The organism is Shewanella sp. MMG014 (assembly GCF_018100775.1).
GTDB classification, from domain to species: Bacteria; Pseudomonadota; Gammaproteobacteria; order Enterobacterales; family Shewanellaceae; genus Shewanella; species Shewanella japonica.
In genome coordinates this window covers 173,015-282,447 of the sequence record NZ_JAGJDZ010000007.1, presented here as the reverse complement: position 1 = coordinate 282,447, position 109,433 = coordinate 173,015, and the positions used below count along the sequence as shown (strand labels likewise).

The following is a 109,433-nucleotide window of genomic DNA, read 5'->3' as shown; positions in this document are numbered from 1 at the left end:
ACCGAATTTGCTTGGTGACAATAGCATTGTGGTCCCACCTGATCCCATCCCGAACTCAGTAGTGAAACGCAATAGCGCCGATGATAGTGTGGGGTCTCCCCATGTGAAAGTAGGTCATCGCCAAGCGCCTAATTTCTCTTTTTAAGAGAGCAGATAGCCCGTTACTTACGTAACGGGCTTTTTTGTGTCTGATTGTTAAGTGGATTGAGTGTAGCGAAAGACAGTGTGGACGATATGCCCATGCGAAAGTCAGCTATGGTAAAGTGCCTAATTTGTTTTTTAAGAGAGTAGGTAGCCCGTTACTCATGCAACGGGCTTTTTTGTGTCTGTAATTTAAGATATACATCTTCAGAAACGAAGCTAAAGCTCAATTTTAGACTCATGAACTGCTGATCGTGTAATTGATATGCCATGTGAAAGTAGGTCACCACCAAGCGCCTAATTTCTCATTTAAGAGAGCAGATAGCCCATTACTCACGTAACGGGCTTTTTTGTGTCTGATTATTAAGTGAATTGAGTGCAGCGAAATACAGTGTTGTCAATACGCCCATGTGAAAGTAGTTCATTGCCAAGGGCTTAATTTCACTCGTAAGAGAGCAGATAGCCCATTACTGATATAACGGGCCTTTGGAGTTTAATTCTTAAGTATTTAGAGTGGCGTTACAGATAGTGTAAGTGCTCAAGCATGTCATTATCATGCGTATATGTCATTAGCAGTAAAAAGTTGTAGTAGTAGCTATGGTAATGCGGTTGGTTACGTTGAAATATTTAAACTAAATTAAAGCTAATGTAATCAGCACCAGCCTGTGTGGTTTATATTATTTCGCTCATTAGTTTCTTTATGATGGGTATATTGGCTTCAGGAAATTCATATTGTGGCAAGGCTGAGACCTCTACCCATTTGATCTCTTGATTTTCAAGACCTTCTCCGCTCCCATCAAACTCTTTGACTAAATGTATATCCAGTAGTACATGTTTATCAGGATAATTATGTGCTATCTCCAAAAATGAAATCGAAGTATAAACATCTAGGTTTACTTCTTCTTTAAGCTCTCTAATTAGCGCTTGTGTGACCGTCTCATTGTTTTCCACCTTACCACCAGGAAATTCCCATTTACCACCTTGATGGAGGTGTGAGTGACGCTTTGCTAATAATATTTTTTGTTCATCATTAATGATAACGCCAACGGCTACATGAACTCTTTTCATTTTTACTTCCGGTAGGTTAATGCTTGAAGAAGTCACCTTCATCGAATCCTTCTGTATCTAATGTTTCGTGATCAAACTCTGGCTTTACTGGAATAGCATGTTTTTCACTAGCCCAATCTCCTAAATCAATCATTTTACAGCGTTCACTACAAAATGGCTTAAATTTAGATTCACTGTTCCATTGAACATCTTCTTGGCAAATTGGGCATTTAACTGAAATTGGCATAATTCATCTCTCTAGCTAATACAGTGAGATCCTAAAGAATTTATTGGCAAGTAGCTAGTTTGAATTTAATTTGTTTGTCGGTATGCTTTTGAGAATCAAAATTAACAAAGTGAATGGCAAACCGGTTTTTATGACCGCTGATGGTAGGGTAACAACCTTGAGATTGTGATAGTTTTACTCTAATAAGTGACAAGGTTTGTGGACTGGTTCCTTGATAGAAGCCTTGTTCTGCCTCTGAGGTTCTAAATTCAGCAGTACTTCGAGTTAGCTCTAGCAATAATGTAATAGGTTTCAAAATAGGTTCAAAATTTGCTATCCATGCTTTCAAATCTTTTTGTCTTTCATTCCAAGGCTTTGAAAGCCAAAAATGCAGTTGAGGTAAATCAAAATTACAACATGCTCCAGGCATACCAAAACGCTGCTTTAAAGCGGATATAAACCTATCTTGCTTTAACTTACAGCCGATACGGTCGTTACTTTGCAGCGGAGCTTTTGCTGCTTGAAGTTGGTCAATTATTGATTGTATTTGTTGTTTATCAACATGGGGTAAAGCATGCCATTTTGTTAATACAATTAGCTGCTTATCGATGTCTTTAAGAATATCAGAACGGTAATCACAACGATCTGTTAGTTCAGCAAGCGAAAAAAGAGGGTAGAAACAGTGGTGCTGCTGGTCATCATTGGCATGACTGTTAAGCTGATCTGCTAAATATTCGAGTCTTAGGTAACTACGCGTTTTTTCATTTAATGGTTGCTCATAAATCAGATCGTTATTCATTGTTATTATCTATGCTGAAGATGCTTGGGCTAAATATCTCAAATGTAATAACTGAACAGTGTCTCGTAATGCCTCGGGAGATTGAGTATTCTCAATAACGTTATCTGCTTTAGAAAGTCTCGTATTTCGGTCTATTTGGCTGGCTATAATACGTTCAACTTGAGCTGATTCAACCCCGTCTCGTTTTGCTGTTCTGGCTATTTGTTCATGTGGTGGAATATCCACCACTAAAGTCGTATTGACTAAACTATCTAACCCATTCTCAAATAGCAAGGGAACAATCATAATTACATAGGCTGATTTAGCATTTTCTACCGCTAGGAGCATTGCGTTGCGGATCATTGGGTGTAGTAGGTTATTTAACCAAAGTCGTTCTTCCTCATTATCAAATACAATTTCTCTTAACGCTGCTCGATCGAGTTCACCTGAAGGCTGCAATAGTTTTTGGCCGTGACGAAGAACGATTTTTTTGAGTCCATCGCTTCCTTTTTCAACGACTTTCCTTGCGATAATATCCGCATCTACAAGTTCAATTCCTAATTCAGCAAATTGATTCGCAACTGTGGTTTTACCTGAACCTATTCCACCTGTAAGTCCGACGATATATTTTGACATATTGCGCTCTAATTAATATAAGGTTCCAAGATACCAATTGATAATATCTTGTCCCCAGACTAATGCAATCCAGCCTGCTACCGCTATGTATGGGCCAAATGGAATCGGGTTTTCTCTCGATAAATTTTTCAATAACATCATCGTAATACCGACAATGGCTCCTACTAACGAAGATAGGAGGATGATAAGTGGTAAAAATTGCCAGCCTAACCAAGCACCAAACACGGCTAACAATTTGAAATCGCCATAACCCATGCCTTCTTTGCCTGTAACTAGCTTGAACAACCAAAAAACAGACCAAAGACTTAAATAACCAGCAGCTGCACCTACAATGGAATCAGTAGGGCTTGCATAGATACCTTTAAGATTAATAAGCAAGCCAAGCCACAATAAAGGTAAGGTTAACTGGTCCGGTAGTAGCATTTCATCTAGGTCAATACCTGTTAGTGCTATCAGTATAAACGTCAGTATTGATGCAAATAGAAACTGCCAGGTGGGTCCAAAGTGCCAAGCAAGCACCGCAATTAAAATGCCTGTTATTAATTCAAATAGAGGGTATCTAGCGCTAATTGCTGCTTTACAATTAGCGCATTTACCTTTCAGTAAAATCCAACCTAAGATAGGTAAATTATGCCAAGGTTTGATATTACTTTTACATTTCGGACAGGCTGATCTAGGTACAACTATGTTATATTTTAGGGGGTATTTGTCTATTGGCTTATTTAAACGTTTTTCACCGACTTCTTTGACGATATCAGGGTGGTATTCCGATAAATAAAAGTTACATTCACTTTGCCATTCACGTTTCATCATCACAGGAAAACGGTGGATGACGACGTTTAAAAAGCTGCCAATGGTGGCAGCAAAGATAAAGCTAATTGACATAAAGAGCCAAGGATATTGGCTCATTGATGTTATGAAGCTAGATACAAATTCATTCATGACTTTTCTTATTCTTATTGTTTTTAAGCTTTAGCCGACAACGTTACCCATTTCAAAAATAGGTAAATACATACCGATAATCAAACCACCAACAATTGTGCCAATGACAACCATCATGATCGGTTCAATCAGGCTTGATAAGCCATCCACAGCATCATCAACTTGCATTTCATAAATGTTTGCAATTTTATTAAGCATGTCATCTAATCCACCAGACTCTTCGCCGATCATTACCATTTGTATAAGCATGTCAGGGAAGATACCAGTGGTTCTCATCGCTACATTCATTTGCATACCTGACATGACTTCTTGGCGGACTTTTAATAATGCTTTCTTATAAACGGCATTACCGGATGCGCCAGCAGCAGACTCTAAACCATCAATTAATGGGACACCCGCGGCAAAAGTTGTTGCCAGCGTGCGCGCGAATCTAGACATTGCTGCTTTATGTAAAATATCACCAATTGCGGGTATTTTTAGCAATGCGACATCGACTTGATCTCTAAAGCCTTGGGAATTTCTATGTGCTCTTTTAAATGCATAAATTCCGATTATTATAGCAACAGCAAAGTAGTACCACGAACTTTGTAGCCACTCTGAAATACTGATGATCATTTGAGTAAATGCTGGTAGCTCGGCACCAAAACCATTAAATATTTCTTCAAACTGAGGAACTACAAATAATAATAGTAATACCGTAACTGCTATAGCTACGATAACGACAGCTGCAGGATAAAACATGGCTTTTTTAATTTTAGATTTTAAGGCTTCAGCTTTTTCTTTATATACAGCAATGCGATCGAATACCGCATCTAATGATCCTGAATGTTCACCTGCAGCGACCAAGTCAACATAAAGATCATCAAAATATTGTCTATGGGGACGAATAGCATCAGATAAAGGAATACCTGATTGAACATCGGTTAAAATACCTGATAATAACTCACGCATTTTAGCTTTTTCATGACCTTTTCCTAAAAGTTCAATAGTTGTAACAAGTGGGACACCAGCGGAAAGCATAGTAGCTATTTGGCGAGTAATCATTGCGATATCCATCGCAGTGATCTTTTTCTCTGATTTAAATAGTGGAGTCGCTTTTTTTCTTACGCCTTTGGGTGTTACACCTTGTGCTTTTAAAACACTGCGTATTTCCGCAATCGAAGTGCCGCGTAGTTCGCCAGATGTTCTTTGACCATCCCTATTGACACCTTTCCATTCAAAAGTGAAGGTTTTTGGTTGGAGCTTGGTGTCTTTTTTTGTTCTTGGCTTTCTTTTTGCCGCTGCAGTTGCCATAAAGCAAATCCTTTTCTATTTATTATGTGCAATCAATGCTTAACGTAAATTTACAGCTTAGTTAATTAAAGCTTGTAACGCGATTCACTTCAGCAATACTAGTAATGCCTTGGGTGACTTTAAGTAAACCTGATAAACGCAGATCCCGCATGCCACTTTGTGTTGCTTGTTTGGCTATTTGCAGAGAGTTACCTCCTTCCATAATGGTACGAGCGATTTCATCTGTCATTTTCATTACTTCGTAAATCCCCACTCGACCTTTATAACCGCCAGAGCAATGGTCACAACCAACAGGTTTGTAAACAGTGAACCCGTTATTAATTGAGTTTTCGCTGAAACCCAGGCGTTGTAATTCTTCAGTGGGAACATCTTCTGGAGCTTTACACTCAGGACATAATCGTCTTGCGAGTCGCTGAGCGATAATTAAATTCACAGAGCTAGCAATATTATAGCCAGGTACACCCATGTTGATTAAACGCGTTAAGGTTTCTGCTGCAGAGTTCGTGTGTAATGTTGACAAGACTAAGTGACCTGTTTGTGCAGCTTTAATTGCAATTTCTGCCGTTTCTAAATCACGGATCTCACCGACCATCACAACATCAGGATCTTGACGTAAAAATGATCTAAGTGCTGAAGCAAACGTTAACCCAGCTTTTAAATTGATATGAACCTGATTAACGCCTTCAAGGTTAATTTCAACAGGATCTTCAGCTGTTGATATATTTCGCTCTTCCGTATTAAGAATATTTAAGCCAGTATATAACGAGACTGTTTTACCAGAACCTGTAGGCCCTGTTACTAATATCATTCCTTGTGGTTTAGCGAGCATTTCTTCATATAGAAGACGCTGATCATCTTCATAGCCAAGTTTTTCAATACCTAATTGCGCAGAAGAAGAGTCTAAAATACGCATTACAATTTTTTCACCCCAAATAGTTGGGAGTGTACTCACACGAAAATCGATAGATTTAGTACGTGATAGCTTCATTTTAATTCGGCCATCTTGCGGTACACGGCGCTCCGCAATATCTAATTTCGACATGACTTTTAAGCGAGCAGAAATTCGGCTTGAAAGATTGACTGGGGGCTCAGAAACTTCATGTAAGATACCATCGATTCTAAAACGAATACGGTAACGTTTTTCATAAGGCTCGAAATGTAAATCTGAAGCACCTTTGCGAATTGCATCGGTTAGAATTTTGTTTATATATATAACTATTGGTGCATCATCACTGCTTTCTGATGGCTCTTCTTCTTGTGAAGTATCTGTAACTTCAATACCAGCTAAAGCTTCTTCATCCATGCCATTAAGGCCGAGACCTGAAATATCATCTTCAAGTACTTTCTCAAGAATGGTATTGAGCTTATCATCTTCTACAATGATTGCTTCGGCATGGAGGCCTAAACTAAATTGGAAGTCTTCTAGCGCAGCAATATTCGTTGGATCTGAGGTGGCAATGTAGAGCCTATTACCGCGTTTGAAAAGTGGCAAACAGTTATGGGTAGCAATAAGTTTTTTGTTAAGAATGTCTTCAGGTATATTTGCTACATCAAACTCTGATAAATCTAATAGTGGAGAACCATATTCTTCATAACAAAGTTCTGCAATTTCTCTAGCGGTAAGTAGTTTTGATTTTATTATTGTAGTTACAAGAGATATCTTAGATTTTCTTGATTGGCCTATAGCTGTTGCAACTTGCTCTTCTGTCAATAAGTGTTTTCTAATAAATATAGTAGAGAGGCCTAAGTTTAACCCTGATGACGGCATATTTTTGTGCTCAGCTAACATAGTGATATTTTTGATTATGGCATATAAATTTGATGCATCCAAAGACAAAAAAGGCAGCGTTAGCTGCCTTTTATAATCATAGTGACTACTATGGTGCAGGAGCTGCAGCAGCGCCACAGTTACCAGGTCTAAACTTCTCTTCTAAATCAGTTGTACAAGTCCATACACCTTCAGCATCTCTAGATAGTGTAATCAGCTTACCTGCAAACTTGTCAGCATTACCACCTTGGGCCGTACATTGTATATCTGTTGTACCAGTTAATGCTATGTCACAATAAGTTCCACCAGTCGCTGTTTGACCAATATATCCAGCTGCTGATGCAGTTGTTGATGGTGTCTTTCCTTCATTTACTGCAATTTCAAACGCAGATTTTAATCCTGAAATTTCAGAGTAAGCAGATCCGGCTTGTGATTTAACTGTGTAATCTTGGTAAGCAGGCAATGCGATTGCTGCAAGAATACCGATGATCGCTACTACGATCATTAATTCAATAAGAGTAAAACCCTTAGCGTTTTTCATTTGGTTAATGCTTTTCATTTTTGTCTCTCTCTGTATTGCTTCGGGCTTGTTCTTATCCTTGAAACTTAAAATTATTAAAGGCCCTTAATAACTTTAAGTGGTGTCCTATCACCACAATCCTTCCGACATTAGTAAACTAGTGTTCTTATTAAAATGGTAATGCAGTTACTAGACAGCTAAATAACTCGATTCTCAGGGAAACCAGTCATAAGCCATATCGTTACATTAGTGTTAAAGGATAGAGTAGTGTTTGAATATTCGCCACTTTACCTTTGACCACAATTAGCAGTGTAACATATTTGCTACATTGTTAACGGAGTGTTCAGCTGAGAGTTAGTGCTTAAAAATTACTTATCAAAGTAATTAATTGTTACCAGGGTAACACTTTGAAAAGTCATTTGTTAAAGCTTGCATCTCAACATTAACTCGTCTGTAGTGAACGTTATTATAAAGTTACCAAAAAGGGAATACTTTATCGACGTAAAGTGCGAAAAAAGCGTTTTTTGCTGGTTTTATTTCATTGAAACGACTCGGGAAGTAACATTTTTGTGACAATGTTTGCTTCGTTTGAATAATAATTGACTGTCGATTAGTTTTGTCAAAATTATGGCATTGTTAAACAGCCTATATATATAGAAATAAGTACTATATAAATGAAGCTTTAATAATGGTAAGACCTCTTAAGGTATTATGAGATACTGAAATTCAATTAAAATCGAAAGCATGAACTCCAGCTTCAAATAAGAAAACAATGAGCAGATTAAAGGTTGCAATGACAGTATATGTAGCTCATTTATAGCCTAAATAGCAGTGTTATTGTCTCAGAGAGAATAAGATAAAGGCTTTATATAGATCGATGTGCCAATGTTTAGACATGTTATTTGTGCTCGTGAAATCATAACCATAACCATAACCGTAACCGTAACCGTAACCAAAGTCATATTCCCTAAGTGAGGTGGGTAGTGCTGAAGTTTTTAGGAAAGCTGATACCGTACTTTTTGGGAGCACTAGCAAGGTATTAAAAAGCCTGCTTTAAGCAGGCTTCATAGAAACAGCAAGGTTTAACTGTTAGTTGTGCCAATATGTTGATGTCATTTGTTATAAGTACCTAAATGCTAATAACTGTGTTTCTATCTATATCAGTAACGAGTTCGCCGATATTTATGATTTTAGACGTAATGATAAATCAAGCGCTTTAACATGCTTGGTGAGTGCGCCAACAGAAATAAAATCAACACCAGTTTTTGCAAAATCACTGATGGTGTCGATAGTGACGTTACCAGAGACTTCTAATTTAGTATTAAAGCCTTTTTGCTTAAATTGTTCATTTAGTGCTACTGCTTCAATCATCATAGTGACATCAAAATTATCGAGCATAATGATGTCTGAGCCAGCTTCTAATGCTTGAGTTAACTCATTAATAGACTCAACTTCAACTTCCACGGGTTTATCAGCCGCTAGTTTTCTCGCTGCATTGACAGCCAGCTCAATATTACCGCAAGCCATAATATGATTTTCTTTTATCAAAAATGCATCGAATAAGCCGATGCGATGATTTTTACCGCCACCACAGGTGACTGCATATTTTTGTGCTGTGCGAAGTCCTGGAATGGTTTTACGCGTATCAAGCAGACGAGTGTGTGTGCCTGCTAATTTGTCGACATAATGCTTGGTTAAACTCGCTACACCAGATAGCGTTTGAATAAAGTTCATTGCAGTGCGTTCGCCAGTTAAGATTGCTCTCGCTGGCCCTGAAAGCTCACATAGCACTTGGTTCGGAACTAATAAATCACCATCATCAACATGCCAATGTAAAGCGACTTCGCCACCAAGTTGGTTAAATACTTGCTCTGCCCAAGCTTTACCGCAAAAAACACCTTCTTCACGGGTGATAAGTTCGGCTTCTGCATACTTTTCAGCAGGAATAAGTTGTGCTGTGATATCTGCAGCTAACATGTCTTTTGGAGTATGAGACGGATTGTGTCCTAGATCTTCATCAAGAGCGGTTTTCACTGCGTGACGGATGTCATTTTCAATCATGTGATTTGTCCTTGCTATAACAGCTGCATCAAGTTGGTCAATATATAATGAAATCCAACTGATAATAAAACAGGTATGCGAGCAACTTTACCACAGTTGTTATTTCAAAATATAGCGCTTAACTGATACATTAAGCTTGTTTACTAGCAACGCAGAAACAAGCTTAGTGATTAAATTCATTATGTATATAACAGCCCATTAAAGGTTGTAGTTTAACGCTGATAATAAGAATAGATTATGAACAAAAGTATTCATGCAGGCTGGCACCGAAAAGCCCGCATATGTAAGTCACCTCATTTTAATCAACGACCCCTACATGAGGTGAGTGGATTAATTATTCATAATATCAGCCTTCCCGCAGGCTGCTTCGGTTTACCGCACATTGATGGCCTTTTTCAAGGTTGTTTAGATGTCAGTGCCGATCCTAGTTTTGAAGAGCTTGCGGGTCTTGAAGTCTCTGCGCACTTTTTAATACGTAGAGATGGCGAGTTAGTGCAATATGTCAGTTGTGATGACAGGGCATGGCATGCTGGAGTGTCGAGTTTGGAAGGTCGTGACAATTGTAATGACTTTACGGTGGGGGTCGAACTTGAGGGAACAGACGATGCTCCTTATACCAATGAGCAATATCAAGTTTTAGCTGAATTAACCTTGGAGTTGTTCAATGTATACCCTATGCTTAATCAAACTAGAATTGTAGGGCACTGCGATATAGCACCGGGGCGAAAAACTGATCCTGGCGATAGTTTTGATTGGTCACGATATTTTAGTTTATTAGCAAACCGTGGTGCCAGCTAATGCCACTGATTAATGATGTTCGGAATCTAACAGTAAATGTCTATTGTGTCAGTGGTTTTTATGATGTTGTTAGCTTGTATACTTCAGAAGGTAAGGCCAAGTAAGCCTTTGTTATAAAGTCATTTTTTAATTATAGTGTTGAACTTATTGTTGTACTTGGTTTTGCGTTTATCCAGTAACTTTATTTTTGTTTAGTTTGCAGGAGTCACATGGCACTTTTTTCGTTATTAATTGCAATCATGGTCGAAAGACTCAAGCTACTTCCTGCAAGTTGGCAATTTGATTCAATGCTCGCTAAATACCAGTCTTTATTTTGGAAAGATAAGCAACTTGATTCAGCTATTTGGGTTTCTGTTGTTATCCTTATTCCTGCGGTTATGATTTTTCTCTTGTTAGTCCTCTTGGATGGTCTCGTTTATGACTTAATGACATTATTGCTATGGGTAGCAATATCCATTCTTTGTTTTAGCCATCAAACTCTGCGTAATAACTTCAAAAAATACATGCTTGCGGCGTGTCGAGGAGATGTACAGGCCTGTTACCATTATGCCGAAAGCCTAGATTGTGCTGAATGCTTAGATGCTATTGATGAAAAAGATTTGGGCCAACAAATAGGTAAAACAGTGGCTTGGGTTAATTATCGGTACTACGGTGCTGTAGCATTATTTTTGATCTTCTTTGGGCCAGTTGGTGCGGTGCTTTATTGCACGGTACGTTTTTATGACCAACATAATCAGTTAAACCAACTCAATATGCCTTTTATTAGTCGATTACTGTTTTTACTCGACTGGCTACCGAGTCGCATTTTTAGCTTTGGTTTTGTATTAAGTGGTCATTTCGCTTCAGGCATTGCCGAATGGCGTAAACAGGTATTCAGTGCCAGCAATCATGCAAAAAATATTGTCACCCGTACAGCCATAGCCGCTGAAAGTATACCTGAATCAACCTCGGCGCCTGTTTGTGTGCAGCCAACGTTGGCATTATTAGCATTAAGTAAACGTAACTTTATTTTATTACTGACAGTTTTGTCGGTACTCACTATCTTCGGTGTGGTGAGTTAATACACCATTAAGTTTATGCGAAATTAATGCATAACTAATATTTATTTGAAATAGAAAAACAGTTTTTATTTTATAGACGATTAGCATTTAAATTAGCTGCTAAAGTTTACTAGAAATGCGCTTTATATTTTAGCCGCTAACGACATTGAAACATTCCGTATCCCCTCAGTGGTTGCGTTTGTGAAATGGTCAGACCCCTTAAAAGTTTTTTTTCGTTATGCTCATAGCACCTTAAGAGTTGTGATGTTTTAAACTTTTAGCCAACATCCATTCAACACTAGCCTAACTAGACATCAATTGTTTGATTTGATAAAGTGCGCTATCTCATATAAATTGGTAAGACCAATTGACAACGGAGCTGAGGGCCAAATGGCTTATAGCAAAATAACCCAGCCAAAAATTTCAGATGTGATCATGGAGCAGCTAGAGCGCATGATCCTCGAAGGTAGCTTGCAACCAGGGCAAAAATTACCGCCTGAGCGTGAGCTTGCCTTGCAGTTTGAAGTGTCTCGTCCTTCTCTGCGTGAAGCGATTCAAAAGTTAGAAGCCAAAGGTCTGCTAATGCGCCGACAAGGTGGAGGCACTTACGTCAAAGAGCAACTTTGGCAGAGCCTAGCAGATCCAATTGTAGAGCTGATGCATAACGACTCTGAAAGCCAATACGACTTATTGGAATTTCGTCATGCTACAGAGGGTATGATGGCCTATTTTGCTGCGCTTCGTGGAAACGATGCCGATATGCAAAGCATCAAGCGTTCAATTAATGAAGTTGAAACGGCGAGCAATATTGAAGCTCAAGCCGATGCGATTGTGCGATTTTATCGTGCAGTTGCAGAAGCATCGCACAATGTGGCGATGTTACACCTAGTACTCAGTTTAACCCCTGTGTTGCACAAAAACGTGGCACAGAACTTAGAGCTTTTAAGCCGTCGCGAAGAAGCCTCTACTATGGCGAATGAACACAGGCGAGCATTACTCGCTGCGATTGTTCGCCGTGATCCTGATGCGGCACGTGAAGCCTCGAACGAACATTTGAGTTACATCGAGGAAGTCATGTTGTCAGTGAGGGAAGAAGACAGTCGGTTGCAGCGTAGCTTGCGCCGTTTAAAGAGCGGTGTTTGATACAAAATATAGTGAACATCACTATAGATTGACCGAAACACATTAATTATCAGTATCTAGAGAAGGACAGCGACATGTCTGAAGATATGCTACAAGACTTAGATCCATTAGAAACTCAAGAATGGGTAGATTCCCTGCAAGCGGTATTAGAGCAAGAAGGCCCTGAACGTGCGCATTATCTACTTGAACAGTTAATCGATAAAGCGCGCCGTAATGGTACTCATCTACCTTACAAGGCAACGACCGCTTATTTGAATACCATTCCATCTGGCCAAGAGCCACATATGCCTGGTGATCAGGAAATGGAGCGTCGCATTCGTGCTATCGTTCGTTGGAATGCCCTTGCAATGGTATTACGTGGTTCTAAGAAAGATTTAGAGCTAGGTGGTCACATTTCTAGTTTTGCCTCTAGTGCGACTATTTATGATGTGTGTTTTAACCACTTCTTCCGTGCTCCTAATGCAAAAGACGGCGGCGATTTAGTGTATTACCAAGGTCATATCGCGCCGGGTATCTACTCTCGTTCTTTCCTTGAAGGTCGTATTAGCAAAGATCAAATGAACGGATTCCGTCAAGAAGTTGATGGTAAAGGTCTGTCTTCTTATCCGCATCCGAAATTAATGCCTGACTACTGGCAGTTCCCGACAGTATCAATGGGCCTTGGTCCGATTCAAGCAATTTATCAAGCGCGTTTCCTTAAGTATCTCACTGACCGTGGTTTAAAAGATTGCTCTGAGCAAACGGTTTACTGTTTCTTAGGTGATGGTGAGTGTGATGAGCCTGAAACATTGGGTGCTATCGGTCTTGCTGCTCGTGAAGAATTAGATAACTTAGTCTTTATTGTTAACTGTAACTTGCAGCGTCTTGATGGTCCTGTTCGTGGTAACGGTAAAATCATTCAAGAATTAGAAGGCGAGTTCCGCGGCGCAGGCTGGGAAGCCGTTAAAGTGATTTGGGGTCGCTACTGGGATCCATTACTTGCACGTGATACTAGCGGTAAATTACTACAGTTAATGGAAGAAACCGTTGATGGTGAATACCAAAACTGTAAAGCTAAAGGTGGCGCTTATACACGTGAGCACTTCTTTGGTAAATATCCTGAAACTGCCGAAATGGTTGCTAACATGTCAGATGATGACATTTGGCGTTTGAACCGTGGTGGTCATGATCCAGTTAAGATTTACGCTGCATTACAACATGCTAAAAATACTAAAGGTCGTCCTACAGTTATCCTTGCTAAAACAGTAAAAGGTTACGGTATGGGTGATGCGGGTGAAGGTAAAAATATCGCGCATAACGTGAAGAAAATGGGCGTAGAATCGCTTAAATACTTCCGCGATCGTTTTAATATCCCAATTAGCGATGATCAGTTAGAAGATATTCCTTACTACCATCCAGGTGCTGACTCTGAAGAGGTTAAATACCTCAAAGCGCGTCGTGAATCACTCCATGGTGCGATGCCAACTCGCCTTGAGAAGTTCTCTGAAGAGTTAGAAGTACCATCGCTTAAGATTTTTGACTCAGTGCTGAAAGGCTCTAATGGCCGTCAAATCTCAAGCACAATGTCATTTGTCCGTATCTTAACTGCACTGCTTAAAGACAAGAAAATCGGCAAGAACATCGTACCGATTATTCCTGATGAAGCACGTACTTTTGGTATGGAAGGCTTATTCCGTCAGGTGGGTATTTATGCCCATGAAGGACAAAAATACGAGCCGCAAGATTCAGATCAAGTTGCTTACTACCGTGAAGATAAAACCGGTCAAGTATTACAAGAAGGGATTAACGAATTAGGTGCAATGTCATCTTGGGTCGCAGCGGCAACAAGCTACTCAGTTAACGATACTCCTATGATCCCATTCTACATCTACTACTCAATGTTTGGTTTCCAACGTATTGGTGACATGGCTTGGGCTGCAGGTGATATGCGAGCGCGTGGCTTTATGGTGGGTGGTACTTCTGGCCGTACTACCCTGAATGGTGAAGGTCTTCAGCATCAAGATGGCCACAGCCATGTCTTAGCAAACACTATTCCAAACTGTATTTCTTACGATCCTACTTACGGTTACGAAATTGCTGTGATTGTTCAAGACGGTATTCGTCGTATGTATGGTGAGCAGGAAGACGTGTTCTACTACCTGACTACTATGAACGAAAACTACGAACAACTTGCGATGCCTGAAGGCAGCGAAGAGGGTATCGTTAAAGGTATCTACAAGCTAGAAAGTCATCAAGGTAGTGGTAAAGGTTCAGTTCAGTTAATGGGTAGCGGCACGATTCTAGAGCAAGTGCGTAAAGCGGCTGTCGCTTTATCAAAAGACTTCGGAATTAGCGCAGATGTATTCAGCGTGACTAGCTTTAACGAGTTAACACGTGATGGCCAAGCCACTGAGCGTTACAACATGCTTCACCCAACTGAAACGCCAAAAGTGCCATATATCTCTGAAGTGTTATCAAAAGATGCACCAGCGATTGTCGCAACAGATTATATGAAGATTTACGGCGAACAATTACGTGCTTACATCCCGACTGATTACAAAGTGTTAGGTACTGACGGTTTCGGCCGCAGTGATAGCCGTGAGAATTTACGTCACCACTTTGAAGTTGATGCTAAGTTCATTGTTATTGCTTCACTTAAGTCTCTTGTCGACCGTAACGAAATACCAGTTGATGTGCTAACTAAAGCTATCAAGGAATACGGTATTGACGTTGATAAGATCAACCCACAGTTCGCATAGAGAGAAACAAAATGGCTGAATTAAAAGAAGTTTTGGTTCCTGATATCGGTGGTGATGAAGTTCAGGTTATTGAAGTCTGTGTTGCAGTTGGTGATGAAATCGCTGCAGAAGACTCAATTCTTACCGTTGAAAGCGACAAAGCAACCATGGATATTCCAGCGCCGTTTGCCGGTACTGTAGCCGAGTTAAAAGTGGCTGTAGGCGATACCATCGCTGAAGGTAAGCTGATTGCGATGTTAAATGCAGCTTCTGCGGCGGCTCCTGTTGAAGCACCACAAGCAGCGCCACAAGCAGCACCAGCTCCAGTAGCACCAGCGGCTCCTGCTGCACCAATCGTTGAAGCTCCTGCAGCGCCAGCAGCTGGCGGCTCGCAAATCATTGAAGTGGCAGTGCCAGATATTGGTGACGCTGAAAACGTTGATATTATTGAAGTTCTGGTGAGTGTGGGTGAAACCATTGAAGCCGATACTGGTTTAATCACCTTAGAAACTGACAAAGCGACGATGGAGGTGCCTGCACCTTCAGCGGGCGTGGTGAAAGAACTTAAAGTTGCCGTTGGCGATAAAGTGTCTCAAGGCTCATTAGTATTGATGCTTGAAGTTGGCGCATCGGCTCCTGCTGCAGCTGAACAAGTTGCCACAGCTCCTGCAGAAGCAACACAAGCTGCTGCGCCTGCTGCTAGCACTGTTGAAGTGAAAGAAGTTGCGGTTCCTGATATTGGCGATGCATCGGATGTCGACGTTATTGAAGTTTTGGTTGCCGTTGGTGATGTGCTTGAAGTGGATACGGGATTAATTACCCTTGAAACGGATAAAGCGACGATGGAAGTGCCTGCACCATTTGCTGGTAAACTTGTAAGCTTAACAGTAAATGTGGGTGATAAAGTTTCTCAAGGTAGCATTATTGCCACTGTCGAAACGACTTCATCTGCCGCCCCAGCTCCAAGTGCACCAGCGCCTGCACCGGCTGCAAGCAAACCAGCTCCTGCAGCGACACCTGCTCCAGCTAAGGCTGCACCAGTGCCACATCATCCAAGTGCGGGTAATCAACCTAAAACGGGTGTGGTACATGCTTCACCTGCTGTACGCCGCTTAGCGAGAGAGTTTGGCGCCGATTTAACGTTAGTTAAAGGCACCGGACGTAAGGGCCGTATCTTAAAAGAAGATGTACAAGCCTTTATTAAGTATGAGCTAAGTCGCCCTAAAGCATCTGCTGCAACTTCTGTTGCTGGTGGTGCGGGTGGATTGAATGTGATTGCTGCGCCGAAGGTGGACTTCAGTAAGTTTGGTGAAGTTGAAGAAGTGCCGTTAAGTCGTATTCAGAAAATCTCTGGACCTAACTTACATCGCAACTGGGTTACGATTCCACATGTGACGCAATTTGATGAAGCTGATATCACTGAATTAGAAGCATTCCGTAAAGAACAAAATACACTTGCTGCTAAGAAGAAAGCGGATTACAAAATTACGCCGCTTGTCTTTATGATGAAAGCTGTAGCGAAAACATTGGCTGAATTCCCAGTGTTTAACTCAAGCTTAAGTGCTGATGGTGAATCATTAATTCAGAAGAAATATTTCCACATTGGTGTGGCTGTTGATACACCAAACGGATTGATGGTACCAGTTGTTCGCGACGTTGATAAGAAAGGTATCGTTGAGCTATCTCGTGAGTTAATGGACATTTCAGTGCGTGCTCGTGACGGCAAGCTTAAGTCAGCGGATATGCAAGGTAGCTGTTTCACTATCTCAAGTTTAGGTGGCATTGGCGGTACGGCATTTACCCCAATTGTTAACTATCCTGATGTGGCTATTTTGGGTGTATCTAAGTCTGAAATGAAGCCTAAATGGAATGGCAGTGATTTTGAGCCTAAGTTGATGTTGCCATTATCGTTATCATACGATCACCGTGTGATTGATGGTGCAATGGCAGCGCGCTTTAGCGTCACATTATCTAGCATTCTTAGCGACATCCGTACGTTAATTTTGTAAAGAGAAAGGCTGCTCAATGTGAGCAGCCTTTTTTATCTCGTCACAGGATTGTGATCAGTGTCAAACAAAGGGTAAAATGCGGCCACCTTACAAGATTCAATAATGACCCCATTTTGCAGTTTGGACGGTTTTTCCGCCAACAAGAGAAAAATAGAGGAAAACATGAGTAAAGAAATCAAAACTCAGGTAGTAGTACTTGGTTCAGGCCCTGCAGGCTATTCAGCAGCATTCCGAGCTGCAGATTTAGGTTTAGAAACAGTTATCGTTGAGCGTTTTAGTACGTTAGGTGGTGTTTGTTTGAATGTGGGTTGTATTCCGTCAAAAGCATTACTACATGTCGCTAAAGTGATCGAAGAAGCAAAAGAAGTTGCTCATCACGGTGTTGTATTTGGTGAGCCAACGATTGATTTAGAAAAATTACGCGGCTTTAAAGAAAAAGTAGTGGGTCAATTAACAGGCGGTTTAGGCGGAATGTCTAAAATGCGTAAAGTTAATGTAGTTAATGGCTATGGTAAATTTACTTCATCAAACACCATGGAAGTTCAAGGTGAAGATGGCGTTACAGTGATTAACTTTGAACACGCAATTATTGCTGCTGGTTCACGCCCAATCGAGCTACCGTTCATTCCACATGAAGACCCACGTATCTGGGATTCTACTGATGCACTAGAACTTAAAGAAGTGCCAGGTAAATTATTAGTTATGGGTGGCGGTATTATTGGCCTAGAAATGGGTACCGTTTATTCATCAATCGGTAGTGAAATTGATGTGGTTGAAATGTTTGACCAAGTCATTCCTGCTGCTGATAAAGATATCGTTCGTATCTTCACTAAGAAGATCAAGAAGAAATTCAACTTGATGCTTGAAACGAAAGTGACAGCGGTTGAAGCAAAAGAAGACGGTATCTACGTTACTATGGAAGGCAAGAAAGCACCTGCTGAGCCTGTGCGTTATGATGCTGTATTGGTTGCAATTGGTCGTACACCAAATGGTAAATCAATTGATGCTGAAAAAGCTGGTGTAAATGTTGATGAGCGTGGTTTCATCAATGTTGATAAGCAGTTACGTACTAACGTACCTAACATTTTCGCTATTGGTGATATCGTAGGTCAGCCAATGTTGGCTCACAAAGGTGTGCATGAAGGTCATGTGGCTGCTGAAGTTATTTCAGGTCTTAAGCACTTCTTCGACCCTAAAGTGATCCCTTCGATTGCTTATACAGACCCAGAAGTAGCATGGGTTGGTCTAACTGAGAAAGAAGCAAAAGAGCAAGGTGTTGCATACGAAACTGCAAGCTTCCCTTGGGCTGCAAGTGGCCGTGCTATTGCTTCTGACGCAAGTGATGGCATGACTAAGTTAATCTTCGACAAAGAAACTCATCGTGTGATTGGTGGTGCTGTTGTTGGTGTTAATGGTGGTGAATTACTAGGTGAAATTGGCCTAGCAATTGAAATGGGTTGTGATGCTGAAGATTTAGCATTAACTATTCATGCTCACCCAACCTTACATGAGTCTGTCGGTCTTGCTGCCGAAGTTTATGAAGGTTCTATTACTGATTTGCCAAACCCAAAAGCAAAAAAGAAAAAATAACTAGCAACTCATTGTAGCTATTTGTATCAAAGCACCTTACGGGGTGCTTTTTTTTGATCAATTTTTACAATATGGTGATATATTTAAAATGTGTATCAATTGAGTTTTAGATAGTTGTTGGCATGAAGCCAGTTTATATTTTGCAAGGAAACTTCCAACGTTACGAATAAATCATTTTCCAGAGTAATAATTAACAAATGATAAATCGCGTTAAACAGTTTTTAAGTTTCATTTTTCTAACCATTTTATTTTGTAACCAGACTTCAGCTGTAAATGTTGTCCAGCGACTATTTAATGCCCAAGATGGGTTAATTAACTATTCGATTAATGATATTACTTTTGATGATTATGGTTATGTCTGGCTTGCAACTCAGCAGGGGTTGTATCGTGTCAGTAGCTCTGCAATTCGCAGAATTGACCAACCTAATACTGCTGATGCTCTCAGTTATCAAAATATCAAATTACTGATTAAAGTCGGTAAAAATCATCTATTACTCAACAGCAATTTCTCTTTAACCCTTTACGATATTTCGACAAACCAATTCTCTGATCTGCTTATTGATTCACCTGACAGCTTTTATAACGATCCTATTTCAGGTTACACAAGGCTTGCAAACGGAAGTGTGGTGTTATTAACCAATGCTGGTCGAGTATTGCTGCTTGATAACGAGTCTTTACAGCTAACCTTGTTACACTCACTCGATGAAAATGTGGCTTGGAACAGTATTCATCAATGGGCTGATAACACTTTTTTATATTCAAATAGCCTTGCTATTGAACTTAGGGATGCTCAAGGTGCACTGTTATCTCAAATTGATTGGGATATAAAAAATACCTTTATTCGTGGCTTATTTATCGATAGCAAAGATGATATTTGGGTATACAGTAATAAAGGCTTATTCCTTGTCGATATCGATAAAAAAACCATTAACCGCGTGGCTATTGCCCCCTTTAATATTCATCAATTGGTAGAAGATAAGCAAGGTAGTTTATGGATGTCGACGACTTCTGGTCTGTTTTCTTGGCAACCGCATACCGACGAGATTAAATCTTATAAAGAAGAGCTAAAGCGTGATGCTGATATTGATTACATTGACGATGTTGCCGTTGATCAGCATGGGTTGATTTGGCTTGGCGGTTCTGGTGAAGGCTTGGCTTTATTAGCGTTAAAACCTGATTTCTTACTGGATTACTTTAATAAGGCCTCTAAATATAAACTCGTCGATGAGATGATATGGAGTGTATTTGCTCAAGACGATAAGTTATGGCTTGGCGGTGATGGTGGATTGAATATTGTCGATAAACAAGCTGTTTCTTCTAGTTTGCATCTCCCAAATGGGTTTCAAGCAAGTGATTCAGTATACAGTCTATCTGAGTTAGAGAGCCAATATGTTTCACTCGCGACCACCAATGGCGTGTTTGTGTATGACAAAGATACGAATAACGAAGTCGACTTTTCAACATTTGCTCCTAACAGTGACGGCCTTAGAGGATCGCAGCTATTCACCTCTTATAACGATCCCCTGATTGATGGGCGAATTTGGTGGGGTACGTTTGATAAAGTCCATTATTGGCAGCCTGGGTTGACTGATATTAAACAAATATCAATATTCAATGAAGGTGAGCGAAATACCCGAACCAGTATTAGCAGCGTTTATCGTGATGATGAAAACACGCTATGGGTCGGTGGAGATAAATATTTAGGTTATTTAACCAATCAGAATCAATTGAACTCGTTATCAGACATTTTGGTGAGAGAATATCCAAATGCTAGTGTGAATAACATCAATCAAATTGACGATGATACGTTGTGGTTAGGGACTTACCAGGAAGGCTTACTTCGATTTAATACGAAAACCCATGATATAGAATCAATGAACAAATTATGGGATTTAGACTGCAGCACTGTGTATTTTATCCAGCAAACTGAACGCTATAATCTCATTGGTTGTGAATCGATTTTAATCCGCCACGATCCCCTTAAAGATGTCGTAGACGTTTTCTCTGTGAATGATGGTTTTACGGCATCAGAGTTTAATGAAGCTGCATCCTTTTATGACCCCAAAGCGGGGTTATATATTGGTAGCCCTGACGGGGCAATGCTGGTGGATGTTGATAAGCTTGAGCACCGAAGTCAAAGCCATGATATTTCATTGGAATCGATCTCAGTTTTTTACGACGATCAAACCGAGCTGTATTTATTGCCAGACTCATTCAATATTGTCAGGCCTGATGCCAAACTGATTAGTTTTCAAATGACCACATTTGATTATATCGATACGGCGCCAATTAGTATCAAATATCGTTTAGTGCTGGATGGTTCAGCTAAAAAGCCTAACTATATTCTTCTTGAAGGGCAGACACAGGTCAATATTGCTGACTTAAATGCCGGCGTATATACCTTGGAGTTACTGCATAAACAGCAGGGAATATGGTCGATAGAACCGTTTCAATTTCAATTCAAAGTTAATGAATATTGGTGGGCATCGCAGTGGTTTAAAATGTTGGTGTTATTAATCATTTTATTAACTGCATTCACATCAGTGGTTTTGCGTCAAAAGCAAGTTAGGCGGGTATTAAAGATTAATACGGCGCTTCGGGAAAGTGAAGACAAACTCCGTCAATCTCTGCGGGGAAGTGATTCTGACTTGTGGGAATGGAACAGCCACTCAAATAGTATTTTATTCGAAAATAAAGCGGGGATTTTAGGCGCTAAATCTCAGTTATCTTATCTCGTACCGGACTTGCCTATTATCGATGAGGATAAAGAAGGTGTAACTCGCCATTGGATGGATTTACTCAAAGGCAAGCAAGACTCGATTGATATTGAGTTTCGATATACCCGAGCCGCCGGCATTCTAGGTTGGTTACGTATCCGTGGACGTGCAGTAAAAGTCAATGATGAAACAGGGCAAGTGGAGAAGGTTGCGGGTATTTATACCGAAGTGACAGAGCAGCGAGAACTTCAAAGTGAAATTGATTTACTCGCAAAAGCTTTCGAGAATACCTCCGAAGGAATGTTAATTCTGGATGCTAAAAAGCACATCAAGGTCATTAATGCAGCGGCCAACAATTTGGTAGGCGCTGAAGAAGAACAATTGATTGGACAGCCTTTTGAGTCACTGCTGCACAAAAGTAACCCTGAAAATGACATAGATGTCTTAAAGCTTGTAGAAGGCATCTGGAATGGCGAATTGACATTTATACGCCAGCCAAATGATAAGTTTCCAGTATGGGCCAATATTTCGGTGATGACTGATAAGCATCAGGTTATTCAGCATTATGTGGTGGTGTTTTCTGATATTACGTTACGTAAGCAAAATGAACTTAACTTACGCAATCTAGCCAATAATGATGTATTAACAGGGCTATCTAACCGTTCCATGTTTAATCGGCAATTAGCACGAATTACTTCAGACGCTCATGGCTCCAATGAACGATTAGCGTTATTGTTTCTCGATTTAGATCGCTTTAAGCACGTGAATGATTCATATGGTCATAGCATGGGGGATGCGTTATTAGTCGAAGCCGCTAAGCGTATTCAACGAAGTGTGGGTAGCGAGCATCTTGTGTGCCGATTTGGTGGTGATGAATTCGTTATTCTATTAAGGCAAGTTGAGTCAATCGACGAAATTAACTTGGTTGCTGAAAAAGTCCTTAAGCAAATTGCGGCACCTTTTAGGTTATTCTCACGAGAGTTTTTCGTTTCTACTAGTATTGGTATTAGCATGTGGCCTGAAGACACTTTGGACCCTGAAACTCTGATTAAAAATGCTGACTTAGCAATGTATCACGCCAAGGAAGAAGGGCGGGGAAATTTTCAATATTATTCAGCGGAGCGAAACGCAGAAGCACAATACCATTTATGGATTGAATCGGAGCTCAGAAAAGCCATTGAGAATAATGAACTGCAACTGTATTACCAGCCGCAAATTGATATTTTAAGAGGTGATAAATTTATTGGGATGGAGGCGTTGATCCGTTGGCAGCATCCTGAAAAAGGGTTTATTAGACCTGATGTATTTATTAAAGTTGCCGAGTCCTGTGGTTTGATTATTGATATTGACCGTTGGGTGTTACGTCAGGCTTGCACTGATGGTGCTCGCTGGCATGCCTTACATGATGAGCATTTTCAGTTATCGGTTAATGTCTCAGCAGTGCAATTTAGGCAAGTGGATTTCATTGATAGCCTAAAAACAATTTTGGCCGATACTGGCATGCCACCTCAATGCTTAGCTGTTGAAATCACAGAAGGTGTTTTAATGAAAGAGTTGCAGGTGGCAAATGCACATTTGGCACAATTAAAAGCCTTAGGGATAGAAGTGGCGATTGATGATTTTGGTACTGGGTATTCATCACTGGCTTATTTACGAAACTTTGAGGTTAATACACTTAAAATTGATCGGTCATTCTTGATTGATATTGTTAATAACGAGGCCGATCAAGCGATTGTGAGTAGTATTATAGAATTAGCTCGTAACCTTAAATTACATGTGGTTGCAGAAGGTATTGAGTCTTACGATCAAATGGAGCAAGTATTCAGCCGTGGCTGTTATATCATTCAAGGTTACTATTTTGCTAAGCCGATGCCACGTGACGCGTTTGATGCATTTATCGGAATTTCAAAGGCGGACTCATAAACTAGCGAATACATTCCAAATACGATAATGCAAATAAAGGTTAATAAGATGGTTTGAAAGGTTTTATTAATGATGCATTTTCTTTGCTAGAATGGCGCCGATAATAATTTAAAGATAGGGATGCTTTATATGGGTCGTAAGATCGCATTGTTACTGTTGTTGAGTTTAACCACGAGTTTCACTTATGCAAAAGAACGTCCAACAGTAGGACTGGTATTAAGTGGCGGTGGCGCAAAAGGTTCGGCTCATATTGGCATCCTGAAAGTATTAGAGCAAAACCGTATTCCAGTTGATTATGTGACGGGTACCAGTATTGGTTCGTATGTAGGCGGTATGTATGCACTTGGTTATACCGCTGATGAAATAGAAACGATCATGCTGAACTCTCCTTGGGCTGAGGGCTACTCAGATACTATTCCCCGCGAAGATTTAACCTACCGTGATAAACAACATCGAGATAAATTTAATATCCCATTAAATGTGGGCTATAAAGATGGCGGGCTTGCTGCGCCAAGTGGCTTACTTCGAGGCCAAACAATGTCACAGCTACTGCAACATTCAACTGACCTCGTTGAGCAGTTTGGTGATTTCGATGATTTAGCGATTCCTTACCGTGCAGTTGCAACAGATTTATCCACAAGTCACGCCGTTGTATTAGATAAGGGCAGTATTGTAAAAGCCATGCAAGCTTCTGCCACTGTGCCAGGTGCGCTGCAACCAGCAGAAATCGATGGTAAGCTTCTCGTCGACGGCGGTATTTCGAATAATATGCCGATTGATGTGGTTAAAGCCATGGGAGCAGATGTGGTGATCGCTGTTGATATTGGCTCACCATTGGCAACTAAAGAGCAGCTAGATAGCACCATTGCAGTATTGGAGCAGCTATCGACGATTTTGACCAAAGCAACCACTGAAGAGCAGAAGACCTATTTAACGGATGGTGACGTGCTCATTCGCCCCGCGATTGACGACATGAGCACTACTGACTTTGAAATCATGCCGCAAGCATTAGAAGCTGGGACTATCGCTGGTAATGCTGCTCTGCCTATGTTGGCTCACTTGAGTATCAGTGAAGCTGATTATCAAGCTTATCAAGATAAAAAAAGACGAGCCAAGCTGGTGTTTGTGAATCAAGTCAACCGTCCTTCCACCAAGATTGTTTTCGACAATAACTCTAAAGTTAGTGAGCGCTTATTACGAGAAGAGTTAGGTCTAAAAGAAGGCGAGGTGATCACTAAAGAAGAGTTAAATGCTGCAATCAAACGACTATATTCGCTTAATAAATTTGAACGTGTCGATGCGGAATTTGAAGATACTGAAGAAGGCCGTGTTTTAACCGTCAGTACCCATGCAAAATCTTGGGGACCTAATTATTTTGATGTCGGCTTTAATTGGGAAGACGACTTTACTTTAGATTCGGCGATTACCTTGAGCTTGGCTTACACCATGGGTGAACTTACCGATAATGGTGGCGAATGGCGAAACGAGATGCAACTTGGATTTGAAAAACGAATTAGTACTGAGTTTTACCAGCCTTTCTCAAAAGACCAAGATTTTTATGGCCGAGCGATTTATGAGTATGAGATTAAAGACTGGGATTTTTATGATGGCAATGACCGTTTATATGAGCTTAAAAATTCGTTAAATCAATTCTCTATGGGTGTTGGTTATAACTACTCTCACGCTGGTTTGATTGAGATTGGTGCTGTGGGTGAACTAGGGACACTATCTAATCGTGCCGTTTCCGAAATTGATTTGGATTATGATTCAGTCGGTGGATACTTTTTGATGACGTACGATACATTAAATAGCATCAGCTTCCCGACTGAAGGTCAACGCTTAACCTTTAAAGCGGCAGTGCGTGATGAAAAATACTCAGGTGCCGTGGTCAATGACTCCGATCAACTGGCTTGGCAATTTGAAGCAGATTGGAAAGGGGCATTAAATCTAGGTAACCATGCCATTGTAGGTAAAGCGGCAATCACTACAGTGGATGTTGACCGTGATTTCACCATTCATGTTGCTGAATTAGGTGGATTCTTGAATTTATCGGGTTATCACAAAGGTGCTCTTGCTGGACCTCACAAAGCATTTGGCGCACTGATTTATCAGTATGATCTTGGTCGAGATGTTTTATTATCGGATGTGCCACTCTACTTGGGTGCCAGTATTGAGGCTGGTAACGTGTGGCTACTAAAGGATGACATTGATTTAGATGACTTGATATATGCGAGTAGTCTTTATTTAGGTACCGATACTAGCTGGGGGCCGGCAGCATTAGGCTTTGGCTTTACTGATACTGGCGAGCAAGCGTTTTACTTATTCATTGGTAAAAACTTCTAATTTAAGTCTTTATTCGAATAGACTTGGTGATGTAAAGGGCTGCGGGTGCAGCCCTTTTTTATATCGCTTTTGTTGCTTAGTTAGATTCTGGTAGTGGCATTTAGCACATCAGCTAATTGGCCTAAATGCTCGAGCTGTTGATGCGCAATAACCCAACGTGATTGCTCTGCCAATTCAGGAGCAGGAACCGCCACGGTTTGCATTGTCGCTGCTCTTGCTGCAATTAGGCCATTAAATGAATCTTCAATGGCTAGGCAATGTGCAGGATTTACCTTTAATGCATTGGCGCAATTCAAATAGACTTCTGGATGCGGCTTTCCGTATTGAAGATTTTCAGCAGATGCAATTGCTTCAAAATATGATCTTATCCCTAGTTTTGCCATGACTGAGTCAATGAGATCTGTTGAAGAAGAGGTCGCTAGTCCAATTTTAAGCTGCTTTTGCTGGCATAGTTTCAGTGCATCGATAACGCCGCGCATTGGTGCACCTTCAGTTTCAATAAACGTGACGACTTTATCGATAATCTGCTGCGCGACAGCACGGTTATCATAGTTATCCCATGGGTATCGCTGGTACCAATAGGCAACCAATAAGTCTATTCGTAATCCTGTGGTAACTTCGGCATCTTTCATGGTGATGGGTACACCGAGTTGATTGAGCACTTCGACCTCAGCTTTTTGCCAAGCTGGCTCGGTATCAATAATCACGCCGTCCATATCAAATATGACCGCTTCTATAGTGGTTAATGACATATTACTCCCTTACTTAGTTTGCATAGCTAGTCAATAAAGTTGAATAAACAGTGTTTTAGGCATGTATTAGGTGGTGCTGTTCAAAGACTATGCAGAATAGCGAAAAAAAAAGCAAAATTTCATCTAAGTTATACGATTGATTTATAGGACTGAATTAAATTGTGGTGTCAGGTTAATTTACTGAAATTAAAGTGTTTATTTAATGTTTTAAACTATTGTCTAATTTTATTTGTTTAAAGCAGAAGTTAAATTATACTGCGAGCTCAATATTAGTATCGATTTCGTCTCCATTAGAGTGTGATCTAATTCATACTTTTGCAAACCTGTAGTATACTACGGGTCGGATTTCAAGCCCGAACCTGTGGAATGGTCATTTTTTCTATTAAATGATGTTCAGTTTCGCTGTTAGGCGCAAAACAAAGAGGAATGTTGCCGTGCTAGAAGCATATCGTAAACACGTCGCAGAACGTGCTGCAGAGGGTGTTGTCCCTAAGCCATTAGATGCACAACAAGTGGCTGAATTAGTGAAGTTAGTTGAAACTCCGCCTGCTGGTGAAGAGGCCGTGATTCTAGATCTATTAGAAAATCGTATTCCCCCTGGTGTTGATGAAGCTGCGTACGTAAAAGCGGCATTCTTAGATGCAGTTGCCAAAGGCACTGTTTCGTCACCAATCCTATCAACTGAGCGTGCTACTGAACTACTTGGTACTATGCAAGGTGGTTACAACATTGAGCCGTTAATCGCTCAATTAGATAATGATGCACTTGCTCCGATCGCAGTCACTGCATTATCAAATACACTATTAATGTTTGATGCCTACCATGATGTGGTAGAAAAAATGCAAGCAGGTAATGACTTTGCTAAGCAAGTTGTTAACTCTTGGGCTAATGCTGAGTGGTTCCTAAACCGTCCTAAATTAGCAGAAAAAGTGACCTTGACTGTATTTAAAGTGTCAGGTGAGACAAACACAGATGACTTGTCTCCTGCTCCTGATGCATGGTCTCGTCCTGATATCCCATTGCACGCATTAGCCATGCTGAAAAATGCCCGTGACGGCATTGTGCCTGATGAAGCTGGCGTAGTTGGCCCAATTAAAGAAATCGAAGCACTTAAAGGCAAAGGTCATCCACTGGTTTATGTTGGTGACGTTGTTGGTACTGGTTCTTCTCGTAAATCAGCGACTAACTCAGTGCTATGGTTCATGGGTGACGATATCCCTTATGTACCTAATAAGCGCGCTGGTGGTTTCTGTTTAGGTGGTAAAATTGCACCAATCTTCTTCAACACGATGGAAGATGCAGGCGCATTACCAATTGAGCTAGACGTAGAAAAAATGAACATGGGCGATGTTATTGATATCTACCCATATGAAGGCGTAGTTAAGCGTGCTGGCACTGATGAAGTGATTTCAACGTTTGAACTTAAAACTGACGTACTGCTAGATGAAGTACGTGCTGGTGGCCGTATTCCATTAATCATTGGTCGTGGTTTAACAGACCGTGCACGTGAAACGCTAGGTCTTAGTGCTTCAGACGTATTCGTACGTCCACAAGACGTTGAAGCATCAAGTAAAGGCTTCACACTGGCGCAAAAAATGGTTGGTAAAGCTTGTGGTGTAACAGGTATTCGTCCAGGTCAGTATTGTGAACCTAAAATGACATCTGTTGGTTCGCAAGATACCACTGGCCCAATGACACGTGATGAACTAAAAGATTTAGCATGTTTAGGTTTCAGTGCAGACCTAACGATGCAGTCATTCTGTCATACTGCAGCTTATCCTAAGCCTGTTGATGTGAATACGCATCAAACATTACCAGATTTCATCATGAACCGTGGTGGTGTTTCACTTCGTCCAGGTGACGGTGTTATTCACTCATGGTTAAACCGTATGCTTCTGCCGGATACTGTTGGTACTGGTGGTGACTCTCATACGCGTTTCCCAATAGGTATTTCATTTCCTGCAGGTTCTGGTCTTGTTGCATTTGCTGCAGCAACTGGTGTTATGCCATTGGATATGCCTGAGTCAATTTTGGTTCGCTTTAAAGGTGAAATGCAACCAGGTATCACATTACGTGATCTTGTACATGCTATCCCACATAAAGCTATCGAAATGGGTCTATTAACGGTAGAGAAGAAAGGTAAGATTAACGCTTTCTCTGGCCGTGTTCTTGAAATTGAAGGACTAGAGCACCTTAAAGTTGAGCAAGCATTCGAGTTATCAGATGCATCTGCTGAGCGTAGTGCTGCTGGTTGTACAATCAAGTTAGACAAAGAGCCAATCATTGAATACTTAAACTCTAACATCGTGATGTTGAAGTGGATGATCTCTGAAGGTTATGGCGATCGTCGTACTATTGAGCGTCGTATTAAAGGCATGGAAGAGTTTATTGCTAATCCAGAGCTAATGAGCGCAGATAGTGATGCTGAATACGCTGAAGTTATCGAAATTGATTTAGCTGATATCAAAGAGCCAATCCTTTGTGCGCCGAACGATCCAGATGATGCAGTGTTATTATCATCAGTTGTTGATACTAAAATTGACGAAGTCTTCGTCGGTTCTTGTATGACCAACATCGGTCACTTCCGTGCAACAGGTAAAATGCTTGATAAGTTTGCTAAGACTTTACCAACACGTTTGTGGATTGCTCCACCAACGAAAATGGATAAAGACCAGCTAACAGAAGAAGGCTATTATGCAATCTTTGGACGTGTCGGTGCACGCATCGAGATCCCAGGTTGTTCACTGTGTATGGGTAACCAAGCACGTGTTGCTGAGAATTCAACAGTCGTATCAACATCGACACGTAACTTCCCTAACCGTTTAGGTACTGGCGCAAACGTTTACTTAGCATCTGCTGAGTTAGCTGCCGTAGCTGCACTATTAGGTCGTTTACCATCTCCAGCAGAATATCAAGAATATGCGAAAGAGTTAGATGCAACAGCAGCTGACACTTACCGCTACTTGAACTTCGATGAGATTGAGTCTTACACGAAGAAAGCTGATAGTGTAATTTTCCAATCAGCAGTGTAGCCTTTGATAAGATGGTTACGTTTTAAAAGCGTAAACTGAAAAATGCCAGCTCATTAGCTGGCATTTTTGTGTCTGGATTTTGTCTGGATCAAAGTCGCGGCACTTCATCCATACCCGAGTCAAAAGGAGGCGTTTATCCTTCTTAATAAACCCACATCGCCCAGTGCTATTCTATAAAGCGAATGATTGCTAACGGCCGGTTCATCTAAAGACTGACTTCAATTGATATTTGGCTAAGTAATTAGCTTACCTCGACAACTAGAGATTAATTGGGATTCTACAATCTTAATCCAAACGAAGGTTGGAGCGCTAATAACAAGTTTCCCTTAATAACCAAAAATCACTTCTCGCTGTGCTCACAAGAATCACTGCGACAAAGAGAGTAATTACGCCAATGTGCACAAACCAGAATGATGGTTGATGCAAGTGTCATTAGCTTTTCTCCAGTCTCACCAAATAAATCATGTCCATAAATTGCGGTCACTCCTAGCCCTATCATTCCAGAAAATGCTAACACTAAAACGGTAGGATCTTTGTGTCGTGTACAGCCAAGAAAGACTGCGATACTGCTTGTCGGGATAATAACCCACACCATGAGAATATGATAAAAGTGATCGCTTACAGGTAGGGACAACATCGTTGGAAACAGTATTAATAATAATGGCCCCGCGATACAGTGAAGTGCGCACAACGCTGAGACTGAAATAGCAAGGCGATCTAATAGTATTTGGGCGGGCTTATTCATGTTGATACTCAAGTGATTAATTGGTTAGGTATGCTGATGATATGTTATATCATAAAAGATCGTTAATCTATCATTGGCATCATGAGTATTCAATAAGTTATCGGTAATATAAGTATGATTTACATATTGAGTCTTGGGTTTAAGGTTAAACTCATGGTACCAAGCGATGGTACTAAGTGATGGTACTAAGTGATGGTACTAAGTGATGGTACTAAGTAATGGCGGTAAGCGTGATAAGGTCGAGCCAGACGATATAAAAGGCTAGATAAGCATGGAGGTGAAGATTGGTAATTTGGCTAACATCGGTATTCATTAAATTTTCTGGAATGAAAAGTCGTAAATAAGGGAAATACTATCATTTCCCTTGTTTCAGTCTTGGTCACTGAGAAACAGTTGTCGTGCTTTGTCCTCAACCTAAGCTGTATCAGGAAATGAACACTAAGAGTACTTAATATTCATATCAATTAGCGGCTCACGAGAGCCTTTTTCTGCACGTAATCTCGCTAAGTATCTTTCCCAAATTTCAACCTGATGAGTACCAAACTCGTGTAATAATTTCCATGAGAATAGCCCAGTATCATGGCCATCATCGAAAATGATTTTTACGGCATAATTGCCGACTGGTTCAATGGCGGTAATGTTCACCGCTTTTTTATGGGTGACTAATATCGGGTTACCATGGCGTTGTACTTCTGCTGATGGAGAGTTAACTCTGAGCATTTCACAGGTGATATTAAAAACGTCGCCATTATCAAACGTGACTTCAAGTAGCTTGGATTTACGTTTTAATTTTAGGTTAGTGACATTGGGTGAGCTCATAACGGTTACTCTCTTATAATGGAACGTTATCTAATGATAGCTTTTCAAGAATGATACTTCATAGTTAAACAGGGTGCTTAAAAACAGCGTCGAGGCTTCAATAAAAAAGGTGGTTACTCTGGGAGTTAACCACCTCTTTTCATGTAGCTATCCTATTTATAATAGTTAATGTTAACTAAAATAAGGACAGCTAACACAGTGATAGCTCACAATTGAGGCATATCACCTACCACTGATTATAAAATAAAGCGGCTTAAATCTTCATCTTCCACCAAGGTGTCGAGATGCTCAGTAACATAAGCTTCGTCGATGACAAACGTACTGCCAGACTTTTCAGAAGCATCATATGAGATTTCTTCCATGAGCTTTTCCATCACGGTATGTAAACGGCGAGCACCGATGTTTTCAGTGGTCTCATTGACTTGCCATGCCGCTTGAGCGATTTTTTCGATACCTGATTCAGCAAACTCGACTTTTACGCCTTCAGTGCCCATCAGTGCAACGTATTGCTCTGTAAGTGATGCATGTGGTTCGGTTAAGATACGCTTAAAGTCGTCAGCACTTAGGGCGCTAAGCTCAACACGAATAGGTAAACGACCTTGTAGCTCAGCAATCAAGTCAGACGGCTTAGACATTTGGAACGCACCAGATGCGATAAACAGAATATGGTCAGTTTTAACCATGCCGTGTTTAGTTGTCACTGTGCAGCCTTCGATCAACGGGAGTAAGTCACGTTGTACGCCTTCACGAGATACGTCAGGGCCCGAGCTTTCGCCACGTTTACAGATTTTATCGATTTCGTCTAAGAATACGATACCGTTTTGCTCGACTAAATCAATCGCTTGTTCTTTAAGATCTTCTTGATTAACCAGTTTTGCCGCTTCTTCTTCAATCAATAGCTTGAACGCTTCTTTGATTTTGACTTTCTTACGGTTTTCTTTGGTTTGCCCCAAGTTTTGGAACATGCTTTGAAGCTGATTGGTCATTTCTTCCATGCCTGGAGGCGACATGATTTCAACACCCACTTGTGGCGCAGCTAAGTCGATATCAATTTCTTTATCGTCTAGCTGACCTTCGCGGAGTTTTTTACGGAAGATTTGACGGGTATTAGAGTCATCTTTTTGCTCAGTATTCCAATCATCTTTAGGCTTAGGCAGTAGCGCATCTAGAATGCGCTCTTCTGCTTGTTCTTCTGCGCGGTGACGGCATTTTTTCATTTGCTGCTCACGCGTCATTTTGATAGCCGAATCGGTTAAATCACGAATGATTTGTTCGACTTCTTTACCTACATAACCAACTTCTGTGAACTTGGTTGCTTCTACTTTAATGAACGGCGCATTAGCAAGTTTAGCTAAACGACGGGCAATTTCAGTTTTACCGACACCTGTTGGGCCAATCATCAGAATATTTTTAGGGGTCACTTCTTGGCGCAATGAAGGCTCAAGTTGCATACGGCGCCAGCGATTACGCAAGGCTACGGCAACAGAACGTTTTGCATTTTTTTGACCAATAATATGCGAGTCCAATTCATGGACAATCTCGCGAGGGGTCATTTCAGACATAAATAATTCCTTACGTTCTAATTTAGTAGTCGATTTGCTCAACCGTTTTATGTTGGTTGGTGTATACGCAAATATCACCGGCAATCGTTAGTGATTTTTCTGCAATTTCACGAGCCGTTAAGTCAGTGTTTTGCAGTAGTGCTAACGCTGAGGCATGAGCGTAATTTCCACCTGAGCCGATAGCAATCAAATCATGTTCAGGCTGCACTACATCGCCATTACCTGTAATGATTAATGACTCTTTGGTGTCTGCAACAATCAGCATGGCTTCAAGGTTACGGAGCATTTTGTCAGTACGCCAATCTTTAGCGAGCTCTACAGCTGATTTTAATAAATGACCTTGATGCATTTCGAGCTTGGTTTCAAAGCGCTCAAAAAGGGTAAATGCATCGGCTGTGCCGCCAGCAAATCCGGCGATCACTTTATTTTGGTATAAACGACGCACTTTACGTGCATTGCCTTTCATGACGGTATTGCCGAGGGAAACTTGGCCATCACCTGCGATGACAACTTGATTATTGCGGCGTACGGATACGATAGTAGTCACGGTAAATCCTCTTAACGACGGCAGCGAATAGGAGTCTGCTGCTGGTTGATAAAACAGATATGGGGATGCTTGTTAATAATTCAAGGGATAAAAAAAGCGCTTACTAAAGTAAGCGCTTAATATTGCGGAAAAAGTCTTCACATTAAAACTAATTAATATTCCCACAGCCAAATTTGGCAACCATTAATACCAGCACGTTGCAGTTTGTGCCTGCTGCGCTCGGCTGCACGTTTAGATTCAAATGGGCCTAAAATGACTTTATGCCAGACGCCACTTGAGCCTGTGGTCGCCCTGACTTGTGCTTCCATACCTTGAAAAGCAATCATGGCTTTCATTTCTTCTGCGGGTTCAAGCTTTCTAAACGATGCACATTGCATTTGATATGGACCTTTAGATTTCAATGCATCTTCTGGTACTTCAACATCAATGCTCTTATTTTCTAGCTCTTCTAAGTAAGTCCATTCTTCCGTCGGTTTTGGCGGTAGCGCATTGGGATCTTTCTTCACTGGCTTAGGCTTAGTTTGTTCAACAGTGACAGCGGGTGCCGTAGTTGCTGGAGCATCATCAGAGCTGCCGCTTATCCACCATAAAAAATAGCCAAATCCGCCGACAAGTAACAAGACGATTAATGTCGGCAGGTAAGGAATCGATCGCTTTTGCTGTGGTTTTTTTCCTCGAGAAGTCGAACGTTTTTTACCACTAGGCTTTTTATTGGCGTAATCTCGACTCATGTTACATACGCTCTAACGTTTCGATACCTAACAGAGATAACCCTGTTTTTAAGGTCTTAGCGGTTAACTGTGACAACAATAAGCGACTTTGTTTTTGCTCTTCAGTTTCCGCTGCAAGAACTGGACAAGCCTCGTAAAAGCTTGAGAACTCACTGGCTAACTCATAAACATAAGCACACATCACATGTGGTAATGCTTTATCTGTCATACGAGCCAGTACTTCACCAAACTGAGCAAGTTTAGTACCTAGTTCTTTTTCTTTATCATGTTCAAGTACAATTTTCGCTTGGCTCAAATCGATATCTTCAGCACGTTTGAAGATGCTAGCCACACGTGTGTATGCATAAAGAAGGTATGGTGCAGTGTTGCCTTCAAAGCTCAGCATTTGTTCAAAGCTGAAAATGTAATCACTGCTACGGTTTTTAGATAAGTCAGCGTATTTAACTGAGCTAATACCAACAACACGGGCAATTTCAATGATTGTCGCTTCGTCCATATCAGGGTTTTTACTGCGAACTAATTCGATTGCACGGGTGTTTGCTTCATCTAATAAGTCGACTAATTTAACCACACCGCCACTACGAGTTTTAAATGGGCGGCCATCGGTGCCATTCATTGTTCCGAAACCTGTGTGCTCAAGAGATAGCTCTTTACGGACAAAACCAGCTGTTTTCGCTAGGCTAAATACTTGCTGGAAATGCAGTGCTTGGCGTAAATCAACGAAGTATAAAGCACGATCAGCTTTTAAAACGTTTGAGCGATAACGCATTGCTGCTAAATCAGAGGTGGCGTATAAGTATCCACCATCGGCTTTTTGGATAATAACGGGTAATGGCTCACCATCTTTGGTGCGGAATTCTTCTTGAAATACCACTTTAGCGCCGTTACTTTCGCTTAATAGGCCTTTACTATCAAGATCTGTTACGACTTGCTCTAGGTCGTCATTATAAGCACTTTCACCGTGAACATCTTTACGGGTTAAGCTCACACCTAAACGTTCGTAAACTTCATGACAATGATTTAACGAGATGTCATTAAATTCACGCCATAATTTATTGCAGTACTCATCGCCCGATTGCAGTGAGACCACTAAATTACGTGCACGTGTTGCAAAATCTGTTGATTCATCAAAGCGGACTTTAGCGGCACGGTAGAAGGTTTCCAAATCTGAAAGTTCAAGTGCTGCTTGCTCGCCATTCGCTGCTCGTAACTCTTCCATGTAGGCTAGTAGCATGCCAAATTGTGTGCCCCAGTCACCCACATGGTTTTGACGGATAACATCATGGCCTAAAAATTCAAGTGCACGAACGACACTGTCGCCAATAATCGTTGAGCGAAGGTGACCTACATGCATTTCTTTAGCAAGGTTAGGCGATGAATAGTCTACGACCACTCTTTGTTTTTCTGGTAACGAAACGCCTAAGTGTTCATCTGTTAGGGCATGTTGTAGTTGGTTTGCTAAGGCATTTTCATCGATAAAAAAGTTAATGAATCCTGGGCCTGCAATATCGACCTTAGCCACATGGCTAGACGCTGGAAGATTATCAATAATCAACTGAGCAATTTCACGAGGATTTTTCTTAGCGACTTTGGTTAGCATCATGGCCAAGTTAGTGGCGAGATCACCGTGACTTTTATCTTTGGTTCGCTCCACTTGAATGCGTGCCTGAAAATCAGCTGGGATAATGCCTTGTTGCTTAAAAGAGTCGATGGTTTGTTCTAGTAAAGATGCAATATGTGATTTCATGGGCGTTTATTAGCACTAACTTAAAGTGGATGAGTGGAGTAACCTTGTATTTTACCCGCTAATGCTATGCAAATGCTATCTCAGCGGGGTAATTAATCGAGTTTTTTTTGATTTTCTTTGCTATCAAGCTAAACCCATTGTGCTGCAATTTGATTACATTAAATCTTGCGGATCGCGATCGATACTCCACCGGCAACGTTTACTCTCTGTCAACGCTTCGATTTGGGGAAGAACAGATTCAAACTCTTGTTGTAAACGCTGTCGATTTTTAGCTTGAAATAACAGTTGTCTGCGATATTTTCCGGCTTTTCTATCCAGGGGCGCAGGCATGGGGCCAATGACTTCAAAATCTCTATCTTGAGGCAACAGGTTCGCGACTTGTTGTAGAAAATTATCAGCATCTTGTGCTAAATGAGCATCGGCTCGCAACAGTACCATGTGCCAAGCGGGAGGAAGTAGTGCTTGTTGGCGCTCTTCTAACTGAGCTCGCGCAAATTTACCGTAACCATTTTTTAATAAATCATGCAGTATTGGGTTTTCGCTTTGATGGGTTTGCAGTAATACTTTACCGGGTTTGTCGGCGCGTCCTGCTCGCCCAGAGACTTGGGTGTAAAGCTGAGCAAAGCGCTCAGGTGCTCTAAAGTCGGCACTAAAGAGTGCGCCATCAACATCCATTAACCCCACAAGTGTGACATCGGGGAAATGATGCCCTTTGGCTAGCATTTGAGTGCCCACCAAAATTTTGTACTCACCCTTTAAAATACTGGTGAGTTGTTTTTCTAATGAGCCTTTTTTGCGTGTGGTATCACGATCGATACGTACCACGGGGTACTGAGGGAATTCTTGCTCTAATGCTTGAGCAAGCTGCTCTGTTCCCGTGCCATGGCCCATTAGCATGGTGCTACCACATTCATGGCATTGATGTGGAATAGCGTATTGATTGCCACAATGGTGGCAACAAATTTCGTTCAGCCCTTGATGTACGGTAAAAAAGGCATCGCAGCGATCGCATTCATGCAAATGACCGCACTCATGACACAATAATGCAGGTGAGAACCCGCGACGATTGAGAAATAAAAGGACCTGATTGCCCGCATCAAGATGCATGCGCATTTCATTAATTAGCGAAGCAGACATCCCTGACTTTAAAGGTTGTGAGCGTATATCGATAATACCTTGCTTAACTTTTTGTGCAGGACCTGCGCGCTCTGCCAAGGTTAAATGCGTATAGCGGCCACAAATCGCATTTTGCAGCGTCTCTAGTGATGGGGTTGCTGAGCCTAAAATGACTTGGACATCTTCTAAATGCCCCCGCATGACAGCTAAGTCGCGGGCGTGATAACGCACACCTTCTTGTTGCTTAAAGCTACTATCGTGCTCTTCATCTAAAATTATCAGCCCAGGAAAGGCCATTGGGGTAAATAAAGCGGAGCGAGTACCGATGATAATAGCGGCTTCACCACAACGAGCTTGGCGCCACGCCTCAAGACGTTGATTATCTGTTAATGCAGAATGAATAACGGCAATATTCACATCAAATCGACGTTTGAAGCGATTAATGGTTTGTGGTGTTAACCCGATTTCAGGCACTAAGATGAGTGCTTGTTTACCCTGTTTTAAGATGGTTTCTAAAATCGATAAGTAGACTTCTGTTTTACCTGAACCGGTGATACCTTCAAGTAAACTGCAATGAAAGCCTTGTTGTTGATTTAAAACTGAAACGGCAACTGCCTGTTGCTTATTGAGCTTTAACGGTGTTTCAGTCATATTAAGTTGTTGGCGCCAACTTAAGTCGGTTTCACTGGTGACATGTTTACGCGCTACCCAGCCTTTATCCTCTAATGCTTTGAGGGCAACTTTGCTAAGTTCTTGGGTGGTAAATTCTTCTTGGCTAATGGCTGATGTTTGTAAAAGTTCGAAGAGTTTTTTTTGTGCTGGAGCACGTTTAAGTACACTGACATCGACCTGTTTTCCTGCCTCGTTGAGGCAATAAAAGGTGACGGTTTGCGGTTGTGCACTTAAGCCTTTTCGCAAAGCGACAGGCAAGGCCTGACTTAACATTTGGCCTTGGCTTGCAAAGTAATACCTTGCCGCCCATAAAGTGAGCTTATACAGTGAGGTAGGTAATAAAGGTTTGTCGTCTAATAGTGCGGTAAATGGTTTTATTTTATTCGCAGGGACGTCGCATTCATTATTGATAGCGGTAATTAAGCCGACAAGTTGCTGTCTACCAAAAGGGACTTTAACCCTTAGCCCAAGTTGTATTTGCGATACGTTGGCTTCGGGGACTTGGTAACTAAAGGTTTGCCGCATAGGAACCGGCAAAGCAACCTCAACAAACACGGGCATAAGTTATCATCATTAAGAATTGAGAGGGTCTAGTTTACTAGAGCCAGAACATAAAGAAATAGAATAAGAGAAAATTGATGTTAAAAGGAATATTCAGTAAGGCCAGCTTAGCTCTCTCCCTTTTTTTATTTTCATTTATTGCTCAGGCTGCCCTGACGCATATCAGCATAAACAGTAGGCAGTTTGAGTTGGGTCAACACCCAAAAATCAAACTTAACATTGTTGCCTCTAGCAAAGACTTGTCTCGACTTAGTATTCATTTGCGACAAACTAATGATGATAAAGAAAGCATGGAAGAGTTGATGGTACAGCCTATCAGTAGCTTTATGTTATTTGCTATTGGTGTTGAAGATGTGAGCGATCCGAAAGCAAAGCTGATCGTCAGCGAATATAAAGGCAACAGCTGGCGTCAATTTGCTGTATTACCGGTTTTTGATTCTCCATTTATTAAAGAAACAGCTAAAACTCAAATAAAAATAGATAAGCAAAAACAACTGCCAAAAGTGGTCACTCAGGCTAAGCCTAAATTGGCGTCATCAAGTCAATCAGTTGCTGAAAAACCTTCAACTAGTCGACCTTCAACGACAGCAAAAGTTCTCAATAATAAGCCGACGTCTACAATGGGTCATTGTTATATTGAAAGGCAGGCATCAGATACTTTATGGCGCATTGCTACTCGCTATCAAAGTGAGTGGGATTTAAACGTCTATGGAGTGATGATGGCAATTTTTGATGCTAACCCTCAAGGCTTTTCTAAACAGAAAATTCATTTAATCAGACAAGATGTCACACTGGCATGCCCTTCACAAGAGCAGCTAAATCAGTATGGTGATAAAGCACAAGATAAGCTGAAATTTGAGGCGTTACAGCAACAACATCGACAGTGATAATTTTTACTTGTCTGGGCTGAACAGATACTGTACTATTGCGCGCCTTAACACTATTGTTATTAACGCATGTGGTGCTCAACTTCGGGTTGGGAGAGCGACATGGCCTGCTATTAAGGTAATCCAAATGAAACCAGGTATCCACCCAGACTACGCTGAAGTAACTGCAACTTGTACTTGTGGTAACGTAATTAAAGTTAACTCTACTGTAGGTAAAAACTTACACTTAGACGTATGTGGTGCATGTCACCCATTCTACACTGGTACACAGAAAGTTGTTGACACTGGTGGTCGTATCGACAAATTCAACAAGCGCTTTGGTGCACTTGGTAAAAAGTAATTGCGACTGCAATTATTTTAAGAAAAAGACGCCTTCGGCGTCTTTTTTTGTTTTTGGATTAAATTTTTTAAAAAAAATTAAAATTTTTAGTTATAAATTATGTGTTGCCAGTTAGGTTGATAATATTGTTATTTAGGCAAACTATTTGTAACTTTATCATGCTAATTCTGCTTTTTTATGTCAAATCTTGTTATTTTTCTACAGTTTTAAGTCTTTGATTCTTATTGTGATGATTTATTTAATGTCGATAAATTGTAACTTGATCAAATTCTGTCGATTAAAGATAACTTTTGTTAATTTTTCATTTATACTCCCTTTCCAAAGCACGCTACAGCTCATTTTACTGACATTCAGTAAAGTTAGCTTTAATGCGTTGCGACTGAATTAATCTTACTTTCGCCGTATAAATTGCCTCATTCAGGAATAAAAAATGTCAGATTTCCGCCAGCAAGCTCTCGATTATCATGAATTTCCAGTAGCAGGTAAAACTGCTGTTAGTCTTACTAAACCTGCTCAAACGAGCCATGATTTATCTCTGGCATACAGTCCTGGTGTTGCCGAGCCTGTACGTGAAATTGCCGCAAATCCTGACGATGCATATCGCTATACCAATAAAGGGAACACTGTTGCAGTTATTTCAAATGGTACCGCTATTTTAGGGTTAGGTAATTTAGGCCCATTAGCATCTAAACCAGTTATGGAAGGCAAGGCCTTGCTGTTTAAGCGTTTTGCGAATATCGACTCTACAGACATTGAAGTGAAACACCGCACCACTGCAGATTTCATCAATACGGTTGAATCGATTGCGGATACGTTTGGCGGTATCAACCTTGAAGATATTAAAGCGCCTGAGTGCTTTGAAATTGAGCGTGAGTTGATCGCTCGCTGTAATGTCCCTGTGTTTCATGATGATCAACATGGTACTGCCATTGTTACCGCAGCAGGAATGTTGAATGCATTAGAGATTCAAGGTAAAAAAATCGAAGATGCCATCTTTGTGTGCCTAGGTGCAGGTGCTGCTGCCATTGCGTGTATGACAATGATTGTTAAGTGTGGTGCACAACGTGAAAATGTTTACATGCTGGACAGACAAGGCGTTATTCATACTCGCCGTGAAGACATCAATGAGTACAAAGCATTATTCGCTAACAATACTGACAAGCGTACACTTCAAGATGTGATTAAAGATGCTGACGTGTTTTTAGGCCTATCAGGTGCAGATTTATTAACGGCTGACGATATTGCGTTAATGGCGCCAAATCCAGTTATCTTTGCCTGTTCAAATCCCGACCCTGAAATTAAGCCTGAGATTGCACATAGTATCCGTAAAGACTTGATTATGGGAACAGGCCGCAGTGATTACCCTAATCAAGTTAATAATGTACTTTGTTTCCCGTTCATCTTCAGAGGTGCATTAGATGTGAGAGCGTCACAAATTAATGATGAAATGAAGATTGCGGCAGTTAAAGCCCTTGCTGCTATTGCTAAAGAGCCAGTTCCTGCTGAAGTCCTTGCTGCTTATCCAGACGTCGATTCAATGACCTTCGGTCCAGAGTACGTGTTGCCTAAACCAATGGATCCACGCTTACTAAAAAATATTGCGAGTGCGGTGTCACAAGCGGCTATTGATTCAGGTGTGGCAGTATTAGATAAAGTACCTACTGATTACTCACTGTAAGCGATTGGTAAGGTGAAATACAAAAGGGGCGAAAGCCCCTTTTTTGTGTCTACAGAACTCGATAAAGATTAGGTTTGCCTTTTACTATAAGCTACTGAATAATCATCTACAGTTGAGTGGTGAGTATTTGGCATGATTAGGCCAAATGCTGATAATAATAAAATCTCACAGTATTGCGCTTTAGCAGGACGCTGATAAATGAAATTAACCAAAATTTTAACGAAAAAATTGACCAGTTTTTGGCTATTGTCATTAACTGCTGTCGGAGCGATTTTTTTTATTGGTGCATTAATCAGCTTTATCCAGCTCACCTACAAATTTCAGCAACAAAAAGTCACTCAATTAGAATCAATGCTCGTGGAGCACTATCAGGCTGACAGTCATTGGGAGCTACATGCTTGGCTACCGCCGATTTTAATCGCCTACAATACCACTTCATTTAAATTAACTCAGGGCGATACCATTTTATTTGAGTATTACTCGCCCACACCTGAGCCTAATCCAACCTTATATAAACACGTTATCGACGCAGATAAGTCGTTATCGATGGAGCTTAAGCTGCCCCAGCCGTTTTTATTACATCAATTAGGCTGGTACGAGTATTTAAGCTTATTGATTTCATTTATCGCGATTGCTTTATTTGTCCGCTATGGTCTTCGCTGGTTTAACCATGAGCTTGATGGTATTGAGCAAATTGCCGAGCGCAGTATGCTTGTAATTGAGGGGGAGCATGAAAAAGCACTGCAATTTTCAGGCAAAGGCCGCCCTCGCTTAGTCAATAGGGCAATGACTAAGTTGCTTGAACAACTGCAAGATGCGCAAAAAGAGCGTGGCCGCTTTGACCAATTTATTCGCTCTAAAACCTTCCTCGATCCTGCTACTCGTATTGGTAATCGAATTTTCTTTGAAAATAGACTCGAAGCACTGACGCATCAAAGCAGTATGATTGCCCACGGTGTGATCTTGCTCATTAACTTTGATGATTTGGATTTACTGCTTCAACAAGAAGGCGATGACATTGTTAATGAGCAACTTAACGACTTCGTACAAGCGATTACTCAAGTATTACACCCCTATGAAGATGTCACTTTTGCACGGTATGATTTTAATCAGTTTGTGATTGTCGCCCCTCAGCTTTCTTTAGATGAAGCAGATAGTTTGGCAAACAAACTGCTGAAACTGGCTATTAGGCAACTACAAAATCAGTCAGACACTCAAGATAACTATGTGCATTTAGGCGCTGCTTTTTATAGTGCTGGAGACATGCAAGAACAAGTATTAGAAGAAGTTGAAATGGCACTAAAAGCCGCGCAGCTTCAACGTAGTAATAACTGGTTTATGTATGACAAAGGCGCTGTAGATAAAGAAATAGCAAAAGGCTCTGTGCGATGGAGAAGCTTTTTAGAAAACACATTAGTGAATAAGCGCTTTGTTGCGATTACGGAAAAGGTCATTGATAGTGATGGGCATACTTGTCATCAAGAGGCCTTTAGCCGTGCAATTGATAATCAGGGTAATGAAGTTAGGGCGACCTTATTTATTCCAATGGCGAACAAGTGTGGCTTGATGCCTCAAGTTGAAAGGCAATTAATAGAAACAGTCATGTTTGATTTGATGGTGAATAATCAAGATCACTATAGTATTAACTTAAGCCTCGACTCGTTAACGAGTCGTGCATTTAGCCGTTGGTTAAAAATCACCTTGATGGAACATCGTCATTTAGCTTCCCGTCTTACTTTTGAGGTATCAGAAGATATTGTGGTGAAACATCAGCATAAATTGGTCGAGAATTTGAATATGCTTCGCAAAATAGGAGCTAAGCTGTGTGTTGACCATGTCGGATTGCAAGTTGTGGGTACTCACTATATTCAAGAGTGTCACTTTGACTTAGTAAAACTGCACCGTTCGATTATTCACCAAATCCACCTAAAACCTGAAAACCAGTTATTTATTCGTAGCCTAATTGGCGGCTTATATCGTGCTGAAGTGCAGGTATTTGCTGAAGGTGTGACTCAATTTGAAGAATGGCAAACATTGAAAATTTTAGGTGTGAGTGCCGCTCAAGGGGATTTTTTTAATTAACAGCGACCACAACCCTGTGTCGCACATTGATACCTTCCAATCCAAAGTGGTATGTAACTTGTATTGCTTTATATTTCGCCAAATTAATATCTCATTCGCTATTAACAATTGCGCTACATATTGGGCGTGATGAGATTGTGAAACTTGAGTATCAAGGCATAACAATCTATCTTAAATGTATACAATATTTTTAAGATTATTTTTCTATAAAATTAAGTGATTAGCAGTTAAAATGTCGTACGGTATTTTTTTGACTTATTTTCCTGCTCAGAACGTTCTTTATGTTACATAGTTGTTGGTTTTGAGCTGGTATTTTTGAGTGAAGTGAATCGTTGCTGTGAAGTTGCATGGTGTTTGCCGCTATGTGTTATTTTCCTGATTATCTGGGCACAGGGTTTTGAATGAATAATGGTTTTTTAAGTAAATTGACCTTTTGGCGCCAAACTCAAGTTTCTGCAAAACTTGGGGTGTATATCAGTGCAACTCACATTAGTGTTTTTCAGGCCGATTTATCAGATAGTCAAAAGCAAGAACTTGATTCTACAAATCAAAAAAACGCTAACCTCAGTTTATCTGACAACATACAGCAATTTGCCTTTAATGGTGAGAATTGGGCAGAGGTGCTGGCTGAGATTAAAGCGAGCTTTGGTGCAGCGAAATTACACATTGTATTGGCTGAATCATTTTATCAATTGATTGTGGCTGATAAACCCAATGTAGAGGCGAATGAATTAAACCAAGCATTGTTATGGGCGGTAAAAGATTTAGTGACCGAACAGGTGACGAACATTCAATTAGATTATTTTGAATCATCGCTCACGACAACAGGAAAAATAAACGTTGTGGTCGCCAATAAAATGCAACTTTCTACCTTGGCACAATCCTGTGAGCAGCATGGCTTTGTAATTGAGGATATCACCATTGAAGAATTAGTTATGCCGCGTTTATTTGACGATCAAGCGCCGCACATGGTGGTGAGTCATGTACCAGAGCAAGAACTGTTATTAACGGTCGTCAAACAAGGTGAGCTGTTGATGCAGCGTCGAGTACGTGGATTTACCCAAATAGATAAAGCCAGTGCCGCCGATTTGCAGTATGGACTCGCTGATAATCTGAGCTTAGAAATTCAGCGTTCAATGGATTATTTTGAAAGTCAGCTGCGTCAAGCACCGGTTGCTTCAATTGATTTATTGATTGATGGCGAATGCCAAGCGTTAGTGCCATTGGTATCGCAGAACTTTAATCAACCAGTCAGTGCGATTGAACATATCTCTGTGGCAAGTCAATTGGCTTATTTGGCCGCGGTGGAATTAACCGGAGGTGATGCATGATAAAAACCACGGTTAATCTTTACAGTGCGGATTTATTGCCTGCTAAATTAAGATTGTCTTTCCAGCGCATGATGATGGCAGTTGGCGGGCTTATCGTATTTAGTATGTTGATTTGGGCAATTGGCTATTGGTCTGTTACAGGTCTGAATGCAGAAGTGTCGAGCGTTTCTGCTGCTAAATCTTCACTTGATACTCAAAAAAATGCACTTGAATTAGAGATATCAACTCGTGCACCAGATCCAGAACTTGTTGCGAGTGTTGAATTGGCTCAACAGCGTTTAGATTTAAAACGTTTATTATCGGGTGAGCTCAAGCAACGTGAGAATTTAATCAGTCAAGGCTATTCAAATTTACTGACCGATCTTGCTAGCGTATCAGATGGTTCGGTGTGGCTCAGCCAAATTAACATTAACCAACAACACTTTGAGTTCGAAGGATATGGGGCACAGCCACAAAGTATTCCGTTATGGGTCGAGAAGTTAAAGCACACCGAAACATTGAAAGGGTATGCCTTTTCAACCATGACGATGGATAGAGGCGAGTCAAAACCTATTGCTTTCAAGTTATCTAGCACGCCAGACGTGGAGGTAAAAAAATGAAGCAATTATGGCAGCAATTAGACACTAAATTTAATGAGCTGAGTCAGCGTGAGCGGGTCTTAATTTGCATTGCAACTTTAGTTGTTATCGCGATGGTCGTTTACCTTCCTGTTGAAAGTATCTTTAAAGAAAGACAAAAGCTTAATCGACAGTTAAGCCAATTGAATACCGATATATCCGTTTCTGAGCAGCAAATCGCTTTGTATCAGCAACGATTAGCAATGGATCCCAACACAGATTATCGCAACCGATTAACCTTGATTGAAGAGCAAACTGCCGTTGCTGATGCAGAGCTTGATAAACAAATGGTATCTATGGTGCCTGCTACCTATATGCCAACCGTGCTCACTAACCTGCTTGCCAATGTTCAAGGCGTGAAGCTGTTATCTTTTGGATCGATAGCGCCAACACCGTTATTGCAAGTGGGCGAAGAAGACAAAATGAACTTATACAGTCATGGCATTCATTTGACGTTGGAAGGGAGCTTCTTTTCCATTTTGGCATTTATTGAGTCAATAGAATCCATGCCAGATAAATTGTATTGGAAGCGTCTCAATTACCATGTTGATACTCACCCCAATGCCACTGTCGAACTCGAGCTATATACCTTGAGTATTAATAAGGAGTTTATCAGTGTCGCAGAATAAATTAATTTTATTAGTGCTGAGCTTGTGTGTTTTTAGCGGGCTAGCTTCAGCCAAGTCATTAAGAGATCCGACATTACCAGGACAAGGTTATGTGACGGCCTCAAGTGGTGGGGAGCGAGTTGAATCATTGGTACTCAATAGCATTGTAAAAAGTGCTAGCCCTCACGCTGTAATCAATAATCAAATTTTTTCTGTTGGTGAGCGTGTTGATGGCGCCAGAATTGAATATATCGGCAAGAGTTACGTTAATTTGTCTGACGGACGAAAACTTAAGCTATTTCAGTCGATAACAGAGCGATAGGACAAGAATAACAATGACATTTATTAAATACGCAACCCCTCTGCTATCTCTTTGTTTGCTAGGTTGTCAAACAACAGACAGACCTGATCCAACGACGTCTAAAACGGAGTTGAGTCAATCACTCGCCGAAGCGCAAACGGCGCAAAATATTGTACCGCCTCCTGCGCAAATGCCTGAGGAAATTCAACGTGAACTCAATGGTTCCAGTTTACTTGGTGGGGCGACATCTTTACCTAAAGAGCGTCGATTTGATGTGTCTGCTAATGATGTTGATGCAAAAGTATTTTTCCCAAGCCTTGTTCAAGGAACGCCACTCAGTGTTGCTGTTCACCCTGAAGTTAGCGGGACTATATCCATTTCATTAAACGGCGTAACCTTGTCGGAAGTGATTAAAGTTGTTGAAGATATTTACGGATACGAAGTGAGCCGTGAAGGTCGTATTTTGCGTATTTTCCCTGCTGGAATGCGCACAGAAACTTATCCGCTAAATTATCTTTATATGGAACGAGAAGGGCTATCGTTAACCTCGGTGAGTTCTGGCCGTATTTCAGATAATAATGACAATTCAAACTCCAACTCGAATTCGAACTCCAACAGTAGCTCATCAAGTAGCAACTCGAGTAATAATAACAACTCCAACAATAATAACGATAGTAACGACAACACTAACGGCACCTTTATTCGCTCGAAAACGAAATCTAATTTCTGGGGTGAATTAGAGAAAACCTTAGTATCAATTATCGGTAATACAGGTGGCGGGCGCCAAGTTGTGATAACGCCACAAGCAGGCTTAGTGACTGTAAGAGCGTATCCTGATGAATTACGTCAAGTCAGTACATTCCTGAAAAAAGCGGAAACGCACTTACAACGCCAAGTGATCCTAGAAGCTAAGATATTAGAAGTAACATTATCGGATGGCTACCAACAGGGTATTCAGTGGGATAACGTATTAGGACACGCAGGCAGTACCGATATTAACTTTGGGACCTCACCTGGTAGTGGCTTAAGCGACCAAATCACTAATGTCATTGGTGGTGTGACGTCAATTAGCCTTACAGGAACAGACTTTAGCACCATGATCAGCTTACTTGATACCCAAGGCGATGTAGATGTGCTGTCCAGTCCTAGAGTCACCGCATCAAACAACCAAAAAGCCGTAATTAAGGTTGGTAATGATGAATACTTCGTTACTGATGTCTCGTCAACGACAGTGGCAGGTACAACACCTGTAACGACTCCTCAAGTTGAACTCACTCCTTTCTTTTCAGGTATCGCGTTAGATGTGACACCACAAATCGATGCAGACGGTAATGTGTTATTACATGTTCACCCATCCGTTATTGATGTCTCAGAGCAAGTTAAAGAAATTAAAGTTAGCGGTTCAAGTTTAGAGTTACCACTGGCTCAAAGTGAAATTCGTGAGTCAGACACTGTGATTAAAGCCTCTTCAGGGGATGTCGTTGTGATTGGTGGCTTAATGAAAAGTGAGAACATCGAAGCGTTGTCTAAAGTGCCTTTATTAGGTGATATTCCATTTATTGGAGAAGCTTTTACTAATCGCAGTAAATCCACAAAGAAAACAGAACTTATTATCATGCTAAAACCTACCGTAGTAGGAGCTGATACTTGGAGTAATGAATTACAACGCTCTAAAGATTTACTTGATCGTTGGTATCCAGAGCAGGAGTAACGGCTAAATGCCGTTGAAAATGCTATGTATCAACAACACTTTGGCTTAACTCAGTTACCTTTTACGTTAACACCTAATACGCAATTCTTTTTTGGGTTAACGCCGCATGTTGAAGCATTACAAGTGCTGCAAACTGCGATTGAGAATGGTGAAGGCTTTATTAAAGTCACAGGGGAAGTTGGCACGGGTAAAACATTGATTTGCAGAAAGCTGCTCAATGATTTACCGGAACAATACCATTGCGCATATGTGCCAAACCCTTATTTAAGCCCAGAAGAGCTTCGTTGGGCATTAGCGACAGAGTTGGGGCTTTCATTAGATGAGAACTTAAACCAGCAACAGCTAACGAGTTTAATTCAAAGCAGGTTACTTGAGCTTAATCAACAAGGTTTACAGGTCGTTTTAGTATTGGATGAAGCCCAAGCTTTGCCGAATGAAAGTTTGGAAACTTTAAGGCTATTTACCAACCTAGAAACAGAAAGCACCAAGTTAATTCAAGTGGTGTTGTTTGGCCAGCCTGAATTAGATGAACGACTTGAAGATAACAAGCTAAGGCAACTAAAACAAAGAATCACCTTTAGTTATAAATTAAGACCACTAGCGTGGGATGAAATCCAAGCCTATATCGACTACAGGTTGTCCGTTGCTGGTTATCAAGGTCATTCATTGTTTAATGACAAAGATGTGAAACTTATTGCCGCTGCAGCACGAGGGGTTCCTCGTTTGGTGAATGTGATTACTAATAAAGCGCTGTTACTTTGTTTCGCAGAGGGTGAAACTCGAGTTCATACAAAGCATTGTAAAGCGGCCATTGTGGATACAGAAGATGCTGAACCCTTGCCGCCTGCTCAGCAACAAGAACGATGGATTTTTTTATTACTACTTTTATGCGCTTCACTGGCGATGCTATATGTCGCTGATGTTGATTGGATATCGATGTTAAGAGAGTCAATATGAGCGTCATTAATAAAGTATTAAAAGATTTGGATAAGCGTCAGCAACAACATTCTGATGAGAGTCCACAAGGCGCAGAGGCCAACGGATTTCAGCGACCTGAAGTACAGTTTACTAGTCAAGTTAATATGGCAAAAGGGACGACTACTGACAGTGCAAGCTCTTCTAACAAAAGCTTGCTGATGTCGGTACTGATGTTAGTCGCGGTAGCTTTGTTAGGCATAATGCTGTATCGACAGGGAATGCAGCTGCAAAAATTGCAGCCATTGACACCTGAACGGGTTAACAACAATGCTTCAGTAGTGGTTAACCCTAATGAGAATTTAGCTGATGATCAGCCTATGGTTACGGCAGTAAAAAGCAGTGATGAATCTATCTCGCTGAGCCAGTCAGCGATAGCGGATGCGTCATTGTCATCTAATGAACCTACTGATGCCATGAAACAAGATGACGACAAGATAGCCGAAGAGGAAAGTGTCGTCGATAGGGATGTAAAACCAAAAAGTACTGACATCGCGGCGGTGGAAATTACGAAAAATGAAAGCAAGCAAGATATTGATAGGGCAGTAAAAGTAAATAAGGTTGAGCAAACTCAAACCAATGATTCAGGTTCAGTACAAGTCAGGTTTAGCCAAAACACTCGCAGTTCGGCCATTGTCGCTGATAACCAAAAAGAAACGGCCAATAATGTCGTTACAATCAATGAATCAAAGCCAACGAGTACAACGGCAAGAAATCGCGTTAGCGCGACAGCGAATAAAGGCAGCATGGCTGTCACTGAGGTAGTGTTATCTAATGCAGAGCTTGCACAAAAGAAATTTGATATTGCAGAGGTTGCAGAGCAGCAGCAAAAAGTAGATAGAGCCATTAAATACTATTACGAAGCATTGATGTTAGAGCCATCAATGCATCAAGCAAGAAAGCAGTTAGCATCTTTGTATTACGCGCTTAATAATTTGGGGCGAGCTGAGCAGATTTTGGCACAAGGCGTGGTTCAATTTCCTGAGGAAGTGGAATTAGCTATTTTAAAAGCCAAAGTTGAGAATGCGTCATTTAGTCCTGATAAAGCATTAGTCACCTTATCAGGAGTGAGTGATAACAGCGACTGGGCAAGGGATAAATGGATTTTACAAAGTGATATTGCCCAGAAAAATGGTCAATTTGAATTGGCAGAGTCGGCATATCGCTCATTAGTCGGACTGGAGCCTTCACAAGCGCGTTGGTGGATGGGATTAGCATATGCACTCGATTCACAACAAGCATATAAAGAGGCGGCAGAGACTTACCGTAAAGCGTTATCTTATCGAGGCTTATCAACTGGTGCTATGACGTATATAGAACAACGATTAATTCAACTTGAAGGTAGCCAATGAAACCAAAATTAAAAATGCGTTTAGGCGATCTTCTCGTTCAAGAACACATTATTACTGATGACCAATTAACCCAGGCTTTATCTGAGCAACGAAACTCAGGTAAGAAATTGGGACGCACATTAATTGATTTGCACTGTATTACAGAAGATCAATTGCTCAAGTTTTTATCTCAGCAATTAAACCTGCCGTATTTAGACATAAGCCGTTTATCGATTCCTTCTGAAGTCGTCAACCTTATTCCTGAAGTGCAGGCTAGACGCTATCGTGCGCTTGTGGTTAAGGCCACTGAAGATACGGTCACACTGGCCATGAGTGATCCTGCAGACTTACAGGCTATCGATAATTTAGAAGTGTTCGTAGCACCAAAGAAAATTACTATTGCGGTGACGCCTGAGCAACAATTACTGGATGCTTTCGATAACTTATATCGTCGTACTGGTGAAATTGCCAAAATTGCAGGTGAGCTTGAAGAAGAATATGCCGCTGATGACATGTTTGATTTGGCGAGCATTACTGACAGCGATAGCGATAACGAAACCACCGTGGTTAAGTTATTGCAGTCAATTTTTGAAGATGCAGTACAAATGCGTGCTTCGGATATTCATATTGAGCCAGGTGAAAAAGTATTACGGATACGCCAACGTATTGATGGCCAGCTGCATGAAAATACCTTAGATGAAGTTAATATTGCTTCCGCACTGGTGCTGCGTTTGAAGTTAATGGCTGGTTTGGATATTTCAGAAAAAAGAATGCCACAAGATGGCCGTTTTCATATTGAAATCAAAGGCCATAAGATTGATATTCGTATGTCTACCATGCCAATTTATCATGGTGAATCTGTGGTGATGCGTTTACTAGATCAATCAGCCGGCCTACTGACGTTAAATGAAACGGGTATGCCTGATCATATTTTGCAACGGATCAGAAAACAGATTAGACGTCCTCACGGCATGCTCTTGGTAACAGGGCCAACAGGTAGCGGTAAAACCACAACCTTATATGGCATTTTAAGTGAGCTAAATACGCCTGATACGAAAATTATTACTGTTGAAGATCCGGTCGAGTATCAGTTACCTCGCATTAACCAAGTACAAGTTAATCATAAAATTGGTTTGAATTTCTCTAACGTATTAAGAACAACGCTTCGTCAAGATCCCGATATCATCATGGTCGGTGAGATGCGTGACCAAGAAACGGTAGAAATTGGGTTAAGGGGAGCATTAACCGGTCACTTTGTATTATCGACCTTGCATACCAATGATGCGATTACCAGTGCATTACGTTTACTGGATATGGGGGCGGCAAGCTATTTGGTTGCGAGTGCATTAAGAGTGATTATTGCCCAGCGACTCGTTAGGCGTGTATGCTCAAATTGTATGACGGATCATCAACCTACAAGCTCAGAATTAGCCTGGATTAACACGATTGCTAAAAAAGATTTTAGTGCTGCGAGTTATAAAATAGGGACAGGTTGTCAAAGCTGTAACGGTTCGGGTTATCGTGGTCGTATTGGTATTTTTGAAATTCTTGAACTTGATGACGATATGGTCGATGCCATGCGTACAGGAAACCCGCAAGACTTTGCTCGTGCTGCGCAAAAAAGTCCGACCTTTGTGCCATTAGCTGACTCGGCCTTTGAGTACCTTTATAACGGCATGACAACCATCGAGGAAGTTGCCAAATTGGTAGAAGATGTCAGTGAAATACCAGGCACTGAAACCCTGCCTGCAGATATGGGTATGGGGAGCTAAGTATGCCAACTTACCGGTATCGAGGTCGGAATAATCAAGGCGCAGCCGTAGAAGCCTTTATTGAATCAGCAAATGAAAGTAGTGCTGCTGATGCTTTGATGTCTCGAGGCATCATTCCCCTTGAGCTGCGTGAAGTTAAACAATCTCAGCCATTTAAATTGGGTAGCCTTTTTGCAAGCAAAGTCTCGCTTGAAGAGTTGCAAATTTTTACCAGACAGATGTATTCATTGACTCGATCTGGCATTCCAATTCTGCGGGCGATAGCGGGGTTAGCTGAAACCACGCATTCTCAGCGAATGAAAGATGCTTTAAATGATATCTCAGAGCAATTAACGTCTGGTAGGCCCCTTTCTGCGGCAATGAACCAACACCAAGATGTGTTCGATTCATTGTTTATCTCGATGGTTCATGTGGGTGAAAATACCGGTAAGCTGGAAGATGCATTTATTCAATTATCTAGCTATATAGAACGTGAACAAGAGACTCGACGTCGAATAAAATCGGCAATGCGTTATCCTATTTTTGTATTAATTGCGATTACCATCGCCATGGTGATCCTCAATATCATGGTCATCCCCAAGTTTGCAGATATGTTTTCACGGTTTGGCGCTGACTTACCTTGGGCAACAAAAATTTTAATCACCACTTCAAATGTATTCGTAAATTATTGGCATGTCATGTTAGTTGCTGTGGTTGGTGCAATTATTGGGATTAGATATTGGCATCATACAGAAAAAGGTGAGCGACAATGGGACCGGTGGAAACTGCATATCCCAGCTGTAGGCTCAATTATTGAACGTTCAACGCTTTCTCGGTATTGCCGAAGTTTTTCGATGATGTTGGGAGCAGGTGTGCCTATGACCCAAGCGTTAAGCTTGGTTGCCGATGCCGTTGATAATAGCTATATGCACGACCGAATTGTGGCAATGCGTCGAGGTATTGAATCAGGTGAATCAATGCTGCGGGTATCTAACCAAAGTGGACTGTTTACTCCGTTAGTTTTGCAAATGGTGGCTGTAGGTGAGGAAACTGGGCAAATCGATCAGCTGTTGAATGACGCCGCAGATTTTTACGAAGGGGAAGTTGATTACGACTTAAAAAACTTAACAGCAAAGTTAGAACCGATTTTAATCGGATTTGTAGCATGTATCGTATTGATCCTAGCACTAGGTATTTACTTACCTATGTGGGATATGCTGAACGTTGTTAAGGGTTGATTGCAAAATGCAAAAACAACAGAAGTCAGAAAGCGATCTCCTAAGAACCTACGGGCGTATTATTACGTTAACCTTAGTCTTGGTTATTATGGCCGTTATCGCCAGTAAGCACTTTTCGAGTGTTGAAAGTATTGGAACAAAGGGGCTACAGCTTGAGCATAGCCGCCTGTTATATGTGTTGGCTATGGTGAAAAGCCAATGGCTAAGCCAGGGCAGGCCCAGCGCACTTAAACTCAGTTGGGAAGATACAGGTGTTGGTTCAGCAAATCGACAGCTTGATGAGGTTAAGGTTCAGCCTCAAAATAACATTATTCAGATGTCGCCTCAGGGGTGGCCGCTATTAAACTCGAGTGATGAAGCAGGTTGTAGGGCATTATGGCAACAGCTAATGGCAAGTGATTTGCATGACATTAAAGCTGATGTTTTTTATCAAAAAGAGCCAGAAATTTGTCGCTTTACCACAGAGCAAAGTGGCAGCATCAGCTATCAAGCAAGCTCTGGGCGAGTGATTTTTTTAGAAGGCAGTGATTAAAATTTAACTATTACAACTGTTTAAATGTAGAAATGATGCTAAAATTTGTTTACATATAAGCTTTAGCTAGGTAACAATGGTCTTACTGCTGAGATGTTTATTCAATGTTTGTAAGGCGTAAAATAGGTATTTTAGATATGAAATTAAGACAGCAAGGCTTTTCATTAATCGAGCTGGTTATTGTTATTGTTATTCTCGGTTTATTAGCCGCAACAGCAATACCACGTTTTTTAAATGTTACTGAAGATGCGCAAAATGCCAGTATTGATGGTGTTGCTGGTGGACTCGCAACAGCAGTTGGCTTTGTACGTGCTCAGTGGGAAGTTGATGGTCGCCGCAATACGTCCGTTATTTTAGACGGCACAGTGGTGTCATTAGACACGCGATTTGGTTTCCCTACAGGAACAAGTAATACTGATGTCACCGCTATGACAGATGCTACGTGCCAAGAAGTGTTTAATAACGTTTTACAAAGTGCGCCTCGTAACGTGATTTACAATGAAGATGCTCGTGAGCAACGCTACACGGTCAGAGTGCAAAATGGGGTTGGCGGTTCAGCCACGTCTATTGATGGCACAACCGTCACTGGAATTGACTTATGTGTTTACCACCAAGTAGCGTCTTTAACATTAAATCAAAATTCCGGCGTTCCTTCACCCGCTCCTGACTTGTCTACTGCAGGTGCGAAGGGTGTGACATATAACCCTGGTACTGGGCAAGTGCTTAGTTTCAGCAATGACTAGATTTTATTAATTGTTTGTCAATGAAGGTTTTCAACATTGCCAAACTAAGAGTAACAATTAAAGTCGCAATATAGCGGCTCGAAAAACAACCACAAAATATGGAATGTTGAGTGGGCATTTTACAAATGAACAGATGTACAAAATTCACATATTTGATTTAAATAAAGGGTCTACATTATGCAAAAGCAACAAGGTTTTACATTAATTGAGTTAGTTGTCGTTATCATCATCTTAGGTATTTTAGCGGTAACTGCAGCACCTAAATTTATTAACCTTCAAGGTGATGCTCGTGTATCTGCGTTGAATGGCTTAAAGGCTTCTTTACAAGGAGCAAATACGTTAATTTACTCTAAAGCTGCTTTAGCTGGTCAAGAAAAAGGAGATGATGAAACTGTAAGGATTGGTGGAACAGTTGCCGTTCCTATTACTGTCACAGCTGATTATGGTTATTTAACTGCAGATGTTTTAGCTGACTTTCAAAATGCATTAGAAGTAAGTATTGCTGAAGGCGATGATCCTACTGCTGATGGTTTAACTACTGATTGGATTGTTGATACCACAACAAATCCTGCAACTTTCTGGCAGGTGGGCGCTCCAGCAACGTGTTTCTTTACTTATACAGCTGCCGCTTCGGCTACAGCAGTTCCAACTTATACAGCAATTCCTGACCCTTCAGATTGTTAATAAGTAAATAAAATTTAAGCCCGCATTATTGCGGGCTTTTTTGTGTCTAAATATCAGGTTTTAAAACACTTTTGTGCTGTCGGTAACACACTATAAATCAACGGAATGATAACATTACCTTGATAAAAGAATATGCTCATGAACATTAATTATAGTGTCATCAAGAGCTGTCGTTGTTCTACTTTTTAGTGAAGGTTTTCAAATGCAAAAGCAACAAGGTTTTACACTTATTGAGTTAGTCGTGGTGATCATTATTTTAGGGATCTTGGCTGTGACCGCGGCACCTAAATTTATCAATTTACAAGGTGATGCTCGAGTTTCCACATTGCAAGGTGCGAAAGCTGCTATTCAAAGTGCCAATAGTTTAGTTTATTCAAAAGCGGCTTTAGCTGGTGAAGAAAAGAAAGATCCTGGCTCTGTTGATATTGGCGCAAGCAGTAATTTGGTGACAGTTTTTGGCTATGCTGAAGGTGATGCCGATGAACTTATTAAAGCAGTTGATATGTCTACTGACGACTGGGATATTACAGGAACAGGCGGTACGGTGAAAATTCAGCAAAAAGATGCACCAACTAATTGTTATATTGAATATACCGAAGCGCAAACATCAGGAAGTACTCCAACTTTCTCAAGTGGTATTTCTGACGGTAATGGTGGTTTTTTACCTATGCCTACAGCGGCTGACTGCTAACATTCGTTTGTAAATAAAAGGTCTGCATGCAGGCCTTTTTTATTGTCTGAAATATTCTCCTCTATGTCGTGTTGTTACCTTTGAAACATCATTGCTAAAAAGTATTTTTAATAAAGGATATCAAGACGTTTATGTTATATTTTGCCATACTGTGTATAGGAAAATGTAATAAAAGGCGTTAACCGTTCGGATGCAGCACAATCAGAGTAAACGATACGCTTCAGGCTTTTCACTTATTGAGCTAGTCACTACGATTTTAATTGTAGGGATTCTTGCTGTGTTCGTCATACCCAAACTGATACCTGAATCGAGCTACAGTGCCTACACTTTGAGAAATGAATTTATAAGTGAACTGAGGCAGGTTCAAATTAAAGCGCTTAATAATAGTGATCGGTGTTATCGCATCACTGTCGATTCAGACGGTTATCAATTAACAACCTATAGTCATAACATTAATGCGTCGTTTGCGGGGTGTGTCCCAGCCCAGCTGATACGAACCGATTTAAAGCAAACCTTTAATGGTGGTGCGTATATTGAGCTTGCGAGTAATTCCAGTACCAGCTTTAGCATGGATTTCGATAATTTAGGCCGCTCAACATTGGCTTGTACTGGTAGTTGCTTTGTCGTTGTTGCTGATGAAAGCCTCACTATAGCCATGGAATCCGAGGGATATATTCATGGTTTATAAATGTCGAGGCGGAGGGTTTACGTTAATTGAGCTTGTTATTGGCATGCTGGTGCTTAGTATTGCCATCGTGATGTTGACGTCGATGTTATTGCCACAGGCTGATCGGGCTGTTGATACATTATCACGGGTTCGCTCTGCTGAACTTGCTCATTCAGTGATGAATGAAATCTGGGGTAAACGTTTTGATGAAAACACGAACTCTAATGGCGGTATTCCAGCGTGTAATTCCCCTTTAGGTGCCAGTTGCTCTTCTACACTTGGACCTAATGGCGAAAATCGCAATGACTTTAATGATGTCGACGATTATCACGGACTCAACATTAACAGCACCATGCTTGATTCTAGCCAGACCTATGCAGATGTTTATATTGGCTATCAGATGTCTGTCAATGTGGAATACGTAAATGGTCAAGCGCAAAAGCTGATTACCATTGATGTCACTACGCCTTCAAGCGAAGTTATTACTTACCAAGCGGTAAGGAGTAATTATTAATGAAGCAAAATGGCAAGCGTTATTCGAAGATGAAGCAAGCGGGTTTTACCCTGGTTGAAATGGTCACGGTTATTATCATTTTGGGGATTTTAGTGGTTGGGGTCAGCAGTTTCGTCATATTCGGAACACGTATTTTTGTTGAGTCGAGCTCGATTGACCAAGTCTTGGGGCAAAGCCGATTTGCTATGGAAAGAATGACGAGGGATATACGCAATTCAGTTCCCAACAGTGTCAGAATTAGGACGGCCAATTTAGGTATTTTTCAGTGTATTGAATTGCTTCCGATTGAGGCAAGCAGTAGCTATTTAGATTTGCCTATTTATCCAGATACATCATCAACGACAGGCACCATTGTTGATAATAATATTAATGTCGCGTCAGGCGTGTTTGCGATTGTTTATCCTCTAGCGAATGAAAGTATAGGCGGCGTTAACGATATCTATCAAGCGAGCCGTAATAAACGTTTTGCGGTGCAATCAAGCAGCTCTGCCGCTGATAAAATAACATTAACGTTTTCAAGTTCTGTTCAATTTGCTGAAGAGTCGCCGATTAAGCGAATTTATTTTGCTAATCAGCCTGTGAGTTATTGTTTTGAAAGCGCAATTAATTCTTCGATTGTCAATCTATATCGTTATGCCAACTATGGTTATTTCATTAGCCAACCAGTGCCATCAAGTATGGGAACTGGGGTATTAATGGCTGAAAATATTACCAATAATTTGTTAGTTGAACCGGCGATTAAAGTCACTGAACAGAATTTAATGACGAATGCGATAGTCCACCTTGAACCACGCTTTAGTGTGAATGGGGAAACATTTAAATATCAGCATCAAGTGCAGGTGACCAATGTCCCATAACTATCGACTTAATCGAAAACCACAGCAATATGTAAACCTTGGTGCGAGCAAGCAAAAAGGCAGTGCATTAGTTATTGCGGTTTTTGTCATTATTGTGATGTTTTTATTAGCAGGTACCTTGATTCGGATGCTTGAGGATGGAGACGCATCAGTGAACGTTGAAGTCTGGGGGGCAAGGGCTTTATTTAGTGCCAATAGTGCTGCAGATGCAGAGCTAGCAAAGTTATTTCCGCTCTCTGGTGCTGTTGGTGTATGTAGCGCTAATTCAACTTGGACACCACCTAGCTCTGTCGGATTTCATGGTTGCAGTGTCACGGTAACTTGCACACCTATTAGTGTTGACGGAGTAACACAATATCAAATTATTAGTAATGCTGTGTGTGAAACAGGTGACTGTGCGGGTAATGCTGCAACGACAAGTTGTTTAAGGGTCAATCGTCAAGTGGAGGTTGAAGCTCGTGGTAATTAATAAACTTCAGTTACTAAAAGCCTTTATGGCAATAAACTTCCTCATTATTTCATTCAATGTTTTTGCTTTTGATGATATCGACGAGTCAGCAATTTGGCCTGCTGTTGCGCAGGGACATCACTCTGATAACGGAAGTGGCTGTAATAATATCAATAGTCCGCAATTAACAATTTATTCTGGCTCTAGTATCAGTGGCACAAATGGTGCTGATTTATCATATTGTTCCATTAACACGAATAGCGTCCCAAATGACAGTTGTGATACTGCAGCTGGCGGAAGTAGGGCATGTTCAATTTCAGGCAGTTCTATTCGTGGTTTAAAGATGAATGGTAATCAAGCCTTTAAAAGTAGTAATGGCTCTGCAGGCAGTATTGGTTTTTGTAATTCAGGAGATAATATTACCCTTGGCAACTCTGGTGATACTCAGTTTAATCAGTTAAGTTTTTTTTCTGATTGTACAGTGACCTTTTCCAGTAGTAATTCAGAATACCGCTTTAACTCTATACGAGCTGGTGGCGGGTCAGTTCTAAACTTTCCTGAAGGTGACTATTGGATTGGTTCCTTACAATTAGATGCACCAAGTAAAATAGTAACTAGTGGTTCAGTAAGAATTTTTATTGATAATGGTTCTCAAATTAATGGTGGAACAATTAACTCGCTCGCTGAATCAGGAGTACAGGTTATTACTTATAATGACCTAACCCTTAATTCTAAAAACCTAGATGGTCAATCTATTCCGAGTACCATTAATGCAGATGTTTATAGTGAAAATAGAATTACCATCAATTCAGGCGATATTAATGGACGAGTCACTTCAAAGTATCTAGTCATGAATGCTGATGGACGGATAAATGAACCCATTGAACCAGTAGTTTCTTTTCATATTCAATATGGTAAATCCACCTCTGGTAGCGTGACTTTTGATACGGCTTTTCCTGACGGTGTTACGCCTCTTGTTTTTTTAATGCCGACTATCGAGCAAACGAATACTAATAGTGATGGCCCAGCTTCTGTATTTTTAGATGGCACACCGACGACAACCGGTTTTAGTTGGTCTCAACAGGAGTCTCCGTCACCCGCAAGTCGTTATGTTGAATCTGTAGATATGACAGAAATTCACTGGGTTGCGGTGAATGCGGGAACCCATGATTTATCCAATGGTACTCAGCTTATCGCAGGAACAGTAGAGCTTGATACCGCTCTGATTGGCTCCAATAGTCAATACGTTAATGTGGCGTTACCAAGCACACAGAATGTTGTGTTGAATCAATTGCAAACTCAGGTAAATGATTGTTGGTTGACGAGCTTGTCGCAATTTAACAATACAGGGATCCGTTTAGCGATGGATACTTCTGAAGTCAGGAGTAATAACAGTCGGTGCCAGCCAGATAATTTAAATAATAATCAGATTCAGGCGGAAACGGTTGCTTATTTGAGCTTGCAATCAGGCAGTGGCTCAATTGTATTAAACAGTGAAAACCTCAATTATCATTTCGGACAAGCGCAGACTTTTACCGCAGGTAGTGTTCAAGACCTAAGTTACCAATGCGGCTTTACGACTGCGCTTGAAGGGTTTACTAATCCCCCCATCTTTGTCGCAGGAAAAAATAGTCGCCGTGGTGGTGATGGTGGTTGGTTAAGGCGTTGCCAATTGACAAATTCACTGGTGAGTATGGTGGTTGATGAAGATACCTACCGGGATACAGATCGTCGCCATATATGGGAAAATTATAGTTTTATCGCCTTAGAAAAAGAAGAACAGGTGTTAACGTGTTTTAATGATGACTTTCAGCGCAGTGATGTGGGAGATGATTGGGTCGTTTCTGAAAGTCGCGGTGGGTTTATTCCTTCTATTGTGAATAACCGACTTCGGATAACCGAAGCTGCTGGAAATCAGGCTACGTCTTCGACATATCAGCGACTTTTCCCTGCCGCAGGAAACTTAGTGACCATTGAGTTTGATCATTATGCCTATGGGGGTAGTGGTGCTGATGGTATTGCTTTTGTGTTATCTGATGCTTCAATTACTCCTCAGCCTGGTTCATATGGTGGTCCATTAGGCTACGGTGCTCGTTCGAATGTCGACGGTTTTGCGGGCGGTTGGTTGGGTTTTGGTATTGATGAGTATGGTAACTTTTCTACCGAAGGAGGCCCTGGTGGACCTGGTAGAAGACAGCAGTCTGTAGCAGTTCGTGGCTCAGGTTCGGGGACTAGTGGTTACGATTATCTACGTGGTACCTGTAATAATGGGCAAGATAACCCTAGTGGAGGTTGTTTATCGCCTACGGTTGATAATAATGAAAATGCAAATCATCGTTACCGTATAACCGTTGATTCTCAGGTCGCTGGCCAATCAATGGTCAGTGTTGAGCGTGACACTGGCAATGGCTACGAAATGCTCATTTCTCCTTTTGATGCTGCATTAGAACCTAATCAGTCAGCTGTCCCTACTGATTTTTTACTTTCATTAACAGGTTCTACTGGCGGGGCAACTAATAACCATGAAATTGATAATGTTGAAATTTGTGCGCTTGATTCCAACCCAATAGGGGTTGTCATTGACCATTTTGAATTCACTCATACTGGTGCAGCCTTAACCTGTAATGCAGAGCCCATGACATTAAAAGCTTGTGCGAATGCAGACTGTACTCAAACAGTTCCGGATTTTGTTACTGCAACATTGAGTCCTGCAACAATAGCTACTGGTGGCGGCTGGATTGGCGGTAACGTCGTTAGCTTTAGTGGTGGAAGTACCAATTTAGAGTTAAGAAATAATACCGCTGGTTCAGTGACTGTGGATGTAACAGGTTCAACCCCTGGAGCCAAACCATTCAGTACCACTTTATGTAGTATCGCAGGTAATACTCCTACGGCTGCACAATGTACGTTTAATTTTGCAGATAGTGGCTTTATTTTTGATGTGCCGGATAAATTAGCGAATAAACCCACTGGGATGATAAATATCTCCGCAGTAGAGAAAGATAGCGAAACGCTGGAGTGTGTTCCTCAATTTGCCGATGTTACCAAGAGCGTGGGATTCTGGAGTGATTATATAGAGCCTAGTACCGTTATCTCAGGCCAAAATGTCTCTGTGACAGGGGCTGGTACTGCAACGAGTATTGGTACAAGTGTTGGCACACGAACGCCAATTAATTTGGATTTTGACAGCAATGGTGTTGCAGAAATTGACGTAAATTACCCTGATGCGGGCGCTATCCAACTTAACGCGCAATACGACGGAACAGGTGATGAGGATGGCCTTGTTATGGTCGGGGCTGACACATTTGTCAGCTTCCCTGTCGGATTATGTGTTAGCCCAGTTGATGCTGCTGCGAGTTGTCCTGCCGGAAATCAGACTTGCGCCGTTTATAAAAAAGCGGGCGAAGAGTTTGAATTAACGATTCAAGGTATGGCGTGGGAGTCAGATGGAGATAGCGATTATTGCGATAACCTTGCAACACCAAATTATGCTCATGCAGGAATGACACTCGCAAGTTCCCTTGTAGCACCATCTCCAGGTATCGAAGGTGATATTGGCTTAAGCAGTTATGATCATCTTGCAGCAGCAAATAACAGCAACACGATTACTCAATCAATCAGTGAAGTGGGTGTATTTGAGTTTACCGTTAAGTCAGATTCAAGTTATTCAGGCTCGAGCTTTTATGATATTCCATTGGCGAGCTCAGGTAATATAGGCCGCTTTATACCCGATAGGTTTGCGATTAGTGGTGTTAGCGTATTACCAGCGTGTACTGTATTTAATTATATGGATCAGCCTTTTTCAATGGCGATGAATATTTCTGCATTTAACATTGGCTCAGATGTCACGGAAAACTATCAAGGCGACTTTGCTTTTGCCACGGCGATATTGGTCGGGGAAAACAGTGATGATGGTGATGATAAGCGAAATCGTTTAAGTGCTTTACCAGTATCTGCTAGTTCATGGAGTGCTGGAGTGGCCACAGTTGATAGCAGTTACATGGCCAGCTTATCCCGATTGGCTGCCCCTAATAAAGATGGGCCATTTGAAGATATGGATATCGGTGTGGTTATGGTCGATAACGATGGCGATAATAGCTTTGTGGCAGATCCTGACATGAATGCTGCTACTGCTGGTAGCTGTGGTGGCAATTGCGATGCTAAGCAAATCACAACCCAACGTTTTCGACATGGTCGAGTGGTGATGGATAATACCTATGGTGCAGAAAATGATACCTTGCAAATGCCCACTCGTGCAGAGTATTGGGACGGCGCTGATTGGAGTGTGAATATTCTGGATAACTGCTCCACGGTGACACCTGCCTTAGCTACACAAGTCGATGATTCAGTATTAGGCTATCAATTCGAGCCTAGTTTAACATCTGGGCAAACCATTGTTAGAACTGGGCAATCTTCGATGTTCGCTGCAGGTGAATTTACCTTACTTTGGAATGCGGTTATTACTGGAACTGCTGCTGACTATCGTGGGCAAGTCACAGCACCACTTATCGTGCCTGAATGGTTACAGTGGTATTGGAACTGGGATAATGCTTCAACGACGACATTATATGATCCAAGAGCCAGTGCTTATTTTGGCCGTTATCGTGGTCACGATCGAATTATCTATTGGCGTGAAAAACGTTAATAGGCAAGTAGAAGCCGAGTGGTTATGAGTCAGTATTGAGCGTGAGGTCGTTCACTATGTCAAAAAATGTTGAAAGCGCGTTTTTTTGACACTAGATTGCCTTAAACATGCTGCTGTTTTTTTGCTCGAATAGTTGGTGTTTTTCTGCGCTGATGGATTAATTTAGCATTATTGTAAAAAAAACACCTAGATTAGCGATTGTTAACCTGTTCGGTCTTGTGGAAAACCAGTGGCATTGATAAAGTTACCTGATTTTTCTTTTTTCTGATGTTACAGAATACAGGCTAGATACATGTTCAAAAAGCTGCGTGGAGTTTTTTCAAACGACCTATCGATCGATTTAGGTACGGCAAATACATTAATTTACGTTCGTGACGAAGGTATCGTGTTAAACGAACCATCGGTGGTAGCCATCCGTGGCGAACGTGGCAGTAGCGGACAAAAATCAGTAGCTGCTGTGGGAACAGATGCAAAGCAAATGCTAGGTCGTACACCTGGCAATATTCAAGCTATTCGTCCAATGAAAGACGGTGTTATCGCTGACTTTTATGTGACAGAGAAAATGCTGCAGCATTTCATCAAGCAAGTGCATAACAATAGCTTTTTCCGTCCAAGTCCACGTGTGCTTGTGTGTGTACCGGTAGGTGCAACCCAAGTTGAGCGCCGTGCGATCCGTGAATCAGCCATGGGTGCTGGTGCACGTGAAGTTTACCTAATTGAAGAACCAATGGCTGCGGCGATTGGTGCAGGCTTACCTGTTTCAGAAGCGACTGGTTCAATGGTCGTTGATATCGGTGGTGGTACAACTGAAGTTGCGATTATCTCGCTCAACGGTGTGGTGTATTCATCATCAGTGCGTATTGGTGGTGATAAATTTGATGACGCCATTATCAACTACGTTCGTCGTAATTACGGCAGCTTGATTGGTGAAGCAACCGCAGAGCGTATTAAACATACCATCGGTACTGCTTATCCAGGTGATGAAGTGCTTGAAATTGAAGTTCGTGGTCGTAACCTTGCAGAAGGTGTTCCAAGAAGTTTCACTTTGAACAGCAATGAAATTTTAGAGGCACTGCAAGAGCCTTTATCAGGTATTGTAAGTGCTGTTATGGTTGCATTAGAGCAGTCTCCGCCAGAACTGGCTTCTGATATTTCAGAGCGTGGCATGGTGCTGACAGGTGGTGGTGCATTATTACGCGATTTAGATCGTTTATTAATGCAAGAAACTGGCATTCCTGTCATGGTTGCTGATGATCCATTAACGTGTGTTGCTCGAGGTGGCGGTAAAGCCCTTGAGATGATCGACATGCACGGTGGTGACTTATTCTCTGAAGAGAACTAAAGAGCGAAACAACGGCGGTGTTTATTCTGACAAGTATGTTAAGAGTGTCACCGCCTACATATTATGAAACCCATTTTTGTTCGTGGTATATCGCAACAATTTAGATTAACACTGGCAATATTTTTGTCGGTGGTGTTGCTTATCGCCAATGATCGTCTAGATCCCATTCGTCAGTCCATTTCCTCAGTTTTAAGTCCCTTACAATATTTAGCGAATGTCCCCGGTTTATTGTTGGATTGGTCAGCTGACTCCATCGCTACGCGAAATATGTTGGCGATGCAAAATAAAGAATTATTGCGTCAACAACTTATGATGTCTGAGCGATTACAGCGCTTTGAACATTTACGTCAAGAAAACGAACGCCTTCGGGCGTTACTCGGCTCTCCAGTGCATATGGATGCTCGAAAAGTGGTTGCAGAAGTCATGGAAGTGGCAAGTGATCCCTTCAGGCATTATGTCGTGTTAAATCACGGTGCACGTACAGGGGTTTTTGTCGGCCAGTCTGTCGTTGATGCCCAAGGGGTTGTTGGACAGGTGATTGAAGTCAGCGAGCTGACGAGTCGGGTGTTATTAGTAACTGATCCTACTCATGGGATCCCTGTTCGAATTACCCGTAATGATGTTCGCGCCGTAGCACAAGGCACTGGGGATATCGACGAAATTGAATTGCGACATGTTGCCAAAAGTACCGATATCGTAGTTGGTGATTTACTGGTTACATCAGGACTTGGGAATCGTTTTCCAGAAGGCTATCCTGTCGCACGAGTGATGACAATTTCACGGGATGCTGGGCAAAGTTATTCGGTTGTTTCAGCTCAGCCATTAGCGGCACTTGATAGGATCCGTTATGTGTTGCTCATATGGCCTGATGATGGCACACAAGAGCAAGTTGATCCTGCTACCATGGTGAACGAGGCTGAACTTGATATTGAATCAGCGGAAGATGAGGTAAGCCAATGAGTGCGCATATCGCCAATGGCCGCTTTGTCGTGCTAGTGACCATATTTATTGGCATGATGTTTCAGATTATGCCGTTACCCAAAATCGTCGAGGCGTGGCGTCCTGATTGGTTATTGATGGTAATGATCTATTGGGCAATGGCATTGCCACATCGCTATAGTATTTTAACAGCTTGGGTATTAGGAGTATTACTGGATGTGCTACTAGGTGCAACCTTAGGTATTCGTTCACTTGCTTTTTCGATTGTGATTTATGTGATTGTAATGCAATCACAACGATTACGTAATTTTACTCGCTGGCAGCAGTCTATTTTGGTCGCTATTTTTATTTGCCTGTATCATTTTATTATTTACTGGGTTGAGTTTGTAGTGAACGGCGTGGCATTTGATTGGTCAATGTTTTTGCCTGCAGTGTCCAGTATTTTCATGTGGTGGTGGGTATTTTGGGTTTTGCGAAATATTCGTCGCCGATATAAGGTCCGTTAATATGGGATGGGTTCTCGCTTCGACTTCGCCAAGACGTAAAGCGCTTTTTGCTGAAGCAGCTTTTACAGAGCCAGATTTTACTTTTAGGCAAGTGGCACCAGATATTGATGAGTCGCACCACGATAATGAACCTGCTGCCGAGTTTGTTGTCCGTTTAGCTAAAGAAAAAGCCAGAGTGGGTTTGACCTTATGCAATGATGAGCCAGCTGTGAAAGTGTTGGGTTCAGATACTATTGTCGTTATGGGCGAGGAAATTTTAGGTAAGCCTGAAAACATTATCGATGCAAAGCGCATGTTAACCTTGTTATCGGGTCAAACTCATCAAGTTATGACGGCAGTAGCGGTGACCAACGGTGCAATAACGCTGACTCGTTTATGCCAGACTCGAGTGACATTTTGCGAGATATCAGCAGAGGCTATCGATGCGTATATCAACACCGAAGAACCTATGGATAAAGCCGGTGCATATGGCATACAAGGGCTAGGTGGTTGTTTCGTACAATCGATCAAGGGGAGTTATTCTGCCGTCGTAGGATTGCCGTTAGTAGAAACGCGCGAACTGCTCCATGAAATGAATCAAATTGAATTAACTTAATCTTTCGTTCGCCAACATGTGAATGTTACCACACCCATTTTTGCTGGTAATACATTATCCTTGAAGCGCGGCGTTAAACAGGTGGCTTATGCACACAAAAGCACAGCGCAAAAAAGGATCTGAATTACTGATTAACGTTACGCCAACAGAAGCCAGAGTTGCACTTGTTGAGCATGGCGTTTTACAAGAAGTTCATATAGAACGCCGAATGAAACGTGGCTTAGTTGGTAATATTTATAAAGGTAAAATCAGCCGAGTATTACCGGGTATGCAGGCCGCATTCGTTGATATCGGACTCGAAAAAGCTGCCTTTTTACACGCATCAGATATTGTGCCGCATACTGAATGTGTTGCCGATGTAGAAAAAGGCAATTTCGTGGTGCGTGATATTGCTGAGCTCGTGCGCCAAGGCCAAGACATTATGGTTCAAGTGGTTAAAGATCCCCTTGGCACCAAAGGTGCTCGTTTAACCACAGATATAACTCTTCCTTCTCGATATCTCGTCTTTATGCCAGGCTCAAGTCATGTTGGCGTGTCTCAACGTATTGAAGAAGAAACAGAACGTGCTCGCCTAAAGAAAATTACCGAACCCTATGTCGATGAAGATGGTGGCTTTATTATTCGCACCGCAGCGGAGGGAGTGGGTGATGATGAGTTAGCCCAAGATGCTGCATTTTTACGTCGTGTTTGGGCGAAAGTGAGCGAACGCCGTAAACGTAAAGGTGCCACTCTCCTGTATCAAGATTTAGCGCTTCAAGTGCGTATTATTCGAGACTTTGTCGGTGAGGAGCTTGATCATATTCAAGTCGACTCAAGACGTACTTTTGCAGAACTTCAAGGGTTTGCTCAAGAGTTCATGCCAGAAATCGCAGACAAAATTGAGCATTACGCTGGCCCTTCTCCTATTTTTGAACTGTACGATGTAGAAAATGAAATTCAGCGTGCATTAGGTCGTAAAGTAGAACTGAAGTCGGGTGGTTATTTGATTATCGATCAAACAGAGGCCATGACAACGGTTGATATTAATACTGGCGCTTTTGTTGGCCATAGAAACCTTGCCGAAACCATTTTTAATACCAATCTAGAAGCAACTCAAGCTATTGCTCGACAATTACGGCTGCGAAATTTAGGTGGCATCATCATTATCGATTTTATCGACATGATGAATGATGATCATAAAAAGCGGGTGTTAGACAGCTTAACAGCAGCGTTAGCAACCGATCGTGTTAAAACGAGTGTAAGTGGTTTTTCAGGCTTAGGCTTAGTTGAAATGACCCGTAAACGTACCCGTGAAAGTTTAGAGCATGTGGTGTGCGGTGAGTGCCCTGCGTGCCAAGGTACAGGCTCAATGAAAACGGTTGAAACGGTTTCATATGAGATATTCAGAGAGATTATTAGATTAAATCGAGCATACGCAGCAGATGAGTTTTTGCTGTACTGTTCACCGGCGGTATTCAAAAGTTTAAGTACTGAAGAAGGCCACTTATTAGCAGAATTAGAAGTGTATATTGGCAAACAGATCCGCCTGCAAAACGAGACTTTATATACTCAAAATAAGTATGACGTGGTGATGGTGTAGTGCCCAAAAGTAAAACCGTAAAAGTGTGTCGTTTTTTGTTCCAATTTGTAGCCGTAGTACTGGTACTATTTGCGCTAGCGGTGAGTCTCATCCGAGGATTAATACCTCAGCTTCCTGAAGCGCGATACGAAGTGGTGAATTACCTCAAAGAGCAATATCAGATTGAAGTTCAAGTGGGTAAACTCAGTGCCGAGTGGCAAGCGTTTGGACCTGCATTAACGGTTAATAATCTCGTTATTCCCCCACAGCCATCGCTACCTGTGACCTTAATCGCCAACAAAGTGCACTTAAAACTCGATTTTTGGCAAACATTACTCACTCTGTCCCCTAAAATTGAAACCGTAAAATTTGATGGTATCCATGTTGCGTTAAATGTAGATGAGCTTTCTAGTTCGAAAAGCGATGAGGATGCGAGTACCAATTTAGATTGGTTATATGCCTTGTTACTTGAGCAGCTTGAATATTTTTCTATCAGTGACGGTACGTTACAGTTGCTAAGTCATAGCCATGATTTTAGACCAATATTTATCAGTAATTTGATGTGGCATAACCAACCAGGCCTTCACCAAGCGAAAGGCTTTATGCATTTGGATTCAGAAGCGTCAGCAAGTGAATTATTGGCTCTCAGAATTGATGTCACTGGCGATGGTTACAAACCTGATGAATTAGTGGGTCAAATTTATCTCTCTGCTGAATCATTAGATCTAGGTGAGTGGGCTTCACGTCAACATGACCCTTTATTAAAATTAGATAGTATTGAATTTGAAGGTGTTGTAAATCTTAAAGCTTGGCTAGGTATAGAGCATCGAACTATCAATACAGGCTTGTTGATGTTCGAACCAAGCTGGTTGCAGTGGAATACATCTGATCAGCAAAATAATGAACAACTGCAAAAGTTTGCGATTAATGGCGGTGCGTTAAAGTGGCAACCAAATGACAATGGCTGGCAAGTTACAAGCCATGATTTAGACTTTTCGACCAATGGTGTTCCATGGCCTGAGCTTAATTTATCACTGAAAACTAACTACAGTGACTTATCGGTTAGCGTAAATGAAATTGCGCCTGAAGTGCTCACGCCATTGCTCCCTTTATTTCCTAAAATGGGAGAAAAGGGCGTGGCTCAATGGCAAGAGTTGTCACCAAGTGGCGTTATTGGGCCGCTGCAATTACTTAAAGAGTCAGGGAAACCATTCTTACTCAAAACCGAAATTAACCAACTCAAGTGGTCTGCTACAGAGGGAGTACCCGGTAGTGCCCCAATTGATTTACGCTTTTCTTGGGCCAATGGCTTAGTCAATGCTGAGTTCCCAGCACAAGATTATCAACTTGATTTTCAAGATGGGTTTGAAGCTCCGCTTGCGCTTAAAGGTGATGCATTTCAAGTTCAATATAACGTCGATAAGTCGCGCCTGATATTACCTCATGTTCACTTTAGCAATGCCGATATCGATCTCGCTGCATCAATGCAACTGGATTTATTAGAGCAAGCACACCTTGCCTTAAATGCTAACTTAGCCATCAATAATGTTGAACATGCGGGTCGTTATTTTCCGTTAGATGCGATGAGCGATAACTTGGTAGATTATCTAAATGGATCGCTTAAAAAAGGCCAAATTCCTGACGCTGAAATTGTCTGGCACGGTCAACTTAATCAGTTTCCATATCAAGATCATTCTGGCATCTTTCAAGCAGGTTTTAATTTAAATGATGGTGCATTTTTGTTTCAACCCGATTGGCCAGCAGTTGAAGCGTTAAGCCTTTATGCATTATTTGAAAATGCGGCAATGGATATTGTTGTTAACAAAGGGAAGTTATTGGATGTGGATGCCGACGGTGCACACGTTTATATTCCTTATATGGGTAAAGAAACGACCTTAAGAATTGAAGCTGAGGTTAGCGCAGATGCTGATGCTGCCAAAGCCGTTATTGATAATTCACCGCTTAAAACTTCAGTGGGCTCAACACTCAATGTTGTGCAAATCTCTGGTGACATTGTGAGTGATTTAGATTTAACCATTCCGCTTTATGATGGCGCGAAAGCGAACAATAAAGGCGTGATAACCTTCGATAATAATGCCGTATATATCACCTCTCCCGGGCTGCATTTAAACAGTGTGAGCGGCGCTGTCGAATTTATTAATGCTGAAGTGAGTGGTCAAGAAATCGCGGCAGATTTATTTGAGCAACCATTGCAGTTTAGTTTTGCAACAGAGCAAACGAATAGCGGTGATCTTGCTTTAAGCGTCGATTTGAACGGCCAATGGGACTTAGATAATTTACCGAATTACATTGATAATCCATTATCTGATTATTATTCAGGAAGCCTAGATTGGGATGGTGGGTTAACGATGATTTTTGATCCGCTTGGTTATCGTTTACAAGTACAATTAAATTCAGATCTCACAGGCACAGCATTGTCCTTACCAGCTCCTTTTACTAAAGCAGCCGACGAACCTAGAATGCTGCGTGCTGAATTAATTGGTGATAACAAGCAGTCTTCCTTAGGGATCAAGTTAGGCAAAGAAGCTGAGTTTTGGGGCGGGTTTAATGAGCAAAGTGGTGACTACCTCGCACATTATGATCTGTTACTCGGCCGTCATTTTAAACTGGGTGATAAGCTCGTTAAAAACCAAGGTCACATTCAAATTGACTTACCAGAAGCTGAGTTGACCACATGGCTACCTCTTATCAGTAAATTTACTGATAAAGTGACTTCCAGTATCGATGTTATCGTAGATAAAGAATCAATAGTCGTCAATGATGAAACTGCGCAAACTGCCCCTGATAATACTGCTAAAACGTCAAACATTGAGCCAATTGCTGAACTGGCTAATCAATCTTCTTCAGTAAACGTTGAATCAGAGCCAGTAGTTAACCTTACTGACCTTGATGACAAGGTGAGCTTTTTCCCGCCGTTAACCTTAATCAATGCCCAAATTGGTTCATTGAATATTTTAAGTCAAAACTTTGAGCAATTATCGTTTACAGCCAAGCCGCTTCAGCATGTATGGCGCTTCGATATTGAATCAGAGCAGATGGTGGGTAATATTGATTTTTATCCAAGTTGGCGCGAGCAAGGCCTTAAAATTGTTGCCAGTAAATTGCATTTAGCACCTAATGTGAAAGCGCCAGAAGATGCCGAATTTACCCCAGGCAATTTACTCGATAATTTACCGCCACTTGCAGTTGATGTAGATGATTTTGGTTTATATAAAACGCGTTTAGGCCACCTTGTGCTACAAGGAATACCGTATGAGAATGGCTACCGCTTCCAAACGTTGACCTTAACGAGGCCAATAGTCAGCCTGCAAGCCTCTGGAGATTGGACGTTCGCCGCAGGAAAAAGCATGACCACGTTTGATGTCAATGTAAAAGCCAGCAAGTTTGATGCGTTATCTGAAGCGTTAGGCATCAGTCCTGGTCTTAAAGATGCGCCTGTGGATATGGTGGGAGAGTTTTCATGGCAAGGTGCGCCGTATGAATTCTCATTAGAAACCTTAAACGGCAAATTACGCTTTGATTTGGGTAAAGGGTATTTATCTGAAGTGAGCGATAAAGGTGCTCGTATTTTCTCCTTGTTTAGTTTGGACTCGTTAGTGAGAAAACTCTCGTTAGACTTCTCTGATGTGTTTGGCAAGGGGTTATATTTCGACTCTTTTGGTGGCTCATTGGATATTGATAATGGCGTCGTAAAAACCACAGATACAGAAATGGATGCGATAGCAGGCAACATGAAAGTACGAGGCTATACTGACTTAACCACTCAAAGTTTGAATTACGATATTCGCTTTATTCCGCAATTAGCCTCGAGCGTCCCAACTGTAGTGCTATTAAGTACCAGCGCTTGGACATTAGGCTTAGGCGCCTTTGCACTCACAAAAGTATTGGAGCCAGTCATTGAAGTTATTTCTGAAATTCGTTTCAGATTAGGCGGTACAATGAATGATCCTTTGCTAGAAGAGTTAGAGCGTAAGAGTAAAGAAATCGAAATCCCTGAATCAATTTTACCTCGCGAAAAAGTGGAAACTGAGCCACAAAGCAATCTGCAAGGTGCTCAACAAGACCAATTGCAACAGGCGAGTGAGCGATTAGATGTCAATGACTCTGGCACTCAAACTGTAACTGAGATGACTGTACCAGACAGTTCCAATGTACCTGCAATCAGTATCGAGGCGGATAGCAGCAAAAACAGCGATAACATCATTATTAACAGCAATACTCAAACCGAGACTGATTCCGATAACGCTCCTAAAGGGGAGGGTAGCAGTCCGATATCATTTGTTGATTACCAGCAACGTCAAAGCCAAGGAGGCGCTAATGCAAGTCAACTTACTGCAATGTCAGAGCAGCAGGGATGTTCAAGCCAACTTAGCTTTTATCGACGAGCAGCTTAGTCAACTTCCAAGGCAAGAAAATCAGCCTCAGCTCGTTGTATTACCAGAATGTAGTTTGTTATTTGGTGGTCATGAACAGCAACAGTTATCAGTCGCTGGAGATGATAAAACCAGTGAGCTGAAACAGGCTTTAGCTGCATTGGCTAAACATCATCGAGTGTATATGGTGGCTGGAACCATTCCTATTTTAGCGAATGATGGACGGGTATATAGCCGAAGTTATTTATTTGATGATGCAGGTGATACCTTAGGCAGTTATGATAAGTTACACTTATTCGATGTCGACGTTGCCGACAGTACACGCTCATATCGTGAAAGTGATACTTTTTGTCCTGGCGATCGTATTAGTGTTATCGATACCCCGTTTGGTAAAGTGGGTTTAGCTATTTGTTATGACGTAAGATTTGCCGATTTATTCCGTGCTTTACGAGCTGCAGGTGCTGATATTATTGCTCTGCCATCAGCGTTTACTAAAGTGACAGGTGAAGCTCATTGGCAAGTGTTAGTGCAAGCTAGAGCGATTGAAAGTCAATGTTACATTCTGGCAGCTGATCAATGGGGCAAACATAATCAAGGCAGCCGAGAAACTTGGGGGCAGAGTATGATTGTTGATCCTTGGGGTCACATTGTCGCCGAACGAAAAACGGGAACAGGTTGGGTGCAAGGTCAGATAGACCGACAACAACTAAACGATATTAGACAACAAATTCCAGTCGTGGAGCACAACCGTTTTAATTTACCCGTGCTAACGACAGCACTTTAATCAAAGTATTAAAGTCAGAAAGATAAATGAAACATCGCTGTTGCGATTGATGAATTACATTTTTACAAGCCATAGGGCTTAAAGAGAGAATTAATGCCATTTCTAGCTCAAGTTGAACAAAGTTTATTACATGATGGGTTAACCCTTGATGGGCTACAGGATTACCTCAATATTATTCACCAACATAATATTGATTTTTCAGACTTATATTTTCAAGGTAGCCGCCATGAAACTTGGGCGTTAGAAGATGGCATCATTAAAGAAGGCAGTTTTCATATTGAACGTGGCGTAGGGGTTCGAGCCATAACGGGTGAAAAGACAGGCTTTGCTTATGCTGATGAAATTACTCCAGCAGCACTGCAATCAGCAGCTGAAGCTGCACGAGGTATCGCAACCGCTGGTCAGCAACATCAGGTGCATGCCTTTAAGCGTCACAATACTCACGCACTATACAAAAGTGACGATCCCATTGCAGCAATGGAAGAAGCGCCAAAAATCAACCTGCTTAAACAAACCGATGCATACATTCGCAGTCTAGATACACGTATTATCCAAGTCGTGGTTAGTTTATCAGGGGTGCATGAAGAAATTTTAGTTGCAGCCAGTGACGGTACGCTTGCTGCTGATATTAGACCTTTAGTTCGTTTCAACTGTAGCGTCATTCTTGAAGACAATGGTAAACGTGAGCGTGGCAGTGCTGGTGGTGGCGGTCGTCATGATTACAGTGTGTTTTTAGCGACAGATGAAGCTGGTTTACCTGTTTGCTTTGAGTTTGCTCGAGAAGCTGTACGTCAAGCGCAGGTGAATGTGAACGCCATTGATGCCCCAGCAGGTGAGATGCCCGTTGTCCTCGGTAATGGCTGGCCTGGTGTATTGTTACATGAAGCGGTAGGGCATGGCTTAGAAGGTGACTTTAACCGTAAAGGCAGTAGTGCATTTAGTGGCAAAGTGGGTCAGCAAGTGGCATCAGAGTTAGTGACGGTCGTGGATGACGGTACAATTGAAAATCGTCGTGGTTCATTGAGCATCGACGATGAAGGCGTGCCAACGCAAAAAACGACTTTGATTGAAAACGGTATCTTAAAAGGCTATATGCAAGATAAGTTAAACGCGCGCTTAATGGGACAAGCTACGACGGGTAACGGTCGCCGTGAGTCTTATGCTCATTTACCTATGCCACGTATGACAAACACTTATATGGAAGCGGGTACTTCGACGCCAGAAGAGATGATTAAGTCGGTTAAAAAAGGCATTTACGCTCCTAACTTTGGTGGCGGGCAAGTGGATATTACCTCGGGTAAATTTGTATTCTCAGCCTCCGAAGCGTATTTGATTGAAAATGGTGAAGTGACCGAAGCAATCAAAGGCGCCACATTAATTGGTAATGGACCTGAAGCCATGAGCCAAATCTCGATGGTCGGTAATGATCTTTCGTTAGATAAAGGTGTGGGTGTTTGCGGTAAGGATGGACAAAGTGTGCCTGTTGGTGTGGGTCAGCCTACATTGAAACTAGATAGCTTAACCGTTGGTGGAACGGCATAAACGGAAAAATAAAGGTGCTGTAATGGCACCTTTTTATTTTGTACTACACTCATTTAGAATATTTAAAATCAATCTCTTACGCTAGAAGTAAACAGTAAAACTAGTTATAATTCGCCAATTTAGAGTTATTGCTCTAACTAAAGGATGAGGTTCATGAGGCATTTAGCTGTTTTCAATATCAAAGTAAGACAAGTCTTGTCACTAGTACCCATTGGGGTATTTGTTATCACTGCTTCATTATCCCATGTGGTTAGCGCTGAATCGCTTTCGTTTGCTAATGCATGGAAACAGTTATTAACTGTCAGTGATAAATTAAAAGCCCAATCTCAAGAAGTCAGCCGTGCTGAAGCTGAAGAGCGAGCCGGTGAAGACATGAATTTGCCTTCATTAAATCTTGCTGGTAGCTATACCCGTCTTGAAAAGCCCATAGAATTAGATTTACGAGATCTGAATCCCATTGCTGCAATTGACCCAGGTGCGCTTCCTCCAGCACTGGGTGAAGCGTTAGCGGCTATTCCTGGCTCTTTATTTGTGACTCCTTTTACTGAGCAGGATATTTTCCGTGCTAGCTTACAAGCTATGTGGCCAATCTATACTGGCGGTAAAATTACCGCGGCTCAAGGTATTCATGCTGCTCATGTCGAAGAGAAAAAACATCAATATTCGCTTACCTCTAGAGACATGTTTAATCAGCTTGTTGATCGTTACTTTGCTGTGGCGGTAACAGAAACCTTAGTGGCAACGAATCAGCAATTAGTGGACTCATTAACGGAACATGAGTCTCACGCACAAAAACTAGAACGTGAAGGACAAATTGCAAAAGTTGAACGCTTAAATGCACAAGTGGCACTAGAAAATGCCAAAGTAAACCTTGGCAGTGCAAAGCGTCAGCATGAAATGGCTCAAATTGCTCTATCAAGAATGCTGCATTTACCTGAATCTGATCCTACTTCAGGGTTATTCAGTTTGCCTCAGTCGCCGTCATTACCTCGGTTAAGTCAGTTGACCTTAACGCAGCACCCAGCGCTCAAATTACTGGAAGCGAAAGAAGCGCAAGCCAATGGTCTCATTCAACTAGAGAAAGGTCGCTATCATCCAACAGTGTTTTTATATGGTAATTACACCTTATATGAAGACGATAGCTTGTTCTCACAAATTGAACCTGACTGGATGGTTGGAGTGGGGGTAAACGTGCCTATCTTTAGTCGTGATGGTCGCAGTGGCAAAGTTGAGGCTGCACAAAGTGCTTTATTGCAAGCTAAGTATACCAAGGCGCAAACCCAACAAGACCTGAGTTTGCTGCTTGATCAAAGTTATCGACAACTACAGCAGGCCGATGAAGAAGTAAAAGCATTGAATGCCTCATTAGCGTTAGCAACAGAGAACCTTCGCCTACGTGAACTGGCCTTTAATCAGGGGCTATCAACATCGATTGATCGAGTGGATGCTGAATTAAAATTAAGTGCAGTTAAAACTCAGCAGCTTGGGGCGCAATATCGTTTCGTGCAAGCTTACGCAAGGCTAATGACAATTAGTGGCCAATTAGATGAATTTATCGGACGCACCCAACTTCAGGAGAATCAAAATGCGGGCTAATCGAATTATTGCTGTTATCGCCAGTCTTATCCTGTTGGGGATATTGGGTTATGGCCTGAAACTAGCATTTGAGCCGAAAGAGAACCTGTTACAAGGGCAAATAGAGGCTCGTGAATACAATATCTCATCTAAAGTACCGGGTAGAGTTGAGCAAGTGATGGTGCGCCGAGGCGATAAAGTTGCAGTTGGTGATTTACTGTATGCGATTAATAGTCCTGAGTTAGATGCAAAGTTAATGCAAGCTGAAGGGGGGCGTGATGCTGCCAAAGCCATGCAACAAGAAGCGGATAACGGGGCACGTCAGCAACAAGTGACAGCGGCGAAAGAGCAATGGTTAAAAGCCAAAGCGGCAACCGATTTAATGGCAACCACCTATCAGCGAGTTGAAAATCTATTTGATGAAGGTGTTGTTGCCAGACAAAAGCGTGATGAAGCATTTACTCAGTGGAAAGCAGCGCAATATACCGAACAAGCAGCTTTAGCCATGTATCAGATGGCTGATGAAGGGGCGAGAGTAGAAACCAAAGCCGCTGCCGCTGGTAATGCTCGCATGGCAGAAGGTGCAGTGAAGGAAGTCAGTGCAATTTTAGCTGACAGTCAAATGCGATCGCCTAAAAATGCCGAAGTAAGCGAAGTCTTATTACAGGCTGGTGAGCTAGCACCGAGTGGTTTCCCTGTTGTCAGTTTAATTGATATTACTGATGCATGGGCTGTCATGCAAATACGTGAAGACCAATTGGCAGATTTCAAGCAAGGGCAAACGGTTGCCTTAACCATTCCTGCATTAAAGGTTACTGAGGACTTTACCATTGCTCATATTAGCGTGATGGGCAGTTTTGCGACTTGGCGATCCACTGAAAGTGGCCATGACTTTGATATGCGTACCTTTGAAGTTGAGTTACGCCCCAATCGCCCGATTGCAGATTTAAGAGTCGGCATGTCTGTGCTGTTAAGTGTCAATTAGCATCATTAGTTACAAACTGATTAAGGTGCTTCTTATGACTAAGGTGCGAAGATGCGGGTTTTACTAAAACAAGAATTGAAACGCTTATGGTGTTCACCCTGGCAACTGGCTTTGGTGACATATATTCCGCTAATCAGTATTTTGTGCTTGTGGTGGTTATTCAGTGCTGGGTTACCTCGGCAACTGCCTGTGGCTGTGGTTGATCAAGATAATAGCCAACTTACTCGAACCTTAACCCGTAATTTAGCCGCTAATGCCGTAATTAAGCCTATTACCTATACTCAGTTTGCTGATGCAAAGGCTGCGATGACTCAAGCAGAAGTTTACGCTGTGGTTGTGTTTCCGCATGAGTTTAAGCGTAAGTTGTTAACGGGTAGCAGTCCCACCGTCGATATTCGTTATAACAGTCAGTTTTTATTAGTCGGGAAACTATTATCGAGTCAGTTACAGCTGAGTGTAGGCGCTGGACTCATGGAAGTGGCTGGTATGAAGCAGCTTCTCAATGGTGCTAATCGTGCAACGGTTGCGGTCAACTTAAGTCCTGTCACCAGTCAAACCACGGCCTTGTTTAACCGTAACAACAATTACGTGGGATTTTTGGTTCCTCCCGTGTTAATCGCCTTATTGCAGCTTTTGGCAATGATGGTATTTGTAAACTCATTAAACGACAGCCTCATTCGTCAAGGCGAACAGTATTTATTACCAGCAAAGTTTTGGCGGCATGTTGGCGCTAAAGTGTTGTTTTATACCCCTGTAATGTTAGTGCATGGTGGCTTTATCTTAGCGTGGTTATACGGCGTGTTGCGTTTACCGATTGCGGGTAATCTATTGTTACTGATAGCAGCGCAAGCAATGATGTTTTTAGCATTGTGGACCTTGGTTATTTTGGTATTTTTATTGATGCGTGAACCAGCGAGAAGCGTCAGTTTTTGTACCGCTTTATTCGCCCCAGCTTTTGCATTTATGGGGATCACTTTTCCTGTCAATGATATGCCAGAGTTAGCGCAGTGGTGGCGTTTAATTATGCCTTCTAGTCATTATATCGACTCCCATGTCAGTATTATCAGCTATGGCGCTGGAGCGCTTCAGGTATTGCAGCAAAGTATTTCTTATGGCTACTTTATTATCGTTTTAGCGTTAGCTTGGGGGTTACATCGTGTTATTTGGAATAAGCAAATTGCGCTGATTACAAGGTCAAAAGGTGAAGCTGTAGGGGTCAAATCATGAGCTGGTTGCAACTGCTATTTGTAGAGCTAAAAGCCATTTTAGCGGATAAAGCCATAGTCGTGACCATGTTTGGTGGCGTGCTGTTTTACTCGGTGCTTTATCCTCTCCCTTATCTGAACCAAGTTCCGACTCAACAACAAGTGGTTGTGGTTGATCACGATAACTCTTCATTAAGTCGCCAGTTGCTTAGACATGCAGATGCTTCTCCCAAAATTACTATCGTTGCTCAGGTGGGCAGTATTGATATTGCACAGCAATGGATATCAGAGTCGAAAGCCCATGGTTTATTAGTCATTCCAGAAGGGTTTAGGCGTAATTTATTACTCGGTAAAGGAGCCACCTTAAGTTACGGTGGCGATGCGAGCTATTTTTTAATTTATTCAGCGGTTGCTGAAGGATTAATTAGTGCAGGCATGGATGCGGGTCGGCAAATTCAGTTAGTGGGGTTGTTAGCACGAGGAGAAAACCCGCAGCAAGCTGAGCAAAGTTTACATTCAGTCAATATTAATAGCGTCCCTGCATTTAATCCCAGTTTAGGTTACACCCCGTATGTGGTGCCTGGATTGTTTTTACTAATTTTGCACCAAACGTTATTGATTGGTACAGGGATTTTAGGGGCAGGACAATGGCGCAAAAAGGGCTATTGGAATCACGTTTCACCTATGGCATTAATTGGTGCACGTCTGACTGTTTTTAGCGCCATTTATGCTTTGTTTGCGAGCTTTTATCTAGGTTATTGCTTTTATTGGTACGATGTCAGTGTGCAAGCGACTTTAACTGAGGTGGCCTTATTGATGGTGCCGTTTATTTTATCCACTGCGGCATGTGGCATTGCGTTAAGTAGTCTATTTGTAAGGCGAGAGTTACCGACACAAGTCTTGCTGTTAGTGTCGATGCCCATTTTATTTGTGTCTGGCTTTGTGTGGCCTATCGCATTAATTCCTGATCTTTTGGTGCAATTATCCCAAGTGATTCCTGCCGTACCAGCTATTATGGCTATGTTAGAGTTAAGTCAAATGGGCGCAGGTTGGACGAGTGTATTACCTTTATGGATACATATGTGGACCCTGTTTGTGCTATTTCTGTTATTGGCTTTTATTGGTGTGAAGCAACGGCTGAAAACGGAGAATGGTTAAGTAAAAAAATAGGCATTAAAGTGTCCACTTAATGCCTATTGGTTCCACATTTACTGGTTGTCGACAGAGAAAGCTTTGCTGTCGCTGTTGGTCATCTTCCAAATTATAAGGTCCCCGTTTCTAGGCTATTAAGTGCAGCCTCTAAACGAGTCAGATTTTGCTTATAAATCGGGTCTTTAGTCGCTTTTGCGGCTTGTCTAAAGTCTTCTAAAGCACCAATGTTATCATTTGCCAGCACTTTCATTACGCCTCGGTTATTGAAGGCATATGCGCGCATTCTCATCGACGGTAATGTTTCTTCATTGACTGCCATTCTAACTGCATCACTACACGCTTTTTCAGCAACATCAAATTGAGATAACTTAGTATATCCCACGCATAAGTTGAGGTTACGAGTATAGGTATCAATGGCTGAGTGCTTTGCTGATTTCGTTAACTCAATGCCTTCAATTAAGTCGCCTGATTGAATAGCATCTACGCCAGGTGTGTCTTCAATAAGCACCATTTTATAACGACTATTTTCAGCGGCATCAGCCATAACCATGGGTGAGCTTGCAAGTAATAAGCTTGCTGCGATAAGAGTAGGTAATGTTTTCATTGTGTATTCCTTTGTAGGTAGTAGCGGGTTGCTACGTGGCTAATTTAGGGAATATCTGCTTGGCTGACAAACGAGAAAATTCATTGTGATAGATGAGATTTTTTCACTTATTAGCCGCGCGAGTCTGATTATTGTTGGCCAAAGCGAGCAACCGTCCAATCTATTAATTGCTGGACCTCCATTCTTGCTTCACTTTGCCCGTGTTGCAGTAAGTAGTATTTATCATGGCTATTTAAGGCTTCATTAAAGAGTGCTACTAAACTGCCATTTTCAAACCATGCTTTACTGATAGGCATTGGGATAAGTGCGATGCCAATACCTTGCTCTGCTGCGCGAGCAACGCTAAACATACTGTCCAGTTGAATCACTTGTTTTGGCGAAAAATGCGGTAAGTTAACTGATTCAGCCCATTGTTCCCATGAATGAGGTCTTGCTTGGTGAACAATTAATGGGACTTTAGATATCACCGATAGTCCTTGAGAATGCAACTGCTGAAATTGGTGAGGGTTGCAGGCTGGGATGTACTTGAGCGGAAATAATTCATGACTATGCTGATCTTGTTGTTTAGAACCTGACAGAACAATTGATAGGTCGGTTTGCCCAGTTTGTGCCGCCCTAGTTTTTACTGTGTCTAATTTCAAATTTATCTGCGGGTATTCTTGAGACCAGCCGATAAGTTGAGGGACAAATAATTCACTGGCAAAAAACTCTGGCATCGAAATGCTTACCTCTAAAGTGGTATTTGTTTGTGCGAATTGGTTTACGGTTTCTGAAAGTTTTACCATGATAGGTGCAACTTGCTGATAAAACTGCTTACCCGCATCTGTGAGCTTGATTGCCCGCGTTTGGCGTATAAAAAGAGGTTGTTGCAGGTTTTGCTCTAATTGCTTGATTTGATGGCTCACTGCTGAAGGCGTGAGGAATAATTGATTTGCCGTTTCTTTAAAGCTAAGGCATTCGGCTGCAATACAAAAACAACGTAGTCCTCTAAGGGACGTATGCAGTGGTAACATGATGGACTCGTATAATGAAAGCAAGAAATAAGCAATTGCCAAGCCAAGTCGCTTGAGTGCTTTAGCTGCCTTTATTCAGTGTGTTAAGGGCTTATAAGTCTAGTTCAGTGCACCAGTATAGTGCAGCCGAACTAGCCTACAATGCATTGTAAAGTTTGGGTTCGTTATTACAGCTTATGGTGATGTTTTAGAAATACAGGTTTTCAACAGGCTTGTTGTTTACAAGCATTTCGCACTTGTCGCCTGTGCTTGATTTTGAAGATTGAATGATTCCAGCAACGGCACCAAATGCACCACCTTGATCACCTAATACCGAACCAAAATAGCATTTACCTTCGATTTTTAAATCTCGATACTTACTCTTTAGGTTTTGAGTTGGTGTGTATGGTGGAAAGCGACCTTTCATTAGCGGATCGCCATTAACTGACAGTTCAAGTTTATTTTTTTCAGTATCATAGATACCTGAGAAGACCAAAGTTTGCCCTTCAAATTCAACAGTTTTCTCTTGAGCAACGATAGGTTGAGTTGATGCACATGCAGTGAGTAAAGCGCAGCCAGCAAGTGTGGCTAAAATAGCGGTAGTACGCATTTAAATATCCTTTTAAGCGGTTTTTTAGATTTAATTTTGAGTATTAAACCGTAAGAAAACGAACCCTGTTTTCCCAATTGCGAAAGAGTATATCCTAGTTTTATGATATTTCAATAATAAGAAGCTCGCCGAGGCGAGCTTCTAGATAGTGGGTGATTTACGGGTTAAGCTTGATGACACTAGCTTATGGCACAAGGCATTAGCCCTGTTAAACCATTAACCTATTATCAGATATCACTGCACAGTGACACTTAGGTCCGTTTTCGTAATCAAGCCACCTGGGGTTGTTACTGTTAATGTAATAGAGTCTTGACCCACTTCATCAGCAGCTGTGTAGGTAAACTTAGTGGCAACTTCATCACAGGCATGGCTTGCATCATTAGCTGCGAAGCTATAACACGTCGTGTTAGGAACGGTATAACCCTCGAAGTTGATTGTTCCGTTTATGGCAGTCACCGTTAATGTCGATCCTGCTGGCATGACCTGTCTGGCACTGTCATATAGCTCCACTAATACTGTCTGCATTGCTTCAGGTGCCAAGACTAAATTAGTCACTGGATTTCTATCCACGTCGGTAGCGATAATATTAGCGGCTGAACCTGACATGGTCAGTACAGTGGCTGCACGAATGTAAGTTTTGTTCGCTTGGCCTTCACCACAAAGACTGCCTTCGCATTGTGGTCCATTGAATTTACCATCTGGGCCAGAGTAACTGGTATTGCCTTCAGCATTGAAAAACGGTTTGCCAGAAACATAAACACCGACTTCATCATCATCTCTAAAGGCATCACCTAAATCGCTAAAGCCACTTTGATGATAGGTTTCCCTGTCCATGCCATTACCAGTACAAGCGATAGGAGCACCTGCGCTATCTAAACAAGCATTAGCTATGGCTGTTCCATCAGCATCATCAAAGATGTTATTGCCGTTAGTATCAAAGAAAGTTTCATGTCCTAACGCGTAAGCGAGCACAGTTACACGATGATCAGCTGGTCGTGGATCGGCTGATGTCCATATCACAGAACAAGTCCCATTAACCGTTGAGCATGAAGGCTGGATTTGGCCACCTTCAGTTGTGAAGTTGACCGTAGTGTCATCAGGTGCTGGGTTACCAAAGCTGTCTGATGCAAATACTGTTATGGTGACTTCTTCACCGTTATTGTTTCCCGCCTCTGGGTTAAATAACGAAGGAGAAATGCTAAAGCCTAATTGCTGAGGTAAACCGGTATTCACGGTTAGTTGCTCAGACTGCGTTGTGATGACATCACCCGTATCGCTGTCGGTTGCAGAGGCAAGCACGCGCACAGGGGTAGGGATAGTGCCAGACTGAACAGTCACGGTAACTAACCCCTCACTATTGCTGGTTGCTTCACTGGTAATCTCACCATTTGAAAAGCTTAGCCCACCCACAATGGTATCCAAGCTGAAGTCAACAGATTGCTGGGCAGCAGGCTGACCGCTGGCACTACTTATTAAAAATGTCACTAATGACGTTTCTGTTGAGCCAGTTCCGCCTGCGCCTTTAATACGAATTTGTGTAGGTTCGGCAGATATAAAGCTTAGGCTACCAAGCGTTTGGCGTTCTAAGGAAAAATCAAATGTTGCACTAAAAGTTTCGCTACCAACAACCGCTGAAGCCACAATTTGCTCACTACGAACACTATTGCCGCTGCAGCTTGTATCTTGGTATGTTGAACTTGCACGCCCAGCAGAAGTGGTCACAGGAGAGTCTATACTGGCATCAGTACTGGCGACACAATCAGAGGTGAATGAAATGCTGGTTGGGGTTTGTAAAGGAGCAAAGCTGCCGTTATCGGCTTCTACAATAATATCAGCTATCACGCCAAAGCTTGCGCCCGCACCAATAACGTAATCGCCGTCAGTATCTGCAATTAATGTTGAGCCTAACTGATTTTCGTGGAAAGTATTACTGTCATCAATATAACCAAACTTGAGCGTACCATCAGGTATCACTTCATCACCGGCAAGTACTTCATATGCACTGGTGCCTGATACAGTTTCACCATTAAATTCAGTACTGGCTACTAAGGTGTAGGCACCTAGCTCTTCAGTCGATGCAGTATAGCTTATTGTCGCCACACCTTCGGCTGATGTGAGTGCTGTGTTTGGAGATAAACTCGCATTACCTGCTTGGAATGTTACTAGCTGATTGACGATGGGTTGGTTAGTGCCGTCGAGCACATTGGCCGTTAAGATAACCGCATCATCAATTTTGAAACTGGTTACCGTTTGACCTGCTTGAGTAATGCTAGAAGCCACAGAAATGGTGTCAGGTGTCGGGACTGTATTGGTGTCTTCGAATTGATAATTACGGGTTGCCGTAACGCTATCTGCATCAGTTGGTGTATGGCTGACTAAAAGGCTGCCAGCACCGACATCGCCACTTGAACTAATAAAAACGCTTGCTAAGCCATCGCTGTCAGTGAGCTTACTATCAGCACTTGCTTCACCAAAGTCAGGTGAAAAGTTGATAATCGCACCACTAACATCACTATTAGAGAGTGTTAAATGGGCTACTGCACAAAAACTTTCGTTGATATCAAAAGTGAGTGAGTCGGTGGCTGCATCACATTGTCCGTTTACTACCGTTTGGTAGCTAACACTAATGCTATAACTGCCGTCTTCTCCTCCGTTATCACCATTGTCATCTGAAGGGCCATTACAACCGATGAGAAAACCAAGTGAAGCGATTGATAAAGGTAGTGCGTATTTTATTTTTTTTAGTAGCATCAGCAACATCCCTGTATGAGTATATTTAGTCTGCTAAACCAGCGCGTAAGTATTTGAATAGTTCTTTGTGAGATTTTGATTCTGCATCAGGACTCTTAGTGAGTTCTTTATTTGCTTGGCGAATCAGTTGACGTAACTTTTGACGTTCAAATGTAGGGTTGTCAGCCAATAACGCTTCTACTTCCTCATTTGGATTTTCAAGTAAACGAGCACGTAACTTCTCAATAATTTGTACTTGAGCAGTTTCATTGTTGTTTTTATTCAATACGTTATCAAGTGCTGTAATAATTGGTTCGTGATCGAACCCGCGCATAAGTTTACCGATGTACTGAAGGTGACGACGGTAAGCTTCTGTTTTAGGTTTGATGCTTTTTGTTTTTAGTACAGCATCATATAAAAATTCGTCTAAACCAACTTTGTCTAGCTGTGATTTACTTAGGGCAATAAGTCGCATGCCAAGCGCTTGAGCTTCCTCACTTTCTTTTTTGAACTCTGTTCTGCTGACGTAATCATCGTCATTGTCATATGGCTGATGGAAGTGGTCGGAATCGCCAACAATTTTCATAGTAAATAACCTCTAATAAATATCCGTGAATAATAACACTTCAAGGGGCATTGCGGCCACTGAATAACGGCTAAGTCGTCAATTTTGCGTAAATCTATTTGTGTTCATTAAGTGATAATTCAACATGATAACTAAAGGTTAGTTTATTTAAGGCAATTTGTGCGCTTAAATCCTTGTTTTGATGGTTATCAATACAGTTTTGAATTTGATATGCTAGTGCCAACAATGGAAACTGAAGAGTAAGTGTGTGTCTACCAATAAAATTGATACTGAATTAGCGGCGCTAAAAGATGCCGTTGCTGTTGCATTAGAGCATGCTAAAAAATTAGGCACCAGTGCTGCAGAAGTGGCGATAAGTAAGCAGCAAGGCTTATCGGTTTCAACCCGTGAAAAGGAAGTTGAAACGGTTGAATTTAATAAAGATGGCGCACTAGGTATTACGGTTTATCGTGATGGCTGTAAAGGCAGTTCATCCACGTCAGATTTAAGTCCTGAAGCGATTGCTGTCGCCGTTAAGGCCGCTGATGATATCGCAAAGTACACTTCATCTGATCCATTTAGCGGGCTTGCTGATAAAGCGCTTATGGCAGAAACCATTCGTGATTTAGACTTATACCATCCGCAAGACATTTCACCTGATGAGTTAGCACAGCTTGCTATACGTGCCGAAGAAGCCAGTTTGTCAGTTGATGAACAAGTGAAACATTCTGACGGCGCAACTGCTAACGCTCATACTGCAGCAAAGGTTTACGGGAATAGTCATGGCTTTTTAAACGGCTATTGTAGCTCTCGCTATAGTTTAAGTTGTGTCGTTATTGGTGAAGAAGCCGATGGCAATATGCAACGTGATTACGATTACACCATTGCCCGTAAATATAATGAGTTAATGACACCCGAGTCGGTTGGTTTATTGGCTGCAAATAAGACATTAAATCGCTTAAATGCACGTAAGATCCCTACGGCACACTTGCCTGTATTGTTTTCTCCAGAAATTGCGACAGGACTCATAGGGCATTTAGTGGGGGCTATTAGTGGTAGTAGCTTGTATCGTAAATCAAGCTTTTTACAAGACTCAATTCATACCCAACTATTTCCTGAATGGTTTAGTATTGAAGAAAACCCGCATTTGATTGGTGCACTTGCTAGTGCTAACTATGATAGTGAAGGGGTGGCGACACAACAGCGTCAGATCATTGATCGTGGCCAATTAGAAACGTATCTCTTAACTAGCTATTCTGCACGTAAACTTGGCTTAACTAATACGGGTCACGCTGGTGGCATTTATAACTGGACATTAAGTCATACAGGCCAAACCTTTGATGAGCTCATTAAGCAAATGGGCACAGGGTTAATTGTGACGGAAGTGATGGGACAAGGCGTGAATATGGTCACAGGTGATTATTCACGTGGTGCTGCTGGATTTTATGTTGAAAACGGCGAGATTCAATTCCCAGTCGAAGAAATTACCATTGCAGGTAATTTAAAAGATATGTTTATGGGAATTCAAGCTGTCGCGAAAGATCAAGATTTACGCTCTTCTATTCGCACTGGCGGTATTTTATTAAGTGATATGAAAATCGCTGGTAGTTAAGCCAATTGTTGACTTAACCCATTAAAGCACTGCTTAGGCGGTGCTTTTTTATATCTTTAAAATAGTTGAGTTCCCCGAATAAATAGCCATTTACGCAGGCTTTATCTTCTTTACACTTCTTTACGGTCAATTACATCCGTGCTCTGTCCTATCTCCTGAGAATGTAATTAAACAGTTAATGGAGTGAGTATGTTTAACAAAAATGTATGTGGTTTGATGATGGTTTGCTTGGGAAGTGTTTCATTAGCAGCATGTGATTCGATTGATGGCAGCAGTGATGATGATTCGGATTCTGTTGCGTACGTACAATTTTATAATGCCTCAGCGGATAGCACAGCAACATCATTAGTTTTAGATGACTACCAATACACAGACGTTGAATTTGGTGATGCAATGCCACGTTACGGATATGATACGGGTAGTGTTGATATGGAAATCTATGGTCTAGATGAATATGAGGATACTGTCAGTATTTATAGCCAGACGATCAGTTTGAGTAATGAGGCAAATCACTTATATGTGCTTTACGGTGATTATGTTTCATCTGAGTTATTAGATATCGAATATGATCGCAGTGATATGGATGATATCAATGATGACGAGGATAGTGACGACAGTAAAATGCAGGTATTGGTTGCCAATGTAACCAGTGAAGATAACGCTTATGACGCCTATATCTCGCTTGATAGTGACAGTTATCAAGATGCCACTATGATAGGCAGTATCAACTACGGTGGTTATACTTCAGAGCTGATGCTAAATACCGATGAATACATCATTTACCTGACAGAGCAGGGCACTGATAACGTGGTTTATACCACTGATAGCATGAGCTTAACCAGTGAAACGGTTTATAAGTTTGTTCTAAGAAATAGTTTTGGCTCTGGCGATTTAAAAATCACTTTGGACAGTGTTGATTCAACATCAACCCCTGTGACTTACACCAATATTGATTCAACGGCCGACTTTAGAGTGTTCAATGGTTTAGAAGATACCACGTTAGATATTGATGTCGTAAGTAAGTTAGAGTCCCACTATTTGAAAGACATTACGCCATTTACTACCAGTGAGTATTCGCAAACAGGGTTTAATGATTATGGTGTGACGGTAACCAATGCGGAGACTAGCGAAGTCATTTTAGACAATGTACTTGTGACGTTTAACCAAGACGACATCCGCACTTTATTGTTGTATCGAGATGATACCGTCAAAGGCATGGTGATAGAGCATGACCTTCGTCCAAGAGCTTATGAATATAATGTTGATGTCGCTAACCTATCTCAAGATTACGATGATGTGATTGTGTACTTTGTCAGCAGCACTGAAACCATTGAGTCAGCACAATACACCATTGAAAACCTCGATTTTGAAGAGCAAGATAGCTTGGTTATGCCGCAAGATGACTATGAAATAAATGTCGTATATGAATCTGATAACGGCACACAGACCTTGCTATATCAGTCTGATTTAATCAGTTTTGATGGTGACACGAATTACAGCTTTGTACTTACCCAAGATAGCCAAAGTCAGTTTGGCTATACATTACACCAATTGTAATCTTTCGTAGAGTGCCAATAACATTACTGCGAATGGAAGCTGTTTCATAAAAAATGCCGATAGTTGATGCTATCGGCATTTTTGTTATAAGGCTCTGGCCTGTCGATGTTTGAGCTTTAAAGCATGCGTCGTTATCAAACCTATTTAGGCTGTTTGATAGTTACTTAAAATTCGGCCTAAGTTGGCTGATGCTTCAGATAAATCAGCAACACCACTTGATGACTGGTTAGCAAGATCTCTGATGGTATTAGACTTAACACGAATTTCTGTCAGCTCTTTAGCAATATCGTTTGCCACCGCGCTTTGTTCTTCTGAAGAGGTAGAAATATGGAAACTCATGTCCATAATCGAACGAGAAGACTCGGCAATTGAGTTCACGTCTGTCCCAATGTTGGCAATTAAATCGCTGCTACTTTGTGCTTGCTTAACTGTATCTTGGGTAATGCTATCAATGTTAAGGGTTTCAGATTGCAATTGCTCAATCATGCTTTGGATTTCAACCGTTGCTGATTGTGTACGACTGGCTAAGGTACGGACTTCGTCTGCAACGACGGCAAAGCCTCGTCCCATTTCACCCGCTCGAGCTGCTTCAATAGCGGCATTTAATGCCAATAGGTTCGTTTGTTCTGAAATAGCATTAATGGTAGTAATCACTTCATTAATTTTGGTCGCGTTTTCTTTCAAGCTGCCTACGGAGTCTGAGGTTTTTTCAATGTATGTTGATAATTGCTCAATCTCTTCGATTGCTCTTTTTACACGATTGTAGCTTTGCTTAGTGTATTCAGAATCTTGCTCAACTTGCTGCGTGGCGTTTTTAGCAATGTTTGATACCTCTAACGACGATGCCGTCATTTCTTCCATCGCAGTCGCAACAGAGTCTAAAGAGACATATTGTTGATCTATTTGCTCGGCGCTTTGCTGTGTTTCATCGGCAAATGAAGACGAAGTATGGTGCAAGGTATCTGCGCTTTGCTTAACCGTCACAACCAGTTCGGTTAATGTGTCCATCGCTTTATCTAATGCGCAACCTATGGTGCCGAACTCATCACGACCTGGGTGGAAGCCCAAGCGAGACGTTAAATCACCATTGCCAATTTTTTTAGTGGTATCCCACAGCACGAAAAGTGCGCCGCCAATAAAGGTCGCATTCCAATAAATCACTAATGCAAAAGGCAGTACCCATAAATACGTGAGCAATAAGCTATAAAGTGCCGCTTGTTTGGCATCTGCCTCTAGTTGATAAACAGACTGGTTAAGCGAGAAGTATTGTCCATTTGATTGCATTACTGCGTTAATGTTGTTGCCATTACGTTCGCTTTGCTGATGATAAGTCGATACTGATAAACCAGTGGTTGCAGCTTGTTCGAGTTGGTCAGTGGCGATAAGCGTATTAACTGTGGTGTTGACCTTTTCAGTTAACATTGCCATTGATTGTTGTTCTATCTGATCGATACGGTCTAGGTAGGTATTAATTGAGACAAAGCTCAATATTACTAAGAATAACCCGAAAATTGCCCAGAACTTGTCGTTAATAGACATTTTGATAAACAGTTTATCAATATTACGAAATTCAACTTGTTTCATAAAATCAGCACTTGAATAGAAGAAATTAATTGGATTCTAGAGCAGGTGGCGTCGATTTGATATGGTTTTTTCACAAAAAAAGCGCTTTTTTATCGGTTATGCTACATAGGGAACATTGACTCAACAAACACTGGCGCAGTCTGATTATACACACCTTAAAACAGTGCTAAGTAAAGATGTGTTTTCATTTATTTATTCAATAAATTAACCATGAAACGCCTAAAGGCATTTTCGAAGGCATGTAATAAATCCATATCGTGATCGAGAATGTGGTTCATCGCGCCATAAGAGACTGCTTGATGGGCATAACAGATCCCTTCGGCTAAGTGCCAAGCTTCATGAAGCGCCTCCATATCAGCATAACTTTGCCATTGGGATAAATAGGCTTGAACAATTTGCTGCTTTGCAGGTGTTTTTTCTATACGAAAGACATAGGTGCCATCGATAAATGGGTGGCTAATACATGCATCACTCCAATCAAAATAGATAAACGGCTCGCTTGCTTGTTCAGTTGCTAATGCAGTATTGGGTGCAATATTTTCGATGTGTAAATCACTATGCACTAAGGTGTTAGGGAGACCAAGTTGCAGCAATGCATTAATCTGTTGTGTCAATTTAGTCATAACCTCGCTGATTTGCGCAGCAGATTGTGGTATGTCCTTAGGTAGGCGAGCGGTTATGTTGTCATCAGCAAACATGGCTGTTAATTGATCGGGTAAGTTACGAATATCACGTTGTATGCAGCCAGAATCGATTAATTTATCGAGATGCAGGATAGAGCGCTGCTGCAATTTTGCAAAGGCATTAAAGGGGAGCGCCCAATCTGACAATGGCACAGTATCAACAAAAGCAGTGCCAAAATCAGCGGTTAATAACCATTGTTGCTGAGGCTCATAAGCCAGCGTGGTTGCTATAGCATTTGGAAAAAGGTCATACAATGTTGCACATAACTGCGATTCATTAGAAAACAAAGGTAGTGAAGCAGTGGCTTTAAAAAATACATCACCTTTGTTTGTCTTTTGTTTATAAACGTACCCGAGACTCCAGCCTTTTATCAGTACTAACGAACCAATAACTTGGTAATCCAGCTCCCTTAATGATCGATTTACCCACTGTTGTGCTTGCTTGGGCCAATCAGGTTGTAACCAAGATTGAGATGTTACCTGTGTCATTAAGCGACCTTAAATGTGAATGTACGTTTGCTTACGATTATTGTTGATCTTTTTTGTACTTTAAATTCAGTTGCTTATTTTACTTTGAGTGCAGTCGCGGGCTGAGGTTATATTACTGTGATTGCACTTCTCATGATTTGGTAATTTAATAAGATCACATCAATATCCTAATATAGATAACAAAAAGAGAACAGGTATGAAGCTAATTCCCCTCGCGGCTGTGATGGTCAGCGTTGCATCAATGATGACAGTAAGCGACGTTATTGCTGACCAAAGTAATGAAGCGTCAGCTCATAAGCAGACAAATGTCAGTATGCATAGTCGTCAAATTGCCATTGATGAAACGGTAGTCACTGAACATAAAACGAAAGTGAATGGTAATAGCTTTTCTTATACTGCAACGGTTGGTACCCAACCTGTGTGGAACGAAAATGGTGATGCGGTCGCAACCTTAAGTTATACCTATTATCAGCGAGATAACGTTAGAAATAACGCCAAACGTCCTTTATTGATCTCATTTAATGGTGGTCCAGGTTCAGCGTCCGTCTGGATGGACATAGGTTACACAGGTCCTCGTGCCATTAACGTTGATGACGAAGGCTATCCTTTGCAGCCTTATGGGGTTAAAACCAACCCATATTCTATTTTAGATGTTGCCGATATCGTGTATGTAAACCCTGTTAATACCGGTTATTCACGGGTGTTACCTAATAAAGATGGCGAGATGCCATCAAAAGATGAACAACAGGAAATGTTCTTTGGGGTTAATGCTGATATTAAGTATTTAGCAGAATGGCTAAATACCTTTGTGAGTCGCAATGAGCGCTGGCGTTCACCTAAATACTTAATCGGTGAAAGTTACGGTACTACACGTGTATCTGGTTTGGCATTGGAGTTACAAGACCGTCAATGGATGTATTTAAATGGCGTCGTGCTGGTTTCACCAACCGATATTGGTATTGAACGCAAAGGCCCTGTAAAAGCCGCTAACCGCCTTCCTTATTTTGCCGCAGCCGCTTGGTATCACAAGGCGTTATCTGCCGATTTACAAAATACAGATTTAACTGAGTTTTTACCTGAGGTTGAGGCATTTACCATTAATGAATACATACCTGCGTTGGCAATGGGTGGTTTTATTGCGCCTGATCATAAGCAAAAAATTGCTGAGAAAGTAGCTTACTTTTCAGGCTTAAGTGTCGATGCTGTATTGAAGTCTAATCTAGATGTTTCAACTCGCTTTTTCTGGAAAGAATTATTACGTGAGCGTGGTCAAACTGTGGGGCGTTTAGATTCTCGTTACTTAGGGATTGATAAGCAAGATGTTGGCGATAGTCCAGATTACAATGCTGAGTTAACGTCATGGTTACACTCTTTTACACCAGCAATTAATGCGTACATTCGTGAAGAGTTAAACTATAAAACCGATATTAAGTATTACATGTTAGGTGATGTGCATCCGTGGGATCGCACTAACAACAAAACCGGTGAAAACTTACGTCAAGCAATGGCACAAAACCCGTATTTAAATGTCATGGTACAAGCTGGTTACTATGACGGTGCGACCAACTACTTTGATGCCAAATACACCATGTGGCAACTTGATCCAAGTAGCAAGATGAAAGACCGTTTAAGTTTTAAAGGTTATCGAAGTGGTCATATGATGTACTTACGTTCTGAAGATCTAAAACAGTCAAACCAAGATTTACGTGAATTTATTGAGAACACCATGCCTAAACCAGATATGGCGGCAAAATATTAATAAATCATGTTTCAGTTGCGCAAGCGGCGATTTAAGCTTGACTGGATGACACTTAAAATGGGAGCTTCGGCTCCTATTTTGATTAGGAAATCAACCTAGTTGTTGATTGAGTTATTTAGTTATTTTGTATTACAAAGCAGAAAGATAATGAGTTGGAGTGGTCAATGAGATTAAGGATGTTATCGGCAGTATCGCTAGGGATTACGTTGTCCATGCCGATGTGGTTACAAGCTAAAACGGTCAATGAAGCAGCATCAACGGCGAGTGATGTGTTATGTGAAGCGGCCTCGACGATTACCCCGATTTCTCAGATCCAAGGCACAGGAAGCAGTAGCCCTTTTGTGGTGGAAGGCACCAATGAATCGGTTAATGAATTAACCACTCGAGGCGTGGTAACAGCTCGAGCTGATAGATTATACAAAGGTTTCTTTATTCAAGATCCTCTCGCTGCAGGTTCACCTTTAGCATCAGACGGTATTTTTGTGCATTGGGGAGCGTCTGCACCCGCAGAAATCGTCCCAGGGATGGAAGTCTGTGTCACAGGTAAAGTACAAGAGTATTCAGGCTTTACCCAAATCAATATAGAACAACAGCAAAAATTTACACTCGGTAACCATGTTGGTGAGCTTGCTGCTACGCCTTTATTGGTTCAAGAAGGTCAAAGTTTGGCTCAAGCTCTTGAGCGATTTGAAGGCATGAAAGTTGTGTTAACAACAGCGAGTGACATGAAAGTCACACGTTCATTTAGCCTCGATTATGATTCATACCGTAATAACATGGTGTTGTCACATCAAGCACCATTAATGAAAGCCACCCAGGTTTATTCACCTTTATCCACTGACGCAATCGCATTACACAGTGCCAATCTCAGCAATCAACTTGTGGTTGAATCTGACTATAAAGCTGCGCATGGCGAGGTGCCGTATTTTTCAAATTTTAATGCCGATAACGGTTATATTCGTATCGGAGATACCTTGACCAACATTGAAGGAGTCATTGGCTATAGCTACGATCAATACCGTTTGATGCCAACCAATAGCATCAATGCTAGCGACTTTATTCGTAATCAAGACAGAGCGGCGGCACCTACGATTGCAAACCAAGGTGATATTCGGGTCGCCAGTTTTAATGTGCTGAACTTCTTTAATAGCGAATTTGGCGGAGATGCTAACCCATTAGGCCATAACCGAGGGGCAAAAGTTGAATCAGAAATGCGATTGCAGCGGACCAAAATCGTTAATGCAATGGCTGCAATGAATGCAGATATTATTGGTTTAATGGAAGTTGAGAATAATGGCTTTGGTGAATTAAGTGCCATTCAAAACTTAGTCACAGCGCTTAATGCAAAGCTGCCTGCTGAACTTGCTTATCAATTTGTTGAAGTCACTGACAATGGCGGTTTTGTCGGCTCAGATGCTATTGCTGTCGGTCTATTATATCGACCTTCTATGGTGACTTTAGATGGAAAAGCAAAGGTGATACCAACGCCTGAACAGCACCTAGAAGAAGGGGTGATTACACGTAACAATGGCGATGTAAAAGAAACGAACCCTGCATATCATAAATACCAGCGCCATAGCTTAATGCAAGCTTTTATGGTTGATGAGCAAAAACTGACAATCGTAGTGAATCACTTTAAATCTAAAGGCTCAGGCTGTGTCGAAGATTGGTTAAGCTTCAATGAAGAAACAGAGCCAGTAGATTTACAAGGCAAGTGTAATGCGTTTCGAGTCTCTGCTGCTAAGGTCATAGGCGAGTCGGTTAAAGACATAGAAGGGGATGTATTGGTTATTGGTGATTTAAATGCCTATGGCAAAGAAGATCCATTAGCAGTGCTAACTGATTATGATGCCGCGCTAAGTGAACGAGTCATTAAAACGGCATCACATACCCGTTTAAATGGCGTTGAGTATGAAGCAACAGGCCAGGTAATTGATAAAGGCTATGGGTTTATTAATTTAAATACGCAAGCCCATGGTGTAGCGACGTACTCATACAGTTATCGGGGGGAATTAGGCAATTTAGACCACGCCATAGGTAATGCCAGCTTAGCAGCACGTTTGGTCGCCATTGAAGATTGGCATATCAATGCGGTTGAATCTAACTTGTTCGAATACAGCAGTAAATATACCGGAGAGCTAGCCAAGTCTGACAATGTTTACTCTTCATCAGATCATGATCCAGTGCTCATTGCGCTGGCATACCCTCAAGCGGCAGTATCAAAAGTAATAGTCGGTGAAATTAAACAAAATGCTGGTGGCAGTTTAGGTTACTTGGGTTTATTACTTTTATTGATCTTATGCCTTCGCCGTACGTTTTCGCTTCAAAATGAGTCAACTCATCACTAATGGCGAGATTGGGTATGGTAGGTTAGTAAAAAGGAGCCTTAGGCTCCTTTTTTTATTGGTTGTTGTCACTTCAAGCCACTGACTGAGAGTCTATGGCCACTCTGGCCCGTTTGGATGCGGATTTTTGCTGACGCCGATTCCAATATAAATATAAGCCTGTAAAGCCTAGTAGTACTGGCATTAACCCTACAATACACCAAATAATACGAGTAATAAGTCCGCCAAAGTAACCAAAGTGCAGTTTTCTAAAACTGTCTAAAAACACCATTAATAAACCCGCTTCTCGAATATCTTGTTTATTAAGGAGTTTGCCTGTGGTTTTGTCAAAACTGACAGTGCTTGCGTACTCACTATGCAAAGGGTTACTGCTTTGTACTGCGCCATAAAAAGTAATATCACGTTCGGGTTCATGGGGCATAGCCAAGTAGCCAGCTTGGTAACTGGGAATTTCAGCATGGCTTTTTAGCCGCAATGACTCGAAAGAAATCTCAGGGCTATGAAGTGGAGCAGTGATGTAAACATGGCCGCCATCACCGTGTTCGTTTATTTCATGCAAGATGCCAGCAATGTTCCAGTAGCCGCCGGTAAAAGCCATGATGATTAAAATGGGTGAGCTTAAAATCCCGATGAACTTGTGAATATCACTGAATAAAACACGCTTAACGGCTTTAAAGCGCATGGTGAACAACTTTGCCCAAAAACGACGGTATAAAATGATGCCGCTGCCCCCTAAAAATAACATGATCAGTGCGGCAGCAAAGCCAACCCAAGCGCCTTTAACATCGAGTAAAAAGGTGTAATGCAATTCGAGCAACCAATCAGTGATGTAGTGTCCCATTGGCTGGGAGACTGACAATAACTCGCCGTTATATTGATTGATATAAATCTTTTCCCATTGTTCAGTGCCATGCTTAATCAAGTAACCTGCATCTGAACGGTGCTTATCGTCAAATAATTCCCATCCACCGAGCTCGTAACCTGGATTTGCAGCTAGTGTCGTTTGCATTAAGGTATCTAGGCTAACTCGTTCGCTGGTTGCTGTGGCATCAACGACCATATGCGATGGGCGCAATAGGCTGTCTATTTCGACCTTAAAAACCAAAATGCTGCCAGTTATTGAAATGATCAATAACGGCAGCATCGCAATTAAGGCTCCATAGGAGTGCCATTTAAATAATGTTTTTCTCATAATTGACTCTAATTAGATCAAAAAGGCTTCTTGCTTTACAGCAAGAAGCCCCTACATCAGCTTATAATTTCCAGCTTAATGTCGCGCTATAATTTGTTGGAGCACCATAGAAACCTTGCGCCCAGTATAGGCTCGTTAAGTATTTCTCGTCGGTGATGTTTTTAGCATTAACGCTTAGCTCAATATTTTCGTTAAACTCATAACGAGCCATCAGATCAACAATGGCATACGCATCTTGCGTAGTCACAACTGTTTTCGTTGGTTCTTGGTAACGGAAAATATCATCCTGCCAGCGCATGTTTGCACCAATTGTTAAGCCTTCTAAGAATGGAATTTCATAAGTGGTGCCTAACTTGAATAATTTTTCAGGAGTGTAATTAGCTACCTGATTCGTTTCGTCGCTAGTACTGATATCAAAGTCAGTGTAGCCAAGACTCACATTTAACCCTGGGTAAACTTCGCCAGCGACATCAAGTTCAAAGCCTTTACTCTCGATGCCATCTGCACCGTAATAACGCTGTTCAGTCGGTGGAAGCTCAGCGGTATCTGGGTCTAGCGTCGCTAAGTTGGTTTGAATGACATTGAAATAAGCCACAGTGGTGATCAACCTGCCATCAAATAACTCACTTTTTAGCCCTATTTCGCTGCTTTCGCCCGTAACAGGTTTCAAGATGTTGTTATTGATATCTTTTTCTGTTTGAGAGGTGAATGTTTCGGTATAACTCGCATAGGCTGAAAGTTCAGGAATGATATTATAAACTGCGCCAATATAAGGAATGAATTCAGCATCTTCTACAGTTTGATCATTACCATAAGCTTCTCCATCAACCTGCCAATCGTTAAAGCGACCGCCAGCAATCAAGTGGAAACCTTCGAATAAATTAAATCTACCGGTGAAGTAAGCCGCTTTTTGGGTCGCTTCAACATCACTGCCACTCAGGCCGTCAGCAAAAGTTGGTTTAGGAGTATTACCATCCCAGGTGTTGAGATCTGGCATTGCTGGGAAACCATTACCAGTGGTGTAATCATATAAGGATGTGTCGATATAACTTACTTTCGCATAGTTCACACCTACGACCAGCTGATGGTCTCTGCCAAACAGTTCAAAGTCACCATTTAAATATACGTCGACTAAATCATGTTCATCATCAAGATCATACTCACTGCCATAACCGGTTAATCCGAGCTCCGTTTCTTTATCAGGTGTGCCATATACATAGAAGAGCTCAGTACCTTCATCGGTGGTGCGGTGTGAGTAGGTTGCACGTAAATGCCAGTCATTATTAAAGTAATGGCTTAGCTCTGCGACAGTATTGTTTTTGACAACTTGCCAATTTGACCAGTCAGCTGAAGTATTGGTTGAGCGATCATAATTGGTTGGGCTGCCATCAGTATAGAAAAGTGGTAAAGCGCCCCAATTATTGCCTTTAGCATCATTATTTATATAACTGTGGCTAATAGACAGTGATGTATTGTCACCCAAGTTGGCTTCGAGAAAGGCATACATAATTGTCTTGTCAGTTTCATACCTGTCTAAATATGAATCTTTGGTTTGCTTGACGGCAACAGCTCTTGCTGCAAAAGTATCATTAATTACGTAAGTGCCATCGGCTTCTATGCGTTTGTTATCCCAGCTTCCGTAACTCGCTCGTAAATTAAGGTTACTTTGTGCCGTAGGGCGTTTACGAATAAAGTTAATGGTGGCAGATGGATTACCGACACCCGTCATTAGGCCATTTGCACCACGGATAACTTCAATACGGTCATAAATCGCTGTATCTTCATCTGCGTGGTTATTACCATTGGTTAGTGGTAAACCGACGCCATCAATTTGAAAGTTGGTGACATCAAAACCACGTGCAGTGTAGTAAGTTCGATCCGTTTCGATACGCTCAACATTAATACCGGTAGCGCTATCTAATGCAGAGTTAATATCATATAGCTGAAAATCCTGTAGCTGCGCGCTTGTGATAACAGAAACGGATTGAGGAATGTCAATAATTGCTAAGTCTAATCGAGAAGCACCACTTGCTGAGTGCGCGTTATAACCTTCAATATATCGGCCTTTAACTTCTATCTTTTCTAAGTCAGTAACTTGTTCAGCATCCTGAGCAGAAGTTAAATCTTGAGCAAAGACAGTGGCTGGGAGCATTAAGCTTAATGCACAACATATAGATTGAGATAGTAAATTGAGTTTCATAGTTTTTATCATCTTAACTAGAGTTTAAGCGCGGTGCTTATGACTAAAGTGGGAGTGTTGAGAGTGGGTTAATTTTTCGATGTAGATGATAATAAAAAGTGAATCAAAATTAAATAATAATGGTTATCATTTACAAATGAGGCTATTTGTAAATTAATTGCGGTGATTGCATCGCAGTCTTTATCGTTAAAAAAGCGGATAAATGCGAAATAGCACTGCTTAACGATGAGTTTTGTTATGATATATCATTTATAATTATGTGCTAAACCTTGCGCTTTATAGTCGCAATGTAAACGATGAGTCTGAGTGAGATAAATGAATACGGTAAGCCAGTCAGTATTGAAAAAACGGATTGATAGTATTGATATCATGCGTGGTATCGTGATGTTAATCATGTTGTTAGATCATGTCAGGGAGCGATTTTTCTTTCATGAACAAGTGACTGACCCAATGACCTTGGACAGTACCAGTACAGGGTTATTTATCAGTCGATTTGCTGCACATTTTTGTGCACCGACTTTTGTCTTCTTAACTGGTGTGTCAGCTTGGTTATATAGTCACCCTCAGTTTGGGCCTGAGCGCTCAGCAAGGTCTTTTTTAATTAAACGTGGTCTGTTTATTATTGCCTTAGAATGCACCGTGATTACTTTTCAGTGGATGGGTAATTACGAGATGATTTGGCTACAGGTTATGTGGGCGATTGGTATTAGTATGCTAGCGCTCGCATTGCTGATTGGCTTACCTCGAGTTTGGCTTGGTGTGATTGGCCTAGTCATCGTCTTTGGCCACAACATGTTAACGCCTATACAGTTCTCACTAGGTGAGTGGGGTTACACACTCTGGGCGATATTGCATGATCGCGGTAATATTTTACCTAATGACTTTATTGGAATTAGAGCCAGCTATCCAGTACTGCCTTGGATTGGGGTGATACTGTTAGGTTATGTGGTGGCACCGATTTACAGTGCGACATTTGATGATAAACAGCGCCATAAAATCCTTATTCAACTGGGATTAGCCTGTTTTGCTGTTTTTGCTGTTTTACGCGGTTTTAATATATATGGTGAAACCTTGGATTGGCAGCAAGGTGATAATTTGCTGATGACGCTGAAATCGGTATTTAACTTAACCAAGTACCCACCTTCGTTAGGCTTTTTATTAGTCACAATTGGCGGCACTTTATTATGCTTAAGGGCGCTTGAAAAAGTGAACCCACGCTACGGTAAAGTCTTGTCTACTTTTGGTTCTGCACCGATGTTTTTCTATATTGTCCACTTGTATTTATTACTGTTCATGTACCAATTTGCGCTTAATGTGATTGGGCCAAACTATGGTGATGTATATGGTTTTACTGATATTAGTTGGGTATGGATTACGACGGTGATTTTAGCGGTATTACTTTACTTACCGACCAAGTGGTTTAGTCAGTACAAGCATCAAAGCAAGCAGGCGTGGATTAAATACTTCTAATTGTTAATGAGTAAACAAAAGGCGCCTCATGGCGCCTTTTTAGTGTGTAGATTTATATCGATTCAGACGAATTAGTCGATTAAGTCGTACTGCTCAGCTAACACTTTAATAATATCGGCTTTAGGGTTTTCAGGAAGCTTAATGCTGCTACCTGTGACTTTTTCTGCAACACCGGTATAGGTACGCGATACATTCATCATCGCTTCAAGAGGTAGATCGTTGTCACGTGCTAATGCTTCACGTTCAGGCATTCTGTCTTTATTTAATAAAATGTCAGCATCATCAAAGTGATTGAGTAAGAACTGACGGAAACCTTCTTTGGAGTTTTCTACAATCTTACCGTCACGGTAAGCTGGGCCATCCCAAATACGTGATGAATCAGGCGTACCCACTTCATCCATGTAAATCAGTTTCGAATTACCTTCTTTGTCATCGACGTAACCAAATTCAAACTTGGTATCGACAAACATCTGGTCGTGGCTAGCTAAGGCATCTGAAATTACGTTAAAGCCCTCTTTAAGCAGTTTTTCGTATAAATCGATATCGGATGACTTTTCAAACCCAAATGCTTCCACATTGGCTTCAATATCTGCACGACTGATGTTGACATCATCTTGCTCTGGAACCCCAGGAATACCTGTTAAAATCCCTTTGGTAGAAGGAGTGATTAACAGCTCAGGCAGTTTTTGATCTTTTTCTAAGCCTTCAGGTAAGGTGATGCCGCAAAATTCACGCTCACCTTTTGCATATGCACGCCACATCGAGCCAGTAATGTATTGGCGACAAATTGCTTCAACTTTAATTGGTCGTGCTTTTTGTACTATCCAAACAAATGGATGTGGGATGTCTAGGATATGACTGTCTGCTAAGCCATGCTCTGCAAACAAGGTAAACCAGTGGTTAGAAATCGCATTCAGTGCTGCGCCTTTACCAGGAATACCTTGCAGGTTACCTTCGCCGTGGAAAATACAATCAAATGCTGAAATGCGATCACTGATCACCATGATGGCTAACGGTGTATCCGCTGGAACATCGTAGCCTTTGTCTTTAATAAGGCGGCGACTATCAGTATCGGTTAGCCAATAAACACTGCGGACCTTGCCACTGTGTACCGGTTTGTCGGTACGAATAGGCAAATCATTGTTAATTGCGAGAACTGAATCAGCAAGACTCATGACCAGTATTCCTTAGAGGTTAAGTGTAGGGAGCTATCCTTTAATAACAGGATATGTCGGTATTTTAATGGCGGCTATTTTACCTTTATTAAGCCAGATTTCCATGCTTATAACAGGGCTAAACTCTTAATCCTGTATAGCGAATACTGAGGGGCTTAATATTAGTTTTTAATGCTTTATTCGTTGGTCTGTATCAGGCAAGATATTGCAGCTTATACTCTTGTTAACATCTGTGAGACATTCTGTGCATCCTACCAAACTCGGTTTATTTTTTGTGTCTATTGCCGTCATTTTTTGGGGCATATTACCGATAGCGTTAACACTCTCTGGAAATTTTATCGATCCGGTTACCTTGACTTGGTTTCGATTTTTAGTGGCATTTATCGTGACCTTTTTGGTGATGTGGCATCTAGGGTATTTACGTCAGTTCATGTCACTTTCACGAGGGGATTGGGTTAAGCTCAGTGCTGCCGGCATTTTACTCATGTGTAACTACACTTCGTTTGTGTATTCCTTAGATTATTTATCGCCAGGTACTGCACAACTTAACTTTCAGACTGCGCCATTTTACCTTGCTTTCGGTGGTGCGTTATTTTTTAAGGAGCGTTTAACTGCGGTGCAGTTGAGCTGTTTTGCAACTCTGGCCTTGGGAGTATTACTGTTTTTCCACCCAAGTCTTGATATGTCTGCCAGTGATAATAGTCATATTGGTTTTGGGGTGTTAATCGTGCAGTTCTCTGTACTTTCTTGGACCAGTTATGCTTTATTGCAAAAGTCGCTGTTCGCTAAGTTATCGCCTAATAACGTATTGCTATATATCTATGGTTTGGGTGTTGTCGTGATGGCGCCATTCTGTGATTTCAGCCAATTCTCTAAGATGAACTCACCTGAGTGGTTTATTATCTTATTCTGCGCAGCCAATACGTTGATTGCTTACGGTAGCTTTGGACAAGCCATCAAGTATTGGCCCACAGCGCAAGTCAGCGCTATGCTGGCTCTGACACCTGTGTTGAGTTTCATTGCTAATAGTCTGGTGGTAAAGATGAACTTATGGCCCAACACCTTTAGTGCTGATGTCATTGATGCTTGGTCATTGCTTGGGGTTATCTTAATTGTCGGCGCTGTTTTTGCCATGCAGATATGGCCTTTATTACAGCAAAAACGCAAGCAGCCATCAGCTGACAGGTATCGTTAGAAACGGTAGTTGATATTGACTGCTGCAAAATTGGCAGTACTTGGCTGATCTTTATATTGCTCAGTGCCACGAATGACTGAAAAGGTTAACCCCCAGTTTTGCCAGTTAAGCATAAATCCTGAATTGATCATTGCTTGTTGGTTCGTTAGCTCGACTGAGTGGCTATCTGTAAAGTTATTGCCATCAAGGGTTATATCGTTAAATACATAACGTCCATACAAGGTCAAAAACAGCTGCCAGCTTAACTCGCTAGCAGGTTTTACTTGGTATCCATTGTTACTTCTTGATGCCGCTTGCGTTACGAAGGCATAACTGTGAGACAGAATATTACCGATACGAAATGACATACCAGCACCAACATCACTCATTAAATTACCTATTGCCGCATTTCCATGAATAACAGTATCAAATTCGACATTTTCTGAAATTGGGGTGTATGCCCATTGATATAGGCGTTGTGCTTCAACTCTGAATACAAGCTCATTACTTAGCTGATTATCCCAGCCCATTGGCTCTTTGGCATCAATGATTTCGTGAACTTGTTTTTGAGTTTGCTCTGCAAGTGAGCCTGGCCCGACAAGACCTAAAGTTATACTTAAGTTATCGGCGATACCATCACTAAAACTACGTAATGTAGATTGCCATAATAAGGTGCCAGCATATGGCCTGTCTGACTCTATGAGTTCCGCTTGTTGTAGGTCATCAGGGGTGTACATGCGCTGGGATACACTATAGCTAATTTGATACTGTCTTGATGCACCATGGTTTAAATAGCTGTAACCATAAAGACCTGTGAGCCAAGTGGGCATGTTAAGCTCATCAAAATCATCGACGATTGCCTTACCCCAACTCCACTCTAAACCATTGCTGTAGCCATTATCACTGGTATTAATAAGGCCAAATGCATCATTCTCAAAACTGAACTGTACCCAGTCACCATTTGATGTCGCTAAAACCTGCTGATGTTGATCTTCAGCGTTGCCCCCTGCTGCAGACACAACAATAGGTAAAACACTGCATATTAGTGCAAATGCGCGAGTAATATGTTTGGCTGGGTATGTACTTAGTAACATGAAACAAAACTATGTATCAGTAGGTATCGAAATGAGCGAAGGATTATACAGAAAACAGCATAAAAAAATGGAGCCTAAGCTCCATTTTTATTACAGGGTTTCAACAGATTGTTGATACTGTGATCAATTACTCGCTGTCACGTGGTTTACGTGGACGACGGTCGCCACGAGGACGATCATTACGATCACCACGAGAGCGGTCATTACGTGGACGACGTGGACGGTCGCTACGTGTAGACTCTGGGAATGGAGTATCACTTGCTTCTTTGATGTTAAGTGGCTTACCACAAACACGTACTTTACGAAGGTGTGTTAACACATCTTTTGGCATACCGTCTGGTAAGTCAATTGAAGTCACTTGGTCGAATAACTGAATTTGACCAATGAACTGACTGTCGATATTAGCTTCGTTAGCAATTGCACCAACGATGTTACCTACACCAACGCCATTATCACGGCCGACTTCAATTACGTAACGACACATTTTAACATCAGGCTTATCTTTTAAGCCTTCTGCACTACCAAAGCTTGTAGGCATTGGGCGGCCACCACGTGAATCACGACGGCTGTTGCGATCTCTGCCACCATCACGATCGCGGTCACGTGAATCACGTTGACGCTCTTGAATTGGAGGAAGTTGTAAAGGACGTTCAGCCTGAACTTGTTGTAATAATGCCGCAGCAAGTAAATCTGTATCGATTTCAAGCTGTTGACATAATTCAGCTACTGCGTTCTTCATGAAGTCTAAGTCACCATTAATGGTTTCTTGAACTTGCTCGCCTAAACGAGATAAACGACGCTCTGTTACTGTTTCAGGGCTAGGTACTTTCATTGGCGAAATACGGCTGTTCGTTGCACGTTCAATGGTACGTAACATACGCATTTCACGATTAGTAACGAAAAGAATTGCCATACCAGTACGGCCAGCACGACCTGTACGACCAATACGGTGTACATAAGCTTCTGAATCATATGGGATATCGTAGTTTACTACGTGTCCAATACGTTCAACGTCAAGACCACGGGCTGCAACGTCTGTCGCAATAAGAATATCTAGCTTGCCACGTTTTAGCTGGTCAACAGCACGTTCACGTGCTTGTTGGTTCATGTCACCATGTAATGGTGAAGAAGCGTAACCACGAGCTTCTAATTTTTCTGCTAGTTCAACACAGCTATTACGAGTACGCACGAAGATGATAATACCTTCTGTATTTTCAACTTCTAATACACGGACTAATGCTTCAAGCTTGTTGTGTTGAGATACTTGAACAAAACGTTGTTCAATAGATTCAACAGTCGTATGACTTGCTGCAATGCTGATATGAACAGGCTTGTTAAGGTGCTTGTTAGCAACACGCTTAATTTGCTCTGGCATAGTTGCAGAGAAAAGTGCTAATTGGCTTTCAGCTGGCTTGTGCTCAAGTACCCATTCGATATCGTCGATGAAGCCCATTTTTAACATTTCATCAGCTTCATCAAGTACTAATGCTTTAAGCGCATCAAGTTTCAGTGTGCCACGACGCATGTGGTCCATTACACGACCTGGCGTACCAACAACGACTTGTGGGCCACGACGTAGCGCACTAAGTTGTTGATGCATGCTTTGACCACCGTAAATAGGTAGTACATGGAAGCCTTTCATGTGTTTTGCGTAGCTACCAAATGCTTCAGCAACCTGTACTGCTAACTCACGAGTTGGAGCCAGTACTAAGATTTGAGGCGCATTGAGTTTTTGATCGACACTATTAAGTAGTGGTAGTGCGAATGCACCAGTTTTACCAGTACCAGTTTGAGCTTGACCTAAAATATCTTTACCTTCCATTAAAGGATCGATACTAGCAGCTTGAATTGGTGTTGGTTTTTCGTAACCTAAATCGTCAAGGGCACGAAGCAAATTCTCGGATAAACCAAGTTCGCGGAAAGTTCTTTCATCGGATGACATTGAGTTGTAGCCTTGTGGGTATGCACGAAAATAGTCGCATTCGTGCTAAAGTTTCACAGACAGAAAATCAACCCCGTGTCGATTTCCCGCGTCAAAGGGGCAATATTATAGCAAGCTTTAGCCTCTATGACTATATATTTTCAATATAAAACTAAAATTGGCCTGATTATTGAAAAGCAATTTGTTGCTTATCCACTGAGACTAATTCAAAAGCGGTCTCAGTGACGGCGGCTAAAAATCCGATATCCAGTGTTTCAATTGTATCTTCTACCGTGTGGTAATATTTATGGGTAGGAACACCTAAATAAAGCCATGGAATCCCTGCCTTATGAAACGGGTAATGATCTGAAGCTCGTAACCAGTCAATTTTTACCATGCTGCCGTTTTGCATTCTTGAACGACTTTCTCTGACACATAATTGATTATAGTCTTGGAGTTGGTATTTAAGCTGATTAAATTCAGTTAAATTTCTCTCGCCTTCTATATAAATGGACTTTGGTCTTGAAGGGTGACCTACCATGTCTAAATTTATCGACATTTCTATCTGCATGCTAGGTTGTGCAGTTAACTGTTCAACCACTGCATAAGAACCATATAAGCCTGACTCTTCTGCGTCGGTTGCTACGACCATTAAGTTAACCTTGTCATCACCGTTTGACTGCCAATGCTCGGCGATGGCTAGCATAGCAGCAACGCCTGAAGCATTGTCATCTGCACCAGCAAATACTTTATTGCCTTTTTTGCCAAGGTGGTCGTAATGGGCGGTAATCACTCGCCATCGTTGGCTATCATTTTTGGCTCTAATTGTGCCAATAACATTGATCCCTTCTTTATCAGCGAAGTTTGACCGATATTGAAAGCGGACTAAAAACGAATCTTGCCAAGGGGTAAGTTCGAGTTGTTGAAAGCGTTTGATGAGATATTGCCGAGATTGTTCGGCGCCAAGCGTATTGGTTTTACGTCCTTCAAATTCAGGGCTAGTTAAAATACGTATATCTTCGAGCAGTTGGGTTTTATCTGTCCAAAGACTGATAGGTTGATTGCCGCAGTTTTTAGATGCACAAGCAGATAGCGACAATATCATCATCAGGCTCAGTAATTTAAGCGCGAAGCGCATACCCTTGTTGATAACAGTATGTGCATTAGCCAGAGGCTTGATTAGAAATTCCATTTCGTTCCCTCTGGCTTATCGTCCGATGTTGCTTGATAGCTTATTTTTTAACAGATTTTTTTATCGTCTTTTTTGCCGCTTTCTTGGGTTTTGCCTCAGTAACTTGTGGCATTTTCTCCAACAGTGGCTGTAAAAAGCGTGCGGTATGCGACTCAGTGTTTTTAGCCACATCTTCAGGCGTACCTGTTACGAGTATTGTCCCGCCGCCTGAACCACCTTCTGGCCCTAAGTCCACAATCCAGTCGGCTGTTTTGATCACATCTAAATTGTGCTCAATAACAACAATAGTATTACCTTTGGCTTTTAGTCTATGTAATACATCAAGTAATAACTGAATATCAGCAAAGTGCAACCCGGTTGTTGGTTCATCAAGAATATACAAGGTTTTACCCGTATCACGCTTAGACAGTTCTTTAGCAAGTTTGACTCGCTGGGCTTCACCGCCTGACAAGGTCGTGGCGCTTTGTCCTAGGCAAATATACGATAAGCCGACATCCACTAAGGTTTGCAGTTTACGTGCAATGGCTGGAATAGGGTCAAAGAATACACGTGCTTCTTCGATGGTCATTTGCAGCACTTCGTGGATGTTTTTGCCTTTGTATTTCACGTCTAAGGTTTCACGATTATAGCGTTTGCCTTTACATGAATCACATGGCACATACACGTCAGGTAAAAAGTGCATTTCTACTTTAATGAGACCGTCGCCCTGACAAGCTTCACAGCGTCCACCTTTTACGTTAAATGAGAAACGGCCAGGTTGGTAACCACGGCTACGCGACTCTTGTGTTGCGGCAAATAGCTCACGTATCGGAGTAAAAATGCCCGTATATGTGGCTGGGTTTGAACGAGGTGTTCGGCCGATTGGGCTTTGATCGATATCAACGACCTTGTCGCATTGCTCCATGCCCTTAATACTTTTATGCGGAGCGGGCTCATCAATTGTGGCGCCATTAAGCATGCGGTGAGCAATCTTATAAAAAGTATCGTTAATTAGGGTCGACTTACCAGAACCAGATACTCCAGTTACACAAGTGAATAGCCCGATAGGAATCGTTAAATCGACATTTTTAAGGTTATTACCCGTTGCTCCAGTGAGTTCAATGACCTTTTTCGGGTCTATTGGGGTGCGCTGCTCACTGACATGGATCTGTTTTTTACCCGAAATGTACTGACCTGTGATCGATTCTTCACATTCGATGATATCGTTTAAGCCACCAGAACAAATAACTTCACCACCGTGCACTCCTGCGCCAGGGCCAATATCGATAACATGATCTGCCATGCGAATGGCATCCTCGTCATGCTCAACCACAATCACGGTATTACCTAGATCACGAAGATGGATTAAGGTATTAAGTAAGCGCTCATTATCACGCTGATGCAGGCCAATAGAGGGTTCATCTAATACATACATGACACCAACGAGTCCGGCGCCAATTTGGCTCGCTAACCGGATCCGCTGCGCTTCACCACCTGATAGTGTGTCTGCTGAACGATCTAAGCTTAAGTAATTTAATCCCACATTGACGAGGAACCCGAGTCGATCACCCACTTCTTTTAAGATTTTTTCGGCAATTTGCGCTTTTTGCCCTGAAAATTCGACACCGTTAAAGTAGGTCATGGCTTCGCCAATAGACCACTGCGTCAATTGAGGTAATGTGAGTTCGCCAATAAAGACATTACGTGCTTCTTCACGTAAGCGAGAACCACCACAACTTTTACACGGTTGTGTATTAATGAATTTAGAAAGCTCATCACGAACCGAGTTACTTTCAGTTTCACGGTAGCGGCGATCCATGTTATTTAAGATGCCTTCAAATGGATGATTTCGGATCACCACATCGCCACGGTCATTAATATATTTAAAGGCAATACTTTGCTTGCCAGAGCCGTGTAGTACAATTTTTTGCACTTTATCTGTAAGTTGTTGGAACGGTGTTTCAACATCAAACTTATAATGTTCCGCCAGTGAGCTGAGCATTTGAAAATAATAGAAGTTACGTTTGTCCCAGCCGCGTATTGCACCTCCAGCAAGTGATAGCTCACCATTGGTGATCACTCTGTCGGCATCAAAATACTGTTGAACCCCTAAGCCATCACAGGTTTGACAAGCGCCAGCTGGGTTATTGAATGAGAAAATACGTGGCTCAAGTTCTGCCATTGAATAGCCACAATGAGGGCAAGCAAAATTTGCTGAAAAGATTATCTCTTCCGTTTCACCAGCCATATCAGCGACCACAGCAATACCACCTGACATTTCAAGGGTGGTTTCAAACGATTCCGCTAAACGTTGTTTAAGATCGTCACGCACTTTGAAGCGATCAACAACAACTTCAATGGTGTGTTTTACATGTAAGTCTAAGGTTGGTGGGTCTGATAAGTCACAAACATCGCCATCAATACGCGCCCGCACATAACCTTGGGCTGCGAGACTCTCTAGCAGTTTTACATGCTCACCTTTACGTGCTTTAACGACAGGCGCCAACAGCATCTGACGACTACCTTCAGGTAACTCAAGGACTTTATCGACCATTTGACTTACTGTTTGTGCGGCGAGGGGCTGACCATGAGTGGGACAGCGAGGTTCACCTACACGGGCAAATAATAATCTTAAGTAGTCATAAATTTCGGTAATCGTGCCCACAGTTGAACGTGGGTTATGTGAAGTGGATTTTTGTTCAATTGAAATCGCTGGGCTTAACCCTTCAATATGATCAACATCAGGTTTTTCCATCAAACTCAAAAATTGGCGTGCGTATGCTGACAAAGACTCAACATAGCGGCGTTGACCTTCGGCATATAAGGTGTCGAAGGCCAATGAAGATTTGCCTGAACCTGACAGCCCGGTAATGACAATGAGCTTGTCACGGGGAATTTTGAGGTCAAAGTTTTTTAGATTGTGGGTTCGTGCACCGCGAATTTCAATGGTATCCATTCTTCACTCTGATGTTGTTCTCAGGGGCTTGGTAAGAGATCTACTTCTTTAAGCCGCCGAATTTTAAATGGGTTTAAGCTATTTTTGTCTAAATAGTTTATGTTGGTTTGTCGATTTTATGATGTATTTATACAGTATTTTATACAGTGTTGTATAGGGCTAAGTGCTTAGTTCATTTTCTGCGGTGTCATTCCTATTCGGGATAACCTGAACTGGGATATAAAACACATTATAACCTGTTTGTTTAATCTCATTAGCAAATACGACAATCAGTTGCTGCTTGGTTCATTATTCCTTTTGAGCTAAATTAGGACGCTGTGATAATATGCGCAACTCAAAATTTTTACTGTGACAAAATTAAGGGCA

Annotated in this window: 80 protein-coding genes and 1 rRNA gene; 50 read left to right on the top strand and 31 right to left on the bottom strand. The window is 41.6% G+C overall.

Annotated features, from left to right (window positions below):
* Window positions 1-10 precede the first annotated feature (10 nt).
* Window positions 11-126: ribosomal RNA gene (rrf, locus tag J8L86_RS13470) — 5S ribosomal RNA — on the top strand.
* 687 nt (window positions 127-813) lie between these two features.
* On the opposite strand, the gene mutT is transcribed toward rrf, so the two are convergent.
* The 9 genes from mutT to nadC all read right to left on the bottom strand — a co-directional run bounded on the left by mutT (window position 814) and on the right by nadC (window position 9,412).
* Window positions 814-1,251 (bottom strand): 8-oxo-dGTP diphosphatase MutT, encoded by a 438-nt coding sequence (gene mutT, locus J8L86_RS13465; RefSeq protein ID WP_231919140.1) that lies wholly within the window; start codon window positions 1,249-1,251, stop codon window positions 814-816.
* A complete protein-coding gene (gene yacG, locus J8L86_RS13460; RefSeq protein ID WP_192021958.1) occupies window positions 1,226-1,435 on the bottom strand; it encodes a DNA gyrase inhibitor YacG in 210 nt (69 codons plus the stop codon). The genes mutT and yacG overlap by 26 nt, the downstream gene beginning before the upstream one ends.
* 40 nt (window positions 1,436-1,475) lie before the next feature.
* Window positions 1,476-2,213, bottom strand: a complete 738-nt coding sequence (gene zapD, locus J8L86_RS13455; protein ID WP_211030785.1) for a cell division protein ZapD — start codon at window positions 2,211-2,213, stop codon at window positions 1,476-1,478.
* A gap of 9 nt (window positions 2,214-2,222) precedes the next feature.
* Window positions 2,223-2,828 carry a dephospho-CoA kinase gene (coaE, locus tag J8L86_RS13450; protein ID WP_192021961.1) on the bottom strand — a complete coding sequence of 202 codons (606 nt, stop codon included), beginning with the start codon at window positions 2,826-2,828 and terminating at the stop codon, window positions 2,223-2,225.
* 12 nt (window positions 2,829-2,840) lie between these two features.
* The gene (locus J8L86_RS13445; RefSeq protein WP_211030784.1) at window positions 2,841-3,770 is read right to left on the bottom strand and encodes an A24 family peptidase; all 930 of its coding nucleotides are present in this window, start codon (window positions 3,768-3,770) and stop codon (window positions 2,841-2,843) included.
* A gap of 30 nt (window positions 3,771-3,800) precedes the next feature.
* Window positions 3,801-5,063 carry a type II secretion system F family protein gene (locus J8L86_RS13440; protein WP_211030783.1) on the bottom strand — a complete coding sequence of 421 codons (1,263 nt, stop codon included), beginning with the start codon at window positions 5,061-5,063 and terminating at the stop codon, window positions 3,801-3,803.
* A gap of 61 nt (window positions 5,064-5,124) precedes the next feature.
* On the bottom strand, window positions 5,125-6,831 hold the full coding sequence (gene pilB, locus J8L86_RS13435) for a type IV-A pilus assembly ATPase PilB (protein ID WP_211030802.1): 1,707 nt from the start codon (window positions 6,829-6,831) through the stop codon (window positions 5,125-5,127).
* 109 nt (window positions 6,832-6,940) lie between these two features.
* Window positions 6,941-7,390 (bottom strand): pilin, encoded by a 450-nt coding sequence (locus tag J8L86_RS13430; RefSeq protein WP_282098416.1) that lies wholly within the window; start codon window positions 7,388-7,390, stop codon window positions 6,941-6,943.
* Between the two features lie 1,143 nt (window positions 7,391-8,533).
* Window positions 8,534-9,412: a carboxylating nicotinate-nucleotide diphosphorylase gene (nadC, locus tag J8L86_RS13425; protein WP_065109608.1), complete on the bottom strand. Its 879-nt coding sequence runs from the start codon at window positions 9,410-9,412 to the stop codon at window positions 8,534-8,536.
* A gap of 237 nt (window positions 9,413-9,649) precedes the next feature.
* On the opposite strand from nadC, the gene ampD reads away from it, so the two are divergent.
* The 8 genes from ampD to J8L86_RS13385 all read left to right on the top strand — a co-directional run bounded on the left by ampD (window position 9,650) and on the right by J8L86_RS13385 (window position 25,692).
* A complete protein-coding gene (ampD, locus tag J8L86_RS13420) occupies window positions 9,650-10,210 on the top strand; it encodes a 1,6-anhydro-N-acetylmuramyl-L-alanine amidase AmpD (protein WP_211030781.1) in 561 nt (186 codons plus the stop codon).
* 209 nt (window positions 10,211-10,419) lie between these two features.
* Complete coding sequence (gene ampE / locus J8L86_RS13415) at window positions 10,420-11,271, top strand: beta-lactamase regulator AmpE (RefSeq protein WP_065109609.1); 852 nt, start codon at window positions 10,420-10,422, stop codon at window positions 11,269-11,271.
* 369 nt (window positions 11,272-11,640) lie between these two features.
* Window positions 11,641-12,393: a pyruvate dehydrogenase complex transcriptional repressor PdhR gene (gene pdhR / locus J8L86_RS13410; RefSeq protein ID WP_055022944.1), complete on the top strand. Its 753-nt coding sequence runs from the start codon at window positions 11,641-11,643 to the stop codon at window positions 12,391-12,393.
* A 74-nt stretch (window positions 12,394-12,467) separates the two neighbouring features.
* Entirely contained in the window at window positions 12,468-15,131 is a 2,664-nt protein-coding gene (gene aceE / locus J8L86_RS13405; RefSeq protein ID WP_211030779.1) for a pyruvate dehydrogenase (acetyl-transferring), homodimeric type, read from the top strand.
* Window positions 15,132-15,142: 11 nt separating this feature from the next.
* Complete coding sequence (gene aceF / locus J8L86_RS13400; protein WP_065109610.1) at window positions 15,143-17,119, top strand: dihydrolipoyllysine-residue acetyltransferase; 1,977 nt, start codon at window positions 15,143-15,145, stop codon at window positions 17,117-17,119.
* Window positions 17,120-17,281: 162 nt separating this feature from the next.
* Window positions 17,282-18,709, top strand: coding sequence for a dihydrolipoyl dehydrogenase (gene lpdA, locus J8L86_RS13395; protein WP_055022941.1), 1,428 nt, complete (start codon window positions 17,282-17,284; stop codon window positions 18,707-18,709).
* Between the two features lie 197 nt (window positions 18,710-18,906).
* Entirely contained in the window at window positions 18,907-23,349 is a 4,443-nt protein-coding gene (locus J8L86_RS13390; protein WP_211030777.1) for an EAL domain-containing protein, read from the top strand.
* Window positions 23,350-23,478: 129 nt separating this feature from the next.
* Window positions 23,479-25,692: a patatin-like phospholipase family protein gene (locus J8L86_RS13385; protein ID WP_211030775.1), complete on the top strand. Its 2,214-nt coding sequence runs from the start codon at window positions 23,479-23,481 to the stop codon at window positions 25,690-25,692.
* Window positions 25,693-25,772: 80 nt separating this feature from the next.
* Here J8L86_RS13385 and hxpB read toward each other — a convergent pair whose 3' ends face one another.
* Complete coding sequence (hxpB, locus tag J8L86_RS13380; RefSeq protein ID WP_065109613.1) at window positions 25,773-26,444, bottom strand: hexitol phosphatase HxpB; 672 nt, start codon at window positions 26,442-26,444, stop codon at window positions 25,773-25,775.
* 434 nt (window positions 26,445-26,878) lie between these two features.
* Between hxpB and acnB the strand changes: the two genes are divergently transcribed.
* The gene (gene acnB, locus J8L86_RS13375) at window positions 26,879-29,476 is read left to right on the top strand and encodes a bifunctional aconitate hydratase 2/2-methylisocitrate dehydratase (protein WP_055022937.1); all 2,598 of its coding nucleotides are present in this window, start codon (window positions 26,879-26,881) and stop codon (window positions 29,474-29,476) included.
* 340 nt (window positions 29,477-29,816) lie between these two features.
* Here acnB and J8L86_RS13370 read toward each other — a convergent pair whose 3' ends face one another.
* From J8L86_RS13370 to priA, 7 genes are all read right to left on the bottom strand, one after another.
* On the bottom strand, window positions 29,817-30,221 hold the full coding sequence (locus J8L86_RS13370; protein ID WP_065109614.1) for a MerC domain-containing protein: 405 nt from the start codon (window positions 30,219-30,221) through the stop codon (window positions 29,817-29,819).
* 438 nt (window positions 30,222-30,659) lie between these two features.
* Window positions 30,660-31,040 (bottom strand): gamma-butyrobetaine hydroxylase-like domain-containing protein, encoded by a 381-nt coding sequence (locus tag J8L86_RS13365; protein WP_055022935.1) that lies wholly within the window; start codon window positions 31,038-31,040, stop codon window positions 30,660-30,662.
* Between the two features lie 236 nt (window positions 31,041-31,276).
* Window positions 31,277-32,602 carry an ATP-dependent protease ATPase subunit HslU gene (gene hslU / locus J8L86_RS13360; protein ID WP_211030773.1) on the bottom strand — a complete coding sequence of 442 codons (1,326 nt, stop codon included), beginning with the start codon at window positions 32,600-32,602 and terminating at the stop codon, window positions 31,277-31,279.
* A 22-nt stretch (window positions 32,603-32,624) separates the two neighbouring features.
* Complete coding sequence (gene hslV / locus J8L86_RS13355) at window positions 32,625-33,149, bottom strand: ATP-dependent protease subunit HslV (protein WP_055022933.1); 525 nt, start codon at window positions 33,147-33,149, stop codon at window positions 32,625-32,627.
* Between the two features lie 152 nt (window positions 33,150-33,301).
* Window positions 33,302-33,880: an SPOR domain-containing protein gene (locus J8L86_RS13350; RefSeq protein WP_211030771.1), complete on the bottom strand. Its 579-nt coding sequence runs from the start codon at window positions 33,878-33,880 to the stop codon at window positions 33,302-33,304.
* 1 nt (window position 33,881) lies between these two features.
* Entirely contained in the window at window positions 33,882-35,627 is a 1,746-nt protein-coding gene (argS, locus tag J8L86_RS13345; RefSeq protein ID WP_065109617.1) for an arginine--tRNA ligase, read from the bottom strand.
* A 153-nt stretch (window positions 35,628-35,780) separates the two neighbouring features.
* Entirely contained in the window at window positions 35,781-37,976 is a 2,196-nt protein-coding gene (gene priA / locus J8L86_RS13340) for a primosomal protein N' (RefSeq protein ID WP_065109618.1), read from the bottom strand.
* 188 nt (window positions 37,977-38,164) lie between these two features.
* On the opposite strand from priA, the gene J8L86_RS13335 reads away from it, so the two are divergent.
* From J8L86_RS13335 to J8L86_RS13170, 34 genes are all read left to right on the top strand, one after another.
* Complete coding sequence (locus J8L86_RS13335) at window positions 38,165-38,863, top strand: FimV/HubP family polar landmark protein (RefSeq protein ID WP_197495545.1); 699 nt, start codon at window positions 38,165-38,167, stop codon at window positions 38,861-38,863.
* Between the two features lie 127 nt (window positions 38,864-38,990).
* Entirely contained in the window at window positions 38,991-39,203 is a 213-nt protein-coding gene (gene rpmE, locus J8L86_RS13330; RefSeq protein ID WP_055022928.1) for a 50S ribosomal protein L31, read from the top strand.
* 430 nt (window positions 39,204-39,633) lie between these two features.
* Entirely contained in the window at window positions 39,634-40,881 is a 1,248-nt protein-coding gene (locus J8L86_RS13325; RefSeq protein WP_065109620.1) for a malic enzyme-like NAD(P)-binding protein, read from the top strand.
* Window positions 40,882-41,079: 198 nt separating this feature from the next.
* Entirely contained in the window at window positions 41,080-42,963 is a 1,884-nt protein-coding gene (gene csrD / locus J8L86_RS13320) for an RNase E specificity factor CsrD (RefSeq protein ID WP_119967809.1), read from the top strand.
* A 401-nt stretch (window positions 42,964-43,364) separates the two neighbouring features.
* The gene (locus tag J8L86_RS13315; RefSeq protein ID WP_065109622.1) at window positions 43,365-44,294 is read left to right on the top strand and encodes a hypothetical protein; all 930 of its coding nucleotides are present in this window, start codon (window positions 43,365-43,367) and stop codon (window positions 44,292-44,294) included.
* Window positions 44,291-44,893: a fimbrial assembly protein gene (locus J8L86_RS13310; protein WP_065109623.1), complete on the top strand. Its 603-nt coding sequence runs from the start codon at window positions 44,291-44,293 to the stop codon at window positions 44,891-44,893. The genes J8L86_RS13315 and J8L86_RS13310 overlap by 4 nt, the downstream gene beginning before the upstream one ends.
* Entirely contained in the window at window positions 44,890-45,540 is a 651-nt protein-coding gene (locus J8L86_RS13305; RefSeq protein ID WP_211030769.1) for an MSHA biogenesis protein MshJ, read from the top strand. The genes J8L86_RS13310 and J8L86_RS13305 overlap by 4 nt, the downstream gene beginning before the upstream one ends.
* A complete protein-coding gene (locus J8L86_RS13300; RefSeq protein ID WP_055022922.1) occupies window positions 45,527-45,841 on the top strand; it encodes a hypothetical protein in 315 nt (104 codons plus the stop codon). Before J8L86_RS13305 ends, J8L86_RS13300 begins: the two co-directional genes overlap by 14 nt.
* A gap of 13 nt (window positions 45,842-45,854) precedes the next feature.
* A complete protein-coding gene (gene mshL / locus J8L86_RS13295; RefSeq protein ID WP_065109626.1) occupies window positions 45,855-47,531 on the top strand; it encodes a pilus (MSHA type) biogenesis protein MshL in 1,677 nt (558 codons plus the stop codon).
* 24 nt (window positions 47,532-47,555) lie between these two features.
* Window positions 47,556-48,488 (top strand): AAA family ATPase, encoded by a 933-nt coding sequence (locus J8L86_RS13290; RefSeq protein WP_211030768.1) that lies wholly within the window; start codon window positions 47,556-47,558, stop codon window positions 48,486-48,488.
* Window positions 48,485-49,858 carry a tetratricopeptide repeat protein gene (locus J8L86_RS13285; protein ID WP_211030766.1) on the top strand — a complete coding sequence of 458 codons (1,374 nt, stop codon included), beginning with the start codon at window positions 48,485-48,487 and terminating at the stop codon, window positions 49,856-49,858. The genes J8L86_RS13290 and J8L86_RS13285 overlap by 4 nt, the downstream gene beginning before the upstream one ends.
* Window positions 49,855-51,609: a GspE/PulE family protein gene (locus J8L86_RS13280; protein WP_211030764.1), complete on the top strand. Its 1,755-nt coding sequence runs from the start codon at window positions 49,855-49,857 to the stop codon at window positions 51,607-51,609. Before J8L86_RS13285 ends, J8L86_RS13280 begins: the two co-directional genes overlap by 4 nt.
* 2 nt (window positions 51,610-51,611) lie before the next feature.
* The gene (locus J8L86_RS13275; protein WP_055022917.1) at window positions 51,612-52,826 is read left to right on the top strand and encodes a type II secretion system F family protein; all 1,215 of its coding nucleotides are present in this window, start codon (window positions 51,612-51,614) and stop codon (window positions 52,824-52,826) included.
* A gap of 7 nt (window positions 52,827-52,833) precedes the next feature.
* Window positions 52,834-53,358: a hypothetical protein gene (locus J8L86_RS13270; protein ID WP_065109630.1), complete on the top strand. Its 525-nt coding sequence runs from the start codon at window positions 52,834-52,836 to the stop codon at window positions 53,356-53,358.
* 137 nt (window positions 53,359-53,495) lie between these two features.
* Entirely contained in the window at window positions 53,496-54,101 is a 606-nt protein-coding gene (locus J8L86_RS13265; RefSeq protein ID WP_055022915.1) for a prepilin-type N-terminal cleavage/methylation domain-containing protein, read from the top strand.
* 177 nt (window positions 54,102-54,278) lie between these two features.
* A complete protein-coding gene (locus J8L86_RS13260) occupies window positions 54,279-54,785 on the top strand; it encodes a prepilin-type N-terminal cleavage/methylation domain-containing protein (RefSeq protein WP_211030762.1) in 507 nt (168 codons plus the stop codon).
* 202 nt (window positions 54,786-54,987) lie between these two features.
* Window positions 54,988-55,476: a type II secretion system protein gene (locus J8L86_RS21285; RefSeq protein WP_065109631.1), complete on the top strand. Its 489-nt coding sequence runs from the start codon at window positions 54,988-54,990 to the stop codon at window positions 55,474-55,476.
* 190 nt (window positions 55,477-55,666) lie between these two features.
* Window positions 55,667-56,164 carry a prepilin-type N-terminal cleavage/methylation domain-containing protein gene (locus J8L86_RS13250; protein ID WP_065109632.1) on the top strand — a complete coding sequence of 166 codons (498 nt, stop codon included), beginning with the start codon at window positions 55,667-55,669 and terminating at the stop codon, window positions 56,162-56,164.
* Window positions 56,154-56,657, top strand: a complete 504-nt coding sequence (locus tag J8L86_RS13245) for a type II secretion system protein (protein WP_065109633.1) — start codon at window positions 56,154-56,156, stop codon at window positions 56,655-56,657. Before J8L86_RS13250 ends, J8L86_RS13245 begins: the two co-directional genes overlap by 11 nt.
* Window positions 56,657-57,514, top strand: coding sequence for a type II secretion system protein (locus tag J8L86_RS13240; protein ID WP_211030761.1), 858 nt, complete (start codon window positions 56,657-56,659; stop codon window positions 57,512-57,514). The genes J8L86_RS13245 and J8L86_RS13240 overlap by 1 nt, the downstream gene beginning before the upstream one ends.
* Window positions 57,504-57,983, top strand: a complete 480-nt coding sequence (locus J8L86_RS13235) for an MSHA biogenesis protein MshP (protein WP_211030760.1) — start codon at window positions 57,504-57,506, stop codon at window positions 57,981-57,983. The genes J8L86_RS13240 and J8L86_RS13235 overlap by 11 nt, the downstream gene beginning before the upstream one ends.
* A complete protein-coding gene (locus tag J8L86_RS13230; protein WP_348772656.1) occupies window positions 57,973-62,607 on the top strand; it encodes a DUF6701 domain-containing protein in 4,635 nt (1,544 codons plus the stop codon). Before J8L86_RS13235 ends, J8L86_RS13230 begins: the two co-directional genes overlap by 11 nt.
* A gap of 292 nt (window positions 62,608-62,899) precedes the next feature.
* Entirely contained in the window at window positions 62,900-63,949 is a 1,050-nt protein-coding gene (locus J8L86_RS13225) for a rod shape-determining protein (RefSeq protein ID WP_055022908.1), read from the top strand.
* Window positions 63,950-64,012: 63 nt separating this feature from the next.
* Window positions 64,013-64,909 carry a rod shape-determining protein MreC gene (gene mreC, locus J8L86_RS13220; RefSeq protein ID WP_080914742.1) on the top strand — a complete coding sequence of 299 codons (897 nt, stop codon included), beginning with the start codon at window positions 64,013-64,015 and terminating at the stop codon, window positions 64,907-64,909.
* Window positions 64,906-65,394, top strand: coding sequence for a rod shape-determining protein MreD (gene mreD / locus J8L86_RS13215; RefSeq protein ID WP_055022906.1), 489 nt, complete (start codon window positions 64,906-64,908; stop codon window positions 65,392-65,394). The genes mreC and mreD overlap by 4 nt, the downstream gene beginning before the upstream one ends.
* Window position 65,395: 1 nt before the next feature.
* Window positions 65,396-65,989, top strand: a complete 594-nt coding sequence (locus J8L86_RS13210) for a Maf family protein (protein ID WP_211030758.1) — start codon at window positions 65,396-65,398, stop codon at window positions 65,987-65,989.
* Between the two features lie 88 nt (window positions 65,990-66,077).
* Window positions 66,078-67,568: a ribonuclease G gene (gene rng, locus J8L86_RS13205; protein WP_055022904.1), complete on the top strand. Its 1,491-nt coding sequence runs from the start codon at window positions 66,078-66,080 to the stop codon at window positions 67,566-67,568.
* Window positions 67,568-71,962, top strand: coding sequence for a YhdP family protein (locus J8L86_RS13200; RefSeq protein ID WP_211030756.1), 4,395 nt, complete (start codon window positions 67,568-67,570; stop codon window positions 71,960-71,962). The genes rng and J8L86_RS13200 overlap by 1 nt, the downstream gene beginning before the upstream one ends.
* Window positions 71,886-72,725 carry a carbon-nitrogen hydrolase family protein gene (locus J8L86_RS13195; protein WP_065109640.1) on the top strand — a complete coding sequence of 280 codons (840 nt, stop codon included), beginning with the start codon at window positions 71,886-71,888 and terminating at the stop codon, window positions 72,723-72,725. The genes J8L86_RS13200 and J8L86_RS13195 overlap by 77 nt, the downstream gene beginning before the upstream one ends.
* 93 nt (window positions 72,726-72,818) lie before the next feature.
* Window positions 72,819-74,267: a metalloprotease TldD gene (gene tldD / locus J8L86_RS13190; RefSeq protein ID WP_065109641.1), complete on the top strand. Its 1,449-nt coding sequence runs from the start codon at window positions 72,819-72,821 to the stop codon at window positions 74,265-74,267.
* A gap of 153 nt (window positions 74,268-74,420) precedes the next feature.
* Window positions 74,421-75,863 carry a TolC family protein gene (locus J8L86_RS13185; protein ID WP_144430117.1) on the top strand — a complete coding sequence of 481 codons (1,443 nt, stop codon included), beginning with the start codon at window positions 74,421-74,423 and terminating at the stop codon, window positions 75,861-75,863.
* Window positions 75,853-76,827: a biotin/lipoyl-binding protein gene (locus J8L86_RS13180; RefSeq protein WP_211030753.1), complete on the top strand. Its 975-nt coding sequence runs from the start codon at window positions 75,853-75,855 to the stop codon at window positions 76,825-76,827. The genes J8L86_RS13185 and J8L86_RS13180 overlap by 11 nt, the downstream gene beginning before the upstream one ends.
* A gap of 51 nt (window positions 76,828-76,878) precedes the next feature.
* Window positions 76,879-78,054, top strand: a complete 1,176-nt coding sequence (locus tag J8L86_RS13175; RefSeq protein ID WP_211030752.1) for an ABC transporter permease — start codon at window positions 76,879-76,881, stop codon at window positions 78,052-78,054.
* On the top strand, window positions 78,051-79,190 hold the full coding sequence (locus J8L86_RS13170; RefSeq protein ID WP_055022898.1) for an ABC transporter permease: 1,140 nt from the start codon (window positions 78,051-78,053) through the stop codon (window positions 79,188-79,190). The genes J8L86_RS13175 and J8L86_RS13170 overlap by 4 nt, the downstream gene beginning before the upstream one ends.
* Before the next feature lie 103 nt (window positions 79,191-79,293).
* Here the strand turns inward: J8L86_RS13170 and J8L86_RS13165 are convergent, their stop codons facing one another.
* The 5 genes from J8L86_RS13165 to yjgA all read right to left on the bottom strand — a co-directional run bounded on the left by J8L86_RS13165 (window position 79,294) and on the right by yjgA (window position 84,706).
* Complete coding sequence (locus J8L86_RS13165) at window positions 79,294-79,788, bottom strand: hypothetical protein (RefSeq protein WP_055022897.1); 495 nt, start codon at window positions 79,786-79,788, stop codon at window positions 79,294-79,296.
* A gap of 128 nt (window positions 79,789-79,916) precedes the next feature.
* A complete protein-coding gene (locus J8L86_RS13160) occupies window positions 79,917-80,801 on the bottom strand; it encodes a LysR substrate-binding domain-containing protein (RefSeq protein WP_065109646.1) in 885 nt (294 codons plus the stop codon).
* Between the two features lie 187 nt (window positions 80,802-80,988).
* Complete coding sequence (locus J8L86_RS13155) at window positions 80,989-81,390, bottom strand: hypothetical protein (RefSeq protein WP_055022895.1); 402 nt, start codon at window positions 81,388-81,390, stop codon at window positions 80,989-80,991.
* A 234-nt stretch (window positions 81,391-81,624) separates the two neighbouring features.
* On the bottom strand, window positions 81,625-84,141 hold the full coding sequence (locus J8L86_RS13150) for an Ig-like domain-containing protein (protein WP_211030750.1): 2,517 nt from the start codon (window positions 84,139-84,141) through the stop codon (window positions 81,625-81,627).
* Between the two features lie 25 nt (window positions 84,142-84,166).
* Window positions 84,167-84,706, bottom strand: a complete 540-nt coding sequence (yjgA, locus tag J8L86_RS13145; RefSeq protein WP_065109648.1) for a ribosome biogenesis factor YjgA — start codon at window positions 84,704-84,706, stop codon at window positions 84,167-84,169.
* 247 nt (window positions 84,707-84,953) lie between these two features.
* On the opposite strand from yjgA, the gene pmbA reads away from it, so the two are divergent.
* Together pmbA and J8L86_RS13135 are read left to right on the top strand one after the other, a co-directional pair.
* Window positions 84,954-86,297, top strand: coding sequence for a metalloprotease PmbA (pmbA, locus tag J8L86_RS13140; protein WP_211030748.1), 1,344 nt, complete (start codon window positions 84,954-84,956; stop codon window positions 86,295-86,297).
* 189 nt (window positions 86,298-86,486) lie between these two features.
* Window positions 86,487-87,854, top strand: a complete 1,368-nt coding sequence (locus J8L86_RS13135) for a hypothetical protein (protein ID WP_211030746.1) — start codon at window positions 86,487-86,489, stop codon at window positions 87,852-87,854.
* A 144-nt stretch (window positions 87,855-87,998) separates the two neighbouring features.
* Here J8L86_RS13135 and J8L86_RS13130 read toward each other — a convergent pair whose 3' ends face one another.
* Complete coding sequence (locus tag J8L86_RS13130; RefSeq protein WP_211030745.1) at window positions 87,999-89,438, bottom strand: methyl-accepting chemotaxis protein; 1,440 nt, start codon at window positions 89,436-89,438, stop codon at window positions 87,999-88,001.
* 188 nt (window positions 89,439-89,626) lie between these two features.
* Window positions 89,627-90,610, bottom strand: coding sequence for a phosphotransferase (locus J8L86_RS13125; RefSeq protein WP_211030743.1), 984 nt, complete (start codon window positions 90,608-90,610; stop codon window positions 89,627-89,629).
* A 241-nt stretch (window positions 90,611-90,851) separates the two neighbouring features.
* On the opposite strand from J8L86_RS13125, the gene J8L86_RS13120 reads away from it, so the two are divergent.
* A complete protein-coding gene (locus J8L86_RS13120; protein ID WP_065110027.1) occupies window positions 90,852-92,369 on the top strand; it encodes a carboxypeptidase in 1,518 nt (505 codons plus the stop codon).
* A gap of 164 nt (window positions 92,370-92,533) precedes the next feature.
* On the top strand, window positions 92,534-94,717 hold the full coding sequence (locus J8L86_RS13115) for an ExeM/NucH family extracellular endonuclease (protein WP_211030741.1): 2,184 nt from the start codon (window positions 92,534-92,536) through the stop codon (window positions 94,715-94,717).
* Window positions 94,718-94,787: 70 nt separating this feature from the next.
* Here J8L86_RS13115 and J8L86_RS13110 read toward each other — a convergent pair whose 3' ends face one another.
* Window positions 94,788-95,906: a PepSY-associated TM helix domain-containing protein gene (locus J8L86_RS13110; protein WP_211030739.1), complete on the bottom strand. Its 1,119-nt coding sequence runs from the start codon at window positions 95,904-95,906 to the stop codon at window positions 94,788-94,790.
* Between the two features lie 61 nt (window positions 95,907-95,967).
* Window positions 95,968-98,106, bottom strand: coding sequence for a TonB-dependent siderophore receptor (locus J8L86_RS13105; protein ID WP_211030737.1), 2,139 nt, complete (start codon window positions 98,104-98,106; stop codon window positions 95,968-95,970).
* A 315-nt stretch (window positions 98,107-98,421) separates the two neighbouring features.
* On the opposite strand from J8L86_RS13105, the gene J8L86_RS13100 reads away from it, so the two are divergent.
* Window positions 98,422-99,576, top strand: coding sequence for a heparan-alpha-glucosaminide N-acetyltransferase domain-containing protein (locus J8L86_RS13100; protein ID WP_211030735.1), 1,155 nt, complete (start codon window positions 98,422-98,424; stop codon window positions 99,574-99,576).
* Between the two features lie 71 nt (window positions 99,577-99,647).
* On the opposite strand, the gene J8L86_RS13095 is transcribed toward J8L86_RS13100, so the two are convergent.
* Entirely contained in the window at window positions 99,648-100,751 is a 1,104-nt protein-coding gene (locus tag J8L86_RS13095; RefSeq protein WP_211030733.1) for a phosphoribosylaminoimidazolesuccinocarboxamide synthase, read from the bottom strand.
* Between the two features lie 244 nt (window positions 100,752-100,995).
* Here J8L86_RS13095 and J8L86_RS13090 point away from each other — a divergent pair, with 244 nt between their 5' ends.
* On the top strand, window positions 100,996-101,946 hold the full coding sequence (locus J8L86_RS13090; RefSeq protein ID WP_348772655.1) for a DMT family transporter: 951 nt from the start codon (window positions 100,996-100,998) through the stop codon (window positions 101,944-101,946).
* Here J8L86_RS13090 and J8L86_RS13085 read toward each other — a convergent pair.
* The 4 genes from J8L86_RS13085 to uvrA form a co-directional block, all read right to left on the bottom strand.
* Window positions 101,943-103,019, bottom strand: a complete 1,077-nt coding sequence (locus J8L86_RS13085; RefSeq protein WP_211030731.1) for a lipid A deacylase LpxR family protein — start codon at window positions 103,017-103,019, stop codon at window positions 101,943-101,945. The two genes, J8L86_RS13090 and J8L86_RS13085, sit on opposite strands and share 4 nt — an antisense overlap.
* Window positions 103,020-103,146: 127 nt before the next feature.
* Window positions 103,147-104,961, bottom strand: a complete 1,815-nt coding sequence (locus J8L86_RS13080; RefSeq protein WP_055022881.1) for a DEAD/DEAH box helicase — start codon at window positions 104,959-104,961, stop codon at window positions 103,147-103,149.
* Between the two features lie 166 nt (window positions 104,962-105,127).
* Window positions 105,128-106,132, bottom strand: a complete 1,005-nt coding sequence (locus tag J8L86_RS13075) for a M20/M25/M40 family metallo-hydrolase (RefSeq protein WP_247663391.1) — start codon at window positions 106,130-106,132, stop codon at window positions 105,128-105,130.
* Between the two features lie 40 nt (window positions 106,133-106,172).
* The gene (gene uvrA / locus J8L86_RS13070) at window positions 106,173-109,067 is read right to left on the bottom strand and encodes an excinuclease ABC subunit UvrA (protein ID WP_211030730.1); all 2,895 of its coding nucleotides are present in this window, start codon (window positions 109,065-109,067) and stop codon (window positions 106,173-106,175) included.
* Between the last annotated feature and the right edge of the window lie 366 nt (window positions 109,068-109,433).

Coding starts and splice junctions, on each gene's coding strand:
- nadC (WP_065109608.1), bottom strand. CDS start 9,412: ATGATTGAAAATGACATCCGTCACGCAGTGAAAACCGCTCTTGATGAA.
- J8L86_RS13325 (WP_065109620.1), top strand. CDS start 39,634: ATGTCAGATTTCCGCCAGCAAGCTCTCGATTATCATGAATTTCCAGTA.
- J8L86_RS13260 (WP_211030762.1), top strand. CDS start 54,279: ATGCAAAAGCAACAAGGTTTTACATTAATTGAGTTAGTTGTCGTTATC.
- J8L86_RS13275 (WP_055022917.1), top strand. CDS start 51,612: ATGCCAACTTACCGGTATCGAGGTCGGAATAATCAAGGCGCAGCCGTA.
- J8L86_RS13125 (WP_211030743.1), bottom strand. CDS start 90,610: ATGACACAGGTAACATCTCAATCTTGGTTACAACCTGATTGGCCCAAG.
- J8L86_RS13310 (WP_065109623.1), top strand. CDS start 44,291: ATGATAAAAACCACGGTTAATCTTTACAGTGCGGATTTATTGCCTGCT.
- ampE (WP_065109609.1), top strand. CDS start 10,420: ATGGCACTTTTTTCGTTATTAATTGCAATCATGGTCGAAAGACTCAAG.
- J8L86_RS13095 (WP_211030733.1), bottom strand. CDS start 100,751: ATGAGTCTTGCTGATTCAGTTCTCGCAATTAACAATGATTTGCCTATT.
- J8L86_RS13385 (WP_211030775.1), top strand. CDS start 23,479: ATGGGTCGTAAGATCGCATTGTTACTGTTGTTGAGTTTAACCACGAGT.
- hxpB (WP_065109613.1), bottom strand. CDS start 26,444: ATGTCATTAACCACTATAGAAGCGGTCATATTTGATATGGACGGCGTG.
- coaE (WP_192021961.1), bottom strand. CDS start 2,828: ATGTCAAAATATATCGTCGGACTTACAGGTGGAATAGGTTCAGGTAAA.
- J8L86_RS13120 (WP_065110027.1), top strand. CDS start 90,852: ATGATGACAGTAAGCGACGTTATTGCTGACCAAAGTAATGAAGCGTCA.
- J8L86_RS13210 (WP_211030758.1), top strand. CDS start 65,396: ATGGGATGGGTTCTCGCTTCGACTTCGCCAAGACGTAAAGCGCTTTTT.
- J8L86_RS13445 (WP_211030784.1), bottom strand. CDS start 3,770: ATGAATGAATTTGTATCTAGCTTCATAACATCAATGAGCCAATATCCT.
- J8L86_RS13250 (WP_065109632.1), top strand. CDS start 55,667: ATGCAGCACAATCAGAGTAAACGATACGCTTCAGGCTTTTCACTTATT.
- J8L86_RS13430 (WP_282098416.1), bottom strand. CDS start 7,390: ATGAAAAGCATTAACCAAATGAAAAACGCTAAGGGTTTTACTCTTATT.
- hslU (WP_211030773.1), bottom strand. CDS start 32,602: ATGTCTGAAATGACCCCTCGCGAGATTGTCCATGAATTGGACTCGCAT.
- J8L86_RS13235 (WP_211030760.1), top strand. CDS start 57,504: ATGTCCCATAACTATCGACTTAATCGAAAACCACAGCAATATGTAAAC.
- zapD (WP_211030785.1), bottom strand. CDS start 2,213: ATGAATAACGATCTGATTTATGAGCAACCATTAAATGAAAAAACGCGT.
- J8L86_RS13180 (WP_211030753.1), top strand. CDS start 75,853: ATGCGGGCTAATCGAATTATTGCTGTTATCGCCAGTCTTATCCTGTTG.
- J8L86_RS13365 (WP_055022935.1), bottom strand. CDS start 31,040: ATGAGCTCACCCAATGTCACTAACCTAAAATTAAAACGTAAATCCAAG.
- J8L86_RS13305 (WP_211030769.1), top strand. CDS start 44,890: ATGAAGCAATTATGGCAGCAATTAGACACTAAATTTAATGAGCTGAGT.
- J8L86_RS13080 (WP_055022881.1), bottom strand. CDS start 104,961: ATGTCATCCGATGAAAGAACTTTCCGCGAACTTGGTTTATCCGAGAAT.
- csrD (WP_119967809.1), top strand. CDS start 41,080: ATGAAATTAACCAAAATTTTAACGAAAAAATTGACCAGTTTTTGGCTA.
- J8L86_RS13285 (WP_211030766.1), top strand. CDS start 48,485: ATGAGCGTCATTAATAAAGTATTAAAAGATTTGGATAAGCGTCAGCAA.
- mreC (WP_080914742.1), top strand. CDS start 64,013: ATGAAACCCATTTTTGTTCGTGGTATATCGCAACAATTTAGATTAACA.
- J8L86_RS13130 (WP_211030745.1), bottom strand. CDS start 89,438: ATGAAACAAGTTGAATTTCGTAATATTGATAAACTGTTTATCAAAATG.
- aceF (WP_065109610.1), top strand. CDS start 15,143: ATGGCTGAATTAAAAGAAGTTTTGGTTCCTGATATCGGTGGTGATGAA.
- yacG (WP_192021958.1), bottom strand. CDS start 1,435: ATGCCAATTTCAGTTAAATGCCCAATTTGCCAAGAAGATGTTCAATGG.
- argS (WP_065109617.1), bottom strand. CDS start 35,627: ATGAAATCACATATTGCATCTTTACTAGAACAAACCATCGACTCTTTT.
- rng (WP_055022904.1), top strand. CDS start 66,078: ATGCACACAAAAGCACAGCGCAAAAAAGGATCTGAATTACTGATTAAC.
- lpdA (WP_055022941.1), top strand. CDS start 17,282: ATGAGTAAAGAAATCAAAACTCAGGTAGTAGTACTTGGTTCAGGCCCT.
- J8L86_RS13195 (WP_065109640.1), top strand. CDS start 71,886: ATGCAAGTCAACTTACTGCAATGTCAGAGCAGCAGGGATGTTCAAGCC.
- J8L86_RS13100 (WP_211030735.1), top strand. CDS start 98,422: ATGAATACGGTAAGCCAGTCAGTATTGAAAAAACGGATTGATAGTATT.
- J8L86_RS13105 (WP_211030737.1), bottom strand. CDS start 98,106: ATGAAACTCAATTTACTATCTCAATCTATATGTTGTGCATTAAGCTTA.
- mreD (WP_055022906.1), top strand. CDS start 64,906: ATGAGTGCGCATATCGCCAATGGCCGCTTTGTCGTGCTAGTGACCATA.
- J8L86_RS21285 (WP_065109631.1), top strand. CDS start 54,988: ATGCAAAAGCAACAAGGTTTTACACTTATTGAGTTAGTCGTGGTGATC.
- J8L86_RS13315 (WP_065109622.1), top strand. CDS start 43,365: ATGAATAATGGTTTTTTAAGTAAATTGACCTTTTGGCGCCAAACTCAA.
- J8L86_RS13440 (WP_211030783.1), bottom strand. CDS start 5,063: ATGGCAACTGCAGCGGCAAAAAGAAAGCCAAGAACAAAAAAAGACACC.
- J8L86_RS13240 (WP_211030761.1), top strand. CDS start 56,657: ATGAAGCAAAATGGCAAGCGTTATTCGAAGATGAAGCAAGCGGGTTTT.
- J8L86_RS13185 (WP_144430117.1), top strand. CDS start 74,421: ATGAGGCATTTAGCTGTTTTCAATATCAAAGTAAGACAAGTCTTGTCA.
- aceE (WP_211030779.1), top strand. CDS start 12,468: ATGTCTGAAGATATGCTACAAGACTTAGATCCATTAGAAACTCAAGAA.
- tldD (WP_065109641.1), top strand. CDS start 72,819: ATGCCATTTCTAGCTCAAGTTGAACAAAGTTTATTACATGATGGGTTA.
- uvrA (WP_211030730.1), bottom strand. CDS start 109,067: ATGGATACCATTGAAATTCGCGGTGCACGAACCCACAATCTAAAAAAC.
- J8L86_RS13270 (WP_065109630.1), top strand. CDS start 52,834: ATGCAAAAACAACAGAAGTCAGAAAGCGATCTCCTAAGAACCTACGGG.
- J8L86_RS13350 (WP_211030771.1), bottom strand. CDS start 33,880: ATGAGTCGAGATTACGCCAATAAAAAGCCTAGTGGTAAAAAACGTTCG.
- pdhR (WP_055022944.1), top strand. CDS start 11,641: ATGGCTTATAGCAAAATAACCCAGCCAAAAATTTCAGATGTGATCATG.
- J8L86_RS13075 (WP_247663391.1), bottom strand. CDS start 106,132: ATGGAATTTCTAATCAAGCCTCTGGCTAATGCACATACTGTTATCAAC.
- mshL (WP_065109626.1), top strand. CDS start 45,855: ATGACATTTATTAAATACGCAACCCCTCTGCTATCTCTTTGTTTGCTA.
- J8L86_RS13135 (WP_211030746.1), top strand. CDS start 86,487: ATGTTTAACAAAAATGTATGTGGTTTGATGATGGTTTGCTTGGGAAGT.
- J8L86_RS13265 (WP_055022915.1), top strand. CDS start 53,496: ATGAAATTAAGACAGCAAGGCTTTTCATTAATCGAGCTGGTTATTGTT.
- J8L86_RS13390 (WP_211030777.1), top strand. CDS start 18,907: ATGATAAATCGCGTTAAACAGTTTTTAAGTTTCATTTTTCTAACCATT.
- J8L86_RS13110 (WP_211030739.1), bottom strand. CDS start 95,906: ATGAGAAAAACATTATTTAAATGGCACTCCTATGGAGCCTTAATTGCG.
- ampD (WP_211030781.1), top strand. CDS start 9,650: ATGAACAAAAGTATTCATGCAGGCTGGCACCGAAAAGCCCGCATATGT.
- J8L86_RS13245 (WP_065109633.1), top strand. CDS start 56,154: ATGGTTTATAAATGTCGAGGCGGAGGGTTTACGTTAATTGAGCTTGTT.
- rpmE (WP_055022928.1), top strand. CDS start 38,991: ATGAAACCAGGTATCCACCCAGACTACGCTGAAGTAACTGCAACTTGT.
- pilB (WP_211030802.1), bottom strand. CDS start 6,831: ATGCCGTCATCAGGGTTAAACTTAGGCCTCTCTACTATATTTATTAGA.
- J8L86_RS13115 (WP_211030741.1), top strand. CDS start 92,534: ATGAGATTAAGGATGTTATCGGCAGTATCGCTAGGGATTACGTTGTCC.
- mutT (WP_231919140.1), bottom strand. CDS start 1,251: ATGAAGGTGACTTCTTCAAGCATTAACCTACCGGAAGTAAAAATGAAA.
- J8L86_RS13085 (WP_211030731.1), bottom strand. CDS start 103,019: ATGTTACTAAGTACATACCCAGCCAAACATATTACTCGCGCATTTGCA.
- J8L86_RS13155 (WP_055022895.1), bottom strand. CDS start 81,390: ATGCGTACTACCGCTATTTTAGCCACACTTGCTGGCTGCGCTTTACTC.
- J8L86_RS13175 (WP_211030752.1), top strand. CDS start 76,879: ATGCGGGTTTTACTAAAACAAGAATTGAAACGCTTATGGTGTTCACCC.
- J8L86_RS13160 (WP_065109646.1), bottom strand. CDS start 80,801: ATGTTACCACTGCATACGTCCCTTAGAGGACTACGTTGTTTTTGTATT.
- J8L86_RS13170 (WP_055022898.1), top strand. CDS start 78,051: ATGAGCTGGTTGCAACTGCTATTTGTAGAGCTAAAAGCCATTTTAGCG.
- J8L86_RS13165 (WP_055022897.1), bottom strand. CDS start 79,788: ATGAAAACATTACCTACTCTTATCGCAGCAAGCTTATTACTTGCAAGC.
- priA (WP_065109618.1), bottom strand. CDS start 37,976: ATGCCCGTGTTTGTTGAGGTTGCTTTGCCGGTTCCTATGCGGCAAACC.
- J8L86_RS13280 (WP_211030764.1), top strand. CDS start 49,855: ATGAAACCAAAATTAAAAATGCGTTTAGGCGATCTTCTCGTTCAAGAA.
- yjgA (WP_065109648.1), bottom strand. CDS start 84,706: ATGAAAATTGTTGGCGATTCCGACCACTTCCATCAGCCATATGACAAT.
- J8L86_RS13150 (WP_211030750.1), bottom strand. CDS start 84,141: ATGCTACTAAAAAAAATAAAATACGCACTACCTTTATCAATCGCTTCA.
- J8L86_RS13370 (WP_065109614.1), bottom strand. CDS start 30,221: ATGAATAAGCCCGCCCAAATACTATTAGATCGCCTTGCTATTTCAGTC.
- J8L86_RS13225 (WP_055022908.1), top strand. CDS start 62,900: ATGTTCAAAAAGCTGCGTGGAGTTTTTTCAAACGACCTATCGATCGAT.
- J8L86_RS13290 (WP_211030768.1), top strand. CDS start 47,556: ATGTATCAACAACACTTTGGCTTAACTCAGTTACCTTTTACGTTAACA.